Genomic DNA, 101,138 nt, shown 5'->3' with positions numbered 1-101,138 from the left:
TCCATGGCCCAGCGCGGCTAAACCGGCGTCCTGCCGGTTTCCCCACTGCGCAATGCCTGCGTTCGGCCATCGTGGTTTAACGGGGCGCCTGCGATCAAAAACAAAAGCGAGGCGGCCTTAAAGCCGACCTGACTGTTACGGGTGTACCTGGATCCCCTGTGGGAGCCTGCTCGCGATGACTGAGTGTCAGACGACATCGATGTTGCCTTTCACACCGCTATCGCGAGCAGGCTCGCTCCCACAGGGTTTTTGTATCGTTTGACTGTTCGCGATCCCCGTCAAAAACCGCTATCTTCGCCGCCATTCGAAATGAGGCGAGCATGGGCTATCTACTTTTTGTCACGCTGATCCAGGCGTTTTCCTTCAGTTTGATCGGCGAGTACCTGGCCGGTCATGTCGACAGCTACTTCGCGGTGCTGATACGCGTGCTGTTGGCGGGGCTGGTGTTTATCCCGCTGACCCGCTGGCGTTCGGTGGAACCGGCCTTCATGCGCGGCATGCTGCTGATTGGCGCCCTGCAATTCGGTGTGACGTATGTCTGCCTGTACCTGAGCTTTCGCGTGCTGACGGTGCCGGAAGTGCTGCTGTTTACCATCCTCACGCCGCTGCACGTGACCCTGATCGAAGACGCGTTGAACCGTCGCTTCAACCCCTGGGCCCTGATCGCGGCACTGGTGGCGGTGGCGGGGGCCGCGGTGATTCGCTTCGACCGGATCAACCCGGACTTCTTCATGGGTTTCCTGCTGCTGCAACTGGCCAACTTCACCTACGCCGCCGGGCAGGTGCTCTACAAACATCTGGTCGCACGTCACCCCAGCGACTTGCCACATTACCGGCGTTTTGGCTATTTCTACCTGGGGGCATTGGCGGTGGCATTGCCGGCGTTCCTGTTGTTCGGCAAACAGAACTTCCTGCCTGAAGCACCGCTGCAATGGGCGGTGCTGTTGTTCCTCGGCCTGGTCTCGACCGCGCTGGGGCTGTACTGGTGGAACAAGGGCGCGTGCCTGGTGAATGGCGGGACGCTGGCGGTGATGAACAACCTGCATGTGCCGGTGGGGCTACTGATCAACCTGCTTATCTGGAATCAGCATGAAGAATTGGGACGATTATTGCTCGGTGGTTCGGTGATCTTGATGGCGGTGTGGATCAGCCGGTTGGGTGTACGCCAACCAGCCATCGCGCACTGATCCGTCGGCTTGCGCAAACGGCCGTCTATCATTCTAGCGTGCGCCTTTAAATCGACCGATTGAGAAAATAGAACGTCGATGTTTTTTTATAAGGCACTGTATGTGGCGCGTCCAAGGAGTCGAGCGCACACAAACTCAACAATTACCGGATTTCCGCCGAGCGTAGGTGAGACAAGAAAATGGCCAAAGCTGCCGATGTGGTTGTGCAATGCCTGGAAAGTGAAGGCGTCGAGTATGTATTCGGCATTCCCGGCGAGGAAAACCTTGACCTGCTTGAATCCCTACGCAAGTCGACGATCAAGCTTGTGCTGACGCGTCACGAGCAATCCGCCGGCTTCATGGCCGCCACCTACGGCCGCCTCACGGGTAAGACTGGCGTCAGTCTTTCCACCCTCGGCCCTGGTGCAACGAATTTGGTGACTGCCAGCGCGTACGCCTACCTGGGCGGCATGCCCATGATGATGATTACGGGTCAGAAGCCGATCAAGAAGTCCAAGCAAGGCCGTTTTCAGATCATTGACGTCTGCGGCATGATGGCGCCGATCACCAAGTACACCCACCAGTTCGCCTCGGCAGACAATATCCCGGCGCGGATGCGTGAAGCGTTTCGTCTCGCTGAAGAGGAGAAGCCCGGAGCCGTCCACTTGGAACTGCCGGAAGATATCGCCGCCGAGCAAACCGATAGCATGCCGATGCCGCGGAGCCTGCATCGCCGTCCATTGGCCGAGCACAAGGCTGTCGAGGCCGCCGTCGAGAAGTTGCAGAACGCTCGCAGTCCAATCCTGGTGATTGGCGCAGGTGCCAACCGCAAGATGACTGCCAAGGTTTTGAAGCAACTGATCGACGATACCGGCATTCCCTTTATCACCACCCAGATGGGCAAGGGCGTGGTTGATGAGCGCCACCCGCGCTTTCTCGGCAATGCCGCGTTGTCGTCGGGAGACTTCGTGCACCGCGCCGTCGAGGCTGCCGACCTGATTGTCAACATCGGCCACGATGTGATCGAGAAGCCGCCATTCTTCATGGTGCGTGGCGGCACCGAAGTCATCCACATCAACTTCCGCTCTGCTGAAGTCGATGCCGTGTATTTCCCGCAGATTGAAGTCATTGGCGATATCGCCAACGCCGTCTGGCAGATCGGCGAAGCGCTGAACGATACCAGCCATTGGGATTTCACACGGCTGATGGCGATTCGTGATGCGAACGAAGCCCAGATCATCGAAGGGGCGGACGACAACAGGTTCCCGGTCTACCCACAGCGCCTGGTTGCCGACATTCGTCGCGTGTTGCCTTCTGAAGGCATCGTTGCCCTGGACAATGGCATCTATAAGATCTGGTTTGCTCGCAACTACAAGGCTCACAAGCCCAACACCGTGCTGCTGGACAACGCGCTGGCGACCATGGGGGCAGGGCTGCCTTCGGCCATGGCCGCGCATTTGGTGTACCCGGATCGTCCGGTGATCTCCGTGTGTGGGGACGGCGGCTTCATGATGAACAGCCAGGAGTTGGAGACAGCGGTTCGCCTGAACATGAATTTGACCGTGGTGATCCTGCGGGACGACGGCTACGGCATGATTCGCTGGAAGCAGGCGAACATGGGTTTTACCGATTTCGGCCTGGATTACGGTAACCCGGACTTCGTTAAATACGCCGAGGCCTATGGCGCCAATGGTCACCGCGTGGAGAGCGCCGAGGGTTTCCTGCCGCTGCTGGAACACTGTGTCAAGACACCCGGTGTGCATGTGATCGACTGTCCTGTCGATTACAGCGAAAACGACCGCATACTGAACATGGAGTTGCGCCAGCGTAGCGCGGCCATTTGATTTCGCAGCAAGATTTTTTGACGGGCTCGTATACCTGATCGCGAGCATAGGCGGGCGCAGGCTGAAGCATTGAAGTCCTGGCAGGTGCAAATACAAAAGGGCCCTTCAAGGGCCCTTTTGGCGTATGCGTTGTCTGAACTCAATGGCCAATCAAGCCTGGCGCGCTGCCATTGCCGAGTAGCTGTTCATCAGGTTGCGGTAGTTCGGGATGCGCTGGGACAACAGGTTGCCCAGGCCTTCAATGTCGTTGCGCCAGTCACCCTGCAATTCGCAAGCGACCGAGAACCAGTTCATCATTTGCGCCCCGGCCTGGGTCATACGGTTCCAGGCTGCCTGTTGTACGGTGGAGTTGAAGGTGCCGGAAGAATCAGTGACTACGAACACTTCAAACCCTTCTGCGAGGGCAGACAACGTTGGGAAGGTCACGCAGACGTCAGTCACCACACCGGCGATGATCAGTTGCTTGCGACCGGTCGCCTTGATGGCCTTGACGAAGTCTTCGTTGTCCCAGGCGTTGATCTGGCCAGGTCGGGCTATGTAGGGCGCGTCCGGGAACATTTCCTTGAGTTCGGGTACCAGTGGGCCATTGGGGCCTTGTTCAAAGCTGGTGGTGAGGATGGTGGGCAGCTCGAAGAATTTTGCCACGTCGGCCAGTGCCAGCACGTTGTTCTTGAACTCGTTGGGCGAAAAGTCTTGAACCAGGGAAATCAGGCCAGTCTGGTGGTCAATCAACAAAACTACGGCGTCGTCTTTGTTCAGGCGGTTGTAGGTAGCGTTGCTCATGATGAAATCCTTTCGAGGTAGGTGAGTGGCTTCGTTCAACATGAGCACAGATTAGGGTTTGCGATGAGGCAGAAAAAGCCGGTGAAAAGCGTTTAACTGTCAACCTGGAAGAGACAATCTGGACAGGGTTTGCGTTGCTACATAACGTGTTTTTCGGCCTCCGGCATGTGGCTCGCGCCCAGCACCGCTGGCAACAGCCCGGCCCGCAAATCCCCGCCACTCGGCTGCTGATAAAGGCTCAAGCCAAACTCCGGCAACACCGCCAGCAGGTAATCGAAAATATCCCCCTGGATCCGCTCGTAATCGGCCCACGCCGTGGTGCGGGTGAAGCAGTAGATTTCCAGCGGAATACCTTGGGCCGTGGTCTGCATTTGTCGAACCATGCAGGTCATATTCGGCTGAATCTCTGGGTGACTCTTGAGATACGCCAGCGCATAAGCGCGAAATGTGCCGATATTGGTCATGCGCCGGCGGTTGGCCGACATCGCCGCGACATTGCCCTGGGCTTCGTTCCAGGCCTTGAGTTCGGCCTGTTTACGGCTGATGTAGTCGGTCAGCAGGTGTACCTGGGACAGCCTCAGTTCCTCGTCATCGCGGATGAACCGCACGCCACTGGCGTCGATGAACAGGCTGCGCTTGATCCGCCGGCCACCGGACTGTTGCATGCCGCGCCAGTTCTTGAATGATTCGGACATCAGGCGCCAGGTCGGGATCGAAACGATGGTCTTGTCGAAATTCTGCACCTTGACCGTATGCAGCGTGATGTCGACGACATCGCCATCGGCACCGACCTGTGGCATCTCGATCCAGTCGCCGACCCGCAGCATGTCGTTGCTGGTCAGCTGCACGCTGGCGACGAACGACAGCAGGGTGTCCTTGTAGACCAACAGGATTACCGCCGACATGGCGCCCAGGCCCGACAGCAGCAACAGCGGCGAACGGTCGATCAATGTGGCGACGATGATGATCGCGCCAAACACGTACAACACCATTTTCGCCAGTTGCACATAGCCCTTGATCGAGCGGGTGCGGGCGTGTTCGGTGCGGGCGTAGATGTCCAGCAGGGCATTGAGCAGGGCCGTGATCGACAGCAGCAGGAACAGAATGGTGAACGCCAGTGCCACGTTGCCGAGGAAGACCATCGCGGTTTTGCTCAGCTCAGGGACCAGGTGCAGGCCGAACTGGATGACCAGCGACGGTGTGATCTGTGCCAAGCGTTGGAACACCTTGTTGTGACGCAAGTCGTTGATCCAGTGCAGCGCCGGCTGGCGGCCGAGGATTTTGCTGGCGTGCAGGATCAGGTAGCGCGCCACTCGTCCGAGGACCAGGGCAATGACCAGCAACACCACCAGTGCCAGGCTGGTATGCACGAGCGGGTGCTGGTCAAGGGCACCCCAGAGGTCTTGGGCATTGAGCCAGAGCTGTTTGATATCCATGGGCAAAAACGATTCTTTAATGGGACACGGGGGACGATTAGAGCACTTAAGACGTTTTGTATGACCGTCGGTGACAAATCGGGCAATAAAAAAACCACTGTTTACCGCCTTTTGTACAAAGAAACTCGGCCTACGCGCTCGAAACCGGTAACCTATGCAGCTGTTTTTTTGTATTTCTTCGAGGTAGCACCCGTGTTTTCCGAATTCGCCTTGCACGAACGCCTGCTCAAAGCCGTGGCCGAGCTTAAATTTGTCGAGCCAACGCCAGTGCAAGCAGCGGCTATTCCGCTGGCGCTCCAAGGGCGTGACCTGCGGGTGACAGCGCAAACCGGTAGCGGCAAGACCGCTGCATTTGTCTTGCCGATCCTCAACCGCTTGATCGGCCCGGCCAAGATCCGTGTCAGCATCAAGACCCTGATCCTGCTGCCAACCCGCGAGCTGGCCCAACAAACCTTGAAAGAGGTTGAACGCTTCGCGCAGTTCACCTTCATCAAGTCCGGCCTGATCACCGGCGGTGAAGACTTCAAGGTCCAGGCTGCCATGCTGCGCAAGGTGCCTGACATCCTGATCGGTACGCCGGGGCGGATGATTGAGCAACTGAACGCCGGTAACCTCGATTTGAAAGAAGTCGAAGTGCTGGTGCTCGACGAAGCCGACCGCATGCTCGACATGGGTTTCGCCGAAGACGTGCAGCGTCTGGTGGATGAGTGCACCAACCGCCAGCAGACCATGTTGTTCTCCGCCACCACCGGTGGTTCTGGCTTGCGCGAGATGGTCGCCAAGGTGTTGAACAACCCTGAGCACCTGCAGCTCAACGCGGTCAGCCAGCTGAACGAGACCACCCGTCAGCAGATCATCACCGCTGACCACAACCAGCACAAAGAACAGATCGTCAACTGGCTGCTGGCCAACGAGACCTACCAGAAGGCCATCGTCTTCACCAACACCCGGGCCATGGCCGACCGCATCTATGGCCGCCTGGTAGCCCAGGAATACAAGGCGTTCGTGCTGCACGGCGACAAGGACCAGAAGGATCGCAAACTGGCGATCGACCGTCTGAAGCAGGGTGGGGTGAAAATCCTCGTGGCTACCGACGTTGCCGCTCGCGGCCTGGACGTGGACGGCCTGGACCTGGTGATCAACTTCGACATGCCGCGCAGCGGCGACGAATACGTACACCGTATCGGTCGTACTGGCCGCGCCGGCAACGATGGCCTGGCCATCTCGCTGATCTGCCACGGCGACTGGAACCTGATGTCGAGCATCGAGCGCTACCTCAAGCAGAGCTTCGAGCGTCGCACCATCAAGGAAGTCAAAGGCGCTTACGGCGGACCGAAAAAGGTCAAGGCCTCCGGCAAGGCTGTCGGCGTGAAGAAGAAAAAGACCGACGCCAAGGGCGACAAGAAAAAAGTCGCCGCCAAGACTCCAACCAAGCGCAAGAGCGTCAACCGGCCCAAGAGCGACTCTCTGGTCAGCAAAGACGGAATGGCCCCGCTCAAGCGTCGCAAGCCAGAAGCGCCGGCCGCTGAGTAAGCACCTCGGCTAGCCCAATAAAAACCCGGACAGTGTCCGGGTTTTTTACATCAAAAGATCGCAGCCTGCGGCAGCTCCTACACCAAATCACCGGTAGGAGCTGCCGCAGGCTGCGATCTTTTGATTTTTTGATCTATTGATCTTTAGCTTTCCGCTTTCTTCTCTGCGGTACCCAGTTCCTTTAGCCGCTGATCGATCAACTGGCACTTGTCCGGCAAATCCTTGGAAGCAGTGCCCAGATCCATCTTCTGCAACTCGTCGTTGATCTCCTTGGCCTTGGCCGGGTTCTGCTCGGTGAGCTTGGTGACTTCCTTGGCCAGCTGCTCGCGCTTGAGGGTGGCCTCCTCGGGAGTGCAGGCCCAAACGGGCAGGGCGCAGGCGAGGGTAGTGGCGAGGGTGAGTTTCAGCAGGATTTTCATCTGTCGGGCCTCGGTTCCGGTTAAGGCGGGTTAACCGGTTGAGGCTTGCAGCAGGGAAAAAGTTCACCCTCATCCCCCATGGCAGCAGCTCGTCGGTGCTTTATCCTCATACCGATCATGATGTCGCACCCAATCCATGATTTCATCTTCGTTGCGTCCCTTGGGCGTCAGGTCGAGGTAGTTGTAGGTCCCTACCAGCAGGTCCAGCCCTCGGGCATAAGTGGAGTAGGTGTGGAAAATCTCGCCGGTGTCGTTGCGATAAAACACACTGAGGCCGGGAAGCTCTTCTTCCGAACCGTCGGTTTTTTCGTAGTTGTAGGTGGCCCTTCCGGCGGCGACGTCTTCGGGGCGGGCCGTCACACCGAAGTCATAATTGAAATCACAGCCTTCGGACGACACCCAGTCGAATTTCCAGCCCATGCGCCGCCTGAACGCCTGGAACTGGGCGAACGGTGCGTGGGATACCGCCACCACAGAGACATCGTGGTGCGCCAGATGCTGGTTCGCCCCGTCGATGTGGTCGGACAGGAAAGAGCAACCTGGGCAGCCTTCGTCCCAGCCGTCGGCGAACATGAAATGGTAAATGACCAACTGGCTTCGGCCACCGAACAGGTCGGCGAGTTTCAGTTCACCGTCAGGCCCCTGGAAGTGGTAGTCCTTGTCGATTTTCACCCAGGGCAAGGCGCGGCGCTCTGCGCTGAGCCTGTCCCGCTCCTTGGTGAAGGCTTTTTCATGGGCCAGGTGTTGTTTGCGCGCGGCGAGCCATTCTTCCCGCGACACAACGGGGTGGTTCTGAATATTCATTTGGTTTTCTCCTGCGTGATGCGGGGAGGCGACTTACACAGCCTAGTCGTTTGGTGTACCGGCAAATCGACATACCGTCGGTCGGTAGCGGTATGGAAACTCGGGCTGAACGGCTGCCGTGCTCTTTTGTCACAACTATGAAGACCCTCTCACTCACGGCTACCGGAGGTTGATTCAGGATGATGACTTATAACTGGGATTTGATTGAGCGCTTGCTGCACGAAGTGCAGAACGGTGAGGCTAGCTTTACCCCGCGCCACTACGCCGAACAGTACGCCGCGCAGAAAGCCGCTGAAGGTGAGCAGCCTGAAAACCTGGACCACCTTGAGGCGGTGGCCGGCGAGTATGAAAAGTTACTGTTAATGCGCGGTTATATCAAGCCGCGGCCCGAAGAGCAGGGCGGTACCGGTTCGAACTACATTTTAACGATGCGTGGTTCGAGGCTGTTGAGCCTGATTGACAGCAGTATTCCGGGCGATGAGCATCCGCGTCAGGTGCTGGACGAGCAGGAGGACGCATTAAACGAATTGACGTTTGATGAAGTGGCTTCCAAAGCGCAGATTGCCTGATTGTATTTAATGCTCCTGTGGGAGCGAGCTGGCTCGCTCCCACGATGTATACGTGGCATTCAACCTGATCTGAGACACTTCAAATCACTGAAATCCTTCTTCACGCCCTCGATCTTCGTCAACAAACGCTCACGTTGTTGTGGCGTACTTTGCGCCATCAAATCCACAAACAGCGCCCGCGCCTGGGCTTCGGTGTTGGCGAAGGCCTGTCGATAGGCGGGTGTCCATAAGCTTTCGCGGTTGACCAGGAGCGTCTCGATTCGCTGTGGGAATTGTGGTGCCTGGCGCTGCGCCACGGCGGCACTGAACTGTTTCTGCCAGTGGACGCGGTTGGCAATCCACTCGGTGTTCTGGTCGCCCAAGGCATTCGACCAGGCCATGACTCGCTGTTGTTGCGAGGGGCCGAGTGGTCCGAGCCATTCATTCAGGCGCTTCACCATGCGCTCGCCACGCTGTTTTATCTGCTGGTCCAGCGGTGGTTTCACGTATCGCTCCTGGCGCTTGCGCTGGTCCTTGGCGAAGGCCTCATTCATTTCCGCGACCTGATTGTCGTCCAGGCCTTGCAGCAATTCGATGGCTGACGGGGTGATTTCCCGGGCTGTTTCGGCAATCGCTTTTTCGGCCTCCGCCGTTCGCGCCTTCAGTGCGTCATCGGTGACCTGATTGGTCGCGATCATGGTCTGCAAGCGGTCCAGCCAGTCGAGATAACCCGGCATTTGTGTCGTGCAATGCCAGCTCAGGTGTTCCTTCAGGCGTTCATTGAGCCAGCTTTTCTGCTCGCCGTTCATGTCCAGGTAATCGCTGAGCGTCCAGGGAATGATCACGTCGAGGTTGCGATAAGCCAGGCCCATGCGGTTGCACGCGCCGAGGGCGAGGGTGAACATGAGCACAAAGGCAATGTGTTTGATCCAGCGTGACATGGGCGAATCCTTGCGAAGCCTGGTTTCTGGCGCTGATTCTCATCTGAACGCGCAATGAACCCGGCAGTTCAGCCCATCAGTAGAAGGTGTGTTCGGCCTTGAGGGTGAGGAGTGCGTCGCACTGGCTGTTTTGCCCGGTATAGGCTGAACAATAGCTGCCGCTGAGGCTGGAATCGCTATAGATTAAATCGAGGTCGATGCCCATGAACGGTCGGGACAGTTTTACCGACCAATCGGTGAAGCTGCCGACATACCCACCGTCCACGGCGACCGGCGTGTTCAACTGATGGGTGGTGTATTTCATGCTGACGCCGATGCCGAACGGCTGGTTGCCGCGCAGGTCGGCAAACAGCGTGCTGTTCTGCTTGTCTGGATCGTTGCTCAAGGCTGCGCCGAAGCGGCTGCCCAGCAGGGTCAGGCCACCGAAGATTTCCTGGCTGTCGAGGGTCGCAACTTCGGGGTAGCTGTAATGGATGATGCCCACTTCGTAGCCGAGGACCTGGTCGAAGGGTTGCTTGAAGCCCGCGTAAGAGTCGATTTCAAGGTTTTTTCCCGGGCTGATGCCCATGCTCGGCGACCATTGGCCGACGTAGAAACCGCTGTCATGGGTCAGGTCCAGGCCGCCATGGAACGAGCCGATGGCCGATGGCTTGACGAGGCCTTGGGCCATGCTGCGGCTGGGACTGCTCCCGAGCTTGAGGTCGAAATCCCCCAACTCGCGTTGAAAGATTTGCCCGTGCACCGCCTGGCTCGCCAGCAGGCCGCCGAGCAGCAAGGATAAAAAAGAAGGTGTGCGCATGCGTCACTCCATGAACTGCGGACAGGCTAAGGCCTGCTGAAACGCTTGATCTAGACGCGTGCAAGGATACCGACGAATAATTAGCCGCGTAGGCCGTTCGTCGATTTTTACAAGAAAGGAGGGTCAGGCGAGGATGTTGCCAGGTTCCAGTCCAAGCGCTTCGAAGCTCAAAGCGCTTAGGGACCAGGTGCAGCGCAGGCTATTACTTCTTGCCCAGGGTGATCTGCTTGGATGGGCCGAACGACTGGCCGCTGACACCTTTGGCAATTTGCTGGATTTCACCACCGGATTTGAGGAACGCAGCGATCTGGTTGTTGATCGATTCGCTGGTTTCGACGGCTGGAGCTGGCTTTGCTTTGCTGTTGGATGCTTTTACGCGCATGGCGGCCATTAACCTGTAGAAAATTAACTTGGCCAGGCATCGTACAGGATTAACTGCCTATTTGCTTGGCAAATATCCGCTGGGGCACATTGAGCGGGGGGCCATAATTGGTAAGTTGTATTTTGAAATATCGCCCTAAGCCGCTGTTTTAACTAAGAACCTGGTGAAAATAGAGCGTTTTCGCCTTGGGCGGGCGGCAAGGACAATCGCCGCTCCGGTCTGACGAGCGGCGGCCAGAAAATGGCAAAACCGGGAAAAACTAAGGCTTTGCAGGGAATTTCTGGCGCCATCGGGCTGACTGGCGATCCTGGCCGCTAAAACCGGGTAGAATGCCGCCACGCAATGAGGGTATTGGACATGGCTTTAGTCGGGCGTTACAACAGTTTGCAAGTAGTTAAACACACTAACTTCGGTTTATATCTGGACGGTGGCGCGGATGGCGAAATCCTGTTGCCTAATCGTTATATTCCAAAAGATATTCCCAGTGAAGATGAAGACTGGCTAAACGTTTTTGTTTATCTGGACAGCGATGACAAACTCATCGCAACGACTGAAAAGCCGAAAGTTCAAGTCGGTGAATTCGCCAGTTTGAAAGTTGTGGAAGTCAACAGCATTGGCGTATTCCTGGATTGGGGGCTGCCCAAAGACCTGCTGCTGCCGTATTCGGAAGAAAAACGCCAGATGACGGCCGGGGAATACGCCGTGGTGCATGTCTACCTCGACAAGCATACCCGTCGCATTACGGCGACCGCGCGCCTGGATCGGTACCTGGACAAGACGCCCGCCAACTACACCCCAGGCCAGGAAGTTGACTTGCTGGTGGCCGAAGCCACCGACATGGGTTTCAAGGCCATCATTAACAACAAGCACTGGGGCCTGATTCACAAGAACGAAATCTTCAAGTTCATGCGCGCTGGCAAGGAAGAGAAGGGCTTCATCAAGGAAGTTCGTAGCGACGGCAAGATCAGCCTGAGCCTGCAGCCCGTAGGCGTCGAAGCGGCCAGTAGCCTGAACTCCAAGATCCTCGCCAAGTTACGCGAGAACAACGGCAGCCTGGCAGTCAGCGACAAAAGCGATCCGACCCTGATCAGCAGCATGTTCGGCGTCAGCAAGGGCAACTTCAAAAAGGCTATCGGCGCGTTGTACAAGAACGGCCAGATCGTGATTCATGCCGATCGTATCGAATTGAGCTGAGTCGCCCATGTGCTTTGATGTCGAGGTATCAGGGTGAGCGCCACCCGGCGCAGCGCCGATGGATTTGCCCTGCAAGTGATGGTGGGGTTGTGCCTGGTCTGGGGCATCCAGCAGGTGATGATCAAGTGGGCGGCGCCCGATATTGCGCCGGTCATGCAGGCAGCGGGGCGTTCGGGTATGTCCGCGCTGCTGGTGGGGTTGTTGATCTGCTGGAAGGGCGGCTGGGATCAGGTAGGCGCCACCTGGCGTGGCGGGCTGTTGGCCGGGGCCTTGTTTGGCCTGGAGTTCCTGTTCATTTCCGAAGGCCTGCAATTGACCACGGCGGCGCACATGTCGGTGTTCCTCTACACCGCGCCGATTTTTACGGCGTTGGGCGTGCACTGGTTGCTGCCGAGTGAGCGTCTGCGGCCTGTGCAATGGCTGGGCATTTTCCTGGCCTTCGTCGGGATCGGCATTGCGTTTGCTGCAGGGGTGTCCTGGGATAACCTCGATCGCCGCATGTTGCTGGGCGATGCGTTGGGGGTACTGGCGGGGGCTTGCTGGGGGGCGACCACTGTGGTGGTGCGCGCGTCGCGTCTGTCGGAGGCGCCGGTGACCCTGACTTTGTTTTACCAGTTGATCGTCGGTTTTGTCGGCCTGCTGCTGATTGCATTGCTCAGCGGCCAGATTACCCATGTCAGCTTGACCGGCGTCGCGCTGGCCAGTGTGCTGTTCCAGGGCATCGTGGTGTCGTTCTTCAGCTATCTGGTCTGGTTCTGGTTGCTGCGCCGTTATCTGGCGGCCAACCTCGCGGTTTTTTCATTCATGACGCCCTTGTTTGGCGTCACGTTCGGGGTTGTCCTGCTGGGGGAGGCGCTGAGCCTCAACTTCGTCATCGGTGCCGTGCTGGTGTTGCTGGGGATTACCTTCGTCAGCGCTGAACAGTGGGTACGTCGCCGGTTGCGCAGGGTCCTTGGGCAGGCTTGAACGGCTGGCATGCAGGCCGCCCGCGGTCTGTGATGCGCCAAGATGAAGTCAGGCCGTCGGATTGTGATCCATTCAGTAACAGATCGTTGTGATGTTCGACGAGCATTGCTCGACACTTCGGACTATTATCAGTGCGAAGCGGCTACAGAATTCCGGTCGCCCGGCACTACCCTGAAGGGGGCATCATGAAAGAGAAAATTCAAAACTGGCTGCACGACTTGGGTGTTGCACTCGGTTTGATCGAACCGCCTCTGCAACCTGTGCCTATTCGCACCGACGACGAACAGCGCCGACGCCAGCAGCGTCGCCGGTAATCGCGACGCCGTCTTTGCAGCAGCAGCCAAGGGCTGCTGCTCGCTGCTCCATGCGCAGTGATGCGTGCAGGAAGATCGGCCAGGTCAATGCCGACCGATCTCCATCAAGAACCGGCTCAAGTCGTTCGCCGTCCTGGCGGTCTTGAGCATCTGGTCTTCCTCGGCGGTGAAAGCCGTCAAGCCAAGTTCGTCTTCGAGATGGAAGATCAAGTCTTCGATATCCGCTTTATCCAATCCCAACTGCGCCAGGCTGGCGTTGTCGTCGAAGTCAACCTGGCCTTCCAGCAGACGGCTGATGAAGTGATGTACAGCGGCACGCACGGCAGCTTTCTTCATGGCGGGTCTTCTACGATTGTGGTGACTGTCCCTGCTGGTTGTTCCTGAGGTTGAGTACAGCAGGCTTCAGGCGTGTGAGCGCTGCCACTGGTCAATCATGTGCCGCAGATGGTCCCCGGAAAAACTGCCGAAGTGCCCGCCATGTACCGTACGGATCGGCAGGGCGCGCAAGCGCTGCAAACTGCGTGCGTAATCATCGAGGTTGGAGTGGTAGGCGTCTTCGATCAACGGCCCATCGTAGATGATGTCGCCGCTGAACAGGGTCTCGGTGGCCGCTTCGTACAGGCTGATGCCGCCAGGGGAGTGGCCGGGGGTGTGCAGCACTTGCAAGACCCGATTACCCAGGTCCAGTACGTCGCCTTCGTCGATCGTGGCGGTGGCCGGTGCAGCCTTGACCCGATACTCGGCGTAGCACAATGGGCAGTCGGGGTGCGCTTCGAACATGTCATCGCCGACAAAGGCTTTGCTCAAGTCGTTTTCGCCGTCCGGCGCGGCGAGGATGTCCGCTTCGGCCGGGTGTACCAGGCGCTCGGCGAATTCGTGATGCCCGGCAATGTGGTCGAAATGGCAGTGACTGGCCACTGCCACCAAGGGTCGCTCGGTAATCCACGGCAGCTGTTCGCGCAGGCTGACCAGCCCCGAGCCGCTGTCGAGTAGCAGGTCTTTGTCGCGGCCTTGTATGTGCCAGAGGTTGCAGCGATAGAAGGGGCGAATGTAAGGCTCGTGAATCAGGCGGATGCCATCACTGAGCTGTTTGACTTCGAACCAGTGATCGCGGCTGACGATCTTCATGGGCGGTTTCCTTCAGGCGAAAAAAAACGAGTGTGGCAACCGACGCCACACTCGTCGAAGAAAGCATCAAGTCGTTATGTTTCAGCTTAGGCGGCGCTTGCCTGCATCGCGGGGCGAGGGGACAACAGGCTGACCACCACGAAGCTCACCAGGCCTACGGCGAGGCTGTAGTAGATCGGCGTATTGGCGTCCAGGCCGTCCTTGAACATGAACACCAGTGCGGTGGCGAATCCCAGGCCCATGCTGGCGATGGCGCCGGCGGTGGTGGCGCGTTTCCAGAAGATAGCGCCAATCAGCGGAACCAGCATGCCGCCCACCAACAGGTTGTAGGCCAGGGTCAGGGCGCTGATCACGTCGTTTACGACCAAGGCGATACCCAACACCACGACACCGGTCAGCAGGGTAACCAGGCGGTTCAGGCCCAGGCTCGACTGTTTGCCGCCGCGCAGTTTTGGCAGCAGGTCTTCGGTCAGGGTGGTAGCGGCGGCGAGCAGGCCGGCGCTGGCGGTGGACATCATGGCAGCCAGTGCGGCAGCGATCACCAGGCCGCGGATACCGTCCGGCAGGGACAGTTTGACGATGGCGGCGAAAGCGTTGTTGACGTTGTCCAGGTCCGGGATCAGGACGTGAGCGGCCATGCCGATCAGGGCGCAGGCCAGACCGTAGAGAATGCAGTAGACACCGGCGAACGTACCGGCGACCTGGGCCACCTTGGCGGTCTTGACGGTGAACACCCGTTGCCAGATGTCCTGGCCGATCAGGATGCCAAAGAAGTAGATCATGAAGTAGGTGATGATGGTGTCCCAGCCGATGGTGGTGAAGCTGAAGCTTGCCGCCGGCAGTTTCAACACCAGTTCATCCCAACCGCCGACGCGGTACAGGCAGATTGGCAACAGGATGAACATCAGGCCCACGGTCTTGATGACGAACTGGACGATGTCGGTCAGGGTCAGCGACCACATGCCGCCAATGGCCGAATAGACCACCACGACGCCACCGCCGAGCAGGACCGAGACCCAGAACGGCAGGCCGAACAGCACTTGCAGCACGGTGCCGATGGCCAGGATCGAGGTCACGCCGATCATCAGCGCGTACGCCAGCATGATTGCCGCGCTCGCGGAGCGCGCCATCGGGTTGTAGCGTTTTTCCAGCACCTGGGTGACGGTGTAGATCTTCAGTTTCAACAGCGGTTTTGCGAGGAAGAGGTTCAGCGCGACGATCCCGCAACCCAGTGCGGCGCACAGCCAGAAACCGGAGATGCCATGCACGTAGCCCAGGCGCACGGTGCCCACGGTGGACGCGCCGCCCAGGACGGTGGCAGCCATGGTGCCCATGTACAGGCTCGGGCCGAGGTTACGACCGGCGACCAAAAAGTCTTCGTTGGTCTTGGCCTTGCGCATGCCGTAATAGCCGAGTATCAGCATCGCGGCGGCGTAGATGAGTACGACGAATAAATCCAAAGCCATTGTGGCGTGTCTCCGATTGTCTTTTTTATGTGAAACAAAAGCGTTTCTGTGGGGCTGCTTTCTGTGGGAGCGAGCCTGCTCGCGAAAGCGGTCTGTCAGTCACATCAGGGTTGAATGTGCCGCCGTCTTCGCGAGCAAGCCCGCTCCCACAGGTGGATCTGCGTCAGGCCGGCTGACGCAGATCAGGTTTTGTCGTAATGCTTGTGCGCTTGCTACGTGAATCATTGGGTCCGAACACCTCGCTCGATTCCGGGAACAGGCTCAGCAGCGCCAGGTACACCAGCGAGGCCAGGCCCAGGGTGACCGGCAGGCTGATGTCGATACCGCCAGCCATTTCGCCCAGTGGTCCGACGAATTGCCCCGGCAGGTTCACGAAGCACAGGCCGACAGCCGCGCTCGGGATCCAGGCACCCAGGCCACGCCAGTTCCAGCCGTGGGTGAACCAGTAGCGGCCACCTTTCTCGCCACGGGTAAACACTTGCAGGTCATCCGGGCAGTAGAAGCCGCGACGCACCAGCAGGCCGATGATCATGATCACCATCCAGGGGGTGGTGCAGGTGATGATCAGCACGGCGAAGGTCGAGACGCTCTGCACCAGGTTCGCCGCGAAGCGACCGATGAAGATGAAGGCAATCGACATCACACCGATCAGCAGCGTGGCCTTGACCCGCGACAGTACCCGGGGGAACACGCTGGACATGTCCAGGCCAGTGCCGTACAGCGAAGTCGTACCCGTGGACATGCCGCCGATCACCGCAATCAGGCAGACAGGCAGGAAGAACCAGCTCGGCGATACCGCCAGCAAGCCGCCGACATAGTTGTTGGCTGCGATGTAGTCCGGTGCCTTGATCGCTACGATGGTGGCGGTGGTCAGGCCGAACAGGAACGGGATGAAGGTCGCGATCTGCGAAATCACCACCGCTGCCATGATCCGGCGCTTGGAGGTCTCACGCGGAATGTAGCGCGACCAGTCGCCCAGGAACGCCCCGAAGGAGATCGGGTTGCTCATGGCCACCAGCGCGGCGCCGATAAACGCCGCCCAGAAACCCGGTTGTCCCATGTTCACGGTGCCGGCGTAGTTAACATCGAAGGGACCTGCGAACGCGAAAACGCCCAGCAGGAACAACAGGCTGGCGCTCCACACTGCGATCTTGTTGACCCATAGCAGGAAACGGAAACCATAGATGCACACGGTCAGCACCAGGATCGCGAACAGACCGTAGGCCAGGCCCAGGGTCAGGTCGGTTTCCGGCAGGCCGATCAGGCGCTTGGCGCCACCGATCAGCGCATCACCCGAACTCCATACCGACAGCGAGAAGAAGGCGATGGCGGTCAGCAGCGACAGGAACGAACCGACGATCCGCCCGTGCACGCCGAAGTGCGCTCCGGAAGACACGGCGTTGTTGGTCCCGTTGATCGGGCCGAACAGGCCCATCGGCGCGAGGATCAGCGAACCCAGCAACACGCCCAGCACAATCGCCAGTACGCCCGCCTGAAAGGACAGGCCAAACAGCACCGGGAAGCTGCCGAGTACGGCGGTGGCAAAGGTGTTGGAACCCCCGAAAATCATCCGGAACAAGTCCGTCGGGCCTGCGGTGCGTTCGTTGTCCGGGATCTGTTCGACCCCGTGGGTTTCAATTTGCGTAAGGCTTTGGTCGTTGTTGTTGTTATTCATGATCTGCTCCGATCATAAAGGCGCGCTCATCGTGCGTGAGCGTCACCTGTGTTGGCTAAGGGGATGGCAGCCCTTCCGGCATCGCGGACAAATGTTCGTGGCAGGCCAGCCATAGGCCTTGTTGTTCTTGGCCAGACGCTTGTTTCCTGAAAACAATCGTCTCGCGCTCCTGGCTAAAGTGCTGCTCCCCTTGCATGCGCAGCTCGGTGGCCACGTCATGGATGAAAATCGCCGCGTCACCTTGCAGGCTGACGAAAGCGTTGCTCGAGGTGCATGAGAGCACCTCGAAGCCGTCCTCGGCGCGCCAGCTGTCCCACAATGCCTGGTAGGCATCGCGCGACAGCAGGGGCTGTTCGAGGGTGTAGAAGACGAAGCTGGCATCGGCGCTGAACGCGCCGAAGTAGGCTTCGCGATCGTTGCGGGCGAAGGCGGATACCAGATCGGCAGCCGCTTTCAATACCTGATCGCGTTCATTCATGACCGATACTCAGCGATGGACCACACCAGGCAGTACGCAGAGCATTTCGTACAGCAGGTTGGCGGCCAGCAGCGAGGTGTTGCCGGTGGTGTCGTAAGCGGGCGAGACTTCTACCAGATCGCAACCGACCAGGTCCAGGCCTTGGCAGCCACGAACGATCTCGATTGCCTGAATGGTCGTCAGGCCACCGATTTCCGGGGTGCCGGTGCCAGGTGCCCAGGCCGGGTCGATACCGTCGATGTCGAAGCTCAGGTACACCGGACCGCCGCCGACTTTCTCGCGCACTTCGGCCATCAATGGTGCCAGGGATTTGTGCCAGCACTCTTCGGCCTGAACCACGCGGAAGCCCTGGTTGCGGCTCCAGTTGAAATCGTCAGCGGTGTAGCCCTGGGCGCGCAGACCGATCTGGACCACACGGTCCGGGTCGATCAGGCCTTCTTCGACGGCGCGACGGAACGTGGTTCCGTGGGCGATTTTCTCGCCGAACATGTGATCGTTCACATCGGCGTGGGCGTCGATGTGCACCAGGCCGACCTTGCCGTGCTTTTTATGGATGGCACGCAGGATCGGCAAGGTGATGGTGTGGTCGCCACCCAGCGTCAGGGGGATCACATCGTGTTCGAGGATATTGTCGTAGGATTCTTCGATGATCCGTACGGCATCCAGCAGGTTGAAGGTGTTGATCGCCACGTCGCCGATATCGGCAACCGACAGCGAATCGAACGGCGCAGCGCCAGTGGCCATGTTGTACGGGCGAATCATCACCGATTCAGCGCGAATTTCGCGAGGCCCGAAGCGGGTGCCAGGGCGCAGGGAAGTGCCGATGTCCAGCGGCACGCCGACAAAAGCGGCGTCCAGACCTGCAGCGGTCGGTACGTGGGGGAGTCGCATCATGGTGGCGATGCCGCCGAAGCGCGGCATTTCGTTGCCGCCCAGTGGTTGGTGAAGAATCTTGTCCACGGGTAAGGCCTCATCGTCGTTGTTTTATTTATTGGGTTTCGCCGTTCACGGAGGGCACGGGCGAACCTTGTGGCAGCGATTCTGCGAAATGTAGTGGCCGGGAAGAATCGCTACGGGCAAATACTTAGTTCAGATTTTTCTAAACTAATGGAAGTGGGAGAGATAGACTTCACAGGTTGAACGCCGCAACCCATGTGGGAGCGGGCTTGCTCGCGAAGGCGTCGTGTCAGTCGATATCAATGTTGCCTGATACACCGCCTTCGCGAGCAAGCCCGCTCCCACAGTTGATCTCCATCGCCATGAGCATCACGCGCTATTTTGTAATCGGAGCCCCCATGGCCAACGCTTTACCCGACCTGAAACTTTTGCGCATTTTCGTCAGCGTGGTCCGCCATCAGGGCTTCGCCAACGCCCAGCAAGAGCTCAACCTTTCGACGTCAGCCATCAGCACCTACATGAGCCAGCTCGAATCCGCCCTGGGGCTGGTGCTGTGTCATCGCGGCCGTGGCGGGTTCAGCCTGACCAGCAAGGGTGAGCTGTTTCATCAGGAAACCCTGCGTTTGCTAGGTGAGCTCGAAGGTTTCGAACAATACGCCGCCGCGCTCAAGGGCGAGTTGCGTGGCACGCTGAACCTGGGGGTGATCGACTCCACGGTCAGCGACAAGGCCTTGCCGTTCGCCGAAGCCATTGGCGCCTACAGCCAGGAGCACCCGGCGGTGCACTTGCACTTGTCGGTGATGAGCCCCTATGAACTGCAACTGGGCGTGCAGGACAACCGCCTCGACCTGGCCATCGGCGCGTTTTCCACGCGCATGAGCGGTCTGGTGTACATGCCGCTGTACCGCGAGCAGCACTGGTTGTATTGCAGCACGCGGCACCCGTTGTTCAATGAACGGCGCATTCCCGAGCAAGTCATCACCCAGCAACGCATGGTCGGCCGAGGCTACTGGAGTCAGGCCGAGCTGGCCCGTCACGGCTTCAAGCACAGCGCCGCGACCGTGGAGAGTATGGAGGCGCAGCTGATTCTGGTGCTGTCCGGCGCCTACATCGGTTACTTGCCGGAACACTATGCCCAGGCGTGGGCCGACAAGGGCGACCTGCGTGTGTTGCTGCCGGCGACCTTCGGTTATCAGGCTCCGTTCTCGATGATCGTGCGCCGGGGGCGTAGTCGCGAGCCGTTGATCCAGACCTTTCGCGATTTGCTCAAAGCACAACTCAACCAGGCGTGAAGAAGATGCCGAGAATTCAATGCCCCCGCTGCCTGCGTCCTCAGAGCCATTGCCTGTGCCCGCTGATCCCCAGCCTCGACAGCCGCACCCGAGTGTTGCTGCTGCAACACCCGAGCGAAGTGAACCATGCGCTGAACACCGCGCGGTTGGCGGCGCTTGGGTTGAAGAACGCCGAGCTGATCGTCGGTGAGGTGTTCGAGGATCTGCCGAGGTTATTAAGTCAGACGGGCTATCAGGCGCGGTTGTTGTTTCCCGGCGAGGATGCGCATCCGATGCAGGCGTATACCGCATCCGATGAGCCGCTGTTGCTGGTGGTCCCGGACGGAACCTGGCGCAAGGCGCGCAAGATGTTGCACTTGAACCCGTTGCTGGCGGCGCTGCCCAGGGTAACCCTGGCCGAGGGTGGCGTGTCCCGCTATCGACTGCGCAAGGCGCCAGGGCCCGGGGCTTTGTCGACGGTGGAGGCGATAGTGCAGGCGCTGGAAACTCTAGAGGCGCCGACCTCGTTTGCGCCATTGCTCAAGCCGTTTGAAGCACTGATCGAGGGGCAGATTGCGGCGATGGGGGAGGAGACCTTCCTACGCAATCACACCCACCAATAGTTCCCACGCAGAGCGTGGGAACGATCGGTAGCTAGCGCTCGCGCATCGCCTCGGTCCGGGCTTTCAGCACCGGTTTAAGCAGGTAGTCCAGCACCGTCTTTTCCCCGGTAATGATATCCACCGTCGCCACCATCCCCGGAATGATCAGCAATGGTTTCGCGTCCCCGCCAAGGTGGTTTTTATCGGTGCGCACCTGGATCAGGTAAAAGCTGTTGCCCTTGTCGTCGGTGATGGTGTCGGCACCGATCAATTCCAGCTTGGCACTCAGGCCACCGTAGATCGTGTAGTCGTAGGCACTGAACTTGACCATGGCTTTCTGGCCCGGATGCAGGAACGCCACGTCCTGTGGTCGAACCTTGGCCTCGATCAGCAGGTTGTCTTCCAGCGGTACGATTTCCACCATGTCACTGCCCGGCTGGACCACACCGCCGATGGTGTTGACCTTCAACAGCTTGATAATGCCCTTGACCGGCGAGGACACGGTAGTGCGGGTCACGCGGTCGTCGATGGCAATGCTCGAGGCAGTGATTTTCGACAGGTCGGTGCGTTTCTCATTCAGCTCTTTCGCTGCATCCGAGCGGAACGACTGTTCGGACTCGTCGATCTTGCTGCGGATCTCGGCAATGGCCGATTCCGCCCGGGGAATGGCCAGGGTAGTGGCGTTCAGTGAACCGCGGATTTCCACCGCGCTGCGCTTGAGCCGCAGGATCTCCACCGGCGACACGGCGCCGGTCTTGACCAGGGGCTCGGACATCGCCATCTCCTGGTTGACCAACGCCAGGCTGGAGCCGTACTGCCCGGCTTTGGAACGAAACTCCGCCAGTTCCTGGGTTTTTTGCCGCAGTTGTTCGGTCAACGTGCGTTGTTCGCTGGCCAGTCGGCGTTGGCGCTGTTCGTACAGCGAGCGTTCGTCTTCGGCGACTTGCGGCGCCTTGGCTATCACCTCTTCCGACAGCTTGAATGGCCGTCCTTCGGCTTCGGCCGACAGGCGTTCGACCTGAGCGGTCAGCGCGTAACGATCGACCTCGCTTTCGCCCTTGTTCGACAGGTAGCGCGTGTCATCCAGGCGTAGCAGGGTATCGCCCTTGTTCACCATTTGCCCTTCACGCACGAAGATCTCGGTGACGATGCCGCCCTCAAGGTTCTGGATCACCTGGACCTTGCTCGACGGAATCGCCTTGCCTTCGCCCATGGTGACTTCCTGCAGTACCGCGAACTTGGCCCAGGCCAAGGCGCTGATCAGCAACGCGGCGGCGAGCCATACGGTGATCCGCGACCAGCGTGGGGAGTCCTGCAGAGCGGCGCCAGCCGTTTCCGGCATGTACTCGGCTTCGGCACTTTTGCCGAAGCTGTCAAAGTAGCCACGTGCTTTCGAAGCATTCGATGAAGCAGACATAGGCGACTCCTAGACGGCCGCAGAGCCGACTCGGCCCTTGCGCAGTGCATCGATGACCGCTTCTTTCGGGCCGTCGGCGACGATCCTCCCGTTGTCCAGTACCACCAAGCGATCGACCAGGCTGAGCATCGAGGTGCGATGGGTCACCAGCAGCAGGGTCTTGCCCTGGACCCAGGCGTGGAGTTTTTGCCGCAAGGCGTCTTCGCTGCTGTTGTCCATGGCACTGGTGGGCTCGTCGAGCAGCATGATCGGTGGGTCGAGCAATAAAGCGCGGGCCAGCAATACTGCCTGGCGTTGACCACCGGACAGCAGTTGCCCACGCTCGCCGACCGGGCGGTCGAAGCCTTGCGGGTGTTGTCGGGCGAGTTCGGTGACGCCGGTCAGTTCGGCCACTTCGAGCATCCGTGCGTCACTGATGTAGCGTGCGCCCAGGGTCAGGTTGTCACGCAGGCTGCCGGCCAGCAACGGCAGGTCATGGGCGACGTAACCGATCTGATGGCGCAGGTCGGCGACGTCCAGTTGGCGCAGGTCCAGGCCATCGAGCAGCAATTGGCCTTGCGCCGGTTCGAAAAACCCCATCACCAGCCGCCCCAGGGTACTTTTGCCGGAGCCGCTGCGACCGATGATGCCGATCCGTTCGCCGGGTTTCACGCTGAAACTGACATTGGCCAGCGCCGGGGCGTTCTGGCCGTTGTAGTGGAAGGTCACGCCGACCACATCCAAGGCGCCTTGCAGTTGTGTGCGTTCCAGAGGCCGTTGTCTGGCATCGCGCTCCTGGGGCAGGGACATCAGCGCGTCGGTGCTTTTCATGGTCAGTTGCGCTTGCTGGTAGCGGGTGATCAGGCCAGCGATTTGCCCCAGCGGCGCCAGGACGCGACTGCCGAGCATGTAGGTCGCTACCAACGCACCGACGCTGAGGTTGCCGGCGATGATGCTGTAGACCCCGGCGACGATGGTGGCCATGCCGGAAAACTGTTGGATGAACAGCGTGCCATTGGTGGCCAGCGCCGAGAGATTGCGCGCGTGGCTGTCGAGACGGGTGAGGGCGCCGTGGGTGCTTTCCCATTTGTGCTGGCGTTCGCTTTCGGCGCTGCAGGCCTTGAGGGTTTCCAGGCCGCCCAGGGTTTCGATCAGCAGGGCTTGGCGTTCGGCGCCCAGGGCCAGGCTTCTCTGCACGGTGTCACGCAAGCGCGCCTGAATGATCATGGCGAAAATGATCGTGATCGGAAACGCCAGCAGCGGAATCACCACCAGCCAGCCACCCAGCAGGCCGATCACCACCAGCATCAGCAGTGCGAAGGGCAGGTCGATCAGGCTGGTGAGGGTGACGGCGGTGAGGAACTCGCGCAGGCCCTGGAAATCGTGAATGCTCTGGGCAAAGCCACCAATGGTCGCAGGCTTGGCTTTCATCGCCATGCCGGTGATGCGTTCGAACAGGGTCGCCGAGAGAATCACGTCGGTTTTCTTGCCGGCAGTGTCCAGTAGATGCGCGCGCACCACCCGTAGCACCAGTTCGAAACCGGTGCCGATCAGCAGGCCGATGGACAACACCCACAGGGTCGAGGTGGCCTGGTTCGGCACCACGCGGTCGTAGGTCTGCATCACGAACAGCGGCACCATCAGCCCCAGCAGGTTGATCAGGAAGCTCGCCAGGATCGCATCGCTGTACAACCATTTCGACAGCTTCAGGGTGTCGCGAAACCACGCCTCTACCCGTGGCACCAGCGGTGAACGAAGGTCTTCGAGTTCATGCCGTGGCCGGGCGAACAGCGCCTGGCCACTGTAATGCCCGGCAAGCTCTTGCGTCGTGGTCCATTGTTCGCCGCCATCGGCTTCGCTGGGCAAAACCAGGACCCGGCCATCCTCGCCAAAGCGGCGCAGCACGGTGGTACGACCGTTGTTGAGCAACAGCAGCACTGGCAGGTTAAGTGCAGAGATATCTTTGAGGTCGCGGCGCAACAGGCGCGCCTGCAATCCGGCCCGGGCCGCTGCGCGGGGCAGCAGGTCCAGGCTCAGGCGTTGGTGTGCCATAGGCAGCCCGGCACTCAGGCTGGCGCGACTGACCGTCGCGCCGTGGAGTTTGCAGAGGATCAACAGACCGTCAAGAAGTGGGTCATCGAAGCTCAGGCGTGGATCGACACCGGTGTTGGCGGTTTCCATGCTGGTCACATTGATCGCTCCGGTAATTGCATAGATACCTGCACATCAGCCCGTAGGAGCTGCCGCAGGCTGCGATCTTTTGACTTTGATTTTAAGAAAGAAAAGATCAAAAGATCGCAGCCTGCGGCAGCTCCTACAGGGGGTCATTTGAGTTCAGGCAGGCGAGCTTCGCTTTTCACTTCGGCCTGGGCGATTGCATCGGCGGGCAGCACCACGCGTTGCTTGCTCAGCAACTGACCCATGTTCGCCAGCACCCGGTACATCGAAAACTCCTCGGTGTAGCGTACTTCGGTGTAGCGGCGATTGGCGTTGTAAAGCTCGTTTTCGCTGTCCAGCAGGTCGAGCAGGGTCCGTTGGCCGAGGCCGAACTGATCCTGATACGCCACGCGTACGCGTCGGCTGGTTTCGGCATACTCGCGGGCGGTCGGGGTTTGCTTCTTGGCGTTGACCATCGCGTTCCAGGCCAGGTGGATGTTTTCGTTGAGCTGGCGCAGGGCGTTGTTGCGAATGTCCATTGCCTGATTGATCTTGTGGGCATCGGACTGCAGGCGCGCCTTGTCACTGCCGCCGCGGAACAGGTTGTAGTTCATCACCACCCCGACCCGCCACTCGTTGTCATGGCCTTCTTCGCCCGCGATGTTGTTGTTCGCGCCCACCGCGGCTTCGGCGTCGAAGCGCGGGTAGAACGGCGACTTGGCGACTTCGTACTGGCTCTCGGCTGATTGCACGTCGGCCTGGGCGGATTTCAGGTAGGGGTTGTTCTCCACCATGCTTTGCTGGGCATCCGGCAGGGAGGCTGGCACCTCGCCGCGGATCGACGGCGGGGCTTCCAGTTCATCGGGTAGGCGCCCGACGACGGCGGCGAAGTTCGACTCGGCATCGGCCAAATCGACTTCGGCGGTGTCGAGGTTGTTTTCCGCCAGTGCCCGACGGGCAGTGGATTGGTCGGCGTCGGCGGTGCTGCCGATCCCCCGCTGGGTGCGCATGCCGATCTGGTCGTTGACTCGCAGGTGCGCTTGCAGGTTGTTCTTGGCCAGGGTCACCAGTTCACGGCGCTTGAGCACTTCGAGGTAAACCTCGGCGGTGCGCAGGGCCAGGTCCTGGGCGGTGCCTTGGGCGTAGTACGCCCGGGAGTTGACGACGCCCTTGGTCCGCTCGACTTCGTTGGCGGTGTTGAACCCATCGAAGAGCATTTGACGAAGGCGCAGTTCTGATTGGGTGTAATTGAGGATTTCTGTGTGGTGATTACCCAACGCGCGGGTGTTGGTGTTGTCGCTGTACCCGCGCCCGTATGCGGCATTGAGGTCCACCGATGGATAAAAGCCCCCCTTGGCGACCTTCACATCTTCATCAGCCGACAGACGGCTATCCACCCGCGATGCAAGCTCCGGGTGGGTGGCGATAGTGCTCTGGATCGCTTCCGTCAGTGACATTGCATGCGCTTGGGTACCGCAGGCAATCGCCAGCAGAACCGCGCTGCAGAGGGGGTTTAAAAGACGCATGGTTCATCTCCCTGAATCCTAATGATGCTTTATGAGTCGCCAATTATTTGACGACATTTATAGGTAAAACCGTTTCATGCTTGTAACAAGAGAGCTAAGAACATTTTGAGGCGAACCTAAGAAGTTTTTCTCATAAGACTTATGCCAAAAAAAACTTATGTACTCTGCCAAATCCAGCACATTGTTCACTGCGAAAGCCCTTGATTTATGTGCCTTATGGCGATCATCAGGGCTTAAGGAAAGTTCAAGTCCAATTATCGAAAAAGGACGGAGAGGTGCTGGAGGGGAGGGATGCGGCGCAGACTGGGGTGACGGTTTTTTGTCGCCAATGTGATTCAGGACTGTTACGCAACGCTGGTGGATGACGTTGTAGAGGCGGCTAGCCCAATGCCATTGATTGCAAAGGGTTTATCGAGATCGCGGACAGCGCACACAATTCGCCAGGGAATCCAATTGAGCCCACAGGCATGTTCTCCGCATTCAGACAGGGTGCCGACAAAGCGTTGGCAGCGGAGGGAATGCACATGGCTACGCTCATCGGTATCGTCAGCAAGGTTATCGGTCAGGTCTTCGCGGTGGCGGGTGACGGCACCCGTCGAGTGTTGATCGAGGGGGACCGGTTGTTTGCCGGCGATCAACTGGTGACCGGGGCCGAAGGCGCAGTGGCGGTGCATCTGCAAAATGGCCAGGAACTGACGCTGGGTCGCGGCAGTAGCCTGCAAATGACCGCCCAGTTGTTGGCGCATTCGTCGCCCCATGTGGAGCCGGCTGAAGCGACGACTCCGAGCCAGGCACAGTTGACCGATGTCGAGCAATTGCAAAAAGCCATCGCCGCCGGTGACGACCCAACCCAGACCGCCGAAGCGACGGCGGCCGGCCCGGGTTCGACCGAACCTGCCGATGGAGCACAGGGTGGGGGCCACAGTTTCGTCATGCTCGAGGAAGTCGGGGGGCGGGTCGAGCCGACCATTGGCTTCCCCACCGCCGGGTTCAATGGCATTCCAGAGTTCCCGCTTGCACGGCACGACGGCGATAACAACTCTGACAACGCTGAGCCTGCGCCGCTGATTACACCGCCAGTGGTCACACTGCCCGAAGTCCCATCGTCGGAGGTCACGCCGCCAGCCGTCATACCCCCGGATGTCACGCCACCTGTCGTCACGCCACCTGAAGTCTTGCCCCCGGTCATCACGCCACCGGTGAACCATCCGGTCACCCTCGATGGTCTGTCAGTGGAGGGTGGTGAACTGACCGTCAACGAAGCCAACCTGCCTGACGGTTCGGCAAGCAATCCCGCCGCACTGACCCAGAACGGCACCTTCACCGTCACGGCGCCTGACGGGCTGACCAGCCTGAGCATCGGTGGGATCGCCGTGATCAGCGCTGGCGTAGCCAACGGTTTTCCGCAGTCGATCATTACGCCGCTGGGCAGCACCCTGACCATCACCGGGTACAACCCAACAACAGGCGTAGTGAGTTACAGCTACACCCTCAACGACAACGAAAACCATTCGAGCGGCGACGGCACTCAACTCAGCGAACACTTCACCGTGATTGCCGGTGACAGCAATGGCGACTCCGCCACCGGTTCCCTGGACGTCACCATCGTCGACGACATGCCCAAGGCGAACGATGACAACAACCTCGACACCGCCTCGGAAATCCGACTCACCCTCGAAGGCAGCGTCCTGGGCAATGACGTGCAAGGTGCCGACCGTGTAGCGATCGGACCCAACAGCGGCCCAATCACCCCCGGCACGTTCATCGGCACCTACGGCACCCTGGTGCTCAACGCCAATGGCACCTACACCTATACCCTCAATCCCGGCGATGCCGACTTCAAGGCCTTGCACGCGGGCGGCAATGGCACCGAGACCTTCACCTACACCCTGACCGACGCCGACGGCGATACCAGTACTGCCAACCTGGTGCTGAACGTGCACAACAACGATGACGGGGTGACCCTCGGCGGCCTGGACGTCGCAGGCGGCGAACTGACCGTCTACGAAAAAAACCTCATGTACGGCAGCGACCCCGATGCCCCGGCGCTGACCCAGCACGGGACCTTCACCGTCATCGCCCCGGACGGCCTGCAGAGCCTGAGCATTTCCGGCGTCTCGATCATCAGCGGTGGCGTGGTGCAGCCGTTGCCGATCTCCGGCAGTACCTGGTTGGGCAGCACCCTGACCGTCACCGGCTTTGACCCTGCCACCGGCGTGGTGAGCTACAGCTACACCCTGAACTACACCGAGACCCACCCCAACGCCGACGGCGCCAACAGCGTCAGCGAGAACTTCGAGGTCATCGCCATCGATGCCGATGGCAGCGAGGCGCGTGGGGAAATCAACGTCAAGATCGTCGACGACTTGCCGACCGCCAAACCCGATGCGACCTCGGTGGTCGAGGGCGGCACTGTCACCGGCAACGTACTGTGGAATGACGTCGGCGGTGCCGATGGCTCCGGCGGTGGCGTGGTCGGCGTGCGCGCCGGCGCAGATACCTCGACCCCGGTGCATGGCGGCCTGAACAGCCAGATCAACGGCACCTACGGCTACCTGACGCTGGATGCCGCAGGCAACGCCGTGTACCACAGCTACCCGAACTCGGTGAGCGGCCCGGGTGCGAGCGACGTGTTCACCTATACCCTGCGCGATGCCGACGGTGACGAAAGCACCACCACCGTCACGATCGACGTGCACAACAGTTGCTTTGTGGCGACCAGCGACCACGACGTGACCGTCTACGAAAAAGCCCTGGACTTGCACCAGGACGGCCAGGACCTGGCCCCCGGCAGCGTGAATGGCAGCCAGCCGAGTAGCGCCGGTGAAACCGCCAGCGGCACCCTGGTCGGCTCGGTCCATGGTGCCAGTGGCGCCATCACCTACAGTCTGCTCAGCAACGCCATCGGCACCTACGGCCAACTGCTGCTGAACTCCGACGGCAGCTACACCTACACCCTGACCTCACCGGCCAGCACCATGCCGCAGGTCAACGATGGTGCCAACACCCTGCACGAAAGCTTCACGTACCAGGTCACCGACAGCCAGGGCAATGTTGCGACCAGCACCATCGTGATCAATATCGTCGATGACGTGCCGATCGCTACTCCCGATATAGCCTCGGTGGGAGAGGGCGGCTACATCGGCGGCAATGTGCTGTGGAACGACCACGTAGGAGCCGATGGTCAGTTCGCTGGCGGTGGCGTGGTCGGCGTGCGTGCCGGCGATGACACTTCGACCCCGGTGCATGGCGGCCTGAACAGCCAGATCAACGGCACCTACGGCTACCTGACGCTGGATGCCGCGGGCAACGCCGTGTACCACAGCTACCCGAACTCGGTCAGCGGCCCGGGTGCGAGCGACGTGTTCACCTATACCCTGCGCGATGCCGACGGTGACGAAAGCACCACCACCGTCACGATCGACGTGCACAACAGTTGCTTTGTGGCGACCAGCGACCACGACGTGACCGTCTACGAAAAAGCCCTGGACCTGCACCAGGACGGCCAGGACCTGGCCCCCGGCAACGTGAATGGCAGCCAGCCGAGCAGCCCGGTCGAAACCGCCAGCGGCACCCTGGTCGGCGCGGTTCACGGCGGCAGCGGTGCCATCACCTACAGCCTGCTCAGCAATGCCATCGGTACCTACGGCCAGCTGTTGTTGCACCCCGACGGCAGCTACACCTACACCCTGACCTCACCGGCCAGCACCATGCCGCAGGCCAACGACGGCGGCAACACCCTGCACGAAAGCTTCACCTACCAGGCCACAGATGCCCAGGGCAATGTCGCCACCAGCACCATCGTGATCAACATCGTCGATGACGTGCCCACCGCTAACATCGACCACACCTCGGTGGGAGAGGGCAGCTACATCGGCGGCAATGTGCTGTGGAACGACAACGCGGGGGCCGACGGCCAGTTCGCCGGCGGCGGCGTGGTCGGCGTGCGTGCAGGCGGGGACACCTCGACCCCGGTGCATGGCGGCCTGAACAGCCAGATCAACGGCACCTACGGCTACCTGACCCTGGATGCCGCGGGCAACGCGCTGTACCACAGCTACCCGAACTCAGTGAGCGGCCCGGGTGCGAGCGACGTGTTCACCTACACCTTGCGTGACGGTGACGGTGACGAAAGCACCACCACCATCATCATCGACGTGCACAACAGCTGCCTGGTCGCAGCCAGCGATCAGGACGTCACCGTGTACGAAAATGCCCTGGCCCAGCCGTGCAACACCGGCGAAATCGCCAGTGGCACCCTGGTCGGTGCGGTCCATGGCGGCAGCGGCGCCATCACCTACAGCCTGGTCAGCAACGCCATCGGCACCTACGGCCAACTGCTGCTGCACCCCGACGGCAGCTACACCTACACCCTCGCTGGCCCGGCCAGCACCACGCCGGCGGCCAACGACGGCGCCAACACCCTGCAGGAAAGTTTTACCTACCAGGCCACCGACGCCCTGGGCAACATCGCCACCAGCACCATCGTGGTCAACATCGTCGATGACGTACCGACCGCTATCGCCGATGCCACCTCGGTGGGAGAGGGCGGCTACATCGGCGGCAATGTGTTGTGGAACGACCACGTAGGAGCCGATGGTCAGTTCGCCGGCGGCGGCGTGGTCGGCGTGCGTGCCGGCGACGACACTTCGACCCCGGTACATGGCGGCCTGAACAGCCAGATCAACGGCGCCTACGGCTACCTGACGCTGGATGCCGCGGGCAATGCGCTGTACCACAGCTACCCGAACTCGGTCAGCGGCCCGGGCGCGAGCGACGTGTTCACCTACACCCTGCGCGATGGTGACGGTGACGAAAGCACCACCACCGTGACCATCGACGTGCACAACAGCAGCCTCGTGCCGTCCTGCGACAGCGACGTGACCGTCTACGCCAAAAACCTGAACCAGGACGGTCAGGACCTGATAGCCAAAGGCGCGGACTTTACCGGGACCCAACAGATCTACAGCCTGACCGGCAGCAATGCCGCCATTGCCCGCAGTGCGTTCGTCGCCAATACGGCAGCCATGACTGCAGTGCTGGTGGTCAGCGGAGCGCTTGGGTCAGTCAACGGCAACCACGACCATGACCTGATCACCGTCAATCTCAAACAGGGGGAAACCCTCAACCTGGATCACAACCTCACAGCCGGGCACATCAGCCTGGAGTACTCGATCAATGATGGCGCCTACATCGCCATCGCTGACGACCAGACCATCACGGCGACCTCGGATGCGACCTATCACATCCACGTCACCAGCCTCCCTGATGGTCCGGCCCCAAGTGCAAGTGCTGTTGAAAACTACCAGTTGAAGATGACCGTCGATTACTCCGGGGCCCACGACATGGCACCGGACAACCATGACACCTACAGCGCCAGCGATAACCATGGCGGCAGCGACATCAGCTACCAGGATGGCCACACCCTCACCGGGACAGCGGGGGATGACACGCTGGTAGCCGGCAATGGCGACGCCATCATCCATGCCGGTGACGGCAATGACTTGCTGTACAGCGGCCTTGGCAACGATCTGCTCGATGGTGGTACGGGCATCGACACCGCCAGTTATGCCCACGCCACTGCCGGCGTCACGGTCAATCTCGGCGAGACCGGCGCACAGGACACCTTCGGTGCCGGCACTGACACCTTGACCGCCATCGAAAACCTGACCGGCTCCAACTTCAATGATGCCCTCACGGGAGACAACAACGGCAACCTCATCACCGGCGGCCTGGGCAACGACGTGCTCAACGGCGAGGGTGGCGACGACTTCCTGATCGGCGGGTTGGGCAACAACTCCCTGACCGGCGGCAGCGGCGCCGATACCTTCCAGTGGCTCAACGGCAACAGCGGCCACGACGTCATCACCGACTTTACGCCGGGGGCCGACAAGCTCGACCTGTCGCAACTGCTGCAAGGGGAGAACAGTACCGCCGCCTCACTGGATGACTACCTGCACTTCACCGTCAGCGGCAGCGGCGCTTCTCTGGTGACCAGCATCGACGTCAGTGCCATGGCTGGCGCGGCGCCGAACCAGACCATCGACCTGGCGGGTGTCAACCTGGCCAGTCACTATGGGGTGACGCCGGGGGCGGGCGGGGTCATCGGCGGCGCGGACACGGCCACCATCATCAACGGTATGCTCAATGACCACTCGCTGAAGGTGGATACCGTGTGACCTGAAACCGCAATGAAAAACTGGTTGAACGCCGATATCCCTGTAGGAGCGAGCATGCTCGCGATGGACGTCAACGATGACGCGGGGATCCTGGATGCACGCGGTGCACTTGAGATCATCGCGAGCATGCTCGCTCCTACAGGGGATAAGCCCAAAAAACCACAGTCCCTGTGCAAGGGGCTGCGGTTTTTTCTGTGTGCGAACCTTTGCAAATCACATCGGCAGCGGCTGTCCGATCAAACGCCCCATCACGCCATGTACCCCCAGTGCCTTGATCGTTTCCAGCTCGCCTTGGGTTTCCACTCTCTCGGCTATCAAGGGTAAGTCGATGCTGTGGGTCGTGCGGCAAATCGCCTCGATGAACAACTGTTTGTCGGTCTCCTCATCGATGCCACGGATATAGGCCCCGTCGATTTTAAGGTACGCCAATCCCAGTTGAGTGAGGTTGCCAATCTGGCTGAAATGACCGCCAAAATGCTGCAACCCGATACGGTAACCGGTGTCGAGCAGGCTGTGGCTCAAGCGTTGCAACTGGTCCGGCGGCGGCAGTTGGCGCTCATCGATTTCCAGGGTCAGCAAGGGCGCCAGTTCCGGCAGGGATTCGAGCATGTCGAGGATCAGTTGCACCTGCGCCTGATCGCGCAAGGTGCTGCCGGACAGGCTCAACGCCAGGGGCAAACGGTTGATGATGAGGTATTCGAGGGTGGCTTCAAGCATCGCCAGGTCGAATCGCGCCGACCAGCCAAAACGCTCGATCCACGGCAAGAACTGGCCGGCGGCAATCGCTTCGCCCTGTGGATCGAGCAGGCGTGCGAGGACTTTGTGATGCAGCACCTGGTGGGTGTCGGCGCATTGCACCACCGGTTGGAAATACAACTGCAGTTTACCTTCGTTCAGGGCGTCGTCGAGCCAGGCATGCCAGTGCTGTTGTGCCAGCTTTGGCGCACTGTCGCTACGGCCCAACACGGCCCAGGGGCGCTCGGGATGCTGCCGGGCTTCGTTCAGTGCCTGGTCCAGTTGATGCAGTACGTGGCTTGCCGGATCGCCGGGGTGGAAGGCGACGATGCCCAGATGGGCGACAGGCATGCAATCACTTTCACCGGTCAGGCGCAGGTTCTCCAGGGTGGCGCTGATCTCGGCGGCCAGGCGTGTTGCATCCTCGGTATCGAGGTCCGGTGCCATCAGGCTGAATTCGCCCCCGCGATTGCGTGCTGCCAGCCAGGTGCGACGTTGCGGAACTTGAGTCAGGCGCTTGAGCAATTCGCCGACCGCGCGGATCAACGCATCGGTGCGCTGCCCGCCGAGGCGTTGATTGAGGCCGGCCAGGTCGTTTAGCCGTAGCATCAGCAGGTGACCGTCGCCATTTTGCTCGGTGACCAGTAATTGATCGGCCAGTTGTTCGTCGAGCAATCGCCGGTTGGCCAGCCCTGTCAGGCTGTCCTGATAGGATTCGTTGAGCAGTTTTTCACTGCGCGCAGCCTCTTCGGCGAACAGCGTCTTGAGTTTCTCGACCATCTGGTTCATCGCCAGCACTACACGTTTCAATTCCGGTGTGCGTGGTAGCGTCGGCAAGCTGAGAAACTCGCGTTTGCTGATGGCTTCGGCCTGGCGGACCATGCTGTCGAGCGGACGAAATTGTCGACGCAGCAACCAGCCGCCAAACACCGCACTGAGCAGCCCGCAGAGCAGCAGCCAGACAAGACTGCCCAGTGTGCTGTCCCAGAGTTTGGCCAGGGCGAATTGTGGATTGCTCAACACTTCGACCCGCGCCACCTGTTGCCAGCCCCGGGTGATCAGTGCATCGCCACCCTCGGGACGCAAATTAACCAGGTTGACGAACCAGCCAGGCACGCCATCGATTTGTTCAGGGTTGCTGCGCTGCACCAACACCTGCCGATTCTCGAGGTGGGTGACGCGGATATCGCTGAAATAGCCACTGTCGAAAATCGAACTGACCATCAACTCCATCATGGCCGGGTCGTCGATTTGTGTGGTCAAGGTCAGGCCCAGAGCGGTTGCGGCGTCCTGGGCGTGGGCGCGCAACTGCCCAAGCGTCTGCTCGCGAGAACTTTCCAGGCTGGCATAAAAACTGCCGCTGAAGGCCACCAGCAAGAACAGGCAGATGGCGAGAAACAACTGGTTGCGCAGTTTCATCAAGCGCTCCTTGGCGTGGCGGCTAACCGTCGCCCACGGCGAATCCTTCGGCTTGCATTTTTTGCAAGACATCTTGCCAGCGAGACAACTTTTTCGAGTCGCCGCTGCGCTGGTTACCAGGCTTGCCGGGCAGGTACAGGCCTTCGGCGTTGAACGCATACACCGGCAACAGGTCCTTGCGCTGCGAAGCGGGGCGAATTTCGCCGATCAGGTTGTCGAGCACCAGCGGTTCGGCGCCGGGGCTGCTGTAATAAGTCAGCACCATGTGCGCCTGGTTTTGGGTCAGGGCCTTCACATAGGTAATGCGCAGCTTGTCGCTGGGAATGCCCAGCTGGCGCAGGCTGAAATATTTCGCCAGGGCGTAGTCTTCGCAATCGCCGGCGGCCTTGATCAGCGCCTCGACCGGCGTGGCCCAGTAATCATTCTGGTGCCAGATGCGAGCATCGTCCTGGAAATCCAGCTGCTGGTTGAAGTAGCGATTCACCGCCTTCAATTGCTCCTGCTCGGGCAGGTTGCGTTCGCCTTGCAGCATTTCACTCCAGGACTGGATACGTCCCTGTGTCGGTCCCAGGCGGGCATAACGCTTTTCGGCGGTTTGCGCGATCTGCGCGAAATCCCAGCGGGGCCAGGCACTGCCAGGTACAACCAAAGGAAAACTGACCAGCAACAGCCATGCGCCAAACCGAAGTCGGAATGTTGACCATTCTGGACCACCCGGACTTCGTGGCATGCCTGGCTGCTCGAATGCAGAGAGATGAAGTCTAGGTGGTGGTTGGGTAGGCGTCGACCCTTGGGCGGGGGAGTAGCCGTCAGGATTTACGCAGGGTTTTCTGCCGAAGGATGTACAGGGTCACCAACACCGCACTGGTCAGCATGAACCCTCGGGCCCAAGGCATTGGCACCAGGTAGCAGGAGAACAGGATGCTGGTCCACATCAGGCCGATGGCGTAGACCTTGCCCTTGAGCGGAATGCCGTTACCCTCGAGGTAGTCACGGATCCACGGCCCGAGCCGCGGGTGCCCCACCAGCCAATGATAGAAACGCGGAGAACTGCGGGCGAAGCAGGCTGCTGCCAGCAACAGGAAGGGCGTGGTGGGCAACACCGGCAGGAAAATCCCGAGCACCCCCAGCGCTACGCTCAGCCAGCCGATAGCCAGCAGCACGTAGCGCAACATCAGGGAGCGGTTGCCTATGGGGTTGTCCATAGGCAAAACCTTAGTGGTGACGTGGCTTGAGGATCGCCGGTTTCTCGTCCGGTGCGTTGCACAGCAGGTACAGCGCGGTCAGGGCTTCCGGGATCTGCACGATCATGTCGTCCATCAGGTTGGCGTCCGCGGCAATGTCGGAGAATTCCGGTTGCTCGTCGAACAGGCCCGAACCGACCATGATCGGCAGCAGCATTTCGCTGACTTCGTCTTCGGCGGTTTCGAACCAGGCTTCTTCGCGCAGGAATACGCCTTCCATGAAACCGATGCACCAGCCGCGCAGGTCGGAATCGTCCGGGTCTTCGCCCAGGTCCAGGTCGCACGGCAGCTCGAACTCTTCATCGGAGGCCAGTTGACGGGCGATGTGGGCTTTAAGGCCGATCAGCGTGGCTTCGATCTCTTCGCGCTGGGCTTCGCTACTGTAATGCGGCTCTTCAGCGAAGAGGGCATCGATCCATTCACGATCGGGAACGACTTCGGAACAGATCGACAGCGCGGTGAGGTAGCCGTGGGCGGCCACGTAGTCCAGCGCCTCGTCATGCAGTTCATCGGCGTCGAGGAAGACTTGCAGGCGGGTTAGTTGCTCAGCGAAGGACATTAAAGGGCTACCTTGGGGAATATTCGATGCGGGAATTCTAGGCCTTCTTGAGCGCTTGGGCCAGCCGCACGGCATATTTGCACCCTAATGGACACCGCATTTCCCGTAGGAGCTGCCGCAGGCTGCGATCTTTTGATCTTGCTTGCAAAAAAACAAAATCAAAAGATCGCAGCCTGCGGCAGCTCCTACATAGAACTCATGTTGATTCCCTCTTCTCAGTGGCGCCCTTTGCCGGACAGGGGTCGGGTATACTCGCGCGTTTTGTGATGCCCTGCTGGCTTCGCGGCTCGAATACACAGCGTCATGCAATCTGTACTTACTATTTGTCGGTGCAAAGTTGCGGGTCCTGTACCAGCCTTGCAGGGATGTTTCGGTGATTTTTGGAGTTTTTATGCTCGAACAGGCTCAGCGCGTCCTCAAGGACATCTTCGGCTACGACAGTTTCCGTGGCCGCCAGGGTGCAATCATTGAGCGCGTGGCCAGTGGCGGCGATGCCCTGGTCCTGATGCCTACCGGGGGTGGTAAATCCCTGTGCTTCCAGGTGCCGGCGCTGTTGCGCGATGGCCTGGCGGTCGTGGTTTCGCCGTTGATCGCGCTGATGGACGATCAGGTCGCGACCCTCGAAGAGCTCGGTGTGGCCGCTGCGGCATTGAACTCAACGCTCAGTGCCGAACAACAGCGTGACCTGGCGGCAAGGATCCGGCGCGGCGAGGTGAAAATGCTCTACCTCGCACCCGAGCGTCTGGTCCAGCCGCGCATGCTGAGCTTCCTGCAAGGGCTGGATATCTCGCTGTTCGCCATCGACGAAGCCCATTGCGTGTCCCAATGGGGCCATGACTTTCGACCGGAATACCTGCAATTGGGCCAGTTGGCGGAACTGTTCCCCGACGTCCCGCGCATCGCCCTGACCGCCACCGCCGACAAGCGGACCCGCGAAGAGATCGTCACACGCCTGCACCTGCAGGACGCCGAGCGCTTCCTGTCGAGCTTCGACCGGCCGAACATCTTTTATCGCATCGTGCCCAAGGAACAGCCGCGCAAGCAGTTGTTGGCGTTTCTCGCCGAGCGTCGCAGCGATGCCGGCATCGTCTATTGCCTGTCGCGCAAGAAAGTCGAGGAAGTGGCCGCGTTCCTCACTGAACAAGGTTTCCCGGCGCTGCCGTATCACGCCGGCCTGCCCAACGATCTGCGCGCTCACAACCAGAAGCGCTTCCTCAACGAGGAAGGCCTGATCATGGTCGCGACCGTGGCCTTTGGCATGGGCATCGACAAACCCAACGTGCGCTTTGTCGCTCACCTCGACTTGCCAAAGTCGCTTGAGGCCTATTACCAGGAAACCGGACGCGGCGGCCGTGACGGTTTGCCGGCCGACGCCTGGATGGCCTACGGCCTGCAAGATGTGGTGATGCTCAAGCAAATGTTGCAGAACTCCGAAGGCGACGAACGCCACAAGCGTCTGGAGCAACACAAGCTCGATGCCATGCTGTCGCTGTGCGAGGAAACCCGCTGCCGTCGCCAGACATTGCTGGCCTACTTTGACGAAGAAATGCCCGAGCCCTGCGGGCATTGCGACAACTGTGTCGACGGCGTGCAAACCTGGGACGCCACAGAGCCCGCCCGCCAGGCGCTGTCGGCGATCTACCGGACAGGCCAGCGCTACGGTGTCGGACACCTGGTGGATGTCTTGCTGGGCAAGGACAACGAAAAGGTGCGCAACTTCGGGCATCAGCACCTCTCGGTGTACGGAGTCGGCAAGGCGATGGCCGAAGGCGAGTGGCGTTCGTTGTTCCGCCAGTTGGTCGCCCGTGGCCTGGCCGACATCGATCTGGAAGGCTATGGCGGCCTGCGCCTGAGCGACACGTGCCGGCCATTGCTCAAAGGCGAAGTGACCCTGGAGCTGCGTCGCGACCTGAAGGCGCAAACCACAGCCAAGAGCAGCAAGAGCCAGGCGAGCCAGCTCGTCCGGGGCGAAGAGCGCGAACAGTGGGAAGCCCTGCGTGCCCTGCGCCGCAAGTTGGCCGAAGAACATGGCGTACCGCCGTACGTCATTTTTCCCGACTCGACCTTGCTGGAAATGCTGCGCAGCCAGCCCACCTCGCTGGCGCAAATGGCCCGTGTCAGTGGCGTCGGTGCGCGCAAGCTGGAGCGTTATGGCGAGGCTTTCCTCGAAGTCCTCGGTGGCCAGGCCGAAGCACCGAAAGTGGTGGCAGACCTACGCCACGAGCTGATCTCCCTGGCGCGTGCCGGCATGACGCCGTTGCAGATCGCCGGGCAGCTGCAATGCTCGGAAAAGAACGTCTACACCATGCTCGCCGAAGCCATTGGCAAACAGCAGCTGTCACTGGAACAGGCGCTGGATCTACCGGAGGACTTGATGGGCGAAGTCCAGGATGCGTTCCTCGACGGTGAGGGCGAACTGCCACCTGTGTCGGAAATTTCCGCGCTGTTTGCCGGTCGGGTGCCGGAAGGGGTTTTGTACTGTATTCGCGCCGCCCTGCAGTCCGAATTTGAACTTTGAGCGCCCGGTCCCGCTGATGTAACGATTCAGTACAGAACAAGCCTTGCCTCCAGCCAAGGCTCATGCTTAGCTGACTAATTATTAGTATTTCCCTAATTTCAGTCTGATCATGAGTGTTTTATGCCGTTGACCGATCAACACCGTTTTGGCATGCAACTGGCCCAGATGTCGCGTGGCTGGCGTGCCGAGCTTGACCGTCGTCTTGCCGGCCTGGGGTTGTCCCAGGCCCGCTGGCTGGTGCTGCTGCACCTGGCGCGCTTCGAACAGGCCCCGACCCAGCGTGAGCTGGCGCAAAGCGTCGGTGTCGAGGGACCGACCCTGGCTCGGTTGCTCGACAGCCTGGAAGGCCAGGGCCTGGTGCAACGTCAGGCGGTGGTAGAAGACCGTCGGGCGAAAAAAATCGTGTTGTGTGCCCCGGCGCTTCCCCTGATCGAACAAATTGAAACCATTGCCACCCAACTGCGACATGAACTCTTCGAGGGTGTCGATGAGGCCGATGTAAAGGTCTGCATGCGGGTTCATGGGCACATTCTGGCCAACCTCGAAAAATCCTGAGACAAAGCTTCCCGTCAGACTTTTTAGTGAGCGCATTGGGCAGACTATAAGAACTACTCGGCAATATCGTGTTCGTACCGGATGCGCGAACACGTGCAGATTGGTTTTTGGTTACCTAAGGGATGTTCATGCTCAAGAGTCGGCTGTTGGTTGTACGGTATGGTGCCAGGCTGTTGCTGGCCAGTGCCGCCGTCACGTACTCGGCTTGGGTGCCGGCGTTGGGCCTGGGTGAAATCACCCTTCATTCGGCCTTGAATCAGCCGCTGCGCGCTGACATCGCCCTGGTGGATGCTGCCGGACTGGAAGAGGGCGAGTTGTCGGTCCGCCTGGCAACGGCTGACGAGTTCAGCCGCGCCGGGGTCGAGCGTGTGTTTTTCCTCAACGACCTGAAATTCACGCCCATCCTGCGAGGCGATCGCAGCCTGATCCGGGTCAGCTCCAGCAAACCGGTGAAGGAACCCTACCTGGATTTTCTCGTTCAGCTCGACCAGCCCAATGGCCGCTTGTTGCGCGAGTACACCGTGCTCATCGATCCTCCGGGCGCCGCGGACATTGCGCCGATTGACGATGAACCGCCGCCGGATCGTTCTGCTTCTGCATTTCCGAGTGTGCAGCCGGCGACGCCTGTCGCCGCCCCGGAAACGAATCCCCTGGCTGAACAACTGGCCGCCAGAGTCCTGCACAACCAGCAGATGCAGGCAACCATCGATGAGCTTAACGGGAAGCTACAGGCAAAGGACGAGCAAATCGCCGTTGAGAAAAAGCAGGTGGCCGAGTTGCAAACCCGATTGGCCGAGGTCGAGCAGGCACCGACAGAGCCAGCTGCGCCGGTTGCCGTGGCGCCAGCGCCGGTCGTGGTTGAGGAACCAAGGGTGAATTGGCTATGGATGTTGGGGTTTGTGACGCTGTTGGCCGTGGCGCTGCTGCTTGCATGGGGACGTCGTCAACGACAGCAGGATCAGGTTTCACCAGAGCCATCACCACATCACCCCCAGGCTAGTCCACCCGAAATGCACGCTGGGCCGACATTTCAGGAAGTGCGCGTGGATTCTCCTCAATCGCGCACTCTTGCGCCGGTCGCGCTCGTTACATCGACGGTCTTGGCCCCGGCAGCATCCTCGCAGCCGCCACCCACCGAGGAGTTCCAGTTGAATCTGGATGATTTGTCGATGGATACGAATTGGGATTTGGGCCCGATGGAAAACATCCAGCCCTGCGAAGCGCCTGCGTTACCCGAACCTGAAATCGAATGGACCATCGAGCCCGCTTCCCTTGACGAAAGCCTTCGAACCAACAGATAACCCGTAGGAGCCAGGCTTGCTGGCGAACCAGGCGCTGCGGTGTAATTGCCAAACCGCGTTATCGTTCTTCGCGGGCAATAACGACCGTTATCATGGTCGTCCCCTCCGTTTCAGGAAATGCGCCGATCATGACCACCAGCAAACCGGAAATCGTCATCACCTATTGCACCCAATGCCAGTGGCTTTTGCGTGCGGCCTGGCTGGCCCAGGAACTGCTCAGCACTTTTGGCGATGACCTGGGCAAGGTGTCGCTGGTGCCCGGCACGGGCGGGGTCTTTCACATTTTCTGTGATCAGGTGCAGCTCTGGGAGCGCAAGGCAGACGGCGGTTTCCCCGAGGCCAAGGTGCTCAAGCAGCGAGTCCGCGACCAGATCGATCCGGACCGCGACCTGGGCCACAACGATCGCACCACTCAGTGAGACACCGCCTCCGCAGCAACGGCTTTCTTGCCTGATCCGCTGGAAAGCCTGCTGGACACCATGATCGCGACGATGATCAATGCGCCGCCAAGCAGCATGCGCAGGGTCGGGTTTTCATTGAATAACAGCCAGGCCATGGTGATCCCGTAAACCGGCTCAAGGGCGAAGACCACCGCAGCGGTCCGCGCCTTGATCACCGCCAGGCTGGCGACAAACAGGCTATGGGCAACGCCGGTGCAGAACACCCCGAGCAGGCCGATCCACAGCCAGTCGATGGCTCGCACTTCGCTCAGGTGGGGGGCCGCTGCCGGTAGCAGGCACAATCCGACCACCACGTTCTGGCACAACGCCGCCTGCACCGGCGGGATGCGCGCGGAGCTGGCGCGGTTGGTCAGCGACAACAGGGAAAACAGCAGGCCCGAGGCGATCGACCAGAGCAGGCCGGTGGTGGCGCCACTGCCCAAGTCGAACTCAGGCGTGACCAGCACCAGCCCGACACTGACCAGTGCCACCAGCAGGATTTCATTGGCGCGGATGCGCTCGCGGAAAATCAGCCCTTCAAGGATCACGGTAAAGGCCGGGAAGCTGGCAAAGCCCAGGGTGGCGATGGCCACGCCAGCGATCTTCACCGAAACGAAGAAGCTCACCCAGTGCCCGGCCAGCAGCAAACCGCTGAGCAACAGTCGGCGCACATCCACGGCTTCGAGTTTCTGCCAGCGGGTCTGGCTGGCGAAGCGTGCAAAGAACGCCAGCGCCAGCACCGCGAACGCCGCCCGGCCGAAGACGATGATTGACGCAGAGGCGACGGCAAGTTTGCCGAACACGCCGGTCAAGCCGAACATCAATGCGCCGATATGCAGGGCGCCCAGGGCGGTACGGGGAGTCATGGCAATCCTTGAGGAAGTGAGCACGGTCATTTAACCGCGCCCGCTGGCGCTGTGTCTGTCGCCAGACTCGCGTTATTTGTCGCCAGCCTCGCGCCGCAGCTTACCCGGCGATGCGCCGAACTCGCGCAGCACTGCAGCGGCAAAGGCGCTTTGGGAGCTGTAGCCGACCCGACAGGCAATCTCGCCAATAGGCAGCGCCGAATGGCGCAGCAAGCTCATGGCCTTGTGCAAGCGTCGGCTGCGGATGTATTCCATCGGCGTCTGCCCGCATTCGGCCACGAACCGCGCATGCAAACGCGCGCTGGAAAGACCGGCTACGCGGGCCAAGTCGGCGACTTGCAGCGGGTAGGCGGCGTATTGGTCAATGTGCGCATTCAACGCGGCGTAGGGTAGGCGCCGGCCACCAACCGGGTCCGGCCTGGTGTTGTTGAGGCTGGCCAGTAATAGCACCGCGCCCTGTTGAGCGATCACCGGGTCATCGACCTGACTGTTGGCCAGCCATTCGACCAATTGGCTCTGTCCCGCATCCAGCGACAAGCGACCGGCGTTGTCGAGCAGGCGCCGACTGGCATCGGCATGATCGCCCAGGGATTGGCCAAGCCATTGATCGCCGGGCACGTCCAGGACCAGGCATCGACTGCCATTGGGGCTGCCGCAGGCATGGTGAAAACCGGAGGGAATCACCACGAAGCTTTGCTGGACCACCTGGCTGCCACGCCCGTCGACCTCGAAATCCAGCGCACCCGACAGCCCGAACACCAATTGCGCGTGCTCGTGGCTGTGGACGATCAGGTCATGGGTGTAATGGCGCAGGGTAAGGATCGGTCTCATCGCGGTTCTCGTTACAAGCTCTCGTTACAAGCTTTCGTTACAGGCTCTCATTGCAGGGTTGATGAGTCAGGGCCCAGTCTACACCGACACGGCTTGCGCGCGCTGTCACAGGACTGACTTGCCATTGTCATGGGTCATTAACCCGACCGGTTCAAGCTTGCCAAAACTTGTCCTGAGGGTCGCCCATGACCAGCGCCGAGCTCGCCAAACCCAGTCGTAAGCAACGTGTGCGCACCTTGTGGATTTCCGACGTGCACCTGGGCACGCGCGATTGTCAGGCCGAGCACCTGTCGCAGTTTCTCAAGGGCTATCACGCAGACAAGATCTACCTGGTCGGCGATATCATCGACGGCTGGAAACTGCGCGGCGGCATGTACTGGCCCCAGGCGCACACCAATGTGATCCGGCGCCTGTTGACCATGAGCAAGCGCGGCACCGAGGTCATCTACGTCACCGGCAACCACGACGAATTCCTGCGCCGTTATTCGAAACTGATCCTGGGCAATATCCAGTTGGTGGACGAAGCGGTGCACGTGACCGCCGATGGCCGGCACCTGCTGGTGATCCACGGCGATCAGTTTGACGTGATCACTCGCTATCACCGCTGGCTGGCGTTTCTTGGCGACTCAGCGTACGAATTCACCCTGACCCTCAACCGCTGGCTCAACCATTGGCGCGCCCGATATGGCTACGGTTACTGGTCGCTGTCGGCGTACCTCAAGCACAAGGTCAAGACCGCGGTCAGCTTCATCAGTGATTTTGAAGAGGCCATTGCCCATGAGTGCGTCAAGCGCGAGCTGCATGGGGTGGTGTGCGGGCATATTCACCATGCCGAGATCCGCAAGGTCGGCGAGGTGGATTACCTCAATTGTGGTGATTGGGTGGAGTCGTGCACCGCGTTGATCGAACATTGGGATGGCACGATCGAATTGTATCGGTTGGCCGATGCGCAGGCGCGGGAGGCGCAGGTGAAGGCGGCGAAGGTGGCGGAACTGGCCTAAGAGAGTTTTGGCGTCTGGACTGGCCTCTTCGCGAGCAGGCTCGCTCCCACAGGTGACCGAATTCCTTCAGTAACGTGCGATCAAACTGTGGGAGCGAGCCTGCTCGCGAAGAGGCCGGCACGGGCACTGCAGATCTGTCAGGCTGGTGAATACTCCTCCATCGCCGCCTTGTAGATCGAATTCTTCGGCTGGGCAAACAAGCGCTCCATCATAGGCTCGAAGAAACTCAGCGGCAGCGTGTCATACGCTGGATCAAACGCCGCCGCATCGTACTTGGCACAGAACTCGATGGTCGCCTGATACTGCGGATGGTCGCAAAATTGCTCGCGCAGGTGCCGATCCATGCCCAGGTGATGGAAGAAGTAGTAGCCCTGGAAAATCCCGTGTTTCTCCACCATCCACAGGTTTTCAGAGCTGACGAAAGGCTTGAGGATCGCGGCGGCGATGTCCGGGTGGTTATAGGAACCCAGGGTGTCGCCGATATCGTGGAGCAGGGCGCAGACCACGTATTCTTCGTCGCGTCCATCGCGCCAGGCACGGGTGGCGGTTTGCAGCGAGTGGGTCAGGCGGTCCACGGGGAAACCGCCGAAGTCACCTTCCAGCAACTTCAAGTGCGCGACGATCCGTATTGGCAACTGACGAGCATAGGCGCTGAAGTCCGCGGCGATGATCGCCCAGTCTTCCTGCGTACCATCCTTCATGTGAGTAAAACGGGCATTGGCATTCATCGGCAATCCTCTGGTGATCTAGAACGGCACACGTCCCAGAATCATGTCGCGATACATGACGAAATCGCCGAGCAGGCTGTAGAAAGGGTGCTGGAAGGTTGCAGGACGATTCTTCTCGAAGAAGAAATGTCCAACCCAGGCGAAGCTGTAACCTGCCAGCGGCAAAACCCACAACAGCATCCAGGCGCCACGACCGATGGTCAGCGCCAGAATGAAAATCACCAACGTCGTGCCGATGAAGTGCAATCGTCGGCAGGTGCTGTTGCTGTGTTCGCTGAGGTAATACGGGTAAAACTCAGCGAAACTGTTGAAACGCTTGATGTTTTCCACGACTGCGATCTCTGTGGTCATTGTTCTGGCCGCAAGTTGTTCGGCGGGTAGCTTATTTGAGTCTAGAGTGATCATTGGCGCCAGCCAGTGACAATAGGCGCCACTTTAGTATCCTTCGGAAAACTTGCCGCGACAGACGGCTCACCAAGACAGTAAACGCCATGAGCGAACGAACGACTTCTGCAAGCTGGGCGATGGGGATTGTCAAAGCACTGGAAATGGACGGCCTGGATTGCCGGGTTCTGTTCAAGCAGCTGGGGCTCGACTACGCGGCACTCGATGATCCGGATGCACGCTTCCCGCAAGATTCCATGACACGACTGTGGCAACGGGCGGTTGAACTGTCCGGTAACCCGGCGATTGGCCTGAACATGGGCAAGGTGGTGCGGCCTGCACAGTTTCATGTGACGGGCTATGCCTTGATGTCCAGCCAGACCCTGGCCGAAGGGTTCAAGCGGCTGGTGCGCTACCAGCGGATCATCGCCGAAAGCGCCGACCTGAGTTTTCGCCTGCTGGATGAGGGCTATGCGCTTATTCTGACGGTGCATGGCGACCATTTGCCGCCTACCCGGCAAAGCGCCGAAGCCTCGCTGGCTTGCGCCCTGGCGCTGTGTGGCTGGCTGACCGGGCGCACGCTGCATCCGCGCAAGGTCCTGGTGCAAGGCGCTGAACCGCTCAATCTCGAACCCTACAAACAAGCCTTCCACGCGCCACTGGTATTCAACGCACCCTACGATGCGCTGATTTTCGAACGGGCGGACATGGAGGCGCCGCTGCCGACGGCCAACGAAGCCATGGCGTTGTTGCATGACCGCTTCGCCGGCGAATACCTGGCGCGATTTTCCGAGAGTCGAGTCACGCACAAGGCGCGGCAGGTTTTGTGCCGATTGCTGCCCCAGGGCGAACCCAAGCGCGATGCGGTCGCGCAGACGTTGCACCTGTCGCAACGCACCCTGCAACGGCGTCTGCAGGAGGAGGGCACGAGTTTCCAGACGTTGCTCGACGACACCCGCCGTGAGCTGGCCGAACAGTATCTGGCGCAACCGACCATGACCCTGCTGGAAATTGCCTACCTGCTGGGGTTCGCTGATCCGAGCAATTTCTTCCGCGCGTTCCGCCGCTGGTTTGACACCACGCCCGGCGAGTACCGGGCGCGATTGACGGGAACGCCGCTGCCGGTCAGTGACGCCAGAACGCCGGAATACACAGCACAAACACCGTAATGATCTCCAGTCGGCCCAGGAGCATGCCGAACGAGAGAATCCATTTGGCGGCGTCCGGCAGCGAGGCGAAGTTGCCGGCCGGACCGATGGTCTCGCCCAGCCCAGGGCCGACGCCGGACACGGTGCTGGCGGCACCGGTCAGGGCGGTCATCCAGTCCACCCCGAGCAGTGACAGCAGTAGCGCGATCACGCAGATGGTGATCGCGAAGAAGAACGAAAAGGTCAGGATCGAACGTACGATCTCTTCATCGAGGCGGTGACCGTTGTACTTCTGCTTGATCACCGCCCGCGGGTGAATCAGTTGGTTAAGGTTGGCCTTGAGCAGGATATAGGCGACCTGGAAGCGGAAAATCTTGATCCCGCCAGCGGTTGAGCCGGAGCAGCCGCCAACAAAACCCAGATAGAAGAACAGCATCAGCGAGAAATTTCCCCACAGGCTGTAGTCCCCCAGCGCGAAGCCGGTGGTGGTGACCACCGACGTCACGTTCAGCGCCACATGCCGCAGCGCTTCGAGCCAATGCAGCTGGGTAGTCCACCAGTACCAGGTGCCGAGCACCAGCCAGGTCACCAGCAGCATCCCGAGCAAGCCCTGGACCTGTTGATCCTTGATCAGCGCCCGGCGGTTACCGCGCAGGGTCGCCACATACAGGGTGAACGGCAGGCTGCCGAGAATCATGATGACGATGGCTACCCAATGCACCGCCGGCTGCGTCCACTTGGCCAGGGATTGGTCCGAGGTGGAAAAACCGCCCGTGGAAATCGCCGACATCGCATGGTTGATCGCGTCGAACGGACTCATTCCGGCCCACCAGAACGCCAGGCTGCCGAAAATGGTGATGCCGACATAGGCTGCGACGATCAGGCGCGCCACCATGTGTGAACGGGGCATGACTTTCTCGGAGCGGTCCGAGGATTCGGTCTGGAACAGCCGCATGCCACCGATGCGCAGCAGCGGCAGGATCGCCACCGCCATGCCGATAAACCCGATGCCGCCGATCCAGTGCAGCAGCGAGCGCCACATCAGGATCCCGGGGGACATGTCGTCCAGGTGGTTGAGCACCGTCGCACCGGTGGCGGTGATCCCGGACATGCTTTCGAAGAACGAATCGGTGTAGCTGATGTGCTGGGTCAGCAGGAAGGGCAGCGCGGCGAAGATACACACCACCAGCCAACTGCTGACAGTTAGCAGGTACATGTCCCGTGGTCGCAGATGAACATGCTCGGGGCGCCCGGGAATGACCAGGGCGAGGCCGGCGACAAAGGTGATCATGCTGGCCCAGAGGAACGACGGCAGGTCGCCGGTGCGATCGAAGATCACCAGCGTACCCATGGGTACGACCATGGCGATGGCCAGGGTTATCAGGAAGATGCCGATGATGAAACCAATGAGACGTAAGGTCGGCAACGCCATGAAATCCGCTCGGCTGAAGTAAGGAAGGCGCCATTCTACCTGCGGGGCGGGGCATGTAAACCGCACTGCCTCAGTAGTTACAGCTAGAATAGCCGCACAATTTTTTCTGGAGGTGGCCGATGCAGGCTCTCGACGTTTTGCTCAACCGTGTTTCCGTCCCGCGCCTGATCGAACCGGCCCCCACCCAGGCGCAACGTGAAGTGCTGTTTGCCGCGGCCATGCGTGCCCCGGACCACGGTCATTTGCAGCCTTGGCGTTTCCTGACTGTCGAAGGTGCGGCGCGCGAGCAAATGGGCGAGTTGCTGGCCGAGGCGGCAAAGTTGCAGGACGCTGAAGTGACCGAAGCGGCCATCGACAAGGCGCGTAACGGACCACTGCGGGCACCCTTGGTGGTGGTCGTGATCGCGCGGGTGCAGGATCACGTCAAGTATCCGAAGTCCGAGCAACGGCTGGCGGCGGGTTGTGCAGCCCACGGGATCTTGCTGGCGGCCTATGCGCAAGGCATTGGTGCGGTCTGGCGTACCGGTGACCTGGCCTATTCGCCGCATGTGGCCAAGGGCTTGGGCCTGGCCGAAGGCGAAGAGGTGATTGCCTTCCTGTACCTTGGCACGCCGCAAAAAGAGCCGCGGGTAGCGGAGAAGGTTGACCTGGCCAAGTTCGTCAGCGCCTGGCCAGCCGCATAAAGATCATTCCCACGCGGAGCGTGGGAATGATTACTTAGGCGACAGCCCCCGGCACCAGTGGCAATTCCAGGCTGGCTATAAACCCGCCCTCAGGGTGATTGGCCAGCACCAGGCTTCCGCCATGCCGTTCCGCCGCACGGCGCGCAATCGCCAGGCCCAGGCCATGTCCGGGCGCCGACTGTCCGGGCGCACGATAGAACGGCTCACCCAGCTGTCTCAAATGTTCCTCGTCCGCCCCCGGCCCATGGTCACGCACGGTCACTACAATCCGTTCTCCTTTCCGCAGCGCCTGCATTTCAATCGGCAGGCCGCCCGCCGGGTTGAAGCGCTGGGCGTTGCGCAACAGATTGTCCACGGCTCGCTCGATCATCGTCGGCCAACCCTTGAGGGTCAGTTGCGACTCGGCTTCAAGGTGCACGAACTGATCGGGTGAACCCAGTTGTGCATCCTTTTGCAACGTATTGAGCAGGGCGTTGAGATCCACCTCTTCGGCACTGGCGTTATCGGCGTCAACCCGTGCCAGCACGAGGATTTCGCTGATCAACGCTTCGAGGCGGTCGCATTCGCGGGTCAGGCGCGGCCAGAGTTTCTCTCGTTCCTGCGGCGTGGCTCGCTCGGCCAGAGCCAGCGCAATGCGCAGGCGAGCGAGGGGCGAACGCAGTTCGTGTGACACATCGCGCAGCAGTTGGCGTTGACTGCCGATCAGGCTTTGCAGGCGCGCGCCCATGCGATTGAAGTCGTTGGCCAGCACGCCGAATTCATCGCGGCGGTTGGCCAGTTTGACCAGGCTGTTCTGTTGATAGGTGGTTTGTCCCAGGTCATGCACCGCACCGCGCAAGCGGCTGAGAGGGCGGGTGATGGATAAGGTGACCAACAGGCTGAACAGGGTCAGCACCACTAATGCGATCCCCAGTGCACTCAACGGCCAGAGCAGGCTTTCGCGGTGCCAGGCGTCGAGTTCTGGATGTGGAATCCGGTAGATGAACAGATAGGTGTCACCGCTTTTGTCGCTGGTGTATTCATCCGTCAGGCGACGCCATGGCAAGCGACGGTCATCGTTGTTCTGTCGCGCTTCAAACGCAGCGGCACGTCGCGGGAAGGTGCCGCGTACTACCGGGTCGCCGCTTTCGTTGAGGACCTGGACATCGATGTGATACTGGCGCTTGCGCTTCTGCAGAAGATCCTGCGCCGCGTCTTCGCCCTGGGATTCGTAAGTCTGCGTCCATTGCTCAGCCAGTGTATTGAGACCTGGGTGGCGACTGAGTATCCACGCATCCTGGTTGAGCATGTGCCCGAGCAGAATGGAGAGCCCTGCAACGAGGGCGATGGCCAGCCAGAAGCTGGCCAGGATCCGCCAGAACAATGAGCGCACGGAAAGTCCTCAAGCAAACACAAAATCACCTGTAGGAGCGAGCATGCTCGCGAAAAACTCAAGGACAACACGGGCTACCTGATGCCCCGCATTATCGTTGAAGTCCATCGCGAGCAGGCTCGCTCCCACAGTTCAGCCGTTGGGCCTAGGGGTTAGCGCATTATTGCGCTTTTTGTGCCTGTTGCGCTTTCCAGGCCTTGAATTCGGCCCACTCAGCGCGACGTTCAGCCTGCTTTTTCTGGATCTCGTCGAATTTCTTCTGTTGATCCGGTTTCAGCAACGCACGCACGTCGGCTTCGGCTTTCTTGTGGTTGGCGGCCATTTCATCTTTCATGGCTTTCTGGTCGGCTGGCGAGAGTTTTTCCAGGTACTTGTCGACCACTTGCTTACGCTCATGCATCTGCTCGCCCATGATCTTGCGGATCTGCTCGCGCTGCTCGCGGCTCAGGTCCAGTTGGCTGTACGGGCCTTTGCCGTGCATGCCATGCATCTGCCCGCCGTGGTGCGAACCGTCCATCTCGCCACCCATCGGGCCTGCGCCTTCGGGCATGGCCATGGCAACGGTCGGGAGGGCGGCGGCGAACATCAGAGCGATAAGAGTCTTGCGCATGGTGAATCTCCTTGTCTCATTCCCGGTACGTTCCGGATGAGTACAGATTACGCAGATCAAGGTCAGCAGCGGTCAGCGATACGTAAAGCTTGGGTAAAGACCGATTTCCGACGACCTGACAAAGACAAACCCTGTAGGAGCTGCCGCAGGCTGCGATCTTTTGATTTTGCTTTTTAAGATCAAAAGATCGCAGCCTGCGGCAGCTCCTACAGGGATCGCGTTCTATTCAGAGGCTGTAGTAGTAACCACGGCTACGCAAAGCCACGATGCGCGGGCGGCCATCAGGATGAGGGCCGATCTTCTTGCGCAGATTACTGACGTGCATGTCGAGGCTGCGGTCGTACAGGGTCAGCTTGCGGCCGAGGGCGATTTGCGCCAGTTCCTGCTTATCCAGCGGCTCGCCGGGCTGCTTGAGCAGGGCTTCGAGCAGGCGGCTCTCGGAAACGGTAAGGGTGAATTCCTGTTCATCGATGCTGACCACGCCACGCACCGGGCTGAAACACAGGTCGCCCAGCTCCATCTGGCTGGACACTGCCGCCGGATGGCTGCGACGCAACACGGCGCGCAGGCGGGCTGTCAGTTCCCGCGGGTCGCAGGGTTTGGCCAGGTAGTCGTCGGCGCCGAGTTCCAGGCCGAGGATGCGGTCCAGGGGTTCGCCGCGGGCTGAAAGCATCAGCACCGGCAAGTCGGGGTGATCGCTGCGCAGCTGCTTGAGCAGTTCCAGGCCGCTGCCGTCCGGCAACATCACGTCCAGTACCACGGCCGCCGGGGACGTTTCGGCCAACGCGCGGCGCGCGCTCTGGCCGTCATGACAGGCGCGCACCTGAAACCCTTCCTGGCTCAGCCAGCTGCCCAGGAGCTCGCACAGTTCCTGGTCATCATCAATTAATAACAACTCGCTCATGGATCACTCAATTTAGCCATTGTCGACGTTTTCGCCTCGCACCACTGGCGAAGATACCGCAGAGCAGGGCGAATAGCGCCACCCCGGCGCCAATGACGAACCACTGTTGCTGATCGGTCAACAAGCGCGGGATCGAACTGCCGGCCTGTACTTCCCGAAGTTGCAGCTTGAGTCGCTGATTCTCCTGGCGCAATCGGGCCAGCTGGACGCTTTCGCGCTCGCCATCGGCATTGTTCAATTGTTTGCTCAGTTCTTCTCGTTGCCGCTCGCTTTCCTTCAAGCGTTGCTGCAGTTCGTTGATCTGGCTACCAGCGCTCAAGGACAGCGGCGTGGAGTTCGCGCCCTCGGCGGCTTCTTCACCGTGGGCGGGCGCCACGATCGACAACGTGACCAACATCAGACACAACGGACCCTTGCGCATCGCGACTCCTGATTCCAATACGGATATTGGGGAGTTTGTCGGCAGGCAAACGAGATTAATGAGCGATTGAGAACGCGATGAACCGAGAAGGTTCACCGCGCAGGGGGCGGTTACGGCAGGACTTGCTTGAAAGGTTTGACCAGAACGTTGGCGTAGACGCCTGCGGCGATGTACGGATCGGCGTCGGCCCAGGCCTGTGCGGCGCTCAGGGAGTCGAATTCGGCGACGATCAGGCTGCCGGTGAAACCCGCTGCCCCCGGATCATTGCTGTCGACCGCCGGATGCGGGCCGGCCAATACGATGCGACCTTCGCCCTTGAGCGCTTGCAGGCGCTCGAGGTGTGCAGGCCGTGCGGCCAGGCGGGCTTCCAGGGAGTTGGCGACGTCTGTGGCAATGATTGCGTAAAGCATGTCAGTCCTCGGTTTTCGGCGTTGTGGTATCGGCGTCGTGCAGGTGGCGGGACAGGTAGATGCCCTGGCCGACCAGGAACAGCAAAGTCATGCCCAGGCTGCCGAAGACCTTGAAGTCGACCCAGTAGCTCTGGAAGGTGAACGCGACGAACAGGTTGGCGGCGCCGCAAAACAGGAAGAACGCGATCCAGGCGATATTCAGGCGCATCCAGACCGGCTCAGGCAGGGTCAGCGCATGGCCCATGATGCGTTTGATCAGCAGTTGGTCACCGATGAAGTGGCTGCCGATGAAAGCCAGGGCGAACAGCCAGTTGACCACCGGGGCTTTCCATTTCAGGAAGGTCTCGCTGTGGAAGGCCAGGGTCAGGCTGCCGAAGACCAGGCAGGCGATGAGGGTCAGCCACTGGCTCTTCTCCAGCTTGCGCTGCTTGATGAACAGCGTGCCGTAGACCACCAGGGAGCTGATGATCAGCATCGCGGTGGCACTGTAGATACCGCCTACAGTGACCTCGTGGCCGGCAATGTCGACGACCCGTGGATCGATTTTGAAGACGATGAAAAACAGCAGGAGCGGGATGAAATCGATGAATTGTTTCACAGTGGCAGCCAGAAGCAGGATGTGGCGGCATAATAACAAACATATGGGCGCGCGATAGCGCCAGCTGATTTGAGGTTACAAAGCCCTGTGAATGTTGATTTGCACTGCCATAGCACGGCCTCCGATGGCGCCCTGGCGCCTGCGGTTCTGGTTGCGCGTGCATTCGAGAAAGGCGTGCGAGTCCTGGCCTTGACCGATCACGACACCCTTGAAGGCCTCGACGAGGCCCGTCACGCTGCGAATGCGCTGGGGATGCAACTGGTCAACGGCGTCGAGTTGTCCTGCACCTGGGGCGGCGCGACCATTCACGTTCTGGGCTACGGCTTCGACGTCGATGCCGCGCCGTTGGTCGAGGCGATTGCCAGGTTGCGCGATGGGCGCTGGCTACGCTCCGAGGAAATCAGCCGCAAACTGGCGCTCAAGGGCATGCCGGGTGCGCTGGACGGCGCAAGGGAAGTCCAGCAGGCCTTGGGAGATAGCGGTAACGCACCGGCCCGCCCGCACTTCGCCGACTGGATGGTGCGCGAAGGTTTCGTCAAGGATCGCGCCGAAGCGTTCCGCAAATGGCTGGGCGCCGGCAAGCTGGGAGACGTCAAGCAGCATTGGCCGACCCTGGACGAAACCGTCGAGACCCTGTGCGCGGCCAAGGCCTGGGTCAGCCTGGCCCATCCCTGGCATTACGAATTCACTCGCAGCAAGCGTCGCCGCCTGATTGCCGACTATATTCAAGCAGGGGGCCACGCAATCGAGGTGGTCAATGGCTATCAGCCTGCCGAACAAGTGGGCAGCCTCGCGATCCTGGCCCGCGAGTTCGGTCTGCTGGTCAGCGCCGGCAGTGATTTTCATGGCCCTGGAGGCTGGTCCGAGATCGGTGAATACCGCCCGCTCCCGGAGGATCTGCCACCACTGTGGTGTCGATTCAAACATGACCCAATTATTGCCGCCGTCTGAACAGGTAGAGAATGTGAGTCAATTTTTCCAGATTCATCCGGAAAACCCGCAAGCGCGCCTGATCAAGCAGGCTGTCGAGATCATCCGCAAGGGCGGGGTGGTGATTTATCCCACGGACTCCTCCTACGCAATCGGTTGCCAGATCGGCGACAAGGTCGCCGTGGAACGCGTTCGCCGCCTGCGTCAGCTCGATGAAAAGCACAACTTTGCGCTGATCTGCAGCGATCTGTCGCAACTGGGTCTGTTCGCCAAGATCGATACGGGCACTTTCCGCATTCTCAAGGCCCATCTTCCGGGACCCTACACCTTCATCCTCAATGCCACCCGCGAAGTCCCGCGACTGCTGTTGCATCCGAAGAAGCGCACCATCGGCCTGCGGGTGCCGAGCCATCCGATTGCCCTGGCGCTGCTGGAAGAGCTGGGCGAACCGCTGATGAGCGTGACGTTGATCATGCCGGGCGATGATGACCCGATGACCGATCCCTACGAAATGCGCCAGTTGCTCGAGCATCAGGTGGACCTGATCATCGATGGCGGTTTCGGCGGGATCAAGGCGTCCACCGTGATTAACCTCGCCGATGGCGAACCGGAAGTGATCCGTGTCGGATGCGGTGACCCTGCGCCGTTCATGGTCGAGGCCTAGATGTCCGCAGTGGAACCCGTCGACAGCCAGGCCGGCGCCCAGCAAGAGCTGCCTTTCGCCATGGTCTATGGCCAGGCGGTCATGGAAATGCCGCTGGACCTGTACATTCCGCCGGATGCGCTGGAAGTCTTTCTCGAAGCCTTCGAAGGCCCGCTCGACCTGCTGCTGTACCTGATCCGCAAACAGAACATCAATATCCTCGATATTCCGGTGGCGGAAATCACCCGGCAGTACATGGGATATGTCGAGTTGATGCAGTCGGTGCGCCTGGAACTGGCGGCCGAATACCTGGTGATGGCCGCGATGCTGGCCGAGATCAAGTCGCGGATGCTGCTGCCACGGGCTGAAACCGTCGAAGACGAGGAAGAAGACCCGCGCGCCGAACTGATCCGCCGCTTGCAGGAGTACGAGCGTTTCAAAGCCGCCGCCGAAGGTATCGACGGCCTCAGCCGGGTCGGTCGCGACGTGGTCGTGCCCAAGCTCGATGCCCCGGAGGCGCGGGCGCGCAAACTGTTGCCGGATGTGCGTTTGTCAGAGTTGCTGTTGTCCATGGCCGAGGTGCTGCGCCGGGGCGACATGTTCGAAAGCCATCAGGTCAGCCGCGAGGCGCTGTCCACCCGCGAACGCATGAGCGATGTGCTGGAACGGCTGAAGGGCGGCGGTTTTGTGCCGTTTGTCGAGCTTTTCACCGCCGAGGAAGGGCGCCTGGGGGTTGTCGTGACCTTCATGGCGATCCTCGAACTGGTCAAGGAATCCTTGGTCGAGCTGGTGCAGAATGAGCCGTTCGCCGCGATCCACGTCCGAGCACGAGCCGAATAACGAGTCCAATCATGAACCTGAGTGAACCCCGCGAGCTGGCGCCACTGCTCGAAGCCTTTCTGTTGGCCTCCGGAAAACCGCAATCGTTGGAGCGCCTGTTCGAGCTCTTCGAAGAGGCCGAGCGCCCGGAACCGGCGGTATTCAAGAAAGCGCTGACTATTCTGGGCAAGTCGTGCGATGGCCGCGCGTACGAGTTGAAGGAAGTTGCGTCCGGCTATCGCCTGCAAATCCGTGAGAAGTTTTCGCCGTGGGTCGGGCGTTTATGGGAAGAGCGGCCGCAGCGTTACTCGCGGGCCATGCTCGAAACCATTGCCTTGATTGCCTATCGCCAGCCGATCACCCGGGGCGAGATCGAGGATGTGCGGGGCGTGGCGGTCAACAGCCAGATCGTCAAGACCCTGATGGAACGTGAGTGGATCCGCATCGTCGGTTACCGCGACGTACCGGGCAAGCCGGCGATGTTCGCCACCACCAAGGCGTTCCTCGATCACTTCAACCTGAAAAACCTCGATGACCTGCCGCCGCTGGCCGAGGTGCGCGAATTGGAGCCTGATCCGGTGCTCGATTTCGACGACGCGCCAGTACCCGCCGGGCTGCAGGAGCTGGCCGATGCCAGCGTCGAAACGGAAGAACCCAAGGAAGAGACCAGTTTTCATACGCTGTTGCTGGAACTGGACAGCATGGAGGAGGGGATCAAGACCGACTTCGATGATTTGTTGCGTGATGGTGATGCGCCGCAGATTGATCCAGAGGCGATCGACATCGAGCCGGAGCCGGTGGATCTGCGGGCTGAAGCTGAGCCCGAGCAGGAAGACGACATCCTCGGCGTCGCCGAGGCCCGCGAAAAACTGCTGGCCGCCGTCGCCGCCCTGGAACAGCCGAAACCCGAGCTTAGCGATGAGGAAGCCGAAGCATTGGCCCTGGCCGAAGCCATCGAAGCCGAACGCCGCGAGCTTGAAGATTGAAAAGATCGCAGCCTGCGGCAGCTCCTACAGGAATCGCATTCCAAATGTAGGAGCTGCCGCAGGCTGCGATCTTTTGATCTTGATGTTAATAGCGTGTCACCGGTCGGCGGAAAAATCAGTAAGTCACGTTCCATCAGCTACTCTCTGATGCGCAAACGCCCGCATGCGCGTATGATTCGCGACCCTTCGGCGATCCCTTCGCCCTAGTACCCAGTTTTCAGAACACACCGGGAGGTGCCCAGATGAGTATCAAAGACCAGAAAGACGACCAGGAAATCGGCCCAGCAGGCGAAAAACTGCAGAAAGTCCTCGCCCGTATCGGCGTCGGCTCGCGCCGTGACGTGGAAGCCTGGATCAGCCACGGCCGGATCAAGGTCAACGGCAAAGACGCCACCCTTGGCCAGCGCGTCGACATGCACGACGCCATCACCATCGATGGCAAGGTGATCAAGCGTGAAGAGGCCGCCGAGGCGGTCCGCCGCGTGATCATGTACAACAAGCCCGATGGCGAAATCTGCACCCGCGTCGACCCGGAAGGCCGTCCGACCGTGTTTGACAAGATGCCGCGTCCGAAAGAAGGTCGCTGGATCAACATCGGTCGCCTGGACATCAACACCACCGGCCTGCTGATGTTCACCACCGACGGTGAGCTGGCCAACCGCCTGATGCACCCTTCCTACGAAATGGACCGTGAATACGCGGTACGTGTGCGTGGCGAAGTCGACGACGAGATGATCGAGCGTCTGAAAGCTGGCGTGGTCCTCGAAGACGGCCCGGCCAAGTTCACCGACATCAAGCAAGCGCCGGGCGGCGAAGGTTTCAACCACTGGTACCACTGCGTGGTGATGGAAGGTCGCAACCGCGAAGTTCGTCGCCTGTGGGAGTCCCAGGGCCTGGTGGTCAGCCGTCTGAAGCGCGTGCGTTTTGGTCCGGTGTTCCTCAATTCGGACCTGCCGATGGGCCGCTGGCGTGAAATGAGCCAGTACGAAGTCGACATCCTGAGTGCCGAAGTTGGCCTGGCGCCGGTGGCGATGCCGCAGATGAACGCCAAGAGCAAAGACAAGCTTGACCGGATGCAGCGTAAATCGTCGCGTCCAATGGCCAAGACCGAGCGCGTACGTACCCTGCGTCCAGCCACTGGTGCCGCCGCACCGGCCTCGCCGCGTGCCAACCGCGAACCGCAGATCGAAGGCGAGCGTCCAGCACGCAAGCCAGCCGCCCGTCAGGACGGCGAACGCGGTCCACGCACACCACGTCCGGCCAATGGCCGTACCGAGCGTGGCGAAGGTCGTGGTACGCCGGTAGCCGATCGTCCAGCCGACACCAAGCGCCCGGCCAAGCCGGCATCGAAGCGTCCAGGCATCAGCCTGGTCGAGGGTGACAAGCCGTCGGGCAAGCGCCGCGGCGCGCCGGCGGGTTCCGGCCAGCGTCCGGGGTTTGGTCGTCGTAAGCCGGAGTAATCGGTAAGCGCTTCATGAAAAACGCCAACCTTCGGGTTGGCGTTTTTTTGCGCCTGGCTTTAGCCCGGTGGTGTTTTTGAGGGCGCCTTCGCGAGCAGGCTCGCTCCCACAAGGGATCACATTTCCATGAAACAACGCAGTCTCCTGTGGGAGCGAGCCTGCTCGCGAAAGCGCCAGTTGCAGCACCGAGGTGTCCGAAGTGGAAAGCCAAAATTACATGCTGTAAAGATTTCATGACGAAATCCACAGGTAAAACCCATGAAATCGCCTTTCTCTTGATCCCGTAAGAAAATGCTTACGCTTCATTCTCTCAGATCCTTCTTCCACCGCTCTATCCCGCTTGTTTCCCGATCCCATGCAAGGTGTCATGCGCGCCATGCCTGTCGTGCAGGTGCATAACAAAAAGGAGGCGCAATGACCGCCGCAATCCGTTTCCAGCTCTCATCGGGGGCCGGTTTTTACGCCGTCCCCGCCCGTGACCTGCAAAGGTCTGACGTCCTTTTTGCCGCCGCCCGATCGCTTCGGGGTGGACACATGCAATCCCGGCTACCGACACGCTGATCCAGCGGGGTCTGGCAGCAGGGGGTTACAGGTGTACAATGCGCCGCGTTTTACCTGTGACCTCCTGCGCATCTGCGCAAACCTCAAGGCTATCCGCCTTGTTCACTCCGCCGCGCCACAAGCGTGTCGGGTTCGATTTCGTCACAGATAAAAACAAACAGGTGACGCATGACCGTTGTAAATACGCTGAACTCCTGGTGCCTGCGCTGGGGTTTGATCGACGCTGCTTAACGTCCTTCTGAGTAGCAACGTCAACTGAATATCATCAAACCTTGCGTGAGACCCTTTTCATGAGTGGACAAAACTCGCATTCAGGCGAGCTGAAACGCGGCCTGAAAAATCGCCACATTCAACTGATTGCCCTCGGTGGCGCGATCGGTACCGGTCTGTTCCTCGGCTCGGCCGGGGTACTGAAATCCGCCGGGCCGTCGATGATCCTCGGCTACGCCATCTGCGGCTTCATCGCCTTCATGATCATGCGCCAGCTGGGCGAAATGATCGTCGAAGATCCGGTGGCCGGCTCCTTCAGCCATTTCGCGCACAAGTACTGGGGCGGCTTTGCCGGCTTCCTGTCGGGCTGGAACTGCTGGATCCTGTACATCCTGGTCGGCATGTCGGAGCTGACGGCGGTCGGCAAATACATCCACTACTGGGCGCCGGACATCCCGACCTGGGCCTCCGCAGCCGCTTTCTTTGTGCTGATCAACGCCATCAACCTGGCTAACGTCAAAGTCTTTGGCGAGGCCGAGTTCTGGTTCGCGATCATCAAGGTCGTGGCGATCGTCGGCATGATTGCCTTGGGTAGCTACCTGTTGGTGAGCGGTAATGGCGGCCCGCAAGCGGCGGTCAGCAACCTGTGGTCCCACGGCGGCTTCTTCCCAAATGGCGTCACCGGCCTGGTGATGGCCATGGCGTTCATCATGTTTTCCTTCGGCGGCCTGGAAATGCTCGGTTTCACCGCAGCCGAAGCCGACAAGCCGAAAACCGTGATCCCCAAAGCGATCAACCAGGTGATCTACCGCATCCTGATTTTCTACATCGGTGCGTTGGTGATCCTGCTGTCGTTGACCCCGTGGGACAGCCTGCTGACCACCCTGAACGCCTCCGGTGATTCCTACAGCGGCAGCCCGTTCGTGCAAGTGTTCTCGATGCTGGGCAGCAACACCGCTGCGCACATCCTCAACTTCGTGGTCCTGACCGCGGCCTTGTCGGTGTACAACAGCGGCACCTACTGCAACAGCCGCATGCTGCTGGGCATGGCCGAGCAGGGCGATGCGCCGAAAGCACTGGCGAAGATCGACAAGCGCGGCGTGCCGGTGCGTTCGATCCTGGCCTCGGCCGCCGTGACCCTGATCGCGGTACTGCTGAACTACCTGATCCCGCACAGCGCGCTTGAGTTGCTGATGTCGCTGGTAGTGGCCACGTTGGTGATCAACTGGGCGATGATCAGCTACTCGCACTTCAAGTTCCGCCAGCACATGAACAAGACCAAACAGACGCCGCTGTTCAAGGCCTTTTGGTATCCGTACGGTAACTACATCTGCCTGGCGTTCGTGTTGTTCATTCTTGGCGTGATGTTGTTGATTCCGGGGATCCAGACGTCGGTGTACGCGATTCCGGTGTGGCTGGTGTTCATGTGGGTCTGCTACGGCATCAAGAACAAGCGCCACGCACAGCGCGCCTTGCAAGCAGCCGTGGAGTAACGCTGCACAGAAACAACAAACCCGGCCATGTGCCGGGTTTTTTTTTTTCAGGATTCACACAAAAACCTGTGGGAGCGAGCCTGCTCGCGAAGGGGCCCTGTCAGTCGACATCACTGTTGCCTGGCACGCCCCCTTCGCGAGCAGGCTCGCTCCCACAAGGTCCGTATTCCTCCCACCTATTCGCGGTATCCTGCACCCTCTGATTACGGACGCTTTTCCATGCTGGTGATTTCCAACAACGTGCATCTGCCGGATGCCGAGATCGAGTTGACGGCCATTCGTGCCCAGGGGGCCGGTGGGCAGAACGTCAACAAGGTTTCCAGCGCCGTGCACCTGCGCTTCGACATTCCGGCCTCGTCCTTGCCCGAGTTCTACAAGGAGCGGCTGCTGGCGCTGCGCGACAGCCGCATCACCAGCGAAGGCGTGCTGATCATCAAGGCCCAGCAATACCGGACCCAGGAGCAGAACCGCGCCGACGCGCTGGAGCGTTTGGTCGAGTTGATCCAGAGCGCCACCAAGGTCGAGAAGAAACGCCGGCCGACCAAGCCGACCCTCGGCTCGAAAACTCGTCGGCTTGAATCCAAGAGCAAGCGCGGCAACATCAAGGCCGGGCGCGGCAAGGTGGATTTCTAGCCAGCGTCTCGCGCTTGTCGATGCCTTGGGGCTTGCCGATACAGGTAGATGCAGAGCATCAGACTGCTTAGCGCGGCAATGGCGGCGAACAGGAAAATCGAGGCAAAACCGAATCCCGCCGCAATCGCACCGGCCAGCGGCCCGGTGATCCCCAGCGACAAGTCGATGAACAGCGAATAGGCGCCGACCGCCGCACCACGACTGGAGGCCGGCACCAGGTTGACCGCTTCGACACCCAGTGCCGGGAACACCAGCGAGAAACCAAAACCGCTCAATGCCGCGCCCGCCAACGCCCAATGCGCGTCCGGTGCCAGCCATAACAGCAACAGGCCGAGGGTTTCCACCGACAGACAGGCAATCGCCACGCGAAAACCGCCAAGGCGATTGATCAGGTTGCCAAACAGCAGGCGTGCACCGATGAAGCTCGCACCGAACAGGCTCAGGCACAACACGGCGTTGTCCCAGTGCTGGGTGGCGTAATACAGGGTGATGAAGGTGGCGATGGTGCCAAAGCCAATCGAGCCCAGGGCGAGGCCGCAACCGTGGGGCAAGACCCGACCGAGCACGTGCATGAACGGCAAGCGTTCACCGACAACGATGGGCGCGGCGGTTTTCGGCCACGCCAGCAGCAGGCCAAGTACTGCCAGCAGCACAATGCTCACGCCCATGCTCCACAAGCCCATCTGCTTGACCAGCAACACGCCCAAGGGCGCGCCCACCGCCAATGCGCCGTAACTGGCGATGCCGTTCCATGAGATGACCTTGGCGGTGTTCGCCGCGCCGACCCGGCCGATGCCCCAGCCAATCGAGCCGGAACCCACCAGGCTTTCGGCGCTGCCGAGCACCAGGCGGCCGATCAGCAAACTGATCAGGCTGAGCATCGGCAGGCTTTGGGTCCAGGCCGATAGCAGCATGAACACGCCGCTCAAGCCACAGCCCGCCAGGCCATACATGACCGCCAGTTTGCTGCCCTTGTTGTCGATGATTTTCCCGGCGTAGGGGCGGCTGAGCAGGGTGGCCAGGTACTGCACGCTGATCACCAGCCCGGCGATTACGGCGCCAAAGCCCAGGTCGCTATGGACATAGCCTGGCAGTACCGCCAAGGGAATGCCGATGTTGAGGTAGCCGATGAAGGTAAACAGGACGATGGAAACGACTTGCAGCGTGACCGCCAGGGGGCGCTGTTGTTCAGGCATGGGTAAAGGTCCACGGGAAAGCAGGTTTAGATAGGCTGCTTATGATAGCGGCGCGAGCGGCCGTGGGTCGTGGAAAAAGTAAAACTATTTTGTCGGGCGGGAGCGATCAGGGCTTGGCAGGTGCTACCAATTGCGTGGTAACCAGGGCGGCCAGGGCATTTTCTTCGCTGCCAAAGCGGGCGAGCAGCGCGGCTTGTTTTTCGGGAGAGAGGCGATTCCAGATCTCGATCATTTTCTCGGCGGTGCCGATCAGGACGCTGGCTTGGGCTTCGGAAAATTCGTCGGTCATGGCGCGGGCTCACTGTTCAGGCGGTGTGGAAAGCGCATGTTAGCGCTTTCCACACAGTCTGTACGGCGGGTGTTTCAGTCTTCGCTGTCGGCCTGGCGGCAGTCAGTGGCTTCTTTCGGCTCGGGCTGTTGGGCACCGGCTTGTTGCGTGGTCGTCTGCTCAGGTACGTGCAGGCTTGGGAAGGGGAGATTAGGAATCTCGTGCATGGTCGCGCTCCTCGCTAAGTCTGTTGATAGATCTGGTCGATCCGCGCTTTCAAAAAAGCCTTGGCAGGATACAGGAGTAAAAATGACAAATAGACTTTTATATCTATTTGTTTCGACGAATGGGATTGTCTAGACAGGTAGTGAAGAACGTGGCAGTCGATCGTTCCCACGCTCTGCGTGGGAATGCCTCCACGGACGCTCTGCGTTCGGCTTTGGATGGGACGCGGAGCGTCCCGGGCTGCATTCCCACGCGGAGCGTGGGAACGATCAGTGAAGGAGCGTCCCGGGCTGCATTCCCACGCGGAGCGTGGGAACGATCAGTGAAGGAGCGTCCCGGGCTGCATTCCCACGCGGAGTGTGGGAATGATCAGTGAAGGAGAGTTATTTGCAGACTTTCGCGATGGCTTCGGCCAACAGGTCAAGGCGCGACGCATCGATCCCCGCCACGTTCGCCCTGCCCGAGCTGACCATGTACACGCTGTGGTTATCCCGCAGGTCTTTCACTTGTTCAGGTGACAACCCGGTGTAGGAAAACATCCCGCGCTGCACGCCAATGTGCGCGAAGCGCTCACGCAAACCGTAGGCCTCCAGCGCTTCGAGCAAACCGCTGCGCAGTTGTGCAATGCGCAAGCGCATGGTTTCCACTTCGTCGGCCCAAAGGTTTTTCAGCTCCGGGTCGCCGAGGATGGTCGCCACCACGGCAGCGCCGTGATCGGGCGGCGTCGACCACAGGTTGCGGGCGATGTTGGCCAGTTGGCTGCGGATGTCGGTCAGCTTGTCCGCAGATTTCGCGCAAACAATCAGTGCGCCGGTGCGGTCGCGGTACAGCCCGAAGTTCTTTGAGCAGGAGCTGGTGATCAGGACTTCCGGCAATTCGGCGGCAAACAGTCGAGTCGACCACGCGTCCTGTTCCAGGCCGTCGCCAAAGCCCTGGTAGGCGAAGTCGATCAGCGGCAGCAACTCGCGCCGACGCACCACCTCCAGCACCCGACGCCAGTCATCATGGGACAGATCGAAGCCGGTCGGGTTGTGGCAGCAGGCGTGCAGCAGTACCACGTCGCCCTTAGGGGCTTCATTGAGCACGGCAAGCATGGCATCGACGTCGAGACGGTTGTCGCTGCCCACGTACGGGTAATGACTGACCTTGACCTTGGCCGCGGCGAAAATGGTTTCGTGGATCGGCCAGGTCGGATTGCTCAGCCAGACCCCACGGCCTGGCAGGCACTGGGCGATGAAGTCGGCACTCAAGCGCAACGCCCCGGTGCCGCCCGGGGTCTGGGTGGCGCCGGCGCGCTGTTCGGCGATCAACTTCGAGTCGGCGCCGAGCACCAACTCGTTGATGACTTTGCCAAAAGCCGCGTCGCCATGACCGCCGATGTAGGTCTTGGTGGTCTGGCGATCCACCAGTCGCGCCTCAGCGAGTTTCACGGCCTGGGGAATCGAGGTCAGGCCCTGGGCGTCTTTATAGACACCCACGCCAAGGTCGAATTTGCGCGGGTTTGGGTCCTGCGCATAGGCCTCCATCAGGCCGAGGATCGGGTCGCCGGGCACCCGGCCGATGGCGTCGAAATGCATTATTTGCGGCCCTCGGCGTCCTTGGCCACTTCGTCTGTGCGCGCCGCCATGATGAAGTCGTTGCGGTGCAGGCCCTTGATCGAGTGGCTCCACCAGGTCACGGTGACTTTGCCCCACTCGGTCAGCAGGCCAGGGTGATGGCCTTCGGCCTCGGAGATTTCACCGACGGCGTTGGTGAACGCCAGGGCGTGCTTGAAGTTCTTGAACAGGAAAACCTTTTCCAGCTGCATGATGCCGTCGCGAACTTCGATGTTCCAGTCGGGGATCTGCTTGATCAGGATCGGCAGTTCTTCGTCGCTGACTTGTGGGGCGTCGGCGCGGCAGGCTTCGCAGTGGGCTTGGGTTAATGCGGTCATGATGGGTTCCTGAAATCGTATTATTGGAATTCGGCCGTCAATGTCACCACGCTAAAGCAAAGCGTCGGTTCCGGACAGGCTCACTTGATGCTAAAAGCTGCGGATCACGCGGCTTTTGGTTTTGGCGGAAATTTTGGCGCGTGCAGACCCATCTGCATCGCTTGCTTGACCATGCCCATGATGTCTTCGTGGGCCAGGTCGAACAGGCGCTTGAGGTTCGGCAGCACAAAATACAGCGGTTGCAGAATGTCGATCCGGTAAGGCGTGCGCATGCACTCCAGCGGATCGAATGCCTGGCGCTCAGGCTCATCCGACAGGCAATACACGGTTTCCTTGGGCGAAGAAAGGATGCCGCCACCGTAGATGCGCTGGCCTTGCGGGGTGTCGAGCAGACCGAATTCGATCGTCATCCAGTACAGGCGCGCCAGGTACACGCGCTCTTCCTTGGAAGCCTGCAGCCCAAGTTTGCCGTAGGTGTGGGTGAATTCAGCGAACCAGGGGTTGGTCAGCAAAGGGCAGTGGCCGAAAATCTCGTGGAAAATGTCCGGCTCTTGCAGGTAATCCAGCTCTTCGCGGGTTCGAATGAAGGTAGCCACTGGAAACTGCTTGCTGGCGAGCAACTCAAAAAAGGTCTGGAAGGGAATCAGCGCCGGAACGCGGGCGACTTGCCAGCCGGTGGTTTCACCGAGGACCTTGTTGATCTCGCCCAGTTGCGGAATGCGGTCGTGGGGCAGGCCGAGTTTTTCGATACCGTCCAGGTATTCCTGGCACGCACGCCCTTCGATCACTTTCAGTTGGCGAGTGATCAGCGTGTTCCACACCGCGTGTTCTTCAGCGGTGTAGTCGATAAAACCTTGCGCATCGGGCTCACGAGCCACGTATTGCGTCTGCTTCATGCTGCTCTCCTGCTAGGGGATTCGTTCTTGTTATGTACTGCTTTGGACCTAGGAATACCCCAACAATTGCATCGATGCAGCCGGTGGAACGCGTCCTGTGCGGGAAATTCACGGTCAATTCGTAAAGTTTTCGTTACGTATTGGGCGTCATCGCGTAGATGTTGAGATTGGCGGGTAGGAAAAGCTCTTCACCTGTCACATAATCTTGACGACAAAGTGAGCGTTCCTGCAGAAAAAATCCTGCGAGGGGCCTCTTCACCACTGTCCAGGCCTCTATATGCGTATCAAAGTCCACTGCCAGAACCGCATCGGCATCCTGCGCGACATTCTCAACCTGTTGGTCGAGTACGGCATCAACGTCGCTCGGGGCGAAGTGGGGGGCGAGCATGGCAATGCCATTTACCTGCACTGTCCGAACCTGATCAATATCCAGTTCCAGGCGCTGCGTCCGAAATTCGAAGCGATTGCCGGGGTGTTCGGTGTCAAGCGCGTAGGGCTGATGCCCAGTGAGCGTCGGCACATGGAGCTCAATGCGTTGCTCGGCGCGCTGGAGTTTCCGGTGTTGTCGATCGACATGGGCGGTTCGATCGTCGCGGCCAACCGCGCGGCGGCGCAGTTGCTGGGCGTGCGGGTGGATGAAGTGCCGGGGATTCCCTTGTCGCGTTACGCCGAGGATTTCGACTTGCCGGAGCTGGTGCGCGCCAACAAATCGCGGATCAACGGGCTGCGGGTCAAGGTCAAGGGCGATGTGTTCCTGGCCGACATCGCGCCCCTGCAATCGGAACATGACGACAGCGAAGCCATGGCCGGGGCGGTGCTGACCCTGCACCGTGCCGACCGGGTGGGCGAGCGCATCTATAACGTGCGCAAGCAGGAGTTGCGCGGCTTCGACAGCATCTTTCAAAGCTCGAAGGTGATGGCGGCGGTGGTGCGCGAAGCCCGGCGCATGGCACCGCTTGATGCACCGCTATTGATAGAAGGCGAAACCGGTACCGGTAAAGAGCTGTTGGCACGCGCCTGCCACCTGGCCAGCCCGCGTGGGCAATCGCCGCTGATGGCGCTCAATTGTGCCGGCCTGCCGGAGTCCATGGCCGAGACCGAGTTGTTCGGCTATGGCCCTGGTGCCTTCGAGGGCGCCCGGGCCGAGGGTAAGCTCGGCCTGTTGGAATTGACGGCCGGCGGTACGTTGTTTCTCGATGGTGTCGGGGAAATGAGCCCGCGGTTGCAGGTGAAACTGCTGCGTTTCCTACAGGATGGCTGCTTCCGTCGCGTCGGCAGCGATGAGGAGGTTTACCTCGATGTGCGGGTGATTTGCGCGACCCAGGTCGACCTGTCCGAACTCTGTGCCCGCGGCGAGTTTCGCCAGGACCTGTATCACCGTTTGAACGTGCTGTCGTTGCACATCCCCCCGCTGCGAGAATGCCTCGACGGCCTGACGCCGCTGGTGGAGCACTTTCTCGATCAGGCCAGCCGGCAGATCGGTTGCCCGCTGCCGAAACTCGCACCCGCGGCCATGGACCGGCTGAGCCATTACCATTGGCCGGGTAACGTACGGCAACTGGAAAACGTGCTGTTCCAGGCGGTCTCCCTGTGCGATGGCGGGACGGTCAAGGCCGAGCATATTCGTCTGCCGGATTATGGCGTGCGTCAGCCACTTGGCGACTTTTCGCTGGAGGGTGGGCTGGACGAGATTGTCGGGCGCTTTGAGAAAGCGGTGCTGGAGCGTTTGTATTCCGAGCATCCGAGCAGTCGGCAACTGGGTAAAAGGCTGGGGGTTTCGCATACCACCATTGCCAACAAGTTGCGTGATTATGAGGTGGGCAAGACAGAGTCTTAGCTGATTTTTGCGGTGATAGCGCACGCCTCTTCGCGAGCAGGCTCGCTCCCACAGGGGATCTTCAGTGCGCCGCAGATCCAATGTGGGAGCGAGCCTGCTCGCGAAGGCGGCGGTGGCCATCGCCCAAGGCCAAGCCTTGCCACCGACCGGCACGACACCGCCGGTTTTTCGTCTCTGACACAATCCCCGATTTCCCTCTAATTACCCTCAAGTCCTTTATTTGCCGGGCTTCGCGGCGCCCAAAACAACTTGGTCTGCAAATTGCTTATGCCACCTCAGTACAGCATCGGGCGGCAAACGTCCGGCAGGCAGAGGAAAGCGTGTGGACAAGTACCTTTATGTGGCAATGACCGGCGCCAGCCAGAATGCGCTGGCGCAAAAGGCTCATGCCAACAACCTGGCGAACATCTCTACCAGCGGCTTCCAGAAAGACCTGGAGCAGGCCCGCTCGATGCCGGTGTTCGGCGACAGCTTTCCGGCGCGTGCGTTTGCCTTGTCCGAGCGCCCGGCTACCGACTTTACCCCTGGCTCCCTGGTACAGACCGGGCGCGACCTGGATGTCGCCGTGCAGGGCAGTGGCTGGCTGGCGGTGCAGAACCCCGATGGCGGCGAAAGCTACGTGCGTACCGGCAGCCTGGTGGTGGACGCCTTGGGCGTACTGCGCGCTGGCAATGGCATGCCGGTGATCGGCAATGGCGGACCGATTGCCGTGCCGCCCGAACAGCAGATCGAAGTCGGCGAGGACGGCACCATCAGCATCCGGGCGATGGGCGAAGGCCCGCGCGTCATGGCCGAAGTCGATCGCATCAAGCTGGTCAACCCGGACATCAAGAACATGACCAAGGGCCTGGACGGTTCGATCCACACCAAGGACGGTGCACCTGCGCAAGCCGATGCTGGCGTCAAGCTGGTGTCCGGTTTCCTTGAGTCGAGCAACGTCAATGCCGTGGACGAGATGACCCAGGTGCTGGCCCTGTCGAAGCAGTTCGAGCTGCACATCAAGATGATGAACACCGCCAAAGAAGACGACCAGGCCATGGCTCGGGTCTTGCAGATCAGCTAATTACCAGAACGTCGCGCCGTAAAACAGGCGCACGAGGAGAATCGAATGCTTCCGGCTCTATGGGTTGCCAAAACCGGTCTGTCCGCCCAGGACACCAACCTGACCACCATTTCCAACAACCTGGCCAACGTGTCGACCACGGGTTTCAAGCGTGACCGCGCCGAGTTCCAGGACTTGCTGTACCAGATCAAGCGTCAGCCAGGGGCCCAGTCGACCCAGGACAGCGAACTGCCATCGGGCCTGCAACTGGGTACCGGTGTGCGCATTGTCGGCACCCAGAAAAACTTCAACGCCGGCAGCCTGCAAACCACCGAGCAACCCCTGGACATGGCCATCGACGGTCGCGGCTTCTTCCAGATCCTGCAGCCGGACGGCACCACGTCCTACACCCGTGATGGTACTTTCCACCTGGACTCCAACGGCCAGATCGTCAACGCCAGCGGCTTTGCCCTGGAGCCGGCAATCGTCATTCCGAACGACGCCCAGACCTTCACCGTGGGCAAGGACGGCACCGTGTCCATCACCGTCGCCGGCAACCCGGCTTCCCAGGTGATCGGCAACCTGCAGACCGCCGACTTCATCAACCCGGCCGGCTTGCAAGCGGTGGGCAACAACCTGTTCCTGGAAACCGCCGCCAGTGGCGCGCCGCAAGTTGGCACCCCGGGCCTCGCCGGTTTCGGCACCACGCTGCAGAACACCCTGGAAACTTCCAACGTCAGCACCGTTGAAGAGATGGTCAACATGATCACCACCCAACGCGCCTACGAGATGAACTCCAAGGTGATCTCCACCGCCGACCAGATGCTCTCGTTCGTAACGCAGAATCTGTAATCAAGTCTATGAGGCGGCCGTGCGGCCGCCTGCAGCACCGTGAGGTAGGGTCATGAAACGCTTCGTCTCTGTTCTGGCATTGAGTGGGATTACCGCGCTCGCAGGCTGCGTGCCCGTGTCGCCCAAGCCCAATGACCCTTACTACGCCCCGGTGTTGCCGCGCACGCCGTTGCCGGCTGCCGCCAACAACGGTTCGATCTACCAGGCCGGTTTCGAGCAGAACCTGTACAGCGACCGCAAGGCGTTCCGGGTCGGTGACATCATCACCATCACCCTGAACGAGAAGACCCAGGCGAGTAAAAACGCCAACTCGCAAATTGGCAAAAACAGCAAGACCGGCATCGGCCTGACCTCGCTGTTCGGTAGCAGCGCAACCACCAACAACCCGTTCGGCGATGGCGACCTGAGCCTGAGCGCCAGCTATGAAGGTGACCGCGCGACCAAGGGCGACAGCAAGGCCGGGCAGGGCAACAGCCTGACCGGTTCGATCACCGTGACGGTGGCGGATGTCTTGCCCAACGGCATCATCGCCGTGCGTGGCGAGAAGTGGCTGACCCTCAACACCGGTGACGAACTGGTACGGATTGCCGGCCTGGTGCGCGCCGATGACATTGCCACCGACAACACCGTGTCGTCGACCCGCGTCGCCGATGCACGCATCACCTACTCGGGCACCGGTTCCTTTGCCGATGCGAGTCAGCCAGGCTGGTTCGACCGTTTCTTCCTCAGCCCGCTGTTCCCTTTCTAGGTGGTCACCTTGCATTTCAAAAGCCTCATGGTGGCCGCATTGTTGATGTCTGCGGCCTTCAACGCTCAAGCCGAGCGCCTGAAGGACATCGCCAGCATTTCCGGCGTGCGCACCAACCAATTGATCGGTTACGGCCTGGTGGTCGGGCTTAACGGCACTGGCGACCAGACGACGCAAACCCCGTTCACCTTGCAGACCTTCAACAACATGCTCTCGCAGTTCGGCATCAAAGTGCCGCCGGGTTCGGGCAACGTGCAGTTGAAGAACGTCGCGGCAGTCTCGATCAGTGCCGACTTACCGGCCTTCGCCAAGCCAGGTCAGCAGATCGACATCACCGTGGCCTCCATCGGTAACTCCAAGAGCCTGCGCGGCGGCACCTTGCTGCTGACGCCGCTCAAGGGGATCGACGGCAACGTCTATGCGGTGGCCCAGGGCAACCTGGTGGTCGGCGGTTTCGATGCCGAAGGTCGCGACGGCTCGAAGATCACGGTCAACGTGCCGTCGGCCGGTCGCATCCCCGGCGGTGCCTCGGTCGAGCGCGCCGTGCCGAGCGGTTTCAACCAGGGCAACAGCCTGACCCTGAACCTCAACCGTTCCGACTTCACCACGGCTAAGCGCATCGTCGACAAGATCAACGACATGCTCGGCCCTGGCGTGGCCCAGGCCATCGACGGCGGATCGGTGCGCGTCACCGCGCCGCTGGACCCAAGCCAGCGTGTCGATTACCTGTCGATCCTGGAAAACCTCGAGATCGATCCGGGGCAGGCGGTGGCCAAGGTCATCATCAACTCGCGCACCGGCACCATCGTGATTGGCCAGAACGTCAAGGTTTCGCCGGCCGCCGTCACCCACGGCAGCTTGACCGTGACCATTACCGAAGACCCTATCGTCAGCCAGCCAGGTCCGCTGTCCAATGGCCAGACGGCCGTCGTGCCGCGCTCGCGGGTCAACGCCGAGCAGGAAGCCAAGCCGATGTTCAAGTTCGGCCCGGGCACCACCCTCGACGAAATCGTGCGTGCGGTGAACCAGGTCGGCGCGGCACCGGGCGACCTGATGGCGATTCTTGAAGCACTGAAACAGGCTGGCGCCTTGCAAGCCGACCTGATCGTGATCTGAGGACGGCGACCATGGACATGAACAAGAGCGGTCGGGTCAGCAGCAGCGATTCCGGTGCTTTTTCCGACCTGAACCGGCTGAACCAGCTCAAGGTCGGCGACAAGAACAGCGACGCCAACATGCGCAAGGTGGCGCAGGAGTTCGAGTCGCTGTTCCTTGGCGAGATGCTCAAGTCGATGCGCTCGGCCACCGAATCGTTGGGCAAGGACAACCCGATGAACACCGCCGAAGCCAAGCAGTACCAGGAAATGTACGACCAGCAACTGGCGGTTTCGATGTCCCGCGAGGGTGGCGGTATCGGCCTGGCGGATGTGCTGATGCGCCAGATGTCGAAGAACAAGCCGCTGGCGCCGGGTGAGGCGGCAACGCTGTCCGCCGCCAAGCAAGAGGCCGCGAAAGCCGCTGCGCAAACCCCGGTGGCCGCCGGCACGACGGCGCTCCATGGGCCGCTGTCGCGGGTCAATGGCGAACGTCCATTGTGGGCTTCACGTTCGGTCAGCGCACCGAGCGGCGAGGGCGCGCACCGCAATGACATGGCGCTGATCAATCAGCGCCGGCTGGCGCTGCCGCCGAAACTGGCCGATCGCTTGCTCGCGGGCCTGGTGCCTTCCGCCACGCCAACCAATGCTGGGGTGGTCAACAAGGCGCCATTGCCTGAGCGCGTCGCAAGCAGCGGTTCCGGACCCTTGTACAACGGCGACTGGCTGGCCAATGCCCAGGCAGCTGAGAGCGGGTCCCTGCAGATTCACGGGCGCGCCATCGCACAAATCCCCTTGGCGCCAGCGAAAAAAGCCTTCAGCAGCGCCGACGAATTCGTTAGCACCATGCTGCCGATGGCCAAGGAAGCGGCCGACCGCATTGGCGTCGATCCGCGCTACCTGGTGGCCCAGGCCGCCCTGGAAACCGGCTGGGGCAAATCGGTCATGCGCGCCCAGGATGGCAGCAGCAGCCACAACCTGTTCGGCATCAAGGCCGGCAGCAGTTGGAAGGGTGATTCGGCACGGGCGATCACCAGCGAATTCAGGAACGGCGAGATGGTCAAGGAGACGGCCGAGTTCCGTTCCTACGACTCCTACAAGGACAGCTTCCATGACCTTGTCACGCTGCTGCAAACCAATAATCGCTATCAAGATGTAGTGAAGTCGGCCGATAACCCGGAACAGTTTGTGCGCGAACTGCAAAAGGCCGGTTACGCAACCGACCCGGCTTACGCCAGCAAGATTTCGCAGATAGCCAGGCAGATGACGAGTTATCAGAACTACGCTGCGGCGGGCGTTTCAACCACGCCTTTATAGACTAAGGGTCTGAACCATGAGTTTGCTCAACATCGGAATGTCGGGTCTGTCCGCTAGCCATGCATCGCTGGTGACTACCGGTAACAACATTTCCAACGTCGATACCGTCGGGTACTCGCGCCAACAAACCGTGCAGAACAGCAAAAGCTCCATTCAGTACGGCAATGTGTTCATCGGCACCGGCACCACGCTGGCCGACGTACGTCGGGTGTACAACAGCTACCTCGACGCGCAGTTGCAGACCTCGACCTCGCTCAACAGTGATGCGCAGGCTTACCTGGGCCAGGCCACCCAGGTGGACAAACTGCTGTCCGACAGCGGCACCGGTGTGACCAAGACCCTGCAGTCGTTCTTTTCGGCGATGCAAACTCTGGCTGGCAGTTCCAATGACAACGCCGCGCGCCAGGCCTTGCTGACCAACGCCCAAGGCTTGAGCGGCCGCTTCAATGCCATTTCCCAGCAATTGAAGCAGCAAGGTACCTACATCAACGATCAGCTGGGTTCGATGGCTGACCAGGTCAACAAACTGGCGTCGACCGTTGCGGCGTACAACAAGAAAATCAGTGAAGTCAGCAGTTCGGGCGGCACGCCCAACGAGCTGCTGGACCAGCGTAACGAAACCATCCGCCAGCTCAATGAACTGGTGGGCACCCAGGTCACCGAGACCGAAGGGCGCATGGATATCTACCTGGGCAGCGGCCAGCCATTGGTGGTGGGCGACACCGTCAACAAACTGCGCGTGGCGGCCGACCCAGCCGACCCGACCCGTTCCTCGGTCATCATGGATCGCAACGGTTCGTCGATCGACATCACCAACGTGATGAGCGGCGGCGAGATGGGCGGGCTGTTGCGTTATCGCAATGATGTATTGACCCCGGCAGTCAACGGCCTGGGGCGTATAGCCATGGTCGTGGCCGATCAGGTCAACAAGCAATTGGGGCAGGGGCTGGACCAGAGCGGCAACTTCGGCGCCGCGTTGTTCAATGACATCAATAGTGCCGCGGCCATCAGCCAGCGCAGCATTGCCAATGCCAACAACGACCCGACGTCCGGCAACCTGAACGTCACCATCAAGAACACCAGCAAGCTGGCGGCCAGTGATTACCAGGTGACCTTCACCAGCGCCACCGGCTACAGCGTACGGCGTTTGTCGGACAACACCGACATGGGCAGTTTCGACCTGGGCGCGACACCGGCACCGGTCATCGACGGCTTCAGCCTGAGCCTCAATGCAGGCCCGGTGAATGCCGGCGACACTTTCAAGATTACCCCGACCCGCAGCTCTGCCGCAGACATGGCCACGGTCATGACAGACACCAAGACCCTGGCCACGGCCGCTCCGCTGACGTCCACCAAGGCTGCGGGAAATAACGGTACCGGCGCTGTCGGCCAGCCGACCCTGAGCACAAGCCTGGACATCTACGACCCGGTTCAGCGCCTGGAAGTGCAGGCGGCGGTCAAGGCATCGATGCCGGTTCGCATGCTCATGACTAGCGCCACCGCCTATGAAGTGTTCGACGCCAAGGGCACCAGCATCGGCACCGGGAACATCGTGCCTGGCCAGAACAACGACCTGAATATTTCGGTGCCCTACACCGATGCCGGCGGCGCTGCCAAAACCTTCAAGGTGGCGATGACGGTCAGCGGCAGCCCGGCATCGGGCGACAGTTTCAACATTGCCATGACCGGAGCCAGCAGCACCGACAACCGCAATGCTCAGGCGCTGCTGGGGCTGCAATCCAAGGCTACGATCGGCGCCACTGCCACCAGCCCGGGCGTGAGTTTTACCGAAGCGTATGGTGGTCTGGTGACGACCGTCGGCTCCCTGACCAAGCAGGGTCAGCTGGATGCCACGGCCACCGACACCATCGTGACCGGTGCACGCAACGCGCGGGACTCGCTGTCGGGCGTCGACCTCGACGAAGAGGCGGGTAACCTGACCAAGTACCAGCAGTACTACACGGCCTCTTCGCAGATCATCAAGACTGCGCAGGAAATTTTCAGCACCCTGATCAATGCCCTTTAAGGAGCCGTAGAACATGCGTATTTCTACCGCACAGTATTACGCCACGACGGCTGCCAACTATTCGCGCAACCTCAACAACGTGATGAAGACGGCGGAGCAGGCCAGCAGTGGTGTGAAGCTCGAGACCGCGGCAGATGATCCGGTCGGCGCGGCGCGGCTGCTGCAACTCGAACAGCAAAAAGCCATGCTGGGTCAGTACACCACCAACATCAACGCCTTGAATACCGCTCAGGCGCAGGAAGAAGGCGTGCTCGACACTATCAACAACGTGCTGCAGAAAGTCAGCGAGTTGGCGATTCGGGCGGGTGGCGGATCGTTGAACGACGATGACCGCAAATCCATCGCCGCTGAGCTCAAACAGTCCGAAGAGCAATTGCTGAGCCTGATGAACAGCAAGGACGCAAACGGCAAGTACATCTTCTCCGGCGCCAGCAACAACACGCAGCCATTTGTACGCAATGGTGATGGCACCTACAGCTACCAGGGCGACCAGACCCAGTTGGAACTGAAAATCGGCGATTCGATGTCGCTGGGCCTGAACGATACTGGGTGGGACGTTTTCCAGCAGGCGATCAATGCTGCACGTAGTTCGACCACAATGACCGCACCCGCCGTCGATGACGGTCGTGTAGCGCTTTCGCCCGGTCTGGTGAGCTCAGGTCCGACCTTCGATGCGAATTTCCGCAGCGGTCAGCCTTATACCCTGTCGTTCGTCAGTAGCACCCAGTACAAGATCACCGATGCATCGGGTAATGACGTGACCGCTGAAGCAGGTGGCGGTGGCAAGTTCGATCCGAATGCCAAGGGCGGTTCCGACGTCGATTTCCGCGGTGTGACCTTCAAGCTGGACATAACGTTCCAGGCCGGCGACACCCCCGCCGACTCCGCCAGTGCCGATGCGGTCATCGCTGGTCACAGCTTTCAGTTGACGGCCAAGCCTGACAGCTTCGTCGCCAACCGCGCGCCGAGCAACACTTCGACTGCGATCATTTCCCAGGCCGTAGTGACCAACGCGAGCGATTACAAGAGCTTCTTCCCGGAAGGCGGGGCGGTGCTGAAGTTCACCGGTCCCGGGACTTTCGAGATGTATGCGCGTCCGTTGACTGCTGGCAGCACGCCAGTGACCACTGGGACCGTGACCGCTGGCGTGGCGACGGCAGCTGGTGTCAGCTTTACCCTCGGCGGCACGCCGGCGGTTCCAGCGGCAGGTGATCAGTTCGATATTGCGGTCAACACCCACCAGACCCAGAACGTGCTCGACACCATCAGCCAGCTGCGTTCGGCGCTCGATGCACCGACCCAGGGCAACCCGGTCGCACAACGTTTTCTCGAAGATACCGTGGCTTCGGCCATTGCCAATCTGAACAACTCGAAGAACCAGGTCGACCTTGCCCGTGGCGCCATCGGTGCCCGTGGCAACGTCATGGACATGCAGACCGAGCAGAACACCAGCACCGGCCTGATCAACGAATCGAGCGGAAATTCGATCAAGAACACCGACCCGGCGGAAGTGCTGACGCGTCTGACCTTGCAGCAAACCATGCTGCAGGCCGCGCAACTGGCATTCGCCAAGATTTCCCAGCTGAGCCTGTTCAACAAGCTTTGAGTCAGCCCTGATCACTCCGCGGCCGGTCCCTGTCATAGGCGACTGGCCTTTTTTTTGGGTTCTTTTTTGAATGTAACGAAGCGTGGCAGGACGCGATCCGGACCACAAAATCAAATAAAGCATCGAACTCTGAGTGACCCGTCGGTCAAAACGCGCATCTTCACTGTATCCTGTCTGCGGGCGGTGAAGGTGGTGGGCTGTTCAAGGTGAATCCTTGAGTCCTGACGTTGCCTCCTCTGGGGGCCAGGCCCTGTCTGTAGACGCCCTCGATTCAGCGAGCGGCGATGTTCAGCTGTTTATTATTGGGAAGCCATAATGATTGGCATAAAAAATATAGCGAGTTACGTGCCGACAGCCGGGGTTGATAACTACGCCCAGGGTGCAAAGTTCGACAAGGACGAAACCTTCATCCTTGGCAAGATCGGCTCGGCATTTTTGCCGCGCATGGCTGCCGATCAGGAAACCTCCGACCTGTGCGTCGAAGCAGCCAATGCGCTGTTTGCCGCCAGTCCCGAACTGAAGCGTGAGTCCATCGACTGCCTGATCGTCGTCACCCAGAACGGTGATGAGGAAGGATTGCCGCACACCGCTGCGATCGTTCAGGACAAGTTGGGCTTGCCGACCCATGTCGCCGCTTTCGATATTTCCCTGGGCTGTTCCGGTTATGTGTACGGCCTCTATGCGATCAAAGGCTTCATGGAGGCGGCAGGGCTGAAGAACGGCCTGCTGATCACCGCTGACCCTTACTCGAAGATCGTCGATCCGGAAGACCGCAACACCACCATGTTGTTTGGCGATGCTGCGACTGCCACCTGGATGGGCGAAAATGCGGTCTGGCAATTGGGCAAGTCGAAGTTCGGTACTGATGGTTCCGGCGCGCCGCATCTGAAGGTCACCGATGGGGTGTTCTTCATGAATGGCCGCCAGGTCTTCAACTTTGCCTTGCTCAAGGTTCCGGCGCATCTGCATGAGTTGCTGGAGGAGTCGAATTTGCAGGCCAGCGATATCAACGCCTTCTGCATTCACCAGGGCAGCGCGGCGATTGTCGATGCCGTGGCGCGTCGTTTTGAAGAAGGCGAGCCCGAGAAGTTCGTCAAGGACATGCTCGAAACCGGTAACACGGTGTCGTCGAGTATTCCGCTGCTGCTGCAGAACCACGTGTTCGATTCCAAGTGGACTCGCGTGGCCATCAGTGGCTTCGGCGTGGGCCTCTCGTGGGGTTCGGCGATTCTCTATCGCGGCTGATCGGTTTTTCAGCGCTCGTGAACAAACATGCCCGGTAACGCAAATTATCGGGCGTTTTGCGTTTTCCTGGCGCCAGCTTTCTGGCTCTAAAGCCCTGAAAATAAAGGGCTGGCACCCTGCCACTAAAAATTTGCAAAAAACCCCTCAAGCAAAGCCTCTTCACGACGATAACTATTACGTAGGTTCTCTAGGCCAAACCCGACGGATGTCAGGGCCGGAAGCCGAAGTATCCATCCAACGAGGATTTCGTCATGGCTTTAACCGTAAACACCAACCTTGCTTCCTTGACCGTTCAGAACAACCTGAACAAAGCTTCCGGCAATCTGCAAACTTCGATGCAGCGCCTGTCCTCCGGCCTGCGTATCAACAGCGCTAAAGACGACGCTGCCGGCCTGCAAATTTCCAACCGTCTGACCAGCCAGATCAACGGCCTGGGCACCGCGATCAAGAACGCCGGTGACGGTATCTCCATCGCGCAAACTGCTGAAGGCGCGATGCAGGAATCCACTAATATCCTGCAAAAAATGCGTACCCTGGCTCTGGCTTCCGCGAACGGCTCGCCAAGCGCTGAAGACCGTAAGTCGAACAACGCTGAATACTCGGCTTTGACTGCTGAGCTGACCCGTATCGCTACCACCACTACTTTCGGTGGTCGTAACCTGCTGGACGGTTCTTTCGGTACTACTGCTTTCCAGGTCGGCTCTAACTCCAACCAGACCATCAACATGACTCTGGGCGACGTATCGGCTAACAATATCGGCTCCCAGCAGATGAAGACCGCATCCCTCACTGCAGGCGCGGGTGTGACTACTGGTACCGTAACGGTCGTTGGTAGTGGTCAAACTGCCACTCTGACCATTGGCACTGCTGACTCTGCGAAGAAGACCGCAGCCCAGTTCAATGGCGCTATCGGTGGTCTGACTGCCACTGCCAGCACAGAAGCTCAGTTCGCATTCGGCGCTGGTGTTGCCCCTGCTACTCCTGCTACTTTCACCATGCAAGTGGGCACTGCTTCTGTCGATTTTATTGGTGTAACTAGCGCGGCCGACATGGCTGAGCAGCTGAAATCCAACGCTGCGAAGTTGGGTATCAGTGTCAACTACGACGTTTCCAAAGGCTTGTCGATTAAGTCCGACACCGGTGAAAACATTGCTTTCACTGCTATTGGCGGCAGTGCTGGTGCTATCACGATCGCTACTAAAAACGGTGCCGGTACCTATGGTACTCCAGCAGCGCTTACCGCTACATTGGTTGCCACAGGTGCTGTCTCGCTGAACTCCACCAGCGGTTACTCTGTAAGCGGCACTGCCGCGACTATTACCGACCTCTTCGGCACCGCTACTTCTTCCGTTAAAAAAACTGTTTCCAACACTGACGTGACTACCGCTGCCAACGCTCAGAACGCGATTGACGTAATCAGTCAGGCTATTTCCGCCATCGACTCCCAGCGTGCCGACCTCGGTGCGGTACAAAACCGTTTCGACAGCACCGTAGCCAACCTGCGCAGCATCTCGGACAACTCCACCTCTGCTCGTGGTGTGATCCAGGACGTTGACTTCGCGGCTGAAACTGCACAGCTGACCAAGCAACAAACCCTGCAACAGGCTTCCACCGCGATCCTGTCGCAAGCCAACCAGCTGCCATCGGCAGTACTGAAGCTGCTGGGTTAATTCCAGCGCGTGGTAAATAACGGAAGGGCGCGTTTACGCGCCCTTTTGTTTTTTCATGATCGGGAGGTCAGGCATGGACATGAGCGTCAAGTTGAATCAGTCCTATCCCGCTGTTGCTCCTCAGGGCGTAACACCGAGTTTCACTGAAAAGCCAGAGCAGCCCAAGAATGAATCGGTAAAGGCCTCGAGCGTCGAGCCTAAGCGAGACGAGCTGGAAAAAGCTGTCACTGATATTCAGGAGTTTGTCCAGGCTGCCCAGCGCAATCTGGATTTTTCCATTGATGATTCCACTGGTCGGGTCGTGGTCAAGGTCATTGCTACCGAAACGGGACTGGTGATTCGTCAGATCCCATCGGAAGCTGCACTTAAACTGGCACAAAGTCTGTCGGACGCCAGTAGCTTGTTGTTTGACGACAAAGTTTGAGCTGGCATGATTTTTGTTGCTGTCGCTGTTTAAGACGTTCCTGGTCAAGAAAACGGCAGCCACTGGATAAGGAGAGAGAAGATGGCGGGTACATCGGTTAGCGGTATTGGTTCGAACATCGATACCCAGGCGATTGTGAAGTCTTTGGTGGACTCTGAAAGAGCGCCAAAACAGACGCAAATCAACAATCAAACACTGAAAGCAACCACCTCGCTGTCGTCGATCGGCAAAATCCAGGCGGCGCTGGATGCCTTCCGTGGCGCATTGGATAACATGAAAACCGCCTCCAGCTTCAGTGGTTTGAGCGGTATTTCTTCCGATGAAAAGGTCGCCTCCGTGACCACCGGTAACGGTGCGGCGGCAGGCAACTTCTCGCTGCTGGTCACCCAGCTGGCAACTGCATCGAAAATTTCGACCAAGGTCTACACCGACGGCGCCTCTGCGGTGGTCAATGCCGGTGCGGTGCCATCCACACTGACCATTAAGCAAGGTACCGACACCTTTGATGTCAGCATTCCTGCGGGTGCGACGTTGCAGCAGGTCCGCGACTCGATCAACTCCCAGTATTCGAACCAGGGCTTGAGTGCCAACATCCTCACCGATGCCAACGGTTCCCGGATGGTGCTGACTTCCAATAAAACCGGTGTCGGTTCGAACCTGACCCTGGCAGGTAACTCGGGTCTGGAAACCGGTGCCTCGGTTCTCGCGACGCCACAGAACGCCAAGTACACACTGGACGGCGTGGCGATGGAATCCAAGAGCAATACCATTGCCGATGCTGTGAGCGGGATCACCCTCAAGTTGACAGGCGTTTCTCCGGTTCCTGCCAGCGGCACGGCGACGCCAACGACTATCACGGTGTCCGCCGATACGGCGACCTTGAAGTCTGCGGTCAAGGGGTTTGTCGATACCTACAACGCGCTGATCAAGGCGGCCAACACCGAAACCCAGGTTACAACCAACGCCGATGGTTCGATGACGACTGGCGCTCTGACGGGCGATGCGTCCCTGCGTTCGCTGCTGTCGTCGGTACGTACCGAGTTGAACGCCATGGGCGGCACCGGTCAGATGAAGTCCCTCGCTCAATTTGGTGTCGAGACTGATCAGAAGACCGGTCTGCTGTCGATCAACGATAAGATTTTTGATGCAGCAGCACTTACCAATGCCGCTGATATCAAAGGAATCTTTGCCGGCGATACCGGTTTGCTTGCGCGCATGAAGTCCGCCACCGACAGTTTCGCGCAGAAAACTACCGGGGTTTTTGCAGCGCGCTCGTCGAGCTTGAGTGACAGCCTCAATGATCTCAAAAAGCAACAGGACTCCCTCGATGCGCGGATGGCCAGCTTGCAAACCAGTCTGAGCGCCAAATACACGGCCATGGACTCGCTGGTGGCCAGGCTGCGCGCCCAGAGCGACAGCATCATGACCACGCTCAATGCGCTGAACAATCCGAAGTCGGACTGATCCGCATCAGATATGAAAAACCCAGGCAGGCTGTCATGGCTGCGCCTGGGTTTTTTCTTTGGCGCAGTGGCAGCGTTAAAGTTCTGCGCCGATCAGTCGACATAAAGATCAGAGCCTTCCCAATTTCAAGCTGTTGTCTGTCACGAGGTAGAACCATGAACCCCATGAGAGCCCTTCGCCAATATCAGAAGGTCAATTCCCATGCCCAGATCTCTGAAGCCAACCCCCATCGCCTGGTACAGCTGCTGATGGAGGGCGGGCTGGATCGCATGGCTCAGGCCAGGGGCGCCATGGAGCGTGGCGACATCGCGCTCAAGGGGTTGATGCTGGGCAAGGCGGTAGACATCATCATCGGCCTGCGCGACGGCCTGAATCCGGAAAAAACCGATGATCCGGCTTCGCTGCAGCAGCTCGATAATTTGTACGCCTACATGATGACGCGTCTGATGGAAGCCAATCGCGAAAACGATGCTGCCATCATCGACGAAGTAGCAGGTTTGCTCGAAACCCTTAAAAGCGGCTGGGATGCGATTGGAACCCCACAGGCCTGACGGCCGAGGATGACGTCATGAGTCAAGCACTGCGGCGAATTGAAGAAACCCGTGAAGCCCTGGTCGATGCCCTGGCGGCGCGTAACTGGGACATGATTGGCGAACTTGATGTGGCGTGTCGCGAATGCGTCGATGAGGTGCTCACCGAGGCGCCGATCGACGAGGAAGCATTACGCACCCACCTTGAGAGCCTGCTGGCGGTGTACAAAGATTTATTGACGGTGACGATGGGCGAGCGTCAGGCGATAGTCGATGAGATGTCGCAGATCAACCAAGCGAAGAGTGCCGCAAAGGTTTACCATCTGTTTGGTTAATTATTTTCTGCTTAATCCGTGCTTATTGCGCCATAAATTTGACTGTGAACGGTTTTTTGACTTTACTAGTGGCTGTTTCCAGATTTCGGGCGTCTACAGGCATTAACGGTCTGCAAGCGTCTAGCTTGCCCACTCATTTCGGGCACCGGGTCGACTAGGGAAGTTACGATTGCATGTGGCGTGAAACCAAAATTCTGCTAATCGATGACGATAGCGTTCGCCGCCGCGACTTGGCGGTGATTTTAAATTTTCTCGGCGAAGAAAATTTACCCTGCGGTAGCCACGACTGGCAGCAGGCTGTCGTCTCTTTATCTTCTAGTCGTGAAGTGATCTGTGTCCTTATCGGGACGGTCAATGCTCCGGGTTCTCTTCAGGGCTTGTTAAAGACACTGTCGACATGGGATGAGTTCCTTCCGATTTTGCTGATGGGCGATAATTCTTCCATCGACCTGCCGGATGACCAGCGTCGCCGGGTGCTGTCGACCCTGGAAATGCCACCCAGCTACAGCAAGTTGCTCGATTCGCTGCACCGTGCCCAGGTCTATCGCGAGATGTACGACCAGGCCCGCGAGCGCGGTCGGCATCGTGAACCCAATCTGTTCCGCAGCCTCGTCGGCACCAGCCGGGCGATCCAGCACGTGCGCCAGATGATGCAGCAAGTGGCCGACACCGATGCCAGCGTGCTGATCCTCGGTGAGTCCGGGACCGGCAAGGAAGTGGTTGCGCGCAACCTGCACTACCACTCCAAGCGCCGCGAGGCACCGTTCGTGCCGGTCAATTGCGGGGCGATTCCGGCCGAGCTGCTGGAAAGCGAATTGTTCGGCCATGAGAAGGGCGCGTTCACCGGGGCGATCACCAGCCGTGCCGGGCGTTTCGAGCTGGCCAATGGCGGCACGCTGTTCCTTGACGAAATTGGCGACATGCCACTGCCGATGCAGGTCAAGCTGCTGCGCGTGTTGCAGGAGCGTACGTTCGAGCGCGTGGGCAGCAACAAGACCCAGAGCGTCGATGTGCGCATCATTGCGGCGACCCACAAGAATCTCGAAAGCATGATCGAGATCGGCACCTTCCGCGAAGACCTTTACTACCGCCTGAACGTGTTCCCGATCGAGATGGCGCCGCTGCGCGAGCGCGTAGAAGACATTCCGTTGCTGATGAACGAATTGATCTCGCGCATGGAGCACGAGAAGCGCGGTTCGATCCGCTTCAACTCCGCGGCCATCATGTCGCTGTGCCGTCACGGCTGGCCGGGCAACGTCCGCGAGCTGGCCAACCTGGTGGAGCGCATGGCGATCATGCATCCGTACGGGGTGATCGGCGTGGTCGAGTTGCCGAAGAAATTCCGCTACGTTGACGATGAAGACGAGCAACTGGTCGACACTCTGCGCAACGATCTCGAAGAGCGGGTGGCAATCAACGGCCATACGCCGGACTTCACCACCCATGCGATGCTGCCACCTGAAGGCCTGGACCTGAAGGATTATCTCGGTGGCCTGGAGCAAGGCCTGATCCAGCAAGCGCTTGATGATGCCAATGGCATTGTTGCGCGCGCCGCTGAACGCCTGCGTATCCGTCGGACCACGCTGGTGGAAAAAATGCGCAAGTACGGCATGAGTCGTCGTGACGGTGATGAACAGGCGGATGATTGACGCCTGTTTTTCAAGTCGTTCATTTTCAAGCAGTTTTTTTTAGGCACGGGTATTGCTATAGCCCTCGCAACGTTCCGTTTCACTGACGGTCAGCCAAGCGAGAGAGCACCCCATGCCCCCATCCGCCCAGATGTCTCCTGCTCCCGATACCTTGGGGGATGCCCTGGGGCAATCGTCGTCGGTAGAGCAGGCGAGCCGGCTTGGCCTTGAGCAGGCGTTTGCCCTGTTCAACCAGATGTCGAGCCAATTGACCAACTCCTACAGCATGCTCGAAGCCCGGGTGACCGAGCTCAAGGGTGAGTTGGCGGTGGTCAGCGCCCAGCGCATGCAGGAGCTGGCGGAGAAAGAACGTCTGGCCAACCGCCTGCAACATCTGCTCGACCTTTTGCCTGGTGGCATCATCGTCATCGACGCCCAGGGCATCGTGCGCGAAGCCAATCCGGCGGCGTATGAACTGCTCGGCCTGCCCCTCGAAGGTGAGCTGTGGCGACAGGTCATTGCCCGTTGCTTTGCGCCCCGTGAAGACGACGGTCATGAAGTCTCCCTCAAGGATGGTCGGCGCCTGTCGATTGCCACCCGTTCGCTGGATGCCGAGCCTGGCCAGTTGGTGCTGCTCAACGACCTGACCGAGACCCGTCATCTGCAAGATCAACTGGCGCGCCACGAACGCCTGTCTTCCCTGGGGCGCATGGTGGCGTCGCTGGCGCATCAGATTCGCACGCCGTTGTCCGCGGCCTTGCTCTACGCCAGTCACTTGACTGAGCAGACGCTGCCGGTGGTCACCCAGCAACGCTTTGCCGGGCGGCTCAAGGAGCGCTTGCATGAGCTGGAGCATCAGGTGCGCGACATGCTGGTGTTCGCGCGCGGCGAGCTGCCATTGACCGACCGCGTGACGCCGGCGCAGCTGATGCAGGCGCTGCAGGCGGCGGCACTGGCGCATGTGCAGGACTTGCCGATTCGCTGGCAATGCGACGCCCATGCCGGCGAACTGCTGTGCAATCGCGACACCCTGGTGGGCGCGGTCCTCAATCTGATCGAAAACGCCATTCAGGCCAGTGCCTCTGATGTGCGCTTGAAGGTGCACCTCTACACCCGTGGCAATCACCTGCGCTTGTGCGTCAGCGATAGCGGCAGTGGTATCGACGAAGCGGTGCTGGCGCGTCTGGGGGAGCCGTTTTTTACCACCAAGGCCACCGGCACCGGTCTCGGCCTGACCGTGGTCAAGGCAGTCGCGAGGGCGCACCAGGGCGAGTTGCGCTTGCGCTCGCGGATCGGTCGCGGCACCTGTGCGCAGGTACTGCTACCGCTTTTTGACAGTGCCCAGGGAGTGGAGTGAAGCTCATGGCTATCAAGGTTCTACTGGTCGAGGATGACCGCGCGTTGCGTGAAGCGCTGGCAGACACGCTGTTGCTGGCCGGCCACGATTACAAGGCCGTGGCATCGGCGCAGGAAGCCCTGGAGGCCGCAGCGGGCGAGGTATTCAATCTGGTGGTCAGCGACGTCAACATGCCGGGCATGGATGGTCATCAGTTGCTCGCTTTGCTGCGGGCGCGGCAGCCGCAACTGCCGGTGCTGCTGATGACCGCGCACGGTGCCGTCGAGCGCGCGGTGGATGCGATGCGCCAAGGGGCGGCGGATTACCTGGTCAAGCCGTTCGAGCCCAAGGCGCTGCTCGACCTGGTCGCACGGCACGCCCAGGGTAGGGTCGGCGCCACCGATGGCGAAGGGCCCGTGGCGTTCGAGCCGGCCAGTGCACAGTTGCTGGAGTTGGCCGCGCGGGTGGCGCGCAGTGATTCCACGGTGCTGATCTCCGGTGAGTCCGGCACCGGCAAGGAAGTGCTGGCGCGCTACATTCACCAGCACTCTCATCGGGCCAGTCAGCCGTTCATTGCGATCAACTGCGCGGCGATTCCGGACAACATGCTGGAGGCCACGCTCTTCGGGCACGAAAAGGGCTCGTTCACCGGCGCCATCGCGGCGCAGGCCGGCAAGTTCGAACAGGCCGATGGCGGGACGATCCTGCTCGATGAAATTTCCGAAATGCCCTTGGGGTTGCAGGCCAAGTTGCTGCGGGTGCTGCAGGAGCGCGAGGTTGAGCGAGTAGGTGCGCGCAAGCCGATAGCCCTGGATATCCGTGTGGTCGCGACCACCAACCGGGACTTGGCGGGTGAGGTGGCGGCGGGGCGTTTTCGTGAAGACCTGTACTATCGCCTGTCGGTATTCCCCCTGGCTTGGCGGCCGTTGCGCGAGCGCACTGCCGATATCCTGCCGCTGGCCGAGCGACTGTTGGCCAGGCACGTCAATAAAATGAAGCATGCCGCGGCCAGGCTGTCGCCCGCGGCCCAGGCGTGCCTGATCGCCTATCCGTGGCCGGGCAACGTGCGTGAACTGGACAATGCGCTGCAGCGTGCGTTGATCCTGCAGCAGGGCGGGGTGATCGAGCCGCAGGATTTCTGCCTGAACGGACCGATCGCCTGCGCGCCGTTGCCGGCATTGGCGCCAGCGCCGACGCCGGTGCGGGCGGTCGAGGCTGAATCTGGCGGCGCGCTGGGCGACGACCTGCGGCGCCGTGAGTTCCAGATGATCATCGACACCTTGCGCACCGAGCGCGGCCGCCGCAAAGAGGCCGCCGAGCGCCTGGGCATCAGCCCGCGCACCTTGCGCTACAAGCTGGCGCAGATGCGCGATGCCGGAATGGACGTGGAAGCGTATTTGTTTGCCACCTGACCCACCGTGACGCCCGGTTCTCCCGTAGGAGCCAGGCTTGCCGGCGAACCAGGCGCTGCGGTGTATCTGTAATACCGCGTTCGTTCTTCGCCTGTAGGAGCGAGGCTTGCCCGCGAAGAACGATGACGCGGTCTACCAGAAATACCGTGGTGTCTGGTTCGCGGGCAAGCCTCGCTCCTACGGGAGGGGGCGCGCTGCCGGTTTTGTGTGAGGTGGACGCTGAGCTGGCACCCTTGTTGCTAACACCTCGTTACCCGCTGAGTGAGCGTCAAAAAATTGCGGGCCGCCAGAGAGAGTAGAGCATGAGCCAAGGTATTGAATTCAATCGATTGATGCTGGATATGCGGGCCATGCAAATGGACGCCATGTCTGCGCCGAAATCGACTGCCGCCGTCCCTGAATTGAATGGCAGCAGCTTTGCCGACATGCTCGGTCAGGCCGTCAACAAGGTCAACGACACCCAGCAGGCTTCCACGTCGTTGGCCAACGCCTTCGAGATCGGCAAGAGCGGTGTCGACCTGACGGACGTGATGATTTCCTCGCAGAAGGCCAGCGTGTCTTTCCAGGCATTGACCCAGGTGCGCAACAAGCTGGTTCAGGCGTATCAGGACATCATGCAGATGCCGGTTTAAGGACGAGATTGAGTCATGGCAGATGCTATCGCTGACAATGTTCCGGCCAAGGCCAACTCCGTAGACGGCAAACCGCCGCTGTTCGGGTTGTCCTTCCTGGAAAACCTCTCCGAGATGACCATGCTGCGCCAGGTGGGGCTGTTGGTCGGCCTGGCCGCGAGCGTGGCGATTGGCTTTGCCGTGGTGTTGTGGTCCCAGCAGCCGGATTACCGTCCGTTGTACGGCAGCCTTGCCGGCATGGATGCCAAGCAGGTGATGGACACCCTGGCTGCCGCCGATATTGCCTATACCGTGGAACCCAATTCCGGCGCCTTGCTGGTCAAGGCCGAAGACCTGTCCCGTGCGCGTCTCAAGCTCGCGGGCGCTGGTGTCACTCCCAGCGATGGCAACATCGGTTTTGAAATCCTCGACAAGGAACAGGGCCTGGGCACCAGTCAGTTCATGGAGGCGACCCGTTATCGTCGCGGCCTTGAAGGCGAACTGGCGCGCACCATTTCCAGCCTGAACAATGTCAAGGGTGCCCGCGTGCACCTGGCGATCCCGAAAAGTTCGGTGTTCGTGCGCGACGAGCGCAAGCCCAGCGCGTCGGTGTTGGTCGAGCTGTATTCCGGGCGTTCGCTGGAGCCGGGGCAGGTCGTGGCCATCATCAATCTGGTGGCGACCAGCGTGCCCGAACTCAGCAAGTCGCAGATCACCGTTGTCGACCAGAAAGGTAACCTGCTGTCCGATCAGGCGGAAAACTCCGAACTGACCATGGCCGGCAAGCAATTCGATTACAGCCGCCGCATGGAGAGCATGCTCACCCAGCGCGTGCACAACATTCTGCAACCGGTGCTGGGCAACGACCGCTACAAGGCCGAAGTCTCGGCGGATGTCGACTTCAGCGCTGTCGAGTCCACTTCCGAACAATTCAACCCCGACCAGCCGGCATTGCGTAGCGAGCAGTCGGTGAACGAACAGCGCACCGCCAGTAACGGCCCGCAAGGTGTGCCGGGTGCCCTGAGCAACCAGCCGCCGTCGCCAGCCTCGGCGCCGCAAACCACCGGTGGCGCCACGGCGTCGGCCGGCATGGTACAGCCAGGCCAGCCATTGCTCGATGCCAACGGCCAGCAGGTCATGGACCCGGCCACCGGCCAGCCAATGCTCGCACCGTATCCGGCGGACAAGCGCCAGCAATCGACCAAGAACTTCGAGCTCGACCGCTCCATCAGCCACACCAAGCAACAGCAGGGGCGATTGAATCGCTTGTCGGTCTCGGTGGTGGTCGATGACCAGGTCAAGATCAACCCGGCCAACGGTGAGATCGCCCGTGCGCCTTGGAGCGCCGATGAGCTGGCCCGTTTCACCCGCCTGGTGCAGGACGCGGTCGGCTTCGATGCCAGTCGTGGCGACAGCGTCAGCGTGATCAACATGCCGTTCTCCACCGAGCGCGGTGAAGTGATTGCCGATGTGCCGTTCTACTCCCAGCCTTGGTTCTGGGACATCGTCAAGCAGCTGTTGGGCGTCCTGTTCATTCTGGTGCTGGTGTTTGGTGTGTTGCGTCCGGTGCTCAACAACATCACCGGTGGCGGCAAAGGCAAGCAGTTGGCGGGCATCGGCAGCGACGTCGAGCTCGGCGGCATGGGCGGCCTGGACGGCGAACTGGCCAACGACCGTATCAGCCTCGGTGGCCCGACCAGCATCCTGTTGCCGAGCCCGAGCGAAGGCTATGACGCGCAGTTGAACGCAATCAAGAGTCTGGTGGCAGAAGACCCGGGCCGTGTCGCCCAGGTCGTGAAAGAGTGGATTAACGCAGATGAGTGATAACCGAGCCATTGCCGCCAAACTGAGCAAGGTCGACAAAGCCGCGATCCTGCTGCTGTCGCTGGGCTCAACCGACGCTGCCCAGGTGTTGCGCCACATGGGGCCCAAAGAGGTCCAGCGTGTCGGCGTGGCCATGGCGCAGATGGGTAACGTGCACCGTGAGCAGGTCGAGCAGGTGATGAGCGAGTTTGTCGACATCGTCGGCGACCAGACCAGCCTGGGCGTCGGTTCCGATGACTACGTGCGCAAAATGCTCACCCAGGCCCTGGGCGAGGACAAGGCCAACGGCCTGATCGATCGCATCCTGCTGGGTGGCAATACCAGCGGCCTGGACAGCCTGAAATGGATGGAGCCGCGCGCGGTCGCCGACGTGATCCGCTACGAGCACCCGCAGATCCAGGCGATCGTGGTGGCGTACCTTGATCCGGATCAGGCCGGTGAAGTGCTGGGCAACTTCGACCATAAGGTGCGCCTGGACATCATCCTGCGGGTTTCCTCGCTCAACACCGTGCAGCCTGCGGCCCTCAAGGAACTTAACCAGATTCTCGAGAAGCAGTTCTCCGGCAACTCCAATGCTTCGCGCACCAGCCTGGGCGGCATCAAGCGCGCAGCTGACATCATGAACTTCCTCGACAGCTCGATCGAAGGCCAGCTCATGGACTCGATCCGCGAAGTGGATGAGGACCTGTCCGGTCAGATCGAAGACCTCATGTTCGTGTTCAACAACCTGGCCGATGTCGACGATCGCGGTATCCAGGCGTTGCTGCGCGAAGTGTCCTCCGACGTGCTGGTGCTGGCCCTCAAGGGCTCGGACGAAAGCGTCAAGGAGAAGATCTTCAAGAACATGTCCAAGCGTGCGGCCGAACTGTTGCGCGACGATCTCGAGGCCAAGGGCCCGGTGCGTGTCAGCGATGTGGAAACCGCGCAGAAGGAAATCCTCACCATTGCCCGTCGCATGGCCGAAGCGGGCGAAATCGTGCTCGGCGGCAAGGGCGGCGAGGAAATGATCTAACGCCATGGCCAAGAATGACGAGCTGCCCTCTGACCTGATCCGCGCCAGGGATGTCGGAGGTTTCGATACCTGGGCGCTGCCCAGCTTCGATCCGCCGGCCCCTGAGCCGGAGCCCGAGCCCGAACCCGAGCCGCCGGAAATGGAGGAGGTGCCGCTCGAAGAGGTCCAGCCACTGACCCTCGAAGAGCTCGAGAGCATTCGCCAGGAAGCCTATAACGAAGGTTTCGCGGTGGGCGAAAAAGAAGGGTTCCATAGCACCACGCTCAAGGTTCGTCAGGAAGCTGATGCGGCGTTGGCGGCCAAAGTTGCCGCGCTTGAAAAGTTGATGGCGCATCTGTTCGAACCCATCGCCGAACAAGACACGCAGATTGAAAAGTCCTTGGTCGAACTGGTGCGGCACATGACCAAACAGGTGATCCAGCGCGAACTGGCCATGGACTCGACGCAGATCGAACACGTGATGCGCGAAGCCCTCAAGCTGTTGCCGTTGGGCGTCAACAACGTGCGGCTGTACATCAATCCGCAGGATTTCGAACAGGTCAAAGCCCTGCGCGAGCGACATGAGGAAACCTGGCGCATCGTCGAGGACGAAGCGCTGTTGCCCGGTGGTTGCCGAGTCGAAACCGAACACAGCCGCATCGATGCCACGGTCGAAACCCGTGTGACGCAAGTGATGGACAAGCTGTTCGACCAGCTTCACGAGCAGGCCTTGCACCCGGCGGCGCCGGATCTGAGCATCGATCTGTCCAGCGCAAGCAAACCAGTGGAGGTTCCCGATGCACCTTAAGCGCACCAGTTTCGCCAAGCGCCTGGGCAGTTACGCCGGGGCGATCGAACTGGCCGGCGCACCGATCCTCGAAGGCCGCCTGTTGCGCATGGTCGGCCTCACCCTGGAAGCCGAGGGCTTGCGCGCGGCCATGGGCAGCCGCTGCATGGTCATCAACGATGACAGCTATCATCCCGTGCAGGTCGAGGCCGAAGTCATGGGCTTTTCCGGCAGCAAGGTGTTTTTGATGCCGGTGGGCAGCGTAGCCGGCATTGCCCCAGGTGCCCGGGTGGTGCCCCTCTCCGACAGCGGTCGCTTGCCGATGGGCATGAGCATGCTCGGGCGCGTACTCGACGGTGCTGGCCGCGCCCTGGATGGCAAGGGCGGAATGAAGGCCGAAGACTGGGTGCCGATGGACGGCCCGACCATCAACCCGCTCAAGCGCGAGCCGATCAGCGAGCCCCTGGATGTGGGCATTCGCTGCATCAATGGCATGTTGACGGTCGGGCGCGGTCAGCGGCTTGGCCTGTTCGCCGGTACCGGCGTTGGTAAATCCGTACTGCTGGGCATGATGACGCGCTTCACCGAGGCCGACATCATCGTCGTCGGCCTGATCGGTGAGCGTGGTCGAGAGGTCAAGGAGTTCATCGAGCACATCCTCGGTGAAGAAGGGCTCAAGCGCTCGGTGGTGGTGGCGTCGCCCGCCGACGATGCACCCCTGATGCGTCTGCGCGCCGCCATGTATTGCACGCGAATCGCCGAGTATTTCCGCGACAAGGGCAAGAACGTGCTGCTGCTGATGGATTCGCTGACGCGTTTCGCCCAGGCCCAGCGGGAAATTGCCCTGGCCATTGGCGAGCCACCGGCGACCAAGGGTTATCCGCCCTCGGTGTTCGCCAAGTTGCCGAAACTGGTAGAGCGCGCGGGCAATGCCGAGAAGGGCGGTGGCTCGATCACCGCGTTCTATACCGTGCTGTCCGAAGGCGACGACCAGCAGGACCCGATTGCCGACTCGGCGCGGGGCGTGCTCGACGGGCACATCGTGCTGTCGCGGCGCCTGGCCGAGGAAGGCCATTACCCGGCCATCGATATCGAGGCGTCCATCAGCCGGGTCATGCCGGCGGTAGTCTCGCCGGAGCACATGACTCGCGCGCAGTACTTCAAGCAGTTGTGGTCGCGCTACCAGCAGAGCCGCGACCTGATCAGTGTCGGCGCCTACGTCGCCGGCGGTGACCGCGAGACCGACCTGGCGATTTCCCTGCAGCCGCAACTGGTCAAATACCTGCGCCAGGGCCTCAACGACAGCATCAGCCTGGGCGAAAGCGAGGCGTATCTCGCGTCGATCTTCGCGCCCGCGGCGGGCGGTTAACCGGCCATGGCCCAGACTCGGGCGGGCCGCCTGGCTCCCGTGCTGGAAATGGCCGAGAAGGCCGAGAAAACCGCGGTCCAGCGCCTGGGACACTTCCAGGGGCAAGTGCGCCTGGCCGAAAGCAAGCTGGCCGACCTCGAAGCCTTTCGGCTCGACTATCAGGAACAGTGGATCGTACGCGGCAGCAGTGGCGTGTCCGGCCAATGGCTGCTGGGCTACCAGGGCTTTCTCGCGCAGTTGGGCACGGCCATCGATCAACAGCGGCAAAGCCTGGCCTGGCACCAGAACAACCTGAACAAGGCGCGCGACACCTGGCAGCAGGCGTTCGCCCGGGTAGAAGGCTTGCGCAAACTGGTCCAGCGCTACCAGGACGAAGCGCGGGCGCTGGAGGACAAGCGCGAGCAAAAGCTGCTGGATGAACTGTCCCAGCGGTTGCCGCGCCATGATGCGTATTGAGTCATATGGAACGCGTTATCGTTCTTCGCGAGCAGGCTCGCTCTCACAGGAGAAAGGCGGTCAACCTGTGGGGGCTCAAGGCCTCCAAAAATATCCTGCCTTGCCCCAACCTCTACCCAATGCTAAACCTTGTACAAGAAGGTTTACCAACGACAAGGAAGCCATGACATGTCAGTCGTTTCAGAAGTGTCCCCGGATGGGCAAAAGCTGACGATATCGGTCAAGGGACGATTCGATTTCGCCAAGCATCAGGAATTTCGTCAATCCTACGAAGACAAGGCGCTCGCCGAAGTCGTCGTCGATCTGAGGGAAGCCACCTACCTCGACAGTTCCGCCCTGGGCATGTTGCTGCTGTTGCGAGATCACGCTGGCGGCGACGATTCCGATATTCGCGTGGTCAACAGCAATTGCGACGTGAGGAAAATCCTCGCCATTTCCAACTTCGACAAGCTGTTCGACATCAGTTGATCACTGTGCAACCGGCACTCGAATCGCTGACGATCCTGATCGCCGAAGACAGCGCCGCCGATCGCATGCTGTTGTCGAGCATCGTGCGCCGTCAGGGGCATCAAGTGTTGACGGCCGCCAACGGCGCCGAAGCGGTGGAAATATTTCGCCAGCAACGCCCGCAGCTGGTGTTGATGGACGCGATGATGCCGGTGATGGATGGCTTCGAGGCGGCCGCGCAAATCAAGGCATTGGCCGGGGAAACCCTGGTTCCGATCATCTTCCTCACCTCGCTGTCGGAAAACCAGGCATTGGCTCGTTGCCTGGAGGTCGGGGGTGACGATTTTCTGGCAAAACCGTACAACCAGGTGATTCTTGCCGCCAAAATCAAGGCGATGGACCGCTTGCGGCGCTTGCAGGCCACCGTTGTACAGCAGCGCGACCAGATCGCCAGGCACCACGAATACTTGCTCAACGAACAGCGCGTGGCCAAGGCGGTGTTCGACAAGGTGGCTCATTCCGGCTGCCTGAATGCGCCCAATATCCGCTACCTGCAATCGCCTTACGCATTGTTCAACGGCGACTTGCTGTTGGCCGCCTTCACCCCGGCAGGGGACATGCATGTGCTGCTCGGCGATTTCACCGGCCATGGCCTGCCCGCCGCCGTTGGCGCCATGCCCCTGGCCGAAGTCTTCTACGGCATGACCGCCAAGGGCTACGGCCTGGCGGAAACCCTGCGCGAGATGAATGCCAAGCTCAAGCGTATCCTGCCGGTGGACATGTTTTGCTGCGCCACGATGCTGTGCCTGAGTGCCCAGAATCACTCGGTGGAGGTCTGGAACGGCGGCATGCCGGACGGCTACCTGTACAGCGTTGCCAGCGGCGAGCGAACGCCACTGACCGCGCGGCATTTGCCACTGGGGGTGCTGAGCCCGCCTACCTTCGATGATCGCACCGAAGTGTTTCCGATGGCCCCGGGTGATCGGATATTCCTGTTGTCCGACGGGGTGATCGATACCTGCGACGCCGATGACCAGCTGTTTGGTGTGCAGCGGTTGCAGCAGGTATTTGCCGCCAATCGTCAACCCGACACCTTGTTCGAGGATATCGAGCAGGCGCTTCGGGACTTTCGTGGTGAGGCGCGCGACGACGTCAGCATGGTCGAGGTCAGCCTGCCTGCGCCCACTCAGGCGAGCCCGCCGCTGCCGATCTATTCCGACAGTGGCCAGTCCTGCCCTCTGGACTGGTCGGCCAGTTTCGAGTTTCGCGCTGCGACGCTCAAGCGCTTCAATCCGTTGCCCCATCTCTTGCAACTGCTGCAGGAAGTGCACGGTCTGCGGGCTCAAAGCGGGGCGCTCTACAGCGTACTGGCCGAGTTGTACTCCAACGCCCTGGAGCATGGAGTGCTAGGCCTGGATTCCAGCCTTAAACGCGATGTGTCGGGTTTCACCCGCTATTATCTACAACGCAATGCACGCCTGGACGAGCTTGAGGACGGTTATGTCCGGGTGCATTTACAGGTTACCCCGCAAGGCGAGGGTGGATGCCTGGCAATTCGCGTCGAGGACAGCGGCAAGGGATTTGATGTCGGGCGGGTACTGGAACGTCCTGTCGATCCTGTCCGTCTGTCTGGACGTGGAGTCAGTCTGATCCGTCAGTTGGGTCATAATGCAAGCTGGTCTGACGATGGTCGAAGTGCCCGCGTGGAGTTTCTCTGGAAGGCTCTGGCATAATCCATAAATTCTTGATCAAGGAGCGAACAAGTGGCTGATGAACATCTGGACCTCGACGCGCTGAACGAGTTGCGCGAGGTCATGGAGGACGCGTATCCGCAGTTGCTGGATACCTTTCTCGCCGATTCCGAAGAGCGCCTTCAAGGGTTGCGCGAGGCAGGGAGAGCTGCGCAGCTCGTAGACGTGGCGCACAGCTTCAAAGGCAGCAGCAGCAACATGGGCGCCGTCAAGCTTGTCGCGCTATGTGGCGAACTTGAGAAAAATGCTGAAAAGCTTTCGCCCTCCGAAATCCAGGAGCTGATCACTGCAATCGACCTTGAGTTCGCGATCGTTCGGCCTCTTTACGAAGCTGAGCGGCAACGGTCCCTGGCGGAAAGCTGAGGCGCAAGACGCTTTTCGTCGCCATCAGGCGAAACTGGCCCGCCCCTTGCTATTAACTCTTGCAACTGTACCTACGATCCCAGTGCAGCGGAGACCGTTAAATGCCCTTTACCCCAAATTCTCTTCTTCAGGCCGCCGCTCAGGCCAAGAGTCAGGCCGCCGCCGCCCCTTCCACGAAGGTCGCCGCCGAGCCCGGGGACAAGGCGTCGAGCTTCTCTCAGGTGTACGCCGCACAAGGCCGGAACCCGGCTGCTGACGGACCTTCGAAACCACAACCTCACAAGGCTGCCGACAGCCTCGGTAAAAAGGACGACGTCAAGGATAACGCTGCCGCCGAGAAGCCTGTCGTTGCCGATAGCGGCAAAAGCTTGCCCGCCGACAAGCCGGCGCAAGCCGACGACAAGCAGGACAGCGCCGATGCGACGGACGAACAGGCAGGGGGCGTCGAAGCTGCGCCGGTTGATCCTGTCGAGGTGCCTGTCATCGCGGCGCCTGTTGTGGCTGATCAACCAGCCGTCGAAGCGCCCGTTGCGGCGGTCATCCCGCCAATCGTCCCCGCCACTGACACAGGATTCGATCCCGAAGCCGACCCACTGGACGCCCTGCCAGCCCTGCGCATGGCCATGGAGCAGAGTGGCCATGTCTCGGCCTCAAGCCAGGCACAACCCAAGGCAGCTCCGACCGAGGTCGACGGTGAACGGACGGCGGCGCAGACCTTCGCCGCTGGCATGGCGAACATGCTCGACGTGCAAACCGACATGGACAGTACCGACCAGGGCGGCGACCAGGCCTTCAGTGGCCTGATCGATGATGGGCTCAAGGACCTCAAGTCTGCCAGCAGCGATACCCGGGTCGACGATTTCGCCGACCGCCTGGCGGCACTGACCCAGGCAGCGACGCCAAAAACCGCCAACGCCCTGCCGGTCAACCAGCCCATCGCGATGCATCAGAGCGGTTGGACGGAAGAAGTGGTGAATCGGGTCATGTACCTGTCCAGCGCCAATCTCAAGGCGGCCGACATCCAGTTGCAGCCGGCCGAACTCGGCCGTCTCGACATTCGGGTGAACATGGTGCCCGATCAGCAGACCCAGGTGACGTTCATGAGCGCGCATCCGGGCGTGCGTGAAGCGCTGGACGGGCAGATGCAGCGTTTGCGCGACATGTTCACCCAGCAGGGCATGGGCCAGGTTGACGTCAACGTCTCGGACCAGTCCCGGGGATCCCAGGACCAGGCGCAACATCAGCAGGCGCAGAGTGGACGCGCCAGTGCTGGCGGCGGTCGCCTTGATTCGATGGATGACGAGCTTTCGGCCAGCGTTACCCAAGTTGCGGCCAGCCCGACTAGCGTGATTGGCTCCAGCGCAGTCGATTATTACGCCTGATAATTCGCGGCGCCCCCTAAAAGATCGCAGCCTTCGGCAGCTCCTACAGGATGTACGCAGTCCAATGTAGGAGCTGCCGCAGGCTGCGATCTTTTGCTTCTGGCATAACACTTGCTCTTGCCTAGTCGCGCGACTGTAAAAACCGAATAGTGACGGATTATTGGCATGGCGAAGAGCGACGCAGCAGTAAAAGACCCCGCAACCAAAGGCAAACTCAAGCTGATCATCTTGATCGTGGTGGCGCTGTTGCTGGCGATCGGCTTGTCCGTGGGGGCGACCTGGTACTTCATGCACAGTGCCCAGAGCAAGCCTGCCGTCGTGGCCGAAACCACCCCCGTGGGCAAGCAGCCTGCCGTTTTCGAGCCGATGGCCCCGGCGTTCGTGGCCAACTACAACCAGAACGGACGCCAGCGCTACATGCAAGTGAGCATTACCATGCTTGCGCGCAACCAAGCGGATCTGGACGCGCTCAAGGTGCACATGCCGGTGATCCGCAACAACCTGGTGATGCTGTTCTCCAGTCAGGATTTCGCGACCCTCGCCTCGCCGGTCGGCCAGGAAATGTTGCGCCAGAAGGCCACCGCCAGCGTCCAGGAAGTGGCGCAGAAAGAGCTCGGCAAAGTGGTGATCGAACAGTTGCTTTTCACTAATTTCGTACTGCAGTAGGAACACGACATGGCCGTGCAGGACCTGCTGTCCCAGGATGAGATCGACGCGCTGTTGCATGGCGTCGACGATGGTCTGGTACAGACCGATATCGCTGCCGAACCCGGCACCGTCAAGAGCTACGACCTGACCAGCCAGGATCGCATCGTCCGTGGACGCATGCCGACGCTGGAAATGATCAACGAGCGTTTTGCCCGCTACACGCGCATCAGCATGTTCAACATGCTGCGCCGCTCGGCAGACGTGGCGGTCGGTGGTGTGCAGGTGATGAAGTTCGGCGAATACGTACACTCGCTGTACGTGCCGACCAGCCTCAACCTGGTCAAGATCAAGCCGCTGCGCGGCACGGCGCTGTTCATCCTCGACGCCAAGCTGGTGTTCAAGCTGGTGGACAACTTCTTCGGCGGCGACGGTCGCCACGCCAAGATCGAAGGCCGTGAGTTCACCCCGACCGAGTTGCGCGTGGTGCGCATGGTCCTGGAGCAGGCATTCGTCGATTTGAAGGAAGCCTGGCAGGCGATCATGGAAGTGAACTTCGAGTACATCAACTCGGAAGTGAACCCGGCCATGGCCAACATCGTTGGCCCGAGCGAAGCCATTGTGGTGTCGACCTTCCACATCGAACTCGATGGCGGTGGCGGCGACCTGCACGTGACCATGCCTTACTCGATGATCGAACCGGTGCGCGAAATGCTCGATGCCGGCTTCCAGTCCGACCTGGACGACCAGGACGAGCGTTGGGTCAACGCCTTGCGCCAGGACGTGATGGACGTCGATGTACCGATCAACGCCACCGTTGCCCGTCGCCAGTTGAAGCTGCGCGACATCCTGCACATGCAGCCAGGGGACGTGATTCCCGTGGACATGCAGGAAGAGCTGGTCATGCGCGCCAACGGCGTGCCGGCCTTCAAGGTCAAGATGGGTTCGCACAAGGGCAACCTTGCACTGCAAGTGATCGAGCCGATCGAGCGCCGTTGAGGCGGCGCAATTACCCCTATTAATCAACTCTTCTAATTGAAGAGTCGTTCGCCGAGGACAAATGATGGCTGACAATATGAATACCCTGGACGATCAGGCGCTGGCTGATGAGTGGGCTGCTGCCCTGGAAGAAACCGGCGACGCCGGGCAGGCCGATATCGACGCATTGCTGGCCGCCGATGCTGGCCGTTCTTCGTCCAACCGCCTGCCCATGGAAGAGTTCGGCAGCGTGCCGAAAAACAACGACCCGGTGAGCCTCGAAGGCCCGAACCTGGACGTGATTCTCGATATCCCGGTGTCGATCTCCATGGAGGTCGGCAGCACCGACATCAACATCCGCAACCTGTTGCAGCTCAACCAGGGCTCGGTCATTGAACTGGATCGCCTGGCTGGTGAGCCGCTGGACGTGCTGGTCAACGGCACCCTGATCGCCCATGGCGAAGTGGTTGTGGTCAACGAGAAGTTCGGCATCCGCCTGACCGACGTGATCAGCCCAAGCGAACGCATCAAGAAGCTGCGCTGAGTGAAAAGGCTCCTGGGGTTGTTTTCGGGGCTGGCCCTGGCGTTGCCAGGCCTTGTGCTGGCCGCCGAGCCTGTCGCCAATGCCGCCGCCGCGCCCGCGGTCAACAGCGGCGTGGCCGGGCAGTTGACGCAACTGGTATTCGGCTTGTTGCTGGTGCTGGGGCTGATTTTCTTCCTCGCCTGGCTCTTGCGCCGGGTGCAACAGGCCGGGCCGGCCGGCAAGGGGCAGGTGATCGAGCTGATCGGTTCTCGCGCACTGGGGCCCCGTGATCGCTTGATGCTCGTGCAAGTCGGCAACGAACAGATCCTGCTCGGCCTGAGCCCGGGGACCATCACGGCGTTGCATGTGCTCAAGGAGCCGGTGCAGGTGCCGAGCGGCACTGAAAAAGCTACCCCCGAGTTTGCCCAGCGCCTGATGGAGTTGATGGGCAAGGATCAGAAGGATAAGAAGTAATGGGCGCGCTGCGCATCATCTTGACCCTGGCCATGATGCTGGCCGCGCCGCTGGCGTTAGCCGCCGATCCATTGTCGATCCCGGCCATCACCTTGGGCACCAACGCCGAAGGTGCCCAGGAATATTCGGTCAGCCTGCAGATTCTGCTGATCATGACCGCGCTGAGTTTCATCCCGGCGTTCGTCATGCTGATGACCAGCTTCACCCGGATCATCATCGTCTTCTCGATCCTGCGTCAGGCCCTGGGCCTGCAGCAGACGCCGTCGAACCAGATCCTCACCGGCATGGCGCTGTTCCTGACGATGTTCATCATGGCGCCGGTGTTCGACCGGGTGAACCAGGATGCCTTGCAACCCTACCTGGCGGAAAAGATGACCGCTCAGGATGCCGTGGCCAAGGCCCAGGTACCGATCAAGGACTTCATGCTGGCCCAGACGCGCACCAGTGACCTGGAGTTGTTCATGCGCCTGTCCAAGCGCACCGACATTGCCACGCCGGACCAGGCGCCGCTGACCATCCTGGTGCCGGCGTTCGTGACTTCGGAGCTCAAGACCGCGTTCCAGATCGGCTTCATGATCTTCATCCCGTTCCTGATCATCGACCTGGTCGTGGCCAGTGTGCTGATGGCCATGGGTATGATGATGCTGTCGCCGCTGATCATTTCCCTGCCGTTCAAGATCATGCTGTTCGTGCTGGTCGATGGCTGGGCGCTGATCATCGGCACCTTGGCCAGCAGCTTCGGCGGTGTGTCGCCATGACGCCGGAAGTCGCCGTCGATATCTTCCGCGAAGCCTTGTGGCTGACCACGCTGATGGTCGCGGTGTTGGTGATCCCGAGTCTGCTGGTCGGCCTGGTCGTGGCGATGTTCCAGGCCGCGACGCAGATCAACGAACAGACCCTGAGCTTCCTGCCGCGCCTGCTGGTGATGCTGGTAACGCTGATCGTCGCCGGCCCTTGGCTGGTGCAGACGTTCATGGAATACATCCTGCAGCTGTACGGCAGTATTCCGCAGGTCATCGGCTAAGCCATGTCGTCGCTGCTGCAGCTGACCGATACCCAGATCAGTACCTGGGTGGCGACGTTCATGTTGCCGCTGTTTCGCGTCGGCGCCTTGCTGATGGTGATGCCAGTGTTCGGCACTGCCCTGGTACCCAAGCGCATTCGCCTGTACTTCGCCCTCGCCATCACTGTGGTCATCGCGCCGGGCCTGCCGCCGATGCCGCCGGTGAATGCGCTGGACCTGAGCGGTCTTCTGCTGATTGCCGAGCAGATCCTCGTCGGCGCGATCCTGGGGTTCTCCCTGCAACTGTTCTTCCAGGCCTTCGTGGTGGCGGGACAGATCGTCGCGATCCAGATGGGCATGGGCTTCGCATCGATGGTCGATCCCACCAACGGCGTGTCGGTGGCGGTGATCGGGCAGTTCTTCACCATGCTGGTGACACTGATGTTCCTCTCCATGAACGGCCATCTGGTGGTGTTCGAGGTACTGACCGAGAGCTTCACCACCTTGCCGGTCGGCAGCGGCCTGATGGTCAACCATTACTGGGAACTGGCCGGCAAACTCGGCTGGGTGCTCGGCGCGGCGCTGCTGCTGGTGCTGCCGGCGATCACCGCGTTGCTGGTGGTCAACATCGCGTTTGGCGTGATGACCCGCGCCGCGCCGCAACTGAACATCTTCTCCATCGGCTTCCCGCTAACCCTGGTGCTCGGGATGTTCATCCTCTGGGTCGGGCTGGCGGACATTCTCAACCAGTATCAACCGCTGGCCTCCGAGGCCTTGCAGTTTTTACGCGAACTGGCACAGGCGCGCTGAGGCATGGCTGAGAGCGAAAGCGGTCAGGACAAGACAGAAGACCCCACGGAGAAAAAGAAAAAGGACGCCCGTGAGAAGGGTGAGATTGCCCGTTCCAAGGAGCTCAATACCCTGGCGATCATGCTTGCCGGGGCCGGTGCGCTGCTGGTCTTCGGTGGGGCCCTGGCGCAGGACATGATGGACCTTATGCGTCTGAATTTTTCCCTGTCACGAGACGTGGTGCTGGACCAGCGTTCGATGGGCACCTACCTCCTGCATTCGGGGCAGATTGCCTTGCTGGCGATCCAGCCGGTGATGATCACCCTGCTGCTGGCCGCCTTGATCGGCCCGATCTCCCTGGGTGGCTGGCTGTTTTCCGCCGGCACCATGGCGCCCAAGTTCAGCCGCATGAACCCCGGCGCGGGTCTCAAGCGCATGTTCTCGGCCAAGGCCCTGACCGAACTGCTCAAGGCCCTGGCCAAGTTCTTCATCGTCCTGTTCGTGGCCCTGGCGGTGTTGTCGGCGGACATTGACGACCTGCTGCGAATCGCCCACGAACCACTGGACCGCGCCATCACCCACAGCCTGCAAGTGGTCGGCTGGAGCACCTTGTGGATGGCCTGCGGGCTGATCATCATCGCCGCCGTCGACGTGCCGATCCAGATCTGGGAAAGCATCAAGAAGCTCAAGATGACCAAGCAGGAAATCCGCGATGAGCACAAGGACCAGGAGGGGCGACCGGAGGTCAAGCAGCGGATTCGCCAGCTGCAACGCGAGATGTCCCAGCGCCGGATGATGGCGGCGGTGCCGGATGCCGACGTGGTCATCACCAACCCGACCCACTATGCCGTGGCCCTCAAGTACGACCCGGACAAGAGTGGGGCGCCGATGCTGATTGCCAAGGGCAGCGACTTCCTGGCGTTGAAGATTCGCGAGATTGCGACGGCCAATGAAATTCTGCTGCTGGAATCGCCGGCGTTGGCGCGGTCGATTTACTACTCCACCGAACTTGAGCAAGAAATCCCCGGCGGCCTGTACCTCGCCGTCGCCCAGGTACTGGCCTACGTCTACCAGATTCGCCAATACCGCGCAGGCAAGGGCAAGCGCCCGGACCCACTCAAGGATGACTTGCCGATTCCACCGGATTTGCGCCGGGATTCCTAGCAGCGTGATCGGTGTTGTACACAAGCAGTGTTGCCCGGGCCGATCCCCTTGTGGGAGCGAGCCTGCTCGCGAAGACGACCGTCCATGCGACTTGATTTTTCCCGACCAATCCCTCTGTTTCAACTCCTCACGAAAGTTGGAAGGCTTCTTGCAATAGCCGCTTTGCGCCAGCTTATGGCGTCAAAAGTTTTGCTTCAAAGGAACGGGGAATACCGGTGGATCGCTCTCAGTTAATCAACAGTGCCCGCACGAACATGGCCGACCTCAGCCGAGGCAATCTGGGCGTGCCGCTGTTGCTGCTGGTCATGTTGGCGATGATGATGTTGCCGATGCCGCCGTTCCTGCTCGACGTGTTTTTCACGTTCAATATCGCGTTGTCGATTGTCGTCTTGCTGGTCTGCGTCTACGCCTTGCGGCCGCTGGATTTTGCGGTGTTCCCGACCATTTTGTTGGTGGCGACGCTCTTGCGCCTGGCGCTCAACGTGGCTTCCACCCGAGTAGTGATGCTTCACGGCCAGGACGGTCATGCCGCCGCGGGCAAGGTGATCCAGGCCTTCGGCGAGGTGGTGATCGGCGGTAACTACGTGGTCGGTATCGTGGTGTTCGCGATCCTGATGATCATCAACTTCGTCGTGGTGACCAAAGGCGCCGGGCGTATTTCCGAGGTGAGTGCGCGGTTCACCCTCGATGCGATGCCCG

97 protein-coding genes (1 of these 97 only partly in view) are annotated in these 101,138 nt (G+C 60.4%); 60 read left to right on the top strand and 37 right to left on the bottom strand.

The window, feature by feature from the left end:
• Nucleotides 1-320: 320 nt before the first annotated feature.
• On the top strand, nt 321-1,187 hold the full coding sequence (locus AC1Q8Q_RS16915; RefSeq protein ID WP_020795416.1) for a carboxylate/amino acid/amine transporter: 867 nt from the start codon (nt 321-323) through the stop codon (nt 1,185-1,187).
• Between the two features lie 179 nt (nt 1,188-1,366).
• Complete coding sequence (locus AC1Q8Q_RS16910) at nt 1,367-3,010, top strand: acetolactate synthase large subunit (protein WP_020795415.1); 1,644 nt, start codon at nt 1,367-1,369, stop codon at nt 3,008-3,010.
• 150 nt (nt 3,011-3,160) lie between these two features.
• Here the strand turns inward: AC1Q8Q_RS16910 and ycaC are convergent, their stop codons facing one another.
• Together ycaC and AC1Q8Q_RS16900 are read right to left on the bottom strand one after the other, a co-directional pair.
• Complete coding sequence (ycaC, locus tag AC1Q8Q_RS16905; RefSeq protein WP_033043018.1) at nt 3,161-3,793, bottom strand: isochorismate family cysteine hydrolase YcaC; 633 nt, start codon at nt 3,791-3,793, stop codon at nt 3,161-3,163.
• A gap of 137 nt (nt 3,794-3,930) precedes the next feature.
• Nucleotides 3,931-5,229, bottom strand: coding sequence for a mechanosensitive ion channel family protein (locus AC1Q8Q_RS16900; RefSeq protein ID WP_033043017.1), 1,299 nt, complete (start codon nt 5,227-5,229; stop codon nt 3,931-3,933).
• Between the two features lie 192 nt (nt 5,230-5,421).
• Here AC1Q8Q_RS16900 and AC1Q8Q_RS16895 point away from each other — a divergent pair, with 192 nt between their 5' ends.
• Nucleotides 5,422-6,762 (top strand): DEAD/DEAH box helicase, encoded by a 1,341-nt coding sequence (locus AC1Q8Q_RS16895; protein WP_033043023.1) that lies wholly within the window; start codon nt 5,422-5,424, stop codon nt 6,760-6,762.
• Between the two features lie 143 nt (nt 6,763-6,905).
• Here the strand turns inward: AC1Q8Q_RS16895 and AC1Q8Q_RS16890 are convergent, their stop codons facing one another.
• The gene (locus AC1Q8Q_RS16890; RefSeq protein ID WP_033043015.1) at nt 6,906-7,181 is read right to left on the bottom strand and encodes a hypothetical protein; all 276 of its coding nucleotides are present in this window, start codon (nt 7,179-7,181) and stop codon (nt 6,906-6,908) included.
• Nucleotides 7,182-7,250: 69 nt separating this feature from the next.
• Complete coding sequence (locus tag AC1Q8Q_RS16885; RefSeq protein WP_168757427.1) at nt 7,251-7,985, bottom strand: DUF899 domain-containing protein; 735 nt, start codon at nt 7,983-7,985, stop codon at nt 7,251-7,253.
• 179 nt (nt 7,986-8,164) lie between these two features.
• Between AC1Q8Q_RS16885 and AC1Q8Q_RS16880 the strand changes: the two genes are divergently transcribed.
• Entirely contained in the window at nt 8,165-8,554 is a 390-nt protein-coding gene (locus AC1Q8Q_RS16880) for a transcriptional regulator (RefSeq protein WP_492615273.1), read from the top strand.
• A gap of 59 nt (nt 8,555-8,613) precedes the next feature.
• Here AC1Q8Q_RS16880 and AC1Q8Q_RS16875 read toward each other — a convergent pair whose 3' ends face one another.
• From AC1Q8Q_RS16875 to AC1Q8Q_RS16865, 3 genes are all read right to left on the bottom strand, one after another.
• Nucleotides 8,614-9,474: a DUF6279 family lipoprotein gene (locus tag AC1Q8Q_RS16875; RefSeq protein ID WP_020795408.1), complete on the bottom strand. Its 861-nt coding sequence runs from the start codon at nt 9,472-9,474 to the stop codon at nt 8,614-8,616.
• 76 nt (nt 9,475-9,550) lie between these two features.
• Nucleotides 9,551-10,273 carry a TorF family putative porin gene (locus tag AC1Q8Q_RS16870; protein WP_020795407.1) on the bottom strand — a complete coding sequence of 241 codons (723 nt, stop codon included), beginning with the start codon at nt 10,271-10,273 and terminating at the stop codon, nt 9,551-9,553.
• A 202-nt stretch (nt 10,274-10,475) separates the two neighbouring features.
• Nucleotides 10,476-10,664 (bottom strand): PFL_1563 family small protein, encoded by a 189-nt coding sequence (locus tag AC1Q8Q_RS16865; protein WP_020795406.1) that lies wholly within the window; start codon nt 10,662-10,664, stop codon nt 10,476-10,478.
• Nucleotides 10,665-11,012: 348 nt separating this feature from the next.
• On the opposite strand from AC1Q8Q_RS16865, the gene AC1Q8Q_RS16860 reads away from it, so the two are divergent.
• The 3 genes from AC1Q8Q_RS16860 (at nt 11,013) to AC1Q8Q_RS16850 (ending at nt 13,129) form a co-directional block, all read left to right on the top strand.
• Nucleotides 11,013-11,849 carry a CvfB family protein gene (locus tag AC1Q8Q_RS16860; RefSeq protein WP_020795405.1) on the top strand — a complete coding sequence of 279 codons (837 nt, stop codon included), beginning with the start codon at nt 11,013-11,015 and terminating at the stop codon, nt 11,847-11,849.
• 33 nt (nt 11,850-11,882) lie between these two features.
• The gene (locus AC1Q8Q_RS16855; RefSeq protein WP_020795404.1) at nt 11,883-12,815 is read left to right on the top strand and encodes a DMT family transporter; all 933 of its coding nucleotides are present in this window, start codon (nt 11,883-11,885) and stop codon (nt 12,813-12,815) included.
• Nucleotides 12,816-13,000: 185 nt separating this feature from the next.
• Complete coding sequence (locus AC1Q8Q_RS16850) at nt 13,001-13,129, top strand: PA1414 family protein (protein WP_007914492.1); 129 nt, start codon at nt 13,001-13,003, stop codon at nt 13,127-13,129.
• 84 nt (nt 13,130-13,213) lie between these two features.
• Here AC1Q8Q_RS16850 and AC1Q8Q_RS16845 read toward each other — a convergent pair whose 3' ends face one another.
• From AC1Q8Q_RS16845 to speB, 6 genes are all read right to left on the bottom strand, one after another.
• Nucleotides 13,214-13,465: a phosphopantetheine-containing protein gene (locus tag AC1Q8Q_RS16845; RefSeq protein WP_033040242.1), complete on the bottom strand. Its 252-nt coding sequence runs from the start codon at nt 13,463-13,465 to the stop codon at nt 13,214-13,216.
• 66 nt (nt 13,466-13,531) lie between these two features.
• On the bottom strand, nt 13,532-14,257 hold the full coding sequence (locus AC1Q8Q_RS16840; RefSeq protein WP_020795401.1) for an MBL fold metallo-hydrolase: 726 nt from the start codon (nt 14,255-14,257) through the stop codon (nt 13,532-13,534).
• Between the two features lie 86 nt (nt 14,258-14,343).
• Nucleotides 14,344-15,723 carry a sodium:solute symporter family protein gene (locus AC1Q8Q_RS16835; RefSeq protein ID WP_083348415.1) on the bottom strand — a complete coding sequence of 460 codons (1,380 nt, stop codon included), beginning with the start codon at nt 15,721-15,723 and terminating at the stop codon, nt 14,344-14,346.
• A 163-nt stretch (nt 15,724-15,886) separates the two neighbouring features.
• Complete coding sequence (locus AC1Q8Q_RS16830) at nt 15,887-17,398, bottom strand: purine-cytosine permease family protein (protein ID WP_492615272.1); 1,512 nt, start codon at nt 17,396-17,398, stop codon at nt 15,887-15,889.
• Nucleotides 17,399-17,453: 55 nt separating this feature from the next.
• Nucleotides 17,454-17,876 carry a YybH family protein gene (locus tag AC1Q8Q_RS16825; protein ID WP_020795398.1) on the bottom strand — a complete coding sequence of 141 codons (423 nt, stop codon included), beginning with the start codon at nt 17,874-17,876 and terminating at the stop codon, nt 17,454-17,456.
• Between the two features lie 9 nt (nt 17,877-17,885).
• A complete protein-coding gene (speB, locus tag AC1Q8Q_RS16820; protein ID WP_008060136.1) occupies nt 17,886-18,836 on the bottom strand; it encodes an agmatinase in 951 nt (316 codons plus the stop codon).
• A 335-nt stretch (nt 18,837-19,171) separates the two neighbouring features.
• Here speB and AC1Q8Q_RS16815 point away from each other — a divergent pair, with 335 nt between their 5' ends.
• Nucleotides 19,172-20,065 carry a LysR family transcriptional regulator gene (locus AC1Q8Q_RS16815; protein ID WP_007984914.1) on the top strand — a complete coding sequence of 298 codons (894 nt, stop codon included), beginning with the start codon at nt 19,172-19,174 and terminating at the stop codon, nt 20,063-20,065.
• A gap of 5 nt (nt 20,066-20,070) precedes the next feature.
• Nucleotides 20,071-20,667 carry a tRNA-uridine aminocarboxypropyltransferase gene (locus tag AC1Q8Q_RS16810; protein WP_083348417.1) on the top strand — a complete coding sequence of 199 codons (597 nt, stop codon included), beginning with the start codon at nt 20,071-20,073 and terminating at the stop codon, nt 20,665-20,667.
• A gap of 31 nt (nt 20,668-20,698) precedes the next feature.
• On the opposite strand, the gene AC1Q8Q_RS16805 is transcribed toward AC1Q8Q_RS16810, so the two are convergent.
• From AC1Q8Q_RS16805 to AC1Q8Q_RS16795, 3 genes are all read right to left on the bottom strand, one after another.
• Nucleotides 20,699-22,063 carry an HlyD family type I secretion periplasmic adaptor subunit gene (locus tag AC1Q8Q_RS16805; protein WP_489327728.1) on the bottom strand — a complete coding sequence of 455 codons (1,365 nt, stop codon included), beginning with the start codon at nt 22,061-22,063 and terminating at the stop codon, nt 20,699-20,701.
• A gap of 9 nt (nt 22,064-22,072) precedes the next feature.
• Entirely contained in the window at nt 22,073-24,232 is a 2,160-nt protein-coding gene (locus AC1Q8Q_RS16800) for a type I secretion system permease/ATPase (RefSeq protein ID WP_168757431.1), read from the bottom strand.
• 134 nt (nt 24,233-24,366) lie between these two features.
• On the bottom strand, nt 24,367-25,725 hold the full coding sequence (locus tag AC1Q8Q_RS16795) for a TolC family outer membrane protein (RefSeq protein WP_083348418.1): 1,359 nt from the start codon (nt 25,723-25,725) through the stop codon (nt 24,367-24,369).
• 524 nt (nt 25,726-26,249) lie between these two features.
• Between AC1Q8Q_RS16795 and AC1Q8Q_RS16790 the strand changes: the two genes are divergently transcribed.
• On the top strand, nt 26,250-31,904 hold the full coding sequence (locus AC1Q8Q_RS16790; protein ID WP_492615271.1) for a retention module-containing protein: 5,655 nt from the start codon (nt 26,250-26,252) through the stop codon (nt 31,902-31,904).
• 213 nt (nt 31,905-32,117) lie between these two features.
• Here AC1Q8Q_RS16790 and lapD read toward each other — a convergent pair whose 3' ends face one another.
• The 4 genes from lapD to AC1Q8Q_RS16770 form a co-directional block, all read right to left on the bottom strand.
• Entirely contained in the window at nt 32,118-34,058 is a 1,941-nt protein-coding gene (gene lapD, locus AC1Q8Q_RS16785; RefSeq protein WP_168757433.1) for a cyclic di-GMP receptor LapD, read from the bottom strand.
• Nucleotides 34,059-34,080: 22 nt separating this feature from the next.
• Nucleotides 34,081-34,788 (bottom strand): cysteine protease LapG, encoded by a 708-nt coding sequence (gene lapG / locus AC1Q8Q_RS16780; protein WP_033045175.1) that lies wholly within the window; start codon nt 34,786-34,788, stop codon nt 34,081-34,083.
• 79 nt (nt 34,789-34,867) lie between these two features.
• The gene (locus AC1Q8Q_RS16775) at nt 34,868-35,263 is read right to left on the bottom strand and encodes a YbaN family protein (RefSeq protein ID WP_020795389.1); all 396 of its coding nucleotides are present in this window, start codon (nt 35,261-35,263) and stop codon (nt 34,868-34,870) included.
• Between the two features lie 10 nt (nt 35,264-35,273).
• A complete protein-coding gene (locus tag AC1Q8Q_RS16770; RefSeq protein ID WP_020795388.1) occupies nt 35,274-35,861 on the bottom strand; it encodes a UPF0149 family protein in 588 nt (195 codons plus the stop codon).
• A gap of 391 nt (nt 35,862-36,252) precedes the next feature.
• Between AC1Q8Q_RS16770 and recQ the strand changes: the two genes are divergently transcribed.
• From recQ to AC1Q8Q_RS16750, 4 genes are all read left to right on the top strand, one after another.
• The gene (gene recQ / locus AC1Q8Q_RS16765) at nt 36,253-38,379 is read left to right on the top strand and encodes a DNA helicase RecQ (RefSeq protein ID WP_020795387.1); all 2,127 of its coding nucleotides are present in this window, start codon (nt 36,253-36,255) and stop codon (nt 38,377-38,379) included.
• A gap of 120 nt (nt 38,380-38,499) precedes the next feature.
• Nucleotides 38,500-38,934, top strand: a complete 435-nt coding sequence (locus tag AC1Q8Q_RS16760; RefSeq protein WP_020795386.1) for a MarR family transcriptional regulator — start codon at nt 38,500-38,502, stop codon at nt 38,932-38,934.
• A gap of 128 nt (nt 38,935-39,062) precedes the next feature.
• Nucleotides 39,063-40,235 carry a type IV pilus assembly protein FimV gene (locus AC1Q8Q_RS16755; protein WP_020795385.1) on the top strand — a complete coding sequence of 391 codons (1,173 nt, stop codon included), beginning with the start codon at nt 39,063-39,065 and terminating at the stop codon, nt 40,233-40,235.
• Nucleotides 40,236-40,363: 128 nt separating this feature from the next.
• The gene (locus AC1Q8Q_RS16750) at nt 40,364-40,654 is read left to right on the top strand and encodes an Rdx family protein (RefSeq protein WP_020795384.1); all 291 of its coding nucleotides are present in this window, start codon (nt 40,364-40,366) and stop codon (nt 40,652-40,654) included.
• Here AC1Q8Q_RS16750 and AC1Q8Q_RS16745 read toward each other — a convergent pair.
• Both AC1Q8Q_RS16745 and AC1Q8Q_RS16740 read right to left on the bottom strand, forming a co-directional pair.
• Nucleotides 40,648-41,541: a DMT family transporter gene (locus AC1Q8Q_RS16745; RefSeq protein WP_020795383.1), complete on the bottom strand. Its 894-nt coding sequence runs from the start codon at nt 41,539-41,541 to the stop codon at nt 40,648-40,650. The two genes, AC1Q8Q_RS16750 and AC1Q8Q_RS16745, sit on opposite strands and share 7 nt — an antisense overlap.
• A 72-nt stretch (nt 41,542-41,613) precedes the next feature.
• Nucleotides 41,614-42,372 carry a helix-turn-helix transcriptional regulator gene (locus AC1Q8Q_RS16740; RefSeq protein WP_020795382.1) on the bottom strand — a complete coding sequence of 253 codons (759 nt, stop codon included), beginning with the start codon at nt 42,370-42,372 and terminating at the stop codon, nt 41,614-41,616.
• Between the two features lie 185 nt (nt 42,373-42,557).
• On the opposite strand from AC1Q8Q_RS16740, the gene AC1Q8Q_RS16735 reads away from it, so the two are divergent.
• Complete coding sequence (locus AC1Q8Q_RS16735) at nt 42,558-43,373, top strand: UDP-2,3-diacylglucosamine diphosphatase (protein WP_020795381.1); 816 nt, start codon at nt 42,558-42,560, stop codon at nt 43,371-43,373.
• Between the two features lie 137 nt (nt 43,374-43,510).
• Here AC1Q8Q_RS16735 and AC1Q8Q_RS16730 read toward each other — a convergent pair whose 3' ends face one another.
• On the bottom strand, nt 43,511-44,101 hold the full coding sequence (locus tag AC1Q8Q_RS16730; RefSeq protein ID WP_492615270.1) for an HD domain-containing protein: 591 nt from the start codon (nt 44,099-44,101) through the stop codon (nt 43,511-43,513).
• Nucleotides 44,102-44,119: 18 nt separating this feature from the next.
• On the bottom strand, nt 44,120-44,431 hold the full coding sequence (locus tag AC1Q8Q_RS16725) for an Mpo1-like protein (protein WP_033043007.1): 312 nt from the start codon (nt 44,429-44,431) through the stop codon (nt 44,120-44,122).
• A gap of 161 nt (nt 44,432-44,592) precedes the next feature.
• Between AC1Q8Q_RS16725 and AC1Q8Q_RS16720 the strand changes: the two genes are divergently transcribed.
• A complete protein-coding gene (locus AC1Q8Q_RS16720) occupies nt 44,593-45,654 on the top strand; it encodes an AraC family transcriptional regulator (RefSeq protein WP_020795378.1) in 1,062 nt (353 codons plus the stop codon).
• Here the strand turns inward: AC1Q8Q_RS16720 and AC1Q8Q_RS16715 are convergent.
• A complete protein-coding gene (locus tag AC1Q8Q_RS16715) occupies nt 45,611-47,065 on the bottom strand; it encodes a TrkH family potassium uptake protein (RefSeq protein WP_020795377.1) in 1,455 nt (484 codons plus the stop codon). The genes AC1Q8Q_RS16720 and AC1Q8Q_RS16715 overlap by 44 nt on opposite strands.
• A 119-nt stretch (nt 47,066-47,184) precedes the next feature.
• Between AC1Q8Q_RS16715 and AC1Q8Q_RS16710 the strand changes: the two genes are divergently transcribed.
• Complete coding sequence (locus AC1Q8Q_RS16710; protein ID WP_020795376.1) at nt 47,185-47,748, top strand: NAD(P)H nitroreductase; 564 nt, start codon at nt 47,185-47,187, stop codon at nt 47,746-47,748.
• A gap of 34 nt (nt 47,749-47,782) precedes the next feature.
• On the opposite strand, the gene AC1Q8Q_RS16705 is transcribed toward AC1Q8Q_RS16710, so the two are convergent.
• From AC1Q8Q_RS16705 to AC1Q8Q_RS16680, 6 genes are all read right to left on the bottom strand, one after another.
• Nucleotides 47,783-49,120 carry a sensor histidine kinase gene (locus AC1Q8Q_RS16705; RefSeq protein ID WP_492615269.1) on the bottom strand — a complete coding sequence of 446 codons (1,338 nt, stop codon included), beginning with the start codon at nt 49,118-49,120 and terminating at the stop codon, nt 47,783-47,785.
• 160 nt (nt 49,121-49,280) lie between these two features.
• Nucleotides 49,281-49,730, bottom strand: coding sequence for an LTXXQ domain protein (locus AC1Q8Q_RS16700; protein WP_492615268.1), 450 nt, complete (start codon nt 49,728-49,730; stop codon nt 49,281-49,283).
• A 226-nt stretch (nt 49,731-49,956) separates the two neighbouring features.
• Nucleotides 49,957-50,634: a response regulator transcription factor gene (locus tag AC1Q8Q_RS16695; RefSeq protein ID WP_008055526.1), complete on the bottom strand. Its 678-nt coding sequence runs from the start codon at nt 50,632-50,634 to the stop codon at nt 49,957-49,959.
• A gap of 7 nt (nt 50,635-50,641) precedes the next feature.
• Nucleotides 50,642-51,055, bottom strand: coding sequence for an SH3 domain-containing protein (locus AC1Q8Q_RS16690; protein WP_020795373.1), 414 nt, complete (start codon nt 51,053-51,055; stop codon nt 50,642-50,644).
• A gap of 110 nt (nt 51,056-51,165) precedes the next feature.
• A complete protein-coding gene (locus AC1Q8Q_RS16685; protein WP_008021382.1) occupies nt 51,166-51,465 on the bottom strand; it encodes a YciI family protein in 300 nt (99 codons plus the stop codon).
• 1 nt (nt 51,466) lies between these two features.
• The gene (locus tag AC1Q8Q_RS16680) at nt 51,467-52,063 is read right to left on the bottom strand and encodes a septation protein A (protein WP_020795372.1); all 597 of its coding nucleotides are present in this window, start codon (nt 52,061-52,063) and stop codon (nt 51,467-51,469) included.
• Nucleotides 52,064-52,150: 87 nt separating this feature from the next.
• On the opposite strand from AC1Q8Q_RS16680, the gene AC1Q8Q_RS16675 reads away from it, so the two are divergent.
• The 7 genes from AC1Q8Q_RS16675 (at nt 52,151) to arfB (ending at nt 59,798) form a co-directional block, all read left to right on the top strand.
• Nucleotides 52,151-53,014 (top strand): PHP domain-containing protein, encoded by an 864-nt coding sequence (locus AC1Q8Q_RS16675; protein WP_492615267.1) that lies wholly within the window; start codon nt 52,151-52,153, stop codon nt 53,012-53,014.
• Nucleotides 53,015-53,027: 13 nt separating this feature from the next.
• Entirely contained in the window at nt 53,028-53,657 is a 630-nt protein-coding gene (locus tag AC1Q8Q_RS16670) for an L-threonylcarbamoyladenylate synthase (protein WP_033041944.1), read from the top strand.
• Nucleotides 53,658-54,476: a segregation and condensation protein A gene (locus tag AC1Q8Q_RS16665; RefSeq protein ID WP_007984128.1), complete on the top strand. Its 819-nt coding sequence runs from the start codon at nt 53,658-53,660 to the stop codon at nt 54,474-54,476. It abuts the gene before it with no gap.
• A gap of 11 nt (nt 54,477-54,487) precedes the next feature.
• The gene (gene scpB / locus AC1Q8Q_RS16660; RefSeq protein WP_168757436.1) at nt 54,488-55,441 is read left to right on the top strand and encodes an SMC-Scp complex subunit ScpB; all 954 of its coding nucleotides are present in this window, start codon (nt 54,488-54,490) and stop codon (nt 55,439-55,441) included.
• Between the two features lie 242 nt (nt 55,442-55,683).
• Nucleotides 55,684-56,901 carry a 23S rRNA pseudouridine(2605) synthase RluB gene (rluB, locus tag AC1Q8Q_RS16655; RefSeq protein WP_151140957.1) on the top strand — a complete coding sequence of 406 codons (1,218 nt, stop codon included), beginning with the start codon at nt 55,684-55,686 and terminating at the stop codon, nt 56,899-56,901.
• 851 nt (nt 56,902-57,752) lie between these two features.
• Nucleotides 57,753-59,165: an amino acid permease gene (locus AC1Q8Q_RS16650; protein ID WP_020796927.1), complete on the top strand. Its 1,413-nt coding sequence runs from the start codon at nt 57,753-57,755 to the stop codon at nt 59,163-59,165.
• 219 nt (nt 59,166-59,384) lie between these two features.
• Nucleotides 59,385-59,798 carry an alternative ribosome rescue aminoacyl-tRNA hydrolase ArfB gene (gene arfB / locus AC1Q8Q_RS16645; protein ID WP_008055510.1) on the top strand — a complete coding sequence of 138 codons (414 nt, stop codon included), beginning with the start codon at nt 59,385-59,387 and terminating at the stop codon, nt 59,796-59,798.
• Here the strand turns inward: arfB and AC1Q8Q_RS16640 are convergent.
• From AC1Q8Q_RS16640 to phhA, 6 genes are all read right to left on the bottom strand, one after another.
• Nucleotides 59,795-60,994, bottom strand: a complete 1,200-nt coding sequence (locus AC1Q8Q_RS16640) for an MFS transporter (RefSeq protein WP_020796928.1) — start codon at nt 60,992-60,994, stop codon at nt 59,795-59,797. The two genes, arfB and AC1Q8Q_RS16640, sit on opposite strands and share 4 nt — an antisense overlap.
• Before the next feature lie 106 nt (nt 60,995-61,100).
• Complete coding sequence (locus tag AC1Q8Q_RS16635) at nt 61,101-61,283, bottom strand: hypothetical protein (RefSeq protein ID WP_020796929.1); 183 nt, start codon at nt 61,281-61,283, stop codon at nt 61,101-61,103.
• A 74-nt stretch (nt 61,284-61,357) separates the two neighbouring features.
• Nucleotides 61,358-61,489, bottom strand: a complete 132-nt coding sequence (locus AC1Q8Q_RS16630) for a hypothetical protein (RefSeq protein ID WP_020796930.1) — start codon at nt 61,487-61,489, stop codon at nt 61,358-61,360.
• Between the two features lie 381 nt (nt 61,490-61,870).
• Nucleotides 61,871-63,064, bottom strand: coding sequence for an amino acid aminotransferase (locus AC1Q8Q_RS16625; RefSeq protein WP_492615266.1), 1,194 nt, complete (start codon nt 63,062-63,064; stop codon nt 61,871-61,873).
• Entirely contained in the window at nt 63,064-63,420 is a 357-nt protein-coding gene (locus AC1Q8Q_RS16620) for a 4a-hydroxytetrahydrobiopterin dehydratase (protein ID WP_008055502.1), read from the bottom strand. The genes AC1Q8Q_RS16625 and AC1Q8Q_RS16620 overlap by 1 nt, the downstream gene beginning before the upstream one ends.
• A 104-nt stretch (nt 63,421-63,524) precedes the next feature.
• A complete protein-coding gene (phhA, locus tag AC1Q8Q_RS16615) occupies nt 63,525-64,316 on the bottom strand; it encodes a phenylalanine 4-monooxygenase (RefSeq protein WP_020796932.1) in 792 nt (263 codons plus the stop codon).
• A gap of 277 nt (nt 64,317-64,593) precedes the next feature.
• On the opposite strand from phhA, the gene AC1Q8Q_RS16610 reads away from it, so the two are divergent.
• The 36 genes from AC1Q8Q_RS16610 to flhA form a co-directional block, all read left to right on the top strand.
• Nucleotides 64,594-66,153: a sigma-54-dependent phenylalanine hydroxylase transcriptional regulator PhhR gene (locus AC1Q8Q_RS16610; protein WP_020796934.1), complete on the top strand. Its 1,560-nt coding sequence runs from the start codon at nt 64,594-64,596 to the stop codon at nt 66,151-66,153.
• 322 nt (nt 66,154-66,475) lie between these two features.
• Nucleotides 66,476-67,216, top strand: a complete 741-nt coding sequence (locus AC1Q8Q_RS16605; protein ID WP_020796936.1) for a flagellar basal body rod protein FlgF — start codon at nt 66,476-66,478, stop codon at nt 67,214-67,216.
• Between the two features lie 45 nt (nt 67,217-67,261).
• Nucleotides 67,262-68,047 (top strand): flagellar basal-body rod protein FlgG, encoded by a 786-nt coding sequence (gene flgG / locus AC1Q8Q_RS16600; protein WP_008055493.1) that lies wholly within the window; start codon nt 67,262-67,264, stop codon nt 68,045-68,047.
• Nucleotides 68,048-68,099: 52 nt separating this feature from the next.
• Complete coding sequence (gene flgH / locus AC1Q8Q_RS16595; protein ID WP_020796937.1) at nt 68,100-68,795, top strand: flagellar basal body L-ring protein FlgH; 696 nt, start codon at nt 68,100-68,102, stop codon at nt 68,793-68,795.
• A 27-nt stretch (nt 68,796-68,822) separates the two neighbouring features.
• A complete protein-coding gene (locus AC1Q8Q_RS16590; protein ID WP_042955327.1) occupies nt 68,823-69,911 on the top strand; it encodes a flagellar basal body P-ring protein FlgI in 1,089 nt (362 codons plus the stop codon).
• An 11-nt stretch (nt 69,912-69,922) separates the two neighbouring features.
• Nucleotides 69,923-71,206 carry a flagellar assembly peptidoglycan hydrolase FlgJ gene (gene flgJ, locus AC1Q8Q_RS16585; RefSeq protein ID WP_020796939.1) on the top strand — a complete coding sequence of 428 codons (1,284 nt, stop codon included), beginning with the start codon at nt 69,923-69,925 and terminating at the stop codon, nt 71,204-71,206.
• 16 nt (nt 71,207-71,222) lie between these two features.
• Nucleotides 71,223-73,232: a flagellar hook-associated protein FlgK gene (gene flgK, locus AC1Q8Q_RS16580; protein WP_492615265.1), complete on the top strand. Its 2,010-nt coding sequence runs from the start codon at nt 71,223-71,225 to the stop codon at nt 73,230-73,232.
• A gap of 13 nt (nt 73,233-73,245) precedes the next feature.
• Nucleotides 73,246-74,838: a flagellar hook-associated protein 3 gene (locus AC1Q8Q_RS16575; protein WP_168757439.1), complete on the top strand. Its 1,593-nt coding sequence runs from the start codon at nt 73,246-73,248 to the stop codon at nt 74,836-74,838.
• 315 nt (nt 74,839-75,153) lie between these two features.
• On the top strand, nt 75,154-76,083 hold the full coding sequence (locus AC1Q8Q_RS16570; RefSeq protein ID WP_168757440.1) for a ketoacyl-ACP synthase III: 930 nt from the start codon (nt 75,154-75,156) through the stop codon (nt 76,081-76,083).
• A 251-nt stretch (nt 76,084-76,334) separates the two neighbouring features.
• On the top strand, nt 76,335-77,753 hold the full coding sequence (locus AC1Q8Q_RS16565) for a flagellin N-terminal helical domain-containing protein (RefSeq protein ID WP_492615264.1): 1,419 nt from the start codon (nt 76,335-76,337) through the stop codon (nt 77,751-77,753).
• Nucleotides 77,754-77,826: 73 nt separating this feature from the next.
• Nucleotides 77,827-78,177: a flagellar protein FlaG gene (locus AC1Q8Q_RS16560; RefSeq protein WP_492615263.1), complete on the top strand. Its 351-nt coding sequence runs from the start codon at nt 77,827-77,829 to the stop codon at nt 78,175-78,177.
• An 81-nt stretch (nt 78,178-78,258) separates the two neighbouring features.
• On the top strand, nt 78,259-79,641 hold the full coding sequence (gene fliD / locus AC1Q8Q_RS16555; RefSeq protein WP_168757443.1) for a flagellar filament capping protein FliD: 1,383 nt from the start codon (nt 78,259-78,261) through the stop codon (nt 79,639-79,641).
• Nucleotides 79,642-79,796: 155 nt separating this feature from the next.
• Nucleotides 79,797-80,192, top strand: coding sequence for a flagellar export chaperone FliS (fliS, locus tag AC1Q8Q_RS16550; RefSeq protein ID WP_168757444.1), 396 nt, complete (start codon nt 79,797-79,799; stop codon nt 80,190-80,192).
• Nucleotides 80,193-80,209: 17 nt separating this feature from the next.
• Nucleotides 80,210-80,506 (top strand): flagellar protein FliT, encoded by a 297-nt coding sequence (gene fliT / locus AC1Q8Q_RS16545; protein ID WP_168757445.1) that lies wholly within the window; start codon nt 80,210-80,212, stop codon nt 80,504-80,506.
• A gap of 173 nt (nt 80,507-80,679) precedes the next feature.
• Nucleotides 80,680-82,155, top strand: a complete 1,476-nt coding sequence (locus AC1Q8Q_RS16540) for a sigma-54 dependent transcriptional regulator (protein ID WP_020796949.1) — start codon at nt 80,680-80,682, stop codon at nt 82,153-82,155.
• 130 nt (nt 82,156-82,285) lie between these two features.
• Nucleotides 82,286-83,491: a sensor histidine kinase gene (locus AC1Q8Q_RS16535; protein ID WP_492615275.1), complete on the top strand. Its 1,206-nt coding sequence runs from the start codon at nt 82,286-82,288 to the stop codon at nt 83,489-83,491.
• A gap of 5 nt (nt 83,492-83,496) precedes the next feature.
• A complete protein-coding gene (locus tag AC1Q8Q_RS16530) occupies nt 83,497-84,882 on the top strand; it encodes a sigma-54-dependent transcriptional regulator (protein WP_436277282.1) in 1,386 nt (461 codons plus the stop codon).
• Nucleotides 84,883-85,184: 302 nt separating this feature from the next.
• The gene (gene fliE / locus AC1Q8Q_RS16525) at nt 85,185-85,514 is read left to right on the top strand and encodes a flagellar hook-basal body complex protein FliE (protein ID WP_033044919.1); all 330 of its coding nucleotides are present in this window, start codon (nt 85,185-85,187) and stop codon (nt 85,512-85,514) included.
• Between the two features lie 15 nt (nt 85,515-85,529).
• The gene (fliF, locus tag AC1Q8Q_RS16520) at nt 85,530-87,317 is read left to right on the top strand and encodes a flagellar basal-body MS-ring/collar protein FliF (protein WP_033044920.1); all 1,788 of its coding nucleotides are present in this window, start codon (nt 85,530-85,532) and stop codon (nt 87,315-87,317) included.
• Nucleotides 87,310-88,329 (top strand): flagellar motor switch protein FliG, encoded by a 1,020-nt coding sequence (gene fliG / locus AC1Q8Q_RS16515; protein ID WP_020796955.1) that lies wholly within the window; start codon nt 87,310-87,312, stop codon nt 88,327-88,329. Before fliF ends, fliG begins: the two co-directional genes overlap by 8 nt.
• Before the next feature lie 4 nt (nt 88,330-88,333).
• Nucleotides 88,334-89,116, top strand: coding sequence for a flagellar assembly protein FliH (gene fliH / locus AC1Q8Q_RS16510; RefSeq protein WP_492615262.1), 783 nt, complete (start codon nt 88,334-88,336; stop codon nt 89,114-89,116).
• Entirely contained in the window at nt 89,106-90,464 is a 1,359-nt protein-coding gene (fliI, locus tag AC1Q8Q_RS16505) for a flagellar protein export ATPase FliI (RefSeq protein WP_020796957.1), read from the top strand. The genes fliH and fliI overlap by 11 nt, the downstream gene beginning before the upstream one ends.
• 6 nt (nt 90,465-90,470) lie before the next feature.
• The gene (gene fliJ, locus AC1Q8Q_RS16500; protein WP_492615261.1) at nt 90,471-90,920 is read left to right on the top strand and encodes a flagellar export protein FliJ; all 450 of its coding nucleotides are present in this window, start codon (nt 90,471-90,473) and stop codon (nt 90,918-90,920) included.
• 168 nt (nt 90,921-91,088) lie between these two features.
• Nucleotides 91,089-91,388, top strand: coding sequence for an STAS domain-containing protein (locus tag AC1Q8Q_RS16495; RefSeq protein ID WP_083348433.1), 300 nt, complete (start codon nt 91,089-91,091; stop codon nt 91,386-91,388).
• A 5-nt stretch (nt 91,389-91,393) separates the two neighbouring features.
• Nucleotides 91,394-93,100, top strand: a complete 1,707-nt coding sequence (locus tag AC1Q8Q_RS16490) for an ATP-binding SpoIIE family protein phosphatase (RefSeq protein ID WP_492615274.1) — start codon at nt 91,394-91,396, stop codon at nt 93,098-93,100.
• 30 nt (nt 93,101-93,130) lie between these two features.
• Nucleotides 93,131-93,481 (top strand): Hpt domain-containing protein, encoded by a 351-nt coding sequence (locus AC1Q8Q_RS16485; RefSeq protein ID WP_492615260.1) that lies wholly within the window; start codon nt 93,131-93,133, stop codon nt 93,479-93,481.
• Nucleotides 93,482-93,582: 101 nt separating this feature from the next.
• The gene (locus AC1Q8Q_RS16480; RefSeq protein WP_083348435.1) at nt 93,583-94,863 is read left to right on the top strand and encodes a flagellar hook-length control protein FliK; all 1,281 of its coding nucleotides are present in this window, start codon (nt 93,583-93,585) and stop codon (nt 94,861-94,863) included.
• Between the two features lie 165 nt (nt 94,864-95,028).
• Nucleotides 95,029-95,529, top strand: coding sequence for a flagellar basal body-associated protein FliL (fliL, locus tag AC1Q8Q_RS16475; RefSeq protein WP_020796964.1), 501 nt, complete (start codon nt 95,029-95,031; stop codon nt 95,527-95,529).
• A gap of 9 nt (nt 95,530-95,538) precedes the next feature.
• Entirely contained in the window at nt 95,539-96,507 is a 969-nt protein-coding gene (gene fliM / locus AC1Q8Q_RS16470) for a flagellar motor switch protein FliM (protein ID WP_020796965.1), read from the top strand.
• 64 nt (nt 96,508-96,571) lie between these two features.
• Nucleotides 96,572-97,030, top strand: a complete 459-nt coding sequence (gene fliN / locus AC1Q8Q_RS16465; protein ID WP_020796966.1) for a flagellar motor switch protein FliN — start codon at nt 96,572-96,574, stop codon at nt 97,028-97,030.
• Complete coding sequence (gene fliO, locus AC1Q8Q_RS16460) at nt 97,031-97,483, top strand: flagellar biosynthetic protein FliO (RefSeq protein ID WP_042955323.1); 453 nt, start codon at nt 97,031-97,033, stop codon at nt 97,481-97,483.
• Nucleotides 97,483-98,241: a flagellar type III secretion system pore protein FliP gene (fliP, locus tag AC1Q8Q_RS16455; RefSeq protein ID WP_020796968.1), complete on the top strand. Its 759-nt coding sequence runs from the start codon at nt 97,483-97,485 to the stop codon at nt 98,239-98,241. The genes fliO and fliP overlap by 1 nt, the downstream gene beginning before the upstream one ends.
• Nucleotides 98,238-98,507, top strand: a complete 270-nt coding sequence (gene fliQ / locus AC1Q8Q_RS16450; RefSeq protein WP_020796969.1) for a flagellar biosynthesis protein FliQ — start codon at nt 98,238-98,240, stop codon at nt 98,505-98,507. Before fliP ends, fliQ begins: the two co-directional genes overlap by 4 nt.
• Nucleotides 98,508-98,510: 3 nt before the next feature.
• The gene (gene fliR / locus AC1Q8Q_RS16445) at nt 98,511-99,296 is read left to right on the top strand and encodes a flagellar biosynthetic protein FliR (RefSeq protein WP_008058628.1); all 786 of its coding nucleotides are present in this window, start codon (nt 98,511-98,513) and stop codon (nt 99,294-99,296) included.
• 3 nt (nt 99,297-99,299) lie between these two features.
• Nucleotides 99,300-100,439, top strand: coding sequence for a flagellar biosynthesis protein FlhB (gene flhB / locus AC1Q8Q_RS16440; RefSeq protein WP_020796971.1), 1,140 nt, complete (start codon nt 99,300-99,302; stop codon nt 100,437-100,439).
• Between the two features lie 215 nt (nt 100,440-100,654).
• A protein-coding gene (gene flhA / locus AC1Q8Q_RS16435; protein ID WP_492615259.1) for a flagellar biosynthesis protein FlhA crosses the window boundary here: on the top strand, nt 100,655-101,138 show its beginning. 1,646 nt of this gene lie beyond the right edge of the window; 484 of the gene's 2,130 nt are visible here — the first part of the coding sequence; it begins with the start codon at nt 100,655-100,657; its stop codon lies off the right edge, out of view.

It is taken from the genome of Pseudomonas sp. GW823-FHT06B06 (assembly GCF_058795195.1).
The sequence above is the reverse complement of the archived record's forward strand: the minus strand, read 5'-3'. Positions and strand labels throughout refer to the sequence as shown.

Excerpts from the sequence above, each read along its gene's own strand:
- AC1Q8Q_RS16915 (WP_020795416.1), top strand. The coding sequence starts at position 321 with ATGGGCTATCTACTTTTTGTCACGCTGATCCAGGCGTTTTCCTTCAGT.
- AC1Q8Q_RS16910 (WP_020795415.1), top strand. The coding sequence starts at position 1,367 with ATGGCCAAAGCTGCCGATGTGGTTGTGCAATGCCTGGAAAGTGAAGGC.
- ycaC (WP_033043018.1), bottom strand. The coding sequence starts at position 3,793 with ATGAGCAACGCTACCTACAACCGCCTGAACAAAGACGACGCCGTAGTT.
- AC1Q8Q_RS16900 (WP_033043017.1), bottom strand. The coding sequence starts at position 5,229 with ATGGATATCAAACAGCTCTGGCTCAATGCCCAAGACCTCTGGGGTGCC.
- AC1Q8Q_RS16890 (WP_033043015.1), bottom strand. The coding sequence starts at position 7,181 with ATGAAAATCCTGCTGAAACTCACCCTCGCCACTACCCTCGCCTGCGCC.
- AC1Q8Q_RS16885 (WP_168757427.1), bottom strand. The coding sequence starts at position 7,985 with ATGAATATTCAGAACCACCCCGTTGTGTCGCGGGAAGAATGGCTCGCC.
- AC1Q8Q_RS16880 (WP_492615273.1), top strand. The coding sequence starts at position 8,165 with ATGATGACTTATAACTGGGATTTGATTGAGCGCTTGCTGCACGAAGTG.
- AC1Q8Q_RS16875 (WP_020795408.1), bottom strand. The coding sequence starts at position 9,474 with ATGTCACGCTGGATCAAACACATTGCCTTTGTGCTCATGTTCACCCTC.
- AC1Q8Q_RS16870 (WP_020795407.1), bottom strand. The coding sequence starts at position 10,273 with ATGCGCACACCTTCTTTTTTATCCTTGCTGCTCGGCGGCCTGCTGGCG.
- AC1Q8Q_RS16865 (WP_020795406.1), bottom strand. The coding sequence starts at position 10,664 with ATGGCCGCCATGCGCGTAAAAGCATCCAACAGCAAAGCAAAGCCAGCT.
- AC1Q8Q_RS16860 (WP_020795405.1), top strand. The coding sequence starts at position 11,013 with ATGGCTTTAGTCGGGCGTTACAACAGTTTGCAAGTAGTTAAACACACT.
- AC1Q8Q_RS16850 (WP_007914492.1), top strand. The coding sequence starts at position 13,001 with ATGAAAGAGAAAATTCAAAACTGGCTGCACGACTTGGGTGTTGCACTC.
- AC1Q8Q_RS16845 (WP_033040242.1), bottom strand. The coding sequence starts at position 13,465 with ATGAAGAAAGCTGCCGTGCGTGCCGCTGTACATCACTTCATCAGCCGT.
- AC1Q8Q_RS16840 (WP_020795401.1), bottom strand. The coding sequence starts at position 14,257 with ATGAAGATCGTCAGCCGCGATCACTGGTTCGAAGTCAAACAGCTCAGT.
- AC1Q8Q_RS16835 (WP_083348415.1), bottom strand. The coding sequence starts at position 15,723 with ATGGCTTTGGATTTATTCGTCGTACTCATCTACGCCGCCGCGATGCTG.
- AC1Q8Q_RS16830 (WP_492615272.1), bottom strand. The coding sequence starts at position 17,398 with ATGAATAACAACAACAACGACCAAAGCCTTACGCAAATTGAAACCCAC.
- AC1Q8Q_RS16825 (WP_020795398.1), bottom strand. The coding sequence starts at position 17,876 with ATGAATGAACGCGATCAGGTATTGAAAGCGGCTGCCGATCTGGTATCC.
- AC1Q8Q_RS16815 (WP_007984914.1), top strand. The coding sequence starts at position 19,172 with ATGGCCAACGCTTTACCCGACCTGAAACTTTTGCGCATTTTCGTCAGC.
- AC1Q8Q_RS16810 (WP_083348417.1), top strand. The coding sequence starts at position 20,071 with ATGCCGAGAATTCAATGCCCCCGCTGCCTGCGTCCTCAGAGCCATTGC.
- AC1Q8Q_RS16805 (WP_489327728.1), bottom strand. The coding sequence starts at position 22,063 with ATGTCTGCTTCATCGAATGCTTCGAAAGCACGTGGCTACTTTGACAGC.
- AC1Q8Q_RS16795 (WP_083348418.1), bottom strand. The coding sequence starts at position 25,725 with ATGCGTCTTTTAAACCCCCTCTGCAGCGCGGTTCTGCTGGCGATTGCC.
- AC1Q8Q_RS16790 (WP_492615271.1), top strand. The coding sequence starts at position 26,250 with ATGGCTACGCTCATCGGTATCGTCAGCAAGGTTATCGGTCAGGTCTTC.
- lapD (WP_168757433.1), bottom strand. The coding sequence starts at position 34,058 with ATGAAACTGCGCAACCAGTTGTTTCTCGCCATCTGCCTGTTCTTGCTG.
- lapG (WP_033045175.1), bottom strand. The coding sequence starts at position 34,788 with ATGCCACGAAGTCCGGGTGGTCCAGAATGGTCAACATTCCGACTTCGG.
- AC1Q8Q_RS16775 (WP_020795389.1), bottom strand. The coding sequence starts at position 35,263 with ATGGACAACCCCATAGGCAACCGCTCCCTGATGTTGCGCTACGTGCTG.
- AC1Q8Q_RS16770 (WP_020795388.1), bottom strand. The coding sequence starts at position 35,861 with ATGTCCTTCGCTGAGCAACTAACCCGCCTGCAAGTCTTCCTCGACGCC.
- recQ (WP_020795387.1), top strand. The coding sequence starts at position 36,253 with ATGCTCGAACAGGCTCAGCGCGTCCTCAAGGACATCTTCGGCTACGAC.
- AC1Q8Q_RS16760 (WP_020795386.1), top strand. The coding sequence starts at position 38,500 with ATGCCGTTGACCGATCAACACCGTTTTGGCATGCAACTGGCCCAGATG.
- AC1Q8Q_RS16755 (WP_020795385.1), top strand. The coding sequence starts at position 39,063 with ATGCTCAAGAGTCGGCTGTTGGTTGTACGGTATGGTGCCAGGCTGTTG.
- AC1Q8Q_RS16750 (WP_020795384.1), top strand. The coding sequence starts at position 40,364 with ATGACCACCAGCAAACCGGAAATCGTCATCACCTATTGCACCCAATGC.
- AC1Q8Q_RS16745 (WP_020795383.1), bottom strand. The coding sequence starts at position 41,541 with ATGACTCCCCGTACCGCCCTGGGCGCCCTGCATATCGGCGCATTGATG.
- AC1Q8Q_RS16740 (WP_020795382.1), bottom strand. The coding sequence starts at position 42,372 with ATGAGACCGATCCTTACCCTGCGCCATTACACCCATGACCTGATCGTC.
- AC1Q8Q_RS16735 (WP_020795381.1), top strand. The coding sequence starts at position 42,558 with ATGACCAGCGCCGAGCTCGCCAAACCCAGTCGTAAGCAACGTGTGCGC.
- AC1Q8Q_RS16730 (WP_492615270.1), bottom strand. The coding sequence starts at position 44,101 with ATGAATGCCAATGCCCGTTTTACTCACATGAAGGATGGTACGCAGGAA.
- AC1Q8Q_RS16720 (WP_020795378.1), top strand. The coding sequence starts at position 44,593 with ATGAGCGAACGAACGACTTCTGCAAGCTGGGCGATGGGGATTGTCAAA.
- AC1Q8Q_RS16715 (WP_020795377.1), bottom strand. The coding sequence starts at position 47,065 with ATGGCGTTGCCGACCTTACGTCTCATTGGTTTCATCATCGGCATCTTC.
- AC1Q8Q_RS16710 (WP_020795376.1), top strand. The coding sequence starts at position 47,185 with ATGCAGGCTCTCGACGTTTTGCTCAACCGTGTTTCCGTCCCGCGCCTG.
- AC1Q8Q_RS16700 (WP_492615268.1), bottom strand. The coding sequence starts at position 49,730 with ATGCGCAAGACTCTTATCGCTCTGATGTTCGCCGCCGCCCTCCCGACC.
- AC1Q8Q_RS16695 (WP_008055526.1), bottom strand. The coding sequence starts at position 50,634 with ATGAGCGAGTTGTTATTAATTGATGATGACCAGGAACTGTGCGAGCTC.
- AC1Q8Q_RS16690 (WP_020795373.1), bottom strand. The coding sequence starts at position 51,055 with ATGCGCAAGGGTCCGTTGTGTCTGATGTTGGTCACGTTGTCGATCGTG.
- AC1Q8Q_RS16685 (WP_008021382.1), bottom strand. The coding sequence starts at position 51,465 with ATGCTTTACGCAATCATTGCCACAGACGTCGCCAACTCCCTGGAAGCC.
- AC1Q8Q_RS16665 (WP_007984128.1), top strand. The coding sequence starts at position 53,658 with ATGTCCGCAGTGGAACCCGTCGACAGCCAGGCCGGCGCCCAGCAAGAG.
- scpB (WP_168757436.1), top strand. The coding sequence starts at position 54,488 with ATGAACCTGAGTGAACCCCGCGAGCTGGCGCCACTGCTCGAAGCCTTT.
- rluB (WP_151140957.1), top strand. The coding sequence starts at position 55,684 with ATGAGTATCAAAGACCAGAAAGACGACCAGGAAATCGGCCCAGCAGGC.
- AC1Q8Q_RS16650 (WP_020796927.1), top strand. The coding sequence starts at position 57,753 with ATGAGTGGACAAAACTCGCATTCAGGCGAGCTGAAACGCGGCCTGAAA.
- arfB (WP_008055510.1), top strand. The coding sequence starts at position 59,385 with ATGCTGGTGATTTCCAACAACGTGCATCTGCCGGATGCCGAGATCGAG.
- AC1Q8Q_RS16640 (WP_020796928.1), bottom strand. The coding sequence starts at position 60,994 with ATGCCTGAACAACAGCGCCCCCTGGCGGTCACGCTGCAAGTCGTTTCC.
- AC1Q8Q_RS16635 (WP_020796929.1), bottom strand. The coding sequence starts at position 61,283 with ATGACCGACGAATTTTCCGAAGCCCAAGCCAGCGTCCTGATCGGCACC.
- AC1Q8Q_RS16630 (WP_020796930.1), bottom strand. The coding sequence starts at position 61,489 with ATGCACGAGATTCCTAATCTCCCCTTCCCAAGCCTGCACGTACCTGAG.
- AC1Q8Q_RS16625 (WP_492615266.1), bottom strand. The coding sequence starts at position 63,064 with ATGCATTTCGACGCCATCGGCCGGGTGCCCGGCGACCCGATCCTCGGC.
- AC1Q8Q_RS16620 (WP_008055502.1), bottom strand. The coding sequence starts at position 63,420 with ATGACCGCATTAACCCAAGCCCACTGCGAAGCCTGCCGCGCCGACGCC.
- phhA (WP_020796932.1), bottom strand. The coding sequence starts at position 64,316 with ATGAAGCAGACGCAATACGTGGCTCGTGAGCCCGATGCGCAAGGTTTT.
- AC1Q8Q_RS16610 (WP_020796934.1), top strand. The coding sequence starts at position 64,594 with ATGCGTATCAAAGTCCACTGCCAGAACCGCATCGGCATCCTGCGCGAC.
- flgG (WP_008055493.1), top strand. The coding sequence starts at position 67,262 with ATGCTTCCGGCTCTATGGGTTGCCAAAACCGGTCTGTCCGCCCAGGAC.
- flgH (WP_020796937.1), top strand. The coding sequence starts at position 68,100 with ATGAAACGCTTCGTCTCTGTTCTGGCATTGAGTGGGATTACCGCGCTC.
- AC1Q8Q_RS16590 (WP_042955327.1), top strand. The coding sequence starts at position 68,823 with ATGGTGGCCGCATTGTTGATGTCTGCGGCCTTCAACGCTCAAGCCGAG.
- flgJ (WP_020796939.1), top strand. The coding sequence starts at position 69,923 with ATGGACATGAACAAGAGCGGTCGGGTCAGCAGCAGCGATTCCGGTGCT.
- flgK (WP_492615265.1), top strand. The coding sequence starts at position 71,223 with ATGAGTTTGCTCAACATCGGAATGTCGGGTCTGTCCGCTAGCCATGCA.
- AC1Q8Q_RS16575 (WP_168757439.1), top strand. The coding sequence starts at position 73,246 with ATGCGTATTTCTACCGCACAGTATTACGCCACGACGGCTGCCAACTAT.
- AC1Q8Q_RS16570 (WP_168757440.1), top strand. The coding sequence starts at position 75,154 with ATGATTGGCATAAAAAATATAGCGAGTTACGTGCCGACAGCCGGGGTT.
- AC1Q8Q_RS16565 (WP_492615264.1), top strand. The coding sequence starts at position 76,335 with ATGGCTTTAACCGTAAACACCAACCTTGCTTCCTTGACCGTTCAGAAC.
- AC1Q8Q_RS16560 (WP_492615263.1), top strand. The coding sequence starts at position 77,827 with ATGGACATGAGCGTCAAGTTGAATCAGTCCTATCCCGCTGTTGCTCCT.
- fliD (WP_168757443.1), top strand. The coding sequence starts at position 78,259 with ATGGCGGGTACATCGGTTAGCGGTATTGGTTCGAACATCGATACCCAG.
- fliS (WP_168757444.1), top strand. The coding sequence starts at position 79,797 with ATGAACCCCATGAGAGCCCTTCGCCAATATCAGAAGGTCAATTCCCAT.
- fliT (WP_168757445.1), top strand. The coding sequence starts at position 80,210 with ATGAGTCAAGCACTGCGGCGAATTGAAGAAACCCGTGAAGCCCTGGTC.
- AC1Q8Q_RS16540 (WP_020796949.1), top strand. The coding sequence starts at position 80,680 with ATGTGGCGTGAAACCAAAATTCTGCTAATCGATGACGATAGCGTTCGC.
- AC1Q8Q_RS16535 (WP_492615275.1), top strand. The coding sequence starts at position 82,286 with ATGTCTCCTGCTCCCGATACCTTGGGGGATGCCCTGGGGCAATCGTCG.
- AC1Q8Q_RS16530 (WP_436277282.1), top strand. The coding sequence starts at position 83,497 with ATGGCTATCAAGGTTCTACTGGTCGAGGATGACCGCGCGTTGCGTGAA.
- fliE (WP_033044919.1), top strand. The coding sequence starts at position 85,185 with ATGAGCCAAGGTATTGAATTCAATCGATTGATGCTGGATATGCGGGCC.
- fliF (WP_033044920.1), top strand. The coding sequence starts at position 85,530 with ATGGCAGATGCTATCGCTGACAATGTTCCGGCCAAGGCCAACTCCGTA.
- fliG (WP_020796955.1), top strand. The coding sequence starts at position 87,310 with ATGAGTGATAACCGAGCCATTGCCGCCAAACTGAGCAAGGTCGACAAA.
- fliH (WP_492615262.1), top strand. The coding sequence starts at position 88,334 with ATGGCCAAGAATGACGAGCTGCCCTCTGACCTGATCCGCGCCAGGGAT.
- fliI (WP_020796957.1), top strand. The coding sequence starts at position 89,106 with ATGCACCTTAAGCGCACCAGTTTCGCCAAGCGCCTGGGCAGTTACGCC.
- fliJ (WP_492615261.1), top strand. The coding sequence starts at position 90,471 with ATGGCCCAGACTCGGGCGGGCCGCCTGGCTCCCGTGCTGGAAATGGCC.
- AC1Q8Q_RS16495 (WP_083348433.1), top strand. The coding sequence starts at position 91,089 with ATGTCAGTCGTTTCAGAAGTGTCCCCGGATGGGCAAAAGCTGACGATA.
- AC1Q8Q_RS16480 (WP_083348435.1), top strand. The coding sequence starts at position 93,583 with ATGCCCTTTACCCCAAATTCTCTTCTTCAGGCCGCCGCTCAGGCCAAG.
- fliL (WP_020796964.1), top strand. The coding sequence starts at position 95,029 with ATGGCGAAGAGCGACGCAGCAGTAAAAGACCCCGCAACCAAAGGCAAA.
- fliM (WP_020796965.1), top strand. The coding sequence starts at position 95,539 with ATGGCCGTGCAGGACCTGCTGTCCCAGGATGAGATCGACGCGCTGTTG.
- fliN (WP_020796966.1), top strand. The coding sequence starts at position 96,572 with ATGGCTGACAATATGAATACCCTGGACGATCAGGCGCTGGCTGATGAG.
- fliP (WP_020796968.1), top strand. The coding sequence starts at position 97,483 with ATGGGCGCGCTGCGCATCATCTTGACCCTGGCCATGATGCTGGCCGCG.
- fliQ (WP_020796969.1), top strand. The coding sequence starts at position 98,238 with ATGACGCCGGAAGTCGCCGTCGATATCTTCCGCGAAGCCTTGTGGCTG.
- fliR (WP_008058628.1), top strand. The coding sequence starts at position 98,511 with ATGTCGTCGCTGCTGCAGCTGACCGATACCCAGATCAGTACCTGGGTG.
- flhB (WP_020796971.1), top strand. The coding sequence starts at position 99,300 with ATGGCTGAGAGCGAAAGCGGTCAGGACAAGACAGAAGACCCCACGGAG.